This is a genomic window from Butyribacter sp. (genome assembly GCF_056818865.1).
Window position 1 is genome coordinate 115,344 of record NZ_DBLYGC010000001.1, and the last position, 97,840, is coordinate 213,183.

Annotated in this window: 79 protein-coding genes, 14 tRNA genes, 1 rRNA gene and 1 other annotated feature (1 of these 95 running past the window's edge); of the genes, 21 read left to right on the plus strand and 73 right to left on the minus strand. The window is 35.5% G+C overall.

The window, feature by feature from the left end:
• The 12 genes from ACZLXV_RS00445 to ACZLXV_RS00500 all read right to left on the minus strand — a co-directional run.
• A protein-coding gene (locus ACZLXV_RS00445) for a PEGA domain-containing protein (protein WP_482382160.1) crosses the window boundary here: on the minus strand, positions 1-327 show its 5' portion. It extends 999 nt beyond the left edge of the window; the window shows 327 of its 1,326 coding nt (coding positions 1-327); the start codon lies at positions 325-327; its stop codon lies beyond the left edge, outside the window.
• 98 nt (positions 328-425) lie between these two features.
• Positions 426-1,427 (minus strand): hypothetical protein, encoded by a 1,002-nt coding sequence (locus ACZLXV_RS00450; protein WP_482382161.1) that lies wholly within the window; start codon positions 1,425-1,427, stop codon positions 426-428.
• A 195-nt stretch (positions 1,428-1,622) separates the two neighbouring features.
• Positions 1,623-2,372 carry a hypothetical protein gene (locus ACZLXV_RS00455; RefSeq protein ID WP_482382162.1) on the minus strand — a complete coding sequence of 250 codons (750 nt, stop codon included), beginning with the start codon at positions 2,370-2,372 and terminating at the stop codon, positions 1,623-1,625.
• Positions 2,373-2,636: 264 nt separating this feature from the next.
• Positions 2,637-3,104, minus strand: coding sequence for an Hsp20/alpha crystallin family protein (locus tag ACZLXV_RS00460; protein WP_022225352.1), 468 nt, complete (start codon positions 3,102-3,104; stop codon positions 2,637-2,639).
• A 271-nt stretch (positions 3,105-3,375) separates the two neighbouring features.
• Entirely contained in the window at positions 3,376-3,690 is a 315-nt protein-coding gene (locus ACZLXV_RS00465) for an AzlD domain-containing protein (RefSeq protein WP_482382163.1), read from the minus strand.
• The gene (locus ACZLXV_RS00470) at positions 3,687-4,424 is read right to left on the minus strand and encodes an AzlC family ABC transporter permease (protein ID WP_482382164.1); all 738 of its coding nucleotides are present in this window, start codon (positions 4,422-4,424) and stop codon (positions 3,687-3,689) included. Before ACZLXV_RS00470 ends, ACZLXV_RS00465 begins: the two co-directional genes overlap by 4 nt.
• Positions 4,425-4,521: 97 nt before the next feature.
• Positions 4,522-5,274: a YdcF family protein gene (locus ACZLXV_RS00475; protein ID WP_022225349.1), complete on the minus strand. Its 753-nt coding sequence runs from the start codon at positions 5,272-5,274 to the stop codon at positions 4,522-4,524.
• Between the two features lie 54 nt (positions 5,275-5,328).
• Positions 5,329-6,036, minus strand: a complete 708-nt coding sequence (locus ACZLXV_RS00480) for an acyl-[acyl-carrier-protein] thioesterase (RefSeq protein ID WP_022225348.1) — start codon at positions 6,034-6,036, stop codon at positions 5,329-5,331.
• A gap of 271 nt (positions 6,037-6,307) precedes the next feature.
• Positions 6,308-7,024, minus strand: a complete 717-nt coding sequence (locus tag ACZLXV_RS00485) for a DUF2705 family protein (protein ID WP_022225346.1) — start codon at positions 7,022-7,024, stop codon at positions 6,308-6,310.
• A 105-nt stretch (positions 7,025-7,129) separates the two neighbouring features.
• A complete protein-coding gene (locus ACZLXV_RS00490; protein WP_022225345.1) occupies positions 7,130-7,990 on the minus strand; it encodes an ABC transporter permease in 861 nt (286 codons plus the stop codon).
• An 86-nt stretch (positions 7,991-8,076) separates the two neighbouring features.
• Positions 8,077-8,718, minus strand: coding sequence for an ATP-binding cassette domain-containing protein (locus ACZLXV_RS00495; RefSeq protein WP_482382165.1), 642 nt, complete (start codon positions 8,716-8,718; stop codon positions 8,077-8,079).
• 105 nt (positions 8,719-8,823) lie between these two features.
• A complete protein-coding gene (locus ACZLXV_RS00500) occupies positions 8,824-9,519 on the minus strand; it encodes a WxPxxD family membrane protein (protein WP_022225343.1) in 696 nt (231 codons plus the stop codon).
• 418 nt (positions 9,520-9,937) lie between these two features.
• Here ACZLXV_RS00500 and ACZLXV_RS00505 point away from each other — a divergent pair, with 418 nt between their 5' ends.
• Together ACZLXV_RS00505 and ACZLXV_RS00510 are read left to right on the plus strand one after the other, a co-directional pair.
• Positions 9,938-11,266 (plus strand): sensor histidine kinase, encoded by a 1,329-nt coding sequence (locus ACZLXV_RS00505; protein ID WP_482382166.1) that lies wholly within the window; start codon positions 9,938-9,940, stop codon positions 11,264-11,266.
• 209 nt (positions 11,267-11,475) lie between these two features.
• On the plus strand, positions 11,476-12,165 hold the full coding sequence (locus ACZLXV_RS00510; RefSeq protein WP_482382167.1) for a LytR/AlgR family response regulator transcription factor: 690 nt from the start codon (positions 11,476-11,478) through the stop codon (positions 12,163-12,165).
• 29 nt (positions 12,166-12,194) lie between these two features.
• Here ACZLXV_RS00510 and ACZLXV_RS00515 read toward each other — a convergent pair whose 3' ends face one another.
• The 3 genes from ACZLXV_RS00515 to ACZLXV_RS00525 all read right to left on the minus strand — a co-directional run bounded on the left by ACZLXV_RS00515 (position 12,195) and on the right by ACZLXV_RS00525 (position 17,720).
• Entirely contained in the window at positions 12,195-13,889 is a 1,695-nt protein-coding gene (locus ACZLXV_RS00515) for an AAA family ATPase (RefSeq protein WP_022225340.1), read from the minus strand.
• A gap of 303 nt (positions 13,890-14,192) precedes the next feature.
• Positions 14,193-15,971 carry an ABC transporter ATP-binding protein gene (locus tag ACZLXV_RS00520; RefSeq protein ID WP_482382168.1) on the minus strand — a complete coding sequence of 593 codons (1,779 nt, stop codon included), beginning with the start codon at positions 15,969-15,971 and terminating at the stop codon, positions 14,193-14,195.
• On the minus strand, positions 15,972-17,720 hold the full coding sequence (locus ACZLXV_RS00525; protein WP_482382169.1) for an ABC transporter ATP-binding protein: 1,749 nt from the start codon (positions 17,718-17,720) through the stop codon (positions 15,972-15,974).
• A 454-nt stretch (positions 17,721-18,174) separates the two neighbouring features.
• Between ACZLXV_RS00525 and ACZLXV_RS00530 the strand changes: the two genes are divergently transcribed.
• Positions 18,175-19,212: a helix-turn-helix domain-containing protein gene (locus ACZLXV_RS00530; RefSeq protein WP_482382170.1), complete on the plus strand. Its 1,038-nt coding sequence runs from the start codon at positions 18,175-18,177 to the stop codon at positions 19,210-19,212.
• A gap of 207 nt (positions 19,213-19,419) precedes the next feature.
• Here the strand turns inward: ACZLXV_RS00530 and ACZLXV_RS00535 are convergent, their stop codons facing one another.
• The gene (locus ACZLXV_RS00535; RefSeq protein ID WP_482382171.1) at positions 19,420-21,081 is read right to left on the minus strand and encodes an RNA-binding domain-containing protein; all 1,662 of its coding nucleotides are present in this window, start codon (positions 21,079-21,081) and stop codon (positions 19,420-19,422) included.
• A gap of 462 nt (positions 21,082-21,543) precedes the next feature.
• Here ACZLXV_RS00535 and ACZLXV_RS00540 point away from each other — a divergent pair, with 462 nt between their 5' ends.
• Positions 21,544-22,104, plus strand: a complete 561-nt coding sequence (locus ACZLXV_RS00540; RefSeq protein WP_482382172.1) for a DUF5662 family protein — start codon at positions 21,544-21,546, stop codon at positions 22,102-22,104.
• A 71-nt stretch (positions 22,105-22,175) separates the two neighbouring features.
• On the opposite strand, the gene ACZLXV_RS00545 is transcribed toward ACZLXV_RS00540, so the two are convergent.
• From ACZLXV_RS00545 to ACZLXV_RS00555, 3 genes are all read right to left on the minus strand, one after another.
• Positions 22,176-22,847, minus strand: a complete 672-nt coding sequence (locus ACZLXV_RS00545; RefSeq protein ID WP_482382173.1) for a hypothetical protein — start codon at positions 22,845-22,847, stop codon at positions 22,176-22,178.
• A gap of 145 nt (positions 22,848-22,992) precedes the next feature.
• Positions 22,993-24,414, minus strand: a complete 1,422-nt coding sequence (locus tag ACZLXV_RS00550) for a sensor histidine kinase (protein WP_412900790.1) — start codon at positions 24,412-24,414, stop codon at positions 22,993-22,995.
• Positions 24,415-24,417: 3 nt separating this feature from the next.
• Positions 24,418-25,092: a response regulator transcription factor gene (locus ACZLXV_RS00555; protein ID WP_482382174.1), complete on the minus strand. Its 675-nt coding sequence runs from the start codon at positions 25,090-25,092 to the stop codon at positions 24,418-24,420.
• A 271-nt stretch (positions 25,093-25,363) separates the two neighbouring features.
• On the opposite strand from ACZLXV_RS00555, the gene ACZLXV_RS00560 reads away from it, so the two are divergent.
• A complete protein-coding gene (locus ACZLXV_RS00560; RefSeq protein ID WP_367336287.1) occupies positions 25,364-26,068 on the plus strand; it encodes a phosphatase PAP2 family protein in 705 nt (234 codons plus the stop codon).
• Here the strand turns inward: ACZLXV_RS00560 and rsmA are convergent.
• The 4 genes from rsmA to ACZLXV_RS00580 all read right to left on the minus strand — a co-directional run bounded on the left by rsmA (position 26,046) and on the right by ACZLXV_RS00580 (position 31,015).
• A complete protein-coding gene (gene rsmA / locus ACZLXV_RS00565; protein ID WP_482382175.1) occupies positions 26,046-26,906 on the minus strand; it encodes a 16S rRNA (adenine(1518)-N(6)/adenine(1519)-N(6))-dimethyltransferase RsmA in 861 nt (286 codons plus the stop codon). The two genes, ACZLXV_RS00560 and rsmA, sit on opposite strands and share 23 nt — an antisense overlap.
• A 67-nt stretch (positions 26,907-26,973) precedes the next feature.
• A complete protein-coding gene (locus ACZLXV_RS00570) occupies positions 26,974-27,753 on the minus strand; it encodes a TatD family hydrolase (protein ID WP_482382176.1) in 780 nt (259 codons plus the stop codon).
• Between the two features lie 112 nt (positions 27,754-27,865).
• Positions 27,866-29,311: a sodium:proton antiporter gene (locus ACZLXV_RS00575; RefSeq protein ID WP_482382177.1), complete on the minus strand. Its 1,446-nt coding sequence runs from the start codon at positions 29,309-29,311 to the stop codon at positions 27,866-27,868.
• A gap of 231 nt (positions 29,312-29,542) precedes the next feature.
• Positions 29,543-31,015, minus strand: a complete 1,473-nt coding sequence (locus ACZLXV_RS00580; RefSeq protein ID WP_022225326.1) for a spore germination protein — start codon at positions 31,013-31,015, stop codon at positions 29,543-29,545.
• Between the two features lie 125 nt (positions 31,016-31,140).
• Between ACZLXV_RS00580 and ACZLXV_RS00585 the strand changes: the two genes are divergently transcribed.
• Positions 31,141-31,893 carry a DUF8091 domain-containing protein gene (locus tag ACZLXV_RS00585; protein WP_482382178.1) on the plus strand — a complete coding sequence of 251 codons (753 nt, stop codon included), beginning with the start codon at positions 31,141-31,143 and terminating at the stop codon, positions 31,891-31,893.
• 35 nt (positions 31,894-31,928) lie between these two features.
• Here ACZLXV_RS00585 and ACZLXV_RS00590 read toward each other — a convergent pair whose 3' ends face one another.
• On the minus strand, positions 31,929-33,257 hold the full coding sequence (locus tag ACZLXV_RS00590; protein WP_482382179.1) for an MATE family efflux transporter: 1,329 nt from the start codon (positions 33,255-33,257) through the stop codon (positions 31,929-31,931).
• Positions 33,258-33,485: 228 nt separating this feature from the next.
• On the opposite strand from ACZLXV_RS00590, the gene ACZLXV_RS00595 reads away from it, so the two are divergent.
• A complete protein-coding gene (locus tag ACZLXV_RS00595) occupies positions 33,486-35,768 on the plus strand; it encodes an EAL domain-containing protein (protein WP_482382180.1) in 2,283 nt (760 codons plus the stop codon).
• Between the two features lie 79 nt (positions 35,769-35,847).
• On the opposite strand, the gene ACZLXV_RS00600 is transcribed toward ACZLXV_RS00595, so the two are convergent.
• From ACZLXV_RS00600 to ACZLXV_RS00660, 13 genes are all read right to left on the minus strand, one after another.
• Positions 35,848-36,825 carry a sugar ABC transporter substrate-binding protein gene (locus tag ACZLXV_RS00600; protein ID WP_022225322.1) on the minus strand — a complete coding sequence of 326 codons (978 nt, stop codon included), beginning with the start codon at positions 36,823-36,825 and terminating at the stop codon, positions 35,848-35,850.
• Between the two features lie 16 nt (positions 36,826-36,841).
• Positions 36,842-38,824: a methyl-accepting chemotaxis protein gene (locus ACZLXV_RS00605; RefSeq protein WP_482382181.1), complete on the minus strand. Its 1,983-nt coding sequence runs from the start codon at positions 38,822-38,824 to the stop codon at positions 36,842-36,844.
• 171 nt (positions 38,825-38,995) lie between these two features.
• The gene (thrH, locus tag ACZLXV_RS00610; protein ID WP_022225320.1) at positions 38,996-39,595 is read right to left on the minus strand and encodes a bifunctional phosphoserine phosphatase/homoserine phosphotransferase ThrH; all 600 of its coding nucleotides are present in this window, start codon (positions 39,593-39,595) and stop codon (positions 38,996-38,998) included.
• Between the two features lie 136 nt (positions 39,596-39,731).
• Positions 39,732-39,804: transfer RNA gene (locus ACZLXV_RS00615), tRNA-Gln, on the minus strand.
• Between the two features lie 85 nt (positions 39,805-39,889).
• Positions 39,890-39,963 (minus strand) — tRNA-His (locus ACZLXV_RS00620).
• 15 nt (positions 39,964-39,978) lie between these two features.
• Positions 39,979-40,052: transfer RNA gene (locus ACZLXV_RS00625), tRNA-Arg, on the minus strand.
• A gap of 6 nt (positions 40,053-40,058) precedes the next feature.
• Positions 40,059-40,129, minus strand: a tRNA-Gly gene (locus ACZLXV_RS00630).
• Positions 40,130-40,180: 51 nt separating this feature from the next.
• Positions 40,181-40,255 (minus strand) — tRNA-Pro (locus tag ACZLXV_RS00635).
• A 192-nt stretch (positions 40,256-40,447) separates the two neighbouring features.
• Positions 40,448-44,197, minus strand: a complete 3,750-nt coding sequence (locus ACZLXV_RS00640) for an Ig-like domain-containing protein (RefSeq protein WP_482382182.1) — start codon at positions 44,195-44,197, stop codon at positions 40,448-40,450.
• A gap of 138 nt (positions 44,198-44,335) precedes the next feature.
• Complete coding sequence (locus tag ACZLXV_RS00645) at positions 44,336-48,031, minus strand: CDP-glycerol glycerophosphotransferase family protein (RefSeq protein ID WP_482382183.1); 3,696 nt, start codon at positions 48,029-48,031, stop codon at positions 44,336-44,338.
• 81 nt (positions 48,032-48,112) lie between these two features.
• Entirely contained in the window at positions 48,113-48,520 is a 408-nt protein-coding gene (gene tagD / locus ACZLXV_RS00650; RefSeq protein WP_367335947.1) for a glycerol-3-phosphate cytidylyltransferase, read from the minus strand.
• Between the two features lie 86 nt (positions 48,521-48,606).
• Positions 48,607-49,659, minus strand: a complete 1,053-nt coding sequence (hisC, locus tag ACZLXV_RS00655) for a histidinol-phosphate transaminase (protein ID WP_482382184.1) — start codon at positions 49,657-49,659, stop codon at positions 48,607-48,609.
• Between the two features lie 79 nt (positions 49,660-49,738).
• Positions 49,739-50,932 carry a pyridoxal phosphate-dependent aminotransferase gene (locus tag ACZLXV_RS00660; protein WP_367335945.1) on the minus strand — a complete coding sequence of 398 codons (1,194 nt, stop codon included), beginning with the start codon at positions 50,930-50,932 and terminating at the stop codon, positions 49,739-49,741.
• Between the two features lie 157 nt (positions 50,933-51,089).
• Between ACZLXV_RS00660 and ACZLXV_RS00665 the strand changes: the two genes are divergently transcribed.
• Positions 51,090-51,162 (plus strand) — tRNA-Lys (locus tag ACZLXV_RS00665).
• A gap of 63 nt (positions 51,163-51,225) precedes the next feature.
• Here the strand turns inward: ACZLXV_RS00665 and ACZLXV_RS00670 are convergent.
• The 6 genes from ACZLXV_RS00670 to ACZLXV_RS00695 all read right to left on the minus strand — a co-directional run bounded on the left by ACZLXV_RS00670 (position 51,226) and on the right by ACZLXV_RS00695 (position 55,985).
• Positions 51,226-53,415, minus strand: coding sequence for an ATP-binding protein (locus ACZLXV_RS00670; protein WP_482382185.1), 2,190 nt, complete (start codon positions 53,413-53,415; stop codon positions 51,226-51,228).
• A 23-nt stretch (positions 53,416-53,438) separates the two neighbouring features.
• Entirely contained in the window at positions 53,439-54,353 is a 915-nt protein-coding gene (locus ACZLXV_RS00675) for a cation efflux transmembrane domain-containing protein (protein WP_482382186.1), read from the minus strand.
• Positions 54,354-54,470: 117 nt separating this feature from the next.
• Complete coding sequence (locus ACZLXV_RS00680; protein ID WP_482382187.1) at positions 54,471-55,361, minus strand: YitT family protein; 891 nt, start codon at positions 55,359-55,361, stop codon at positions 54,471-54,473.
• A gap of 164 nt (positions 55,362-55,525) precedes the next feature.
• A tRNA-Lys gene (locus ACZLXV_RS00685) sits at positions 55,526-55,598 on the minus strand.
• A gap of 65 nt (positions 55,599-55,663) precedes the next feature.
• Complete coding sequence (locus ACZLXV_RS00690) at positions 55,664-55,807, minus strand: hypothetical protein (RefSeq protein ID WP_482382188.1); 144 nt, start codon at positions 55,805-55,807, stop codon at positions 55,664-55,666.
• Positions 55,791-55,985, minus strand: a complete 195-nt coding sequence (locus tag ACZLXV_RS00695; protein ID WP_482382189.1) for an ATP-binding cassette domain-containing protein — start codon at positions 55,983-55,985, stop codon at positions 55,791-55,793. The genes ACZLXV_RS00690 and ACZLXV_RS00695 overlap by 17 nt, the downstream gene beginning before the upstream one ends.
• Positions 55,986-56,156: 171 nt before the next feature.
• Between ACZLXV_RS00695 and ACZLXV_RS00700 the strand changes: the two genes are divergently transcribed.
• The 8 genes from ACZLXV_RS00700 to ACZLXV_RS00735 all read left to right on the plus strand — a co-directional run bounded on the left by ACZLXV_RS00700 (position 56,157) and on the right by ACZLXV_RS00735 (position 64,357).
• On the plus strand, positions 56,157-57,281 hold the full coding sequence (locus tag ACZLXV_RS00700) for an ROK family transcriptional regulator (RefSeq protein WP_482382190.1): 1,125 nt from the start codon (positions 56,157-56,159) through the stop codon (positions 57,279-57,281).
• A 236-nt stretch (positions 57,282-57,517) separates the two neighbouring features.
• A complete protein-coding gene (locus tag ACZLXV_RS00705; protein WP_482382191.1) occupies positions 57,518-58,546 on the plus strand; it encodes a zinc-dependent alcohol dehydrogenase in 1,029 nt (342 codons plus the stop codon).
• A gap of 9 nt (positions 58,547-58,555) precedes the next feature.
• On the plus strand, positions 58,556-58,951 hold the full coding sequence (locus tag ACZLXV_RS00710; protein ID WP_482382192.1) for a VOC family protein: 396 nt from the start codon (positions 58,556-58,558) through the stop codon (positions 58,949-58,951).
• A gap of 15 nt (positions 58,952-58,966) precedes the next feature.
• Positions 58,967-60,331 carry an MFS transporter gene (locus ACZLXV_RS00715; protein WP_482382193.1) on the plus strand — a complete coding sequence of 455 codons (1,365 nt, stop codon included), beginning with the start codon at positions 58,967-58,969 and terminating at the stop codon, positions 60,329-60,331.
• Positions 60,315-61,277 carry a carbohydrate kinase family protein gene (locus ACZLXV_RS00720; RefSeq protein ID WP_482382194.1) on the plus strand — a complete coding sequence of 321 codons (963 nt, stop codon included), beginning with the start codon at positions 60,315-60,317 and terminating at the stop codon, positions 61,275-61,277. Before ACZLXV_RS00715 ends, ACZLXV_RS00720 begins: the two co-directional genes overlap by 17 nt.
• A 208-nt stretch (positions 61,278-61,485) precedes the next feature.
• Positions 61,486-62,184: a VanR-ABDEGLN family response regulator transcription factor gene (vanR, locus tag ACZLXV_RS00725; protein WP_482382195.1), complete on the plus strand. Its 699-nt coding sequence runs from the start codon at positions 61,486-61,488 to the stop codon at positions 62,182-62,184.
• Between the two features lie 23 nt (positions 62,185-62,207).
• Complete coding sequence (gene vanS / locus ACZLXV_RS00730; protein WP_482382196.1) at positions 62,208-63,281, plus strand: vancomycin resistance histidine kinase VanS; 1,074 nt, start codon at positions 62,208-62,210, stop codon at positions 63,279-63,281.
• Between the two features lie 200 nt (positions 63,282-63,481).
• Positions 63,482-64,357, plus strand: a complete 876-nt coding sequence (locus tag ACZLXV_RS00735) for a C39 family peptidase (RefSeq protein ID WP_482382197.1) — start codon at positions 63,482-63,484, stop codon at positions 64,355-64,357.
• Positions 64,358-64,368: 11 nt separating this feature from the next.
• Here the strand turns inward: ACZLXV_RS00735 and ACZLXV_RS00740 are convergent, their stop codons facing one another.
• The 5 genes from ACZLXV_RS00740 to ACZLXV_RS00760 all read right to left on the minus strand — a co-directional run bounded on the left by ACZLXV_RS00740 (position 64,369) and on the right by ACZLXV_RS00760 (position 69,312).
• The gene (locus ACZLXV_RS00740; protein WP_482382198.1) at positions 64,369-65,130 is read right to left on the minus strand and encodes an SDR family NAD(P)-dependent oxidoreductase; all 762 of its coding nucleotides are present in this window, start codon (positions 65,128-65,130) and stop codon (positions 64,369-64,371) included.
• Positions 65,131-65,255: 125 nt separating this feature from the next.
• On the minus strand, positions 65,256-66,227 hold the full coding sequence (locus ACZLXV_RS00745; RefSeq protein WP_022223905.1) for a hypothetical protein: 972 nt from the start codon (positions 66,225-66,227) through the stop codon (positions 65,256-65,258).
• Positions 66,228-66,248: 21 nt separating this feature from the next.
• Positions 66,249-67,151 (minus strand): hypothetical protein, encoded by a 903-nt coding sequence (locus ACZLXV_RS00750; RefSeq protein WP_482382199.1) that lies wholly within the window; start codon positions 67,149-67,151, stop codon positions 66,249-66,251.
• A gap of 108 nt (positions 67,152-67,259) precedes the next feature.
• Positions 67,260-68,645, minus strand: coding sequence for a sensor histidine kinase (locus tag ACZLXV_RS00755; protein WP_022223907.1), 1,386 nt, complete (start codon positions 68,643-68,645; stop codon positions 67,260-67,262).
• A 16-nt stretch (positions 68,646-68,661) separates the two neighbouring features.
• Entirely contained in the window at positions 68,662-69,312 is a 651-nt protein-coding gene (locus ACZLXV_RS00760; RefSeq protein ID WP_022223908.1) for a response regulator transcription factor, read from the minus strand.
• A gap of 163 nt (positions 69,313-69,475) precedes the next feature.
• Here ACZLXV_RS00760 and ACZLXV_RS00765 point away from each other — a divergent pair, with 163 nt between their 5' ends.
• Positions 69,476-69,658 carry a hypothetical protein gene (locus ACZLXV_RS00765; protein ID WP_482382200.1) on the plus strand — a complete coding sequence of 61 codons (183 nt, stop codon included), beginning with the start codon at positions 69,476-69,478 and terminating at the stop codon, positions 69,656-69,658.
• A 72-nt stretch (positions 69,659-69,730) separates the two neighbouring features.
• A complete protein-coding gene (locus ACZLXV_RS00770; RefSeq protein ID WP_022223909.1) occupies positions 69,731-70,576 on the plus strand; it encodes an HAD family hydrolase in 846 nt (281 codons plus the stop codon).
• A gap of 146 nt (positions 70,577-70,722) precedes the next feature.
• Here ACZLXV_RS00770 and rplL read toward each other — a convergent pair whose 3' ends face one another.
• The 3 genes from rplL to ACZLXV_RS00785 all read right to left on the minus strand — a co-directional run bounded on the left by rplL (position 70,723) and on the right by ACZLXV_RS00785 (position 73,271).
• Complete coding sequence (rplL, locus tag ACZLXV_RS00775) at positions 70,723-71,088, minus strand: 50S ribosomal protein L7/L12 (RefSeq protein ID WP_022223910.1); 366 nt, start codon at positions 71,086-71,088, stop codon at positions 70,723-70,725.
• Positions 71,089-71,187: 99 nt separating this feature from the next.
• Entirely contained in the window at positions 71,188-71,688 is a 501-nt protein-coding gene (gene rplJ, locus ACZLXV_RS00780; protein ID WP_022223911.1) for a 50S ribosomal protein L10, read from the minus strand.
• A gap of 97 nt (positions 71,689-71,785) precedes the next feature.
• Positions 71,786-71,928 (minus strand) — a sequence feature (ribosomal protein L10 leader region).
• Positions 71,929-72,002: 74 nt separating this feature from the next.
• On the minus strand, positions 72,003-73,271 hold the full coding sequence (locus tag ACZLXV_RS00785) for a chloride channel protein (RefSeq protein ID WP_367335136.1): 1,269 nt from the start codon (positions 73,269-73,271) through the stop codon (positions 72,003-72,005).
• A gap of 657 nt (positions 73,272-73,928) precedes the next feature.
• Between ACZLXV_RS00785 and ACZLXV_RS00790 the strand changes: the two genes are divergently transcribed.
• Entirely contained in the window at positions 73,929-74,474 is a 546-nt protein-coding gene (locus tag ACZLXV_RS00790) for an NADH peroxidase (protein ID WP_482382201.1), read from the plus strand.
• Between the two features lie 150 nt (positions 74,475-74,624).
• On the opposite strand, the gene ACZLXV_RS00795 is transcribed toward ACZLXV_RS00790, so the two are convergent.
• Positions 74,625-75,689, minus strand: a complete 1,065-nt coding sequence (locus ACZLXV_RS00795) for an HD-GYP domain-containing protein (protein WP_022223441.1) — start codon at positions 75,687-75,689, stop codon at positions 74,625-74,627.
• A 233-nt stretch (positions 75,690-75,922) separates the two neighbouring features.
• On the opposite strand from ACZLXV_RS00795, the gene ACZLXV_RS00800 reads away from it, so the two are divergent.
• Positions 75,923-76,339 carry a Fur family transcriptional regulator gene (locus ACZLXV_RS00800; RefSeq protein WP_482382202.1) on the plus strand — a complete coding sequence of 139 codons (417 nt, stop codon included), beginning with the start codon at positions 75,923-75,925 and terminating at the stop codon, positions 76,337-76,339.
• Positions 76,340-76,410: 71 nt separating this feature from the next.
• Here the strand turns inward: ACZLXV_RS00800 and ACZLXV_RS00805 are convergent, their stop codons facing one another.
• Genes ACZLXV_RS00805 through ACZLXV_RS00815 form a run of 3 tightly spaced genes read right to left on the minus strand, consistent with a single transcriptional unit; the run spans position 76,411 to position 78,831 of the window.
• Positions 76,411-77,031 (minus strand): response regulator, encoded by a 621-nt coding sequence (locus tag ACZLXV_RS00805; RefSeq protein ID WP_482382216.1) that lies wholly within the window; start codon positions 77,029-77,031, stop codon positions 76,411-76,413.
• Complete coding sequence (locus tag ACZLXV_RS00810) at positions 77,022-78,368, minus strand: ATP-binding protein (protein ID WP_482382203.1); 1,347 nt, start codon at positions 78,366-78,368, stop codon at positions 77,022-77,024. The genes ACZLXV_RS00805 and ACZLXV_RS00810 overlap by 10 nt, the downstream gene beginning before the upstream one ends.
• Before the next feature lie 16 nt (positions 78,369-78,384).
• Positions 78,385-78,831, minus strand: coding sequence for an Lrp/AsnC family transcriptional regulator (locus ACZLXV_RS00815; protein ID WP_482382204.1), 447 nt, complete (start codon positions 78,829-78,831; stop codon positions 78,385-78,387).
• Between the two features lie 631 nt (positions 78,832-79,462).
• On the opposite strand from ACZLXV_RS00815, the gene ACZLXV_RS00820 reads away from it, so the two are divergent.
• Positions 79,463-81,406, plus strand: a complete 1,944-nt coding sequence (locus tag ACZLXV_RS00820; RefSeq protein ID WP_482382205.1) for an NAD(+) synthase — start codon at positions 79,463-79,465, stop codon at positions 81,404-81,406.
• Positions 81,407-81,459: 53 nt separating this feature from the next.
• Here the strand turns inward: ACZLXV_RS00820 and ACZLXV_RS00825 are convergent, their stop codons facing one another.
• The 18 genes from ACZLXV_RS00825 to ACZLXV_RS00910 all read right to left on the minus strand — a co-directional run.
• Entirely contained in the window at positions 81,460-82,968 is a 1,509-nt protein-coding gene (locus ACZLXV_RS00825; protein WP_482382206.1) for a tetratricopeptide repeat protein, read from the minus strand.
• Positions 82,969-82,997: 29 nt separating this feature from the next.
• The gene (locus tag ACZLXV_RS00830) at positions 82,998-83,480 is read right to left on the minus strand and encodes a hypothetical protein (protein WP_482382207.1); all 483 of its coding nucleotides are present in this window, start codon (positions 83,478-83,480) and stop codon (positions 82,998-83,000) included.
• Between the two features lie 9 nt (positions 83,481-83,489).
• Complete coding sequence (locus tag ACZLXV_RS00835; protein ID WP_482382208.1) at positions 83,490-83,747, minus strand: hypothetical protein; 258 nt, start codon at positions 83,745-83,747, stop codon at positions 83,490-83,492.
• 340 nt (positions 83,748-84,087) lie between these two features.
• Positions 84,088-85,047 (minus strand): DHHW family protein, encoded by a 960-nt coding sequence (locus ACZLXV_RS00840; protein WP_482382209.1) that lies wholly within the window; start codon positions 85,045-85,047, stop codon positions 84,088-84,090.
• A 104-nt stretch (positions 85,048-85,151) separates the two neighbouring features.
• On the minus strand, positions 85,152-89,015 hold the full coding sequence (gene addA / locus ACZLXV_RS00845) for a helicase-exonuclease AddAB subunit AddA (protein WP_482382210.1): 3,864 nt from the start codon (positions 89,013-89,015) through the stop codon (positions 85,152-85,154).
• Positions 89,016-89,117: 102 nt separating this feature from the next.
• Positions 89,118-92,573, minus strand: coding sequence for a PD-(D/E)XK nuclease family protein (locus tag ACZLXV_RS00850; RefSeq protein ID WP_482382211.1), 3,456 nt, complete (start codon positions 92,571-92,573; stop codon positions 89,118-89,120).
• Positions 92,574-92,845: 272 nt separating this feature from the next.
• Complete coding sequence (locus ACZLXV_RS00855; RefSeq protein ID WP_022223385.1) at positions 92,846-93,313, minus strand: hypothetical protein; 468 nt, start codon at positions 93,311-93,313, stop codon at positions 92,846-92,848.
• 93 nt (positions 93,314-93,406) lie between these two features.
• Positions 93,407-94,354 (minus strand): ROK family glucokinase, encoded by a 948-nt coding sequence (locus tag ACZLXV_RS00860; protein ID WP_482382212.1) that lies wholly within the window; start codon positions 94,352-94,354, stop codon positions 93,407-93,409.
• Between the two features lie 147 nt (positions 94,355-94,501).
• On the minus strand, positions 94,502-95,944 hold the full coding sequence (locus ACZLXV_RS00865) for a hypothetical protein (protein ID WP_482382213.1): 1,443 nt from the start codon (positions 95,942-95,944) through the stop codon (positions 94,502-94,504).
• A gap of 195 nt (positions 95,945-96,139) precedes the next feature.
• Positions 96,140-96,769, minus strand: coding sequence for a DUF6512 family protein (locus tag ACZLXV_RS00870; RefSeq protein ID WP_482382214.1), 630 nt, complete (start codon positions 96,767-96,769; stop codon positions 96,140-96,142).
• Positions 96,770-96,970: 201 nt separating this feature from the next.
• Positions 96,971-97,043 (minus strand) — tRNA-Lys (locus ACZLXV_RS00875).
• A gap of 27 nt (positions 97,044-97,070) precedes the next feature.
• Positions 97,071-97,143 (minus strand) — tRNA-Phe (locus ACZLXV_RS00880).
• 22 nt (positions 97,144-97,165) lie between these two features.
• Positions 97,166-97,239: transfer RNA gene (locus ACZLXV_RS00885), tRNA-Met, on the minus strand.
• Between the two features lie 47 nt (positions 97,240-97,286).
• Positions 97,287-97,368, minus strand: a tRNA-Tyr gene (locus ACZLXV_RS00890).
• 27 nt (positions 97,369-97,395) lie between these two features.
• Positions 97,396-97,468: transfer RNA gene (locus ACZLXV_RS00895), tRNA-Thr, on the minus strand.
• Positions 97,469-97,478: 10 nt separating this feature from the next.
• Positions 97,479-97,551, minus strand: a tRNA-Val gene (locus ACZLXV_RS00900).
• Between the two features lie 8 nt (positions 97,552-97,559).
• A tRNA-Asp gene (locus tag ACZLXV_RS00905) sits at positions 97,560-97,633 on the minus strand.
• 107 nt (positions 97,634-97,740) lie between these two features.
• A 23S ribosomal RNA gene (locus ACZLXV_RS00910) occupies positions 97,741-97,840 on the minus strand; the annotation flags it as partial.

Sequence of the window (97,840 nt, forward strand, 5' to 3'; positions counted from 1 at the left end):
ATCCGTTCTGTATGTGGTTTCCATTATCTGACCCAGCTCAAGCTCATCCCCATCAATCTCTTCTTTATACTTATCAGTAATCTCAGAAGATGCATCATAGTTCATGATAGTGTCAACATCCGTATCAATTTCTCTGACTGAAATCTGCCTGAGTTTTTTATCTATGCGTGTAATAATTCCTGTGAAGCTCTGTGTTTCTATAGGTTCAGCTGTCTGCTGCTGACCTTTTTGGTAATTTGAGGACTTTCCACATCCCATCAAGACCCCCGCAAAAGCCATAATTATAAGCATTAGGCATATCAGCCTGAACCTTATACTTTTGTACATCAATATATCCCCCCAAATCAAAAAGTCAGTGCACAGCCTGCTTTTTCTGACCTACACTGTACCTTTTGATTATACCTCAAAACTGCTTAAAAAAAAAGTCAAACTGTCAAATCTTTTATCTTAGCGATAAATTTTTGTCTGTCACTTTCCTGATTCCTTATTTTTTCAAGTTTTTCATAATTTTTTTCCGAAATCCACGTCTTTTTGCCATTATAATAAAAATTAACCAGTTTCCAATATTTCTCCGGATACATCAAAAGTGCATATAACATTTCCAGTTCACCCGTTTCCATTTCCCTGCTGTTAATATATGCCGTAACAATTGATATACCCATGTCACTGTTCCAGCTGTTTTTTTCCATGGTTTTTCTAATCCAGTCATAAAGGTCCGTAACCTGAAGCCCCACTGCCGCTTTTTCAAAATTAGATGTAATTATATTTTCTCCTGCAAATGAAATATTATGATAATTATAACTTCCATGAATTATTCTGTTTTCACTGATTGTCTTTTCACATAATTTATCCGCATTGCATTTTTTAATATACTCAAGTGCTTCTAATCCCTGATTGTAAAATTCCTTAAACGAGTTCAAAATACTTATTTCCATGCGGTTTTTCTTCTTTTTTGCTTTAATATAACTATTTACACGCTTCATTTCATTGTTGTGTTTTTCAAACATAGAAATAATATCAATTTTAGATGTGTTTAATTTGATAGCCAAATCCGTAGAAAGTCTCATATATTTATGTAAATACGCAAGATGTGATGCTGCCATGCAAACCTGTTTTTCATCTTTTATGTCACATTCCTGTGATTTAAACCATCTTCTAACTACCCATTTTCCGCCACATGGGTCATCACTTATATATTTTTCAGAATTATTTTTCAAAGCAATGTCTACATATTCATATCCATTTTCGACCAACCGTTCTTTTACGTTTTCCTCGAAAAATATTTTTGTCTCATCTCCAAGATATGGTTTCACAACATAAAACCTGTCTCCACTCTCGATAACCACCGAACCTCTGACACGCCTTCTTGTTCTTATATCAAGCTCATATTGTTTAAGCACTTCATCAACTTTCTCATCCATTCCCATAAAAAAACACCTCCATAACATACCTGACTAACAGACACATCCATGCGGTACAATATATGTACCTGTACATTTGTATCTTATTCAAGGTATGCTATAGAGGTAAACTTTAGAACCCTATCACTGAAACCAAAAATAAAACCAGCATTTATAAGAGAATGCTGAATTCACAAATTAGGAGCTTCACCGCTTTAGGTATTAGTTAGTACTTTTATACTTAATTTTATCGTATATGAATTGATTATTTTTTTTATCGTATTTCAATGTCTGAACAATCTCACCTATCTTATTTCCTACTGTTCCAATCGAAATATCATCACCTATTTGTATTTTCCCATTTTCTATTTTACATTTTCGTATTCCTACTATACCTTCTAATTTTTTTCCGGGCACATCTTGTTTACTACAAACTTGTTGTCGAAAATCTACTGCCGAAACTTCCACAACTAAATTTTTTTCTCTATCAGCAGATATTGAAACATCGTTATCTTCCCATAGCGAGTCAGGCGTAGATATTTCCGACCATTCTCCATTTGTCTTTCCAAATATTTGAATATCGCACGATACTCCAGACGCACCACCTTCTAAAAACATTACAATTTCTTTTCTGCCATCCCCCGTAACATCTGCTAATTTTATATCAGGATGCGCATACCCGGCTCCTATAGCAACTCTTTTTAACATAACCTTTTTTCCGTTTAAAGTAATATTGGTATCTGTTACATCATTTTCATTTTGGCTAATAATCAATTTTTGGCTGCTATTGCCAATATTTATTGCTTTCTCACATATGTTTTCATATTTTGCTGCTAAACCAGATGACATATTTGTTGTATCACTTACAGATGTCTCTTTTGCAAAATTCCGATTTACAAATTGCCTTGATAACGCTCCAATTACCGTTATAAACACTATCGTCGCTATCATAGAAACAAATAATCTTTTCATACTTTTAATCACCTCTCAATAACAATAAATAGACATGTTTTCTCTCTACCCTATATTTCTCTACCCTATTTGTAAGATAATATCTCCATTTATTTTTGTCAACAATGTTTCTGCTTGAATTATTCTCGCTGTGGCTTTTTAACGCAAAGATTGATAAAGAATATTTTTCTTGTTTTTTGTAATTATATAAAAAACAGCCACAGAAAACACGATAAAATCGTGATTTTCTGTGGCTATTATTTTTTTTAATAATGTTTGAAGTTGTTATCCTTCAATTGCAATATATTTATGTTCATCTACTTTCTTCTCAGGCTCTTTTTTCGGAACAAAAAGTTTCAAAATACCGTGTTTAAATTCAGCTTTAACATCTTCCTGTTTAACAGCCTCACCAACATAGAAACTTCTCTGGCATGCTCCTGCATAACGCTCTTTGCGAATATATCTTCCGCTTTCTTTCTCTTTTTCGTCCTTATCAAGACCCTTAGCTGCACTGATAGTTAAATAACCGTCCTCAATAGAAGCATTTATTTCATCTTTAGTAAAGCCAGGCAAATCAATTTCAAGCTCATAACCATCTTTTTTCTCTTTAATATCAGTTTTCATGATTCTTCCTGCTTTTTTACCATATAACTTCTTCTCGGTATTTTTCATGCTCTTGTCGAAATCATAAAATGGAAACTCATCAAACCAATCATCAAACAAATTTTCTCCAAAAATACTAGGCATTAACATAAGTCATCTCTCCTTTTCATATATGCTTTATTACCTTGTTTCATGGAACCGGGATGTTTCAGCAACTCAGAAGATTTCTTTTTTATTTCAATCTTCAAATTCAATTGTATGATTGAAATTCTTTTCTTCTTTTTGTTCCCTTCCTTTGTTCTGATTATGTTATATCACTTTTATTAGCACTCGTCAAGAGTGAGTGCTAATAAATTTTGTGAACTTTTTGTGTCCTGTTAATAATTTCGCCTGCAACGAATTTTGAAAAGGAGTACTTTCCCTACACCAATTCGACCATCGAAACCAAAAGCACTGCAACACAGGCTGCTACGGCAACAGTAAGCAGGCTCCTTCTTCTATACGCAAAGAACACACCGACTATAGTTCCTGCTATTCCCGAAATCAAATCCGCCGTCGAATAAATTATTGCCGGAAATGTCATTGCGCCGAGCACAGCATATGGAACATACGCCAAAAACGATTTGATAAATCTGTTTTCTATTTTCCCACTAAACGCCGTCAGAGGTATTGCTCTGATAAGATATGTAACTCCTGCCATTACTATAAGATATATAAAAAATGTCTTTGTATTCATTTATTCCCCTCCATTTCCTCTGCATCATCAATCGGATAAAGCAATGCTCCGGCTGCCGATGCTATAACGGCACATATTATTATCACAAAACCTGATGATACCTTGTTCAAAACAGGAAACCACTTAAACATACAGCTTAAAATGACTGCAATTATTATTACCTTGAGATAGCGGCTGTCATCCCTTGCCGCCGGGAGAATTATTGCTAAAAACATTCCGTATATCGCTATACCGAGTGCATCACTTATAACTGCCGGAAGAACGCCGCCAAGTACTGCTCCAAACGCTGTTCCGGCTATCCATCCGACATATGAAACAGATATTATTCCAAGCATGTAATACTTGCTTATCGTCTTGTTACGGCTGACTGAAACCGCAAATATTTCATCCGTGACGCAAAAACTCACTGCCATTCGTGTCGGTTTCTTAAATGTACTGTCCACTTTCTGAGCAAGAGACAATGACATAAGTGCATATCTTATGTTTATGACAAGCTGAGTCAATGCCATCTCGACAAGACCACCGCATGTTGCCATAATCTCAACACCCGCAAACTGTCCCGCTGATGTCACATTGGCAACCGAGATAAGTATCGCCTGCCATGCAGCCAGTCCCGCCGATACCGCCATTATTCCAAAAGCAAAACTAACCGACAGATACCCAAGTGCTATCGGTATTCCATCCTGTACTCCTCTTTTTATGTCCTTCTTTTTCTCTAAGCTATTGTATTTCATTTCTACAACCTCATTCATGTATATATTTCCCAAAATATTTTTTCTCACATATAGTTGTACTACTTTGCCTTTTTACTGCTTTATATATTTTTCCCACTCAGATCTGATTAAAAATCTTATATTTAACAACCGCAAATGCTTCTCTGACAAAACTGTTAGGTATCGTAATCGGCTTTGTTTTTGCACTTGCACCACTCACATCTGTATAACCCATTTTCTTTGCTATGCATTTTGCCCTGTAAATATGAAAATCATTACTGACAATAACAATCTTTTTTGTTTTGCTGCCAATAATCTCCGCCGAATATTCGAGATTCTCGCTCGTGTTTTCTGATTTGTCCTCAAAGATTATTCTATCACTTTTTATTCCGTTTTTTATAAGATAATCTGACATGGCTTTTGCCTCTGTTATATCCTCACCTTTTCCCTGACCACCAGATACAACAACCTTTGTTCGTGTATTTTCATTTAGATAATCAATCGCCACATCAAGACGATATTTTAAATTTAATGTAACTCGAGTTCCATTTACTCTCGCACCCAGAACCACGATATAATCCGCATTTTTCTCTGGTTTCTGAACAGCATTTTTTATGATAAGCACTTCCGCAAAGCTAAACACCACTAAAAACAGGATAACACATATTATAAATATCCCCGTTATAACCTTTGGCAAATGTAACTTACCAAAATAGCAAAGTCTTAAAATCACTCCAAACGCCACCAAAAACAAACCAAGAAGCAGCCAAAAATATGTAAATGTATTATTCAGTCCTATAATAACCGCATAAATTCCAAAATATAATATAGATGCTATGCCTAGTATCCATAAAATAAAAGAATAAAACATATTCCCCCCTATAAATTAAGCTGTAAGTCGATACCGATTTGATTATTTGCTCAACTACCTGCTGTGGTTAAACTGCACAACTGCATATGCTTTTCCGTCTACATCATCAAGCGAAACAAATGTCTTATTCTCCTGCCTGCAGATAAACGGAACAATCATATCTCCAAGAAGTGCCTGCTTTTTGTATTCAACACGCAGTTCCGACACTTTAGGAAGTTCAATCTGATTCATCGCCATTCTTACATACTGACCATTGTTTACATGATGATTTGTATCAAGCTGTGACTCCTGCACCACAAACTCTCTGCCTTTCACAACATTTTCAGGCATTTTGATTTTTCTCGGAGCATACTCCATTTCAAGCGGTTTATGTTTACCGTAAACATCCCCGATTTCAGGAGTAACTATCCTCGGTCTGTTTTTCTTTAAGTCCATAAGCACCCACAATGAATTAGCAATAGCAACTCTGCTACCATCTTCTTTAGTTATAAGAAAATTTCTGTGCCCGAACATCTTCTCATACCCAAACGATTGTGTTCCAATAGTGATATTTTCTCCCATTTTTGGATACTCATCAATCACAATCTGCCATGAATTAAGAATCCATGCTAAATTTTTTTCTTTATGAAATTCAAGCCCAACCCCCAAATCTTCTGACTGGAAATTTGTGCAATCCTGCATATAATTTATTATTCCATCGAGTGTCAGTCTTGCATTGCTGTCCACCTCACTATATCTTACCCTACTGTTAAAAGTATACATCTCTATCCCTCTCCTCTATCCAGATTCTTTGCATATTCGATTCCAAAAACATCAGCCTCATCCTATAAGCACTTCTTTGCCTCTAAACGCAAAGCCATAGTGTCTGATATTTTCTTTAAAATAAAGCTATCATATAGATATGTTTATCATAACATTCCCAAAAAGCAAAGTAAAGCAGGACTAACACCTTGCAATCCTGCTTTACTTTGCTTTTTAATTTTTGATCTCTACTTCCATTTGGTATCTCCCAGTAAAACAAATCTTTCATATGTCAGACATTTCCCTGTATAATATCTTTTTTATTATAAATCATAAATAACAAAAATATTTTTACTAGAATATATATTGTAAGTACACCAAGCACTACTATTTTGGACAGTGCTATCTTATTACTCCTGCCTGTCATCGCAAGGTTGCTGTAACACAAAAGATAAAGATATTTACTTTTACCACATGTGTAAATCAAATCACCCAAAAATATATGAAATACCAAAATCACCATTTCAATCATAATCGCAATTCTGGCATCAAATATAATCTCAAATATCGCCTCCCACAATGCAAGATTTAAACACACCATGTAAAATACCATTATATAATATATAAATTGTCTTATGTCACTTTCGGTTTCTTTCATATGTAAAACTTTAGCCTCAAGAAAATAAATAACAATCAATGAGAATATTATCTGTACAAGACCTTTTATGTGATTAAAAACAATCTTTCCAACTATCATGTATCTTTTTCTGTTTCTGGTTACATGCAATATCCCATAACCATTTACATATTTTTCCGTATCCATAAACATATAAAACAATACAAGACCAAACAGAAACAGTATTCCTGCATAAAAAATAGGATCACCAACAAACTTTACACCAGCAAAAATATTTTCATACTTAAATACCACATTTATTCTAAATACATATGATACATAAAGAAACATTCCCATAATACACCAGAATTTTTTATTACTCAAAATATTCATCACTTCACCCCCAAAAGACATGGCATCTATTATTGTCAGACCAAAACAGCAGTTGTCTGCTTTCTGAAAACACCATTATGCCACAGATAACTGCTTATAACACTTTTATAATTCATCCTGTCTCACCTTAAATATAAATGTAACTGTACTTATCAAAAGCCCTGTTCCCACATATAAAGCAACCGATTTTATAAAATCTTCAAAACCATACTCTATAAAAGGCTGTGTGGCATATGTCAAATTGTATGGCGTCGTCTGAAGCCACATCCATATAAAAAATCCGACAATATATGTAATAGTATATCTCTTACTTATAAATGCCAGTGACTGTGTTATAAGTCCACACATCCCAACTAGAAATGCCGTAACAAAAACATATAAAAGATACATTAGATTTGGATACCTTCCCTCTATCCTAAACCATTTTTCGTACTTATCATCAAATAAAACCTCCAAACCCATAAAATTATTCCCATCTCTAAAAATTATCTGGGCAAGTACAAAATTCAAAAGCAGACTCAATGCAAATACAACAAATGGTATCAAAAACGATGCAGCATATTTACTCAACATATATTTTTTCCTTGAACCCCTTGAAAGCATTATATTTGTATACCCCTTTTTCGATTCCCATATATATCTGTCACTTACCAGATTAAGTACAAAAAACGGCAAAAGCCATAAAATCATAATCTGTGTAGTATGCCCTTGTGTACTCCGTGACAAAAATGATGCATATGCCGGATGTGCCAGCCAACCACTTATAAATCTTCCGCCCTCTTTTTCACATTCTATTTCTGATTCACGATCAGCCTCCAGTATTTCCTCTTTATGTGCCCTTTTATAACTAACTTGCAATTGTTTAGCAGCCATATTTATATCCATAATCGGAATCAAAAAAATAATCAATGCAATTATTAACACTCTTTTACTCTTTAATACACTAAGTATTTCTTTCTTTAACATTTTTATCTCCATTCCGAAGCGTTTATGTAATTACTACTGGCATCTATTGTTATGCTTAAATGAAAAATACCAGCCTCAGCCTATAATCACTTCCTTACCTCCGATTTAATCTTTCCATCTGCCATATTTATCTTCACATCTGATAAAAGCTCAATGTCCTCTTTATTGTGACTTGCCACTATAATCAATACACCTTTTTCTTTTAATTCAAGCAGAAGTTTTCTTATATCATTTATGCTTTCTTCGTCTAGTGCATTAGTCGGCTCGTCTAAAAGCAACAATTTAGGATGCTCAAATATCGCCTGCGCTATTGCAAGTTTCTGCTTCATTCCAAGAGAATATGTTCTTACTTTCTTTCCTTTAACATCATGCAGACCAACTTTTTCCAATGTGCTATTTATGTCATCATCTGTCGCAGTCTTTCTGATTTTTCCAAGAATCTTTAAATTGTCATATGCATCATACTGCGGCATAAGTTCCATATTTTCTATTATAACGCCCATATCTTTCGGAAAACTTATTTCCTTATGAAGAACTTTCCCATCTATAATCACCTCTCCTGATGTTGGAAAAATCAGACCAGCAACAGCTCTCATTAACATTGTCTTTCCCGAACCATTTCTGCCATACAAACCATATATATTTCCACCTTCAAATTTGTACGATACATTATCAAGCACATTTCTGCCTTTAAGTTTTTTGCTATAATTTTTAACTTTCACTTCCATCTATTCTTCCTCCCTGTAAAACGAATATTCAATATATCAGCCATTTCTATGCATCAAATTATATTCGGTATTATTTAATGCAATAATGAAAATCTATATCAAGCCTCACACAATATCCTTTTTTTCATAAATAATTCCTGCAACTATATATATCCCTGTTGTTATGGCAAAATCCTTTACTCTTTTCAGAAGCCATATAGCTATCTGCATATATCCTCCAAAAGACATGTTATCTATTATCGTCAAACCAAAGTAGCAGTTGTCTGCCTTAAGAAAAAATACTACAAATATATTTACCGCTATTGTCAGTAATAATGATACTATTTTTAATTTTGTTATCACATACAATAGCAGATAACATACTCCGCCAAAGCTGAATATAATAAATACTGCAATATAATAAAACATCATTATACCCCAGAAATTATTTTTAATAAGTATATCTTTGTCAACAAATATAGACACTCCTACAACCTGCACCCCCACATATATAAACGAATAACCTGCACTCAGTTCAAGCATCTGTAAAAAACATTTTCTAAACGATATAGTCCTTCCTGCCCTTGATACCGCTTTTATCGAAAAAGGCTCTATCTCCTTAAAAACAAACATCAAAAATACCGCCATATATATAACTGCGATATTCATATAATGACCATATCCCCCATGTGTTCCAACTATCGCTCCCAATAAATCTTCTTTCTTCTCAGTATATATAAGATATTTTTCTTCCCAATACCAGAAAGCCGCATACATCCCCGACAGCCCCAGATAACTGCTTATAACACTTTTATAATTCATCCTGTCTCACCTTAAATATAAATGTAATCGTACTTATCAAAACCCCTGTTCATGCAATTTTTTTATCACTTCCATCCATACACGAAAATATGAATTCTAGCAAAAAAATCTTTTCCAAAATTCTAACCAATTGTCATCTGTAAAAAAACTCATAATTCATTACACTCCTTTACAATTAAATTTTCAAACATTGCAATATTCGATTATTTTAATCATAGCAGACATATATAATATTTTCTAGAACAATGCGACAAATGGTCGTTTTTTGCGATAAACGGTAATTTTTTTATTGTTCAATCGTATCCTAATGACATTAAGTATAAACATAGCTTGTTTATTAACACTAATATAATTTTGACTTATATAATGTTATATTTTATACTTATATAAATATAATTTAAAAAAGGAAACAATTTTTATGAATTTAATACTCATTAACATTGGACAAACTCTCAACTACATATTAGAACTTACAATTATTTTATATATTCTAAAAAATATATTATTCATTACTATGAGCACTTCAAAAATACGGCAATACTTAAGTCTTGCTTTTATGCTCGCATGGGGAATATATACATATTTTTCAAACACACCACTGCCTGAAACCTTTATTATATTTCCCATTGTATTGTTATTATTCAAAGAATCGCTGTTCATTATTATATTTATTGTTACTATATTGACACTTGCAATCAATATAATAAACTCTATCTGTTTTTATACCCTTTGTCTTGCAATACATATCACATATAATAATAAATTATTACATATACTTATTATTTTATTATCACTTGTAATAATGCTGACATCTATTGCTATGCTTAAATCCAAAATAAATATTGATATTAATACTTTCAAAAAAATTAAAACAAAAAATCTGACTCTAATCCTACCTGTAATATTTGTCGATTTTTTTCTGTCAGGTGTTTCTTGTTTACTATTTTACCAAAATATAAACTATATAGGACGCCGACTGTTAATGTTGGCAATTTACATAATGATAATACTAAGTATTATTATACTTGTTTTGTATTTTCGTATTTCACATATACATTCTGAGCTTGAACAAATTGACAATTTAAAATCAAAAATGCTTTCATTAGAAGAGCAGTACTATAAGGACCTGCAAAATAAAAATATGGATTTGCGTGCCTTTAAACATGACTACAATTATCATATAACTGCAATGCAGGCACTTGCTCAAAATAATAATTTTGAAGATTTAAAAATTTATGTAGAAAAACTCACACAAATAAAAGCAAATGTATATTTTATATCTACCAACAATGTAATTGCAGATGCCATCATAAACTATTTTTATGAAAACTTACCTAAAAATACTGAATTTAAAATCGACGGAAAATTTTTAGAAAATACTTTTGTAAGTAATGACGACCTCTGTGTTATAATTTCAAATTTGCTAAAAAATGCTTACGAATCTATATGCCGTATCACACCTACTGACCAAATTTCAGATAAAAATAATAAACAACAAACTGATAAACATATATATGTTTCGCTCTATAATGACGAAAATAATATCACAATGTATATTGAAAACACCTGCACATCACTTCCAAATCAATCTGGCACAAACTTTTTCACTTTAAAATCCGATAGCATAAATCATGGTTTTGGACTAAAAAATGTAAATAATACAATTAAAAAATATAACGGAAAACTTGAACTTAAATCAGAAAAAAATACTTTTTATACCTATGTATTCTTGCATAATATAATATAACTTATCAGAAATTATGAAGTAATTTCTGATAAAAGGCACTGTTCTTGTGCCGCCAATTGATTATAAGGTTCGCGAAGCGGTTCCTATAATATAAAAAATTACCACTTATCGCATAAATTGACCACTTATCGCATAAATGTTGTTTTTTATCCTTTAACTTGATAACATAACAAATATATACTTTATAACATCAGGGAGGAACTTTAACAATGAAAATCGGAATCTGTGATGATGACTTACAAATAAGAACACAACTATTAATTTTATGTAAAAAGCTTGGTTACAATGATATATCCCAGTTTGAGTCAGGCGAGAAACTCCTTAGTTCCAATATATATTTATCACTTACATTACTTTTTTTGGATATTGAAATGAAAGACATGACAGGTATAGAAGTAAAAAATATCTTAGAAAAGAGTTCTCCCTTTACCTTAATTATATTTATTACATCTCACAATGAACAGATAAAAGATGCTTTTGGACGAAATGTAATTTCATTTATTTCCAAACCATTTTCAGAAATATCAATAAGACATAACATTGAAAAAGCAGCTTACCTAAGCCATAATTTTTTACCAGTCAAAATAGACGACAACATCGCTGTTCCTTGCGAAGAAATACTATATCTGTGTTCAGAACAAAAATATAGTATTTTTCACACAAAAAACGGAAACTCTTTTTCAAGCCGCAAATCAATGAAAGAATGGGCAAAAGAACTTGAAGAATTTAATTTTTGTCCTATTTCACGCTCAATAATCATAAACTTAAAACACTATAAGAAAATTCAAGAAAAAAAAGTAATCTTACATAACGGAATTTCATTTCCGATAAGTCGCCGTTACACCAATTTACTCAAACAAAAATTTGATGAATATGTTTTAAATATGCTTAGAATATAAACAACAACATCCAATCAAAAACATCAGCCTCATCCTATAAGCACTTCTTTGCCTCTAAACGCAAAGCCATAGTGTCTGATATTTTCTTTTTTCACACCTCTTTTTATAAGCTCTGCATCATAATTTTTTTCTTCTATCTGCTTTAACGCCTCATTTACCGTATCTTCAAGAGAACTCTCTTTTCTAGGATTTATCACCTTAAATTCAATCACTATTCCAGGCAGTTTGATATTCTCCTTGTCCTTTGGCTCAAGCATTATATCATATCTTCCGAAACCACTTTCGCGATTTGAAGTAACTATATAATCTTTTTTCTGACTAACCATAAGTCCTAATACAAATCCATGGTAAAAATTCTCAGGTCTTATCCTTGATTCATCTTTTCCCGCAACATCAAAGCAGCTGAAAGTACTACATGTAATTTCATTCATATAATAATTCATAGCATCTAAATCTCCGCCAAACATAGCTTTTACAAATTCGTCCGATGAATCGTCTCTTGTCTTAAACCACGCTTTTATCATATTTTCAAACATTAATTTCACTTCAAAATTTGTAAGACTCAATTCATATATATTTTCACCTTCCACATTTTCAAAGTCTACATGTTCTAATTTAAGATACCCACTTGCCAAAAGCAGACTCCATATTGCCTCTGAACTTGAATCGAGCTGATTAAATACTATCTGTTCATCTAATTCAGTTTTTAAATGCTTTCCTTCCAAAAGTTCTTCCATTATCCTTTTTATATTCACTGAGCCCGCCTGTATAAGTTTTGATACAAGACTATTTGAACTTGTCGACGCCCAAAAGGTACGATATCTCTTTTCATCAAGGAAATTAGTAATCGACCACGGATTATAAATATCTGTTTTGTTTCCAAAAGTAAAACCATCATACCATAATTTCACCTTTTCTTTTTCATCTGAAAGTCCCTGCTCATCAAGTGCGTTAAAAACTTCTTTCTCCGTAAAACCAAAACAATCAGAATATTCATCACTTGTGACCGTCACTACTTTAAGATTATTCAAATCAGAGAATATACTTTCTTTTGAAACCCTTGTTATCCCTGTCATAATGGCTCTCTCAAGATACGGATTTGTCTTAAATGTTGAATTAAAAAGGCTTCTTGTAAACGCTGCAAGTTCTTCCCAATATCCGCTTACATATGCCTCCTGCATAGGTGTATCATATTCGTCAAGCAGAATTATTACATCCTTTCCATAATATCTGCTAAGATAATCACTTAAATCATTTAATGTATATGAAATATCCTGCTCATTTGGATGCTCCAAAAAAGAAATATATCTTGCTTTTTCTGTATCACTTATTATATCTGAATCAAGCAAAAATCTGTTTTCTTCATATATTTTTACTATTTTTGCACATATCTGCTGTTTTGCAGTTACATAATCCTTTCCTTTTACCCCCGCAAAACTAAGAAAAATAACTGGATATGTCCCCTGAATCTCTCGATACTTTTCATCTTTCCATATATCAAGTCCCTCAAACAAATCCCCTCTGTCTGCATACTTATTTGAGAAAAAACAATTGAGCATACTCATATTCAATGTCTTTCCAAAACGGCGTGGGCGGGTTATAAGTGTTACATCATCTTTATACTCCCACCACTCTTTTATAAAGGCTGTTTTATCCACATAAAAACAATTTTCCTGTATGATTTTTTCAAAATCCTGTTTTCCTATACCAACCACTCTCGCCATATGCCTACCTCCCATAATTCAAGGATCACTCTCTATATCACTAACATTTTACCCTTCTGAAAAACTTTATTCATCCTATAAGCACTTCTTTGCCTCTAAACGCAAAGCCATAGTGTCTGATATTTTCTTTAAAATAAAGCTATCATATAGATTATTTATCATATAGATATGTTTATCATAACATTCCCAAAAAACAAAGTAAAGGCAACAGTGCCATACATATTTTGCAACCATACTCTCAGAACGCAAGCGTTACTGAGCGTGCAAGATATATGTATGGCACTGTGTTAGTCTCATTTGAAACTATAAATACTGGGACATATAGAGGTCGTAATACGCCCCTTTATTTTCAAGAAGTTCATCATGACTTCCTGCTTCCAAAATACCACCTTTATCAATATACATGATTTTGTCAGCATTCTTAATAGTAGAGAGTCTGTGTGCAATAATAAACGATGTTCTTCCTTTAAGAAGATTGTTAAGACCTTCCTGAAGTACGATTTCCGTTTCAGTGTCAATACTTGATGTAGCCTCGTCAAGTATCAGGATTGCCGGATTTGCAAGAAGTGCCCTGGCAAATGAAATAAGCTGTCTCTGTCCGACCGAAAGTCTGCTTCCTCTCTCATTTACCTGAGTATTATATCCTTCTTCCATCTCCATGATAAAGTCATGTGCACATACTGTTTTTGCAGCCCTTATCACTTCTTCATCAGTTGCAGTCTTATTTCCGTATCTGATGTTATCCATAATAGTTCCCGAAAATATAAAGCTGTCCTGCATCATCACACCCATCTGTGTTCTAAGTGAATGTATTTTTACTTTTGATATGTCAATTCCATCTATAAGAACCTCTCCGCTGTCAACATTGTAAAAGCGGCTCAAAAGATTTACAATTGTCGTTTTGCCTGCTCCTGTAGGACCTACTATCGCTATTGTCTGTCCCTGCTTTACATCAAAACTTACATCTTTAAGAATAGGCACACCATCCTCATAGCTGAATCTTACATGTTTAAAAGACACATCTCCTTTTATCGGAGGCATATCAGTTGCATCCGGTGCATCCTTAACCTCTACAGGCTCATCTATGGTTTCAAATATTCTTTCAAGATAAGAAATTGCAGTAAGAAGGCTGTTATAAAAACTTGCAATAGTATTTATAGGTGCCCAAAATCTGCTTATATACGCCGTAAATAAAATAAGCACACCGACTGTCACACCTGACTGTTCGCCGTTTATAATACACGAAACACCAACTACATATATAAATGATGTTGTTATTGTTGATATAAGGTCAACCATCGGTCCCATCGCAAAGTTATAATATACCGCTTTAAGCCACGCATTTTTATATGACATACTTAAATCATTAAATATATCCATATTTTTTTCTTCTCTTACAAATGCCTGTGTAACTCTGATACCGTTAATACTCTCTGCTATGTAGGCATTTAAATTTGACTGTTTGTTACTCTGAACCTGCCATGCATGGCTCTGTCTCCTCTTTAAAAATACAACATATATTATAAGCACAGGCAGTCCGCAAAGACATATAAGTGTAAGTTTTGGACTCATTGCAAACATAAATATCAATATAAAAATAAGATTGCAAAGGTCTGTTATTGTATTTATGATACCATTTGAAAGAAGGTCACTAAGGTTATTTACATAATTTACCACCCTTACCTGAATCTTTCCATGCGGTCTTTCATCATAATAACTAAACGGAAGTTCCTGAAGATGTTTAAAAATATCTTCTCTTATCGTATGAATTATGTCCTGACCAACCTTAGTTGTTACATCTATCTTTACTCTCGTACTTATTACCGAATAGAGAACGATAACTCCGGCAAGTACAGTGAGCATCACAATGGATTTTATATCTTTGTCTGGTATATACTTATCCATTTCAATCTGCAGAAACTTCGGAAGAAACATTCCAAGTCCTGATGATGAAAGCATAAGCACGAGTACAAAAAACATTTTTCCCTTATAAGGTCTGATATAATCAACAAGTCTTTTAAGCTGCTTTATATCAAATTTCTGCTCTACTACTTCGTCAACATCATATTTATTTCTAGCCATCTATTTCACCCCCTGTTCTCTCAATTTAGCTGCCATAGGATACTGGTGGTAATAAACTGTTGCATAATATCCATTCTTTTTAACAAGTTCATCATGCGTTCCCTGCTCAATAATTCTTCCCTGGTCAAGCACAAGTATTTTATCCGCATCTTTAATAGAAGAAATCCTGTATGCAATTATAAATGTCGTGCATGCATGATTTATATTTTCAAGCTGTCTCTGAATATAACTCTCCGTTTCCATATCAACAGCTGACGTTGTATCATCAAGAATGAGGATTGCCGGGTCTTTAAGAAGTGCTCTTGCAAGCGAAATTCTCTGTTTCTGTCCACCTGAAAGTCCAACTCCACGCTCACCTACAATTGTGTCATATCCGTCAGGAAGATTTTTTATAAATAAATTGGCATCTGCCATTTTTGCAACTCTTTTTACATCCTCAAAACTGCAATCCGGTCTTCCATAAGCTATATTTCCCTCAATCGTATCCGAGAAAAGAAATACATCCTGCATTGCAATACCTATATTTTCTCTAAGTTCGTACATATCCATGTCTTTTACATTTACACCATCAACATAGACACTTCCCTCTGTCGCATCAAAGAAACGGCATAAAAGATTCATTACCGTAGACTTTCCTGCACCTGTAGTTCCTATTATTCCGACTGTCTCACCCTTCTTGACCTCAAAGTTAATATCATGAAGAATGTCCTCATCATCTGCCTGATATGAAACATGCTCAAATTTTACATTTCCATCAAGCTTCTTGCGGTGAACCGGATTAAAAGGTTTCTTAACATCCGGCTCGGCAATATATGTATTGTAAATTTTTTCAACAGAAGTCGTAAATCTCTGCATATCGTTGATAAGCCATCCCGCCATACGAAGCGGCATTGTAAGCATCCAAAGATAACCGTTTACGGCAACAAGGTCACCCATAGTCATCTGTCCATTAACAACCATAATACCGCCGACAAGCATAAGTACCAGTGTCAAAATATTTGAGAAAACTTCAAAAAGCGGTACATATTTCTTCCACACATTTGCCGCACCAAGCTCTGAATCCCTGTATCTGTCATTTTCAACGGCAAATTTCTCCATCTCATAATCTTCTTTTGCAAAAGCCTTTACAACCCTGTTTCCACTTACATTTTCCTGAACAAAAGTATTAAGACTTGAAAAAGCATTACGGCAGTTTCTAAAAGCCGGTTTTACGCTTTTTGCCTGAAAATATGTTGTAAGTGCCGTAAGTGGCAATACAAGTACCATACATAACGCCATTTTTAAATTTGTTGCAAAAATCATGATAAGTGCTATCACAAAATATAAAACATACTCGTATGTAACATATATTACATATGCCACAAAATGTCTGATAGCATCCATATCACCTGTCTGGCGGCTCATCAGGTCACCTGTTCTGTTCTTATTGTAAAATGCGAAATCCTCCTGAAGAAGTTTTCTGTAAACCGTATCACGCATACTGTAAAGAACATTCTGAGAACTTGTCTCAAAAAGTACCTGCGAGAAAAATCTGCATATTCCCCTTATTATAATAGTAACAATAAGTACAATAATGAGATTTCTAAGCATACCATACTGTTCATTCTGAATAACCCGGTCAACGATAAGCTTTGAAACATATGGACTGACTAAAGCACAAACTGCAACAATAGTAGTCAGCACTATTCCCCAAAACATACGCCAGCGGTATTTCTTCAAAAATGAATAAAACCATTTCATCGGTGTCATTTTTCTAATTCTCCTTTTCCTGTTCCTCTTTTTCATATGTTTTTTCAAACTTATAAGTTATCTGCAAAACTATTCACAATGTTATTTATTAAACATTAGACAATTCCTGTTCTGCATATCTTATGATGTTGGGATTAAAAAGTATTTTGCCCCTTGCATCATCTTATAACTTACGAAAGTTTTTACAGTATATCACAGCAGACATATATATAATATAATAAACCTATAAAAAAATTGTATAAATCTATCATATATTTAAAGTTTATAATACTATTTTGAGTCCAATAAACACTATTTTGCTTTATTTTCAGCTTACTATTCCCAAGAATAATATTATTGAAAAAATCGTTTATATATTATATAATATTTTCAAACAAAAACGGCATCACCTAACCTTTTCACACCTTTTTTTAAATGATATATTATTATCAATAAACAAGAACGGAGAACCAATATGGAAAAAAACATTAAAAATCTTTACGAATACTGCGACGGATTAAATTCACCTATAGAAGCCTTTGTGCATACCTCGACACCTGACAATTTTCCAATTCTCCCTCACTGGCACTACTTTTTTGAGATTATCCATATATTAAATGGCAATACAGAAGTTATCTGCAATGAAAACATCTATAATCTCTCCCCGGGTGACCTTATTATCTTCTGCCCAAAGCATATACATTCAATTTATGAAACTCCTGCCGAAGCTATTTCCATTGTTAAAAAAGGTCTTTCTCTTACGAAGAAATCCTGTTTAAGTCCGCTTTCATCCGATGAAATTCATCCCAAAATTGACAAAAAGCATGGTTCCATCCAACCAGTACCCGATAAAAACATGCTATCTGCAAACTGTGATATAAGCTATCAGGTACTAAAATTTGATTTAAATTTCCTGCACATATCAGGCAATTACAAATCACGCTTTTCAAATATGTTCAATATTGCTTACGAACAAAATCCCGAAAATATATTTTTTTCAAAAAAGGATTTAAAAAACTACCAGATTTACGAACTTTTTGAACAATGTATAGAAGAAATAAAAACAAGACAATATGGATACGATACACTTATCGGCTCAAATATAGCAAAACTTCTTACATATATGAGTCGTATATGGATTTCAAAAGGCGTTGCTGTTGATGAGAAGGTACTCTGTGCATCCGCCCCCGACAATCCCTTTGACAATATTACAGAATATATTGACAGGCATTATAACGAACAGCTTCAGGTAAAGGAACTCGCCAAAATGTGCAATATGAGTTACTCAAACTTTGCACGCTCATTCAGACAGCTTTACAACCAATCCTGCAAAGAATATATAGAATTTATACGTCTGAACCGTGTAGCAGACCTGCTTATATTTACTGACCTTGATTTAAATTATATAAGTCAGGAAACAGGTTTTTCAGACTGTAGCCATTTAATACGCTCATTTAAACAGTGGAAAGGGATGACACCGAAGGTTTGGAGGAGGGAATATGGAAAATCGTGAAAGAATTTCACAGTATTAAATTAATCTCTTTAAATTATATTTTCATATAACATTCTCTATCATACTTATTTATTTTTTAACTTGTCATCTAATTTGTTATGACAAATTGTTATTTGTCAATTATTCATGTATATTTTCTTATATGCTTTTATTTTTAACTCGTTATCTAATTTGTCATTTAACTTGTCATAACAAATTAAATCAACATTATGGCTCCACCATAATATATTTAGCATATTTTCCTCCACTGCTCATAACAATAATATTTTCTTTTCTCATTTTTTCAATAGTTCTTCTAGCCTGCTGATTACTAAATCCACATAATTCTTGGACTGTCATTCTGTTTATAAATCCATGTTTTTTTATATATTCAACAATCATGTCCTTTGCTTTAATATACTGCACCGTTTTATCTCTAGTATATTCAACATCTGATTTTACAGCCTCATATACTCTCGCAGTCAACATATACTCTTTTGCAATATTTTCAATCAAACCAAGCCGCATCAAATCAGAACAACATTTTCTTGCTTCATCATCTGATATCTGCGCCACTTTCTTTACCTCAGACAATGTAATCTTTCTATTTTCAGCAATATACCTTAAAATCATCAATTGAGCCAAAGAAAAAGTTATTTGCTTTGTATCCTGTTCTTTTATAATAAACTCAACAAAATTTGGTTCTTCCATCGCACTTCCTATTGTCAGCTGTACCGCATCATTAAACATTCTATAAATCGGATATGGCTTTCCCATAGTTACCATTTCCTTATAAATTATATCTACCCCTTGCCCAGTTCGCTGCACATATCTTAAATTTTGCAATGTCTCTGCAATTAATTTATTTCTCGGTGATGATGGATGAGTAATAATATTATCCGCTGTTATCCCATCTAAAAATCCCCCAGGATTCTCGATTATAACTTTATCTGAATAATGTTTAACATACACTGCCCCCTGTTGCTGATAATCTCTGTGAGAAAGTGCATTTAACAAAGCCTCCTGAAATACCTTAGTCGAAAAATCAGCCACTTCAAGTCTAAACAGTCCAATCTGAACCAACCTTATCTTATTTTCATTTTCTATTTTTTCCGTAAGCCTGTCTAATATAGTAATTATCGGTTGTTTCATATCTATTCGTGCATTATACTCTTCAAGATTATCTTTACCATAATGTAAATATATGACTTCCGCCTGTGGCAATAGTTTTTGAATTGATATATCCTTTCCAACAAACAACAATCCTGCTATTGTAAGTTTTATTTGACCATCTTTATTCGCTATTAACTTAAGATCTTTCAGAAAAGCCATATCATCCAAATCTGGTAAAGTTGATACCGGATCATGCAATTTTAATTTTTCTTTCAAAGCATATACCACTAAAAGATTTATATCATCAATGGAACTCTCTGCTATTATTTGTGAAGAGAAATCATTAGTATGTTCTATTGAATATATATGTGCCATTTCATCCGAATAAAAAGGCTTAGAATTTTTTCCCAGTCGCTTAAGACATCTTCCATCCGTTGTTGCATAAGTCTTTCCATCCGCTTCCACTGTAATCGCAATTACTGTTTTACCATCATATTCAATCTCTTCAATATCAGTAAACATTGGTGGTCTTGTCTTATCATATATTGATTCACAGATAGACTGTAAATCGTACTTTCCTGTACAGCCTGTTACTTCTCCATCATCTTCAACTCCAAAATATACTGTCCCACCCTTACAATTAGCAAATGCAATCAACTCATCAACAGCCAACGAAATTCTTTCTTTCATACTTGATGTTTTTATCCAAGATTTGAATTCTATATCTACTGCTTCTCCTACTTTTAAAGCATCCTGTAATGTTTTCAAAAAAATCACCTCTTTATATATTTTTATTTGCTATTATTATCCCCCGATAATCACCTACAAACATCAAGCAAATAACTCTTTTTATTATAATATTATAACCGCTTTTTACTTTAACAACAAGCTATATTCCGGTCAAGGATATTCGCAATCTGCTTCACTACTTGCTCATATAAAATTATGCCGTCGCAAAATCTATTTATATACCAGAAATGACGCACATCATAAACTATTTAAATTTTTTTATGGGTAATTTAAACTGAAAAAAGAATGACACCGAAGGTCTGGATGAGGGAATATGGAAAATCGTGAAACATTATGATATACTTGTCTAGTTAGTTGTCCCACCTATACTTGGCAACATGAAAAGGTGTTTAAATGAATAAATCATATCTTTTTGCCTATATAACATCATACATACGCAAAAAGGTTACGCAATATACAGAATACTAGAAATGAGGAACAAAAAATATCATGAACTACCTAAAAAATTTTTACGGTCACCTTTGCACAATTCTTCACCACAAAAATCTTGTAAGGCACTACTGCTTTAAAGCCGGTCTTTACAAACAGGGAATTATGCACGACTGGTCTAAATATAATCCTATAGAATTTTTTGCAGGTGTAAAATATTATCAAGGCGGCAAAAGAAGTCCGAACTTTGCCGAAAAAGAAGATAAAAAATACTCTTCCGCATGGCTTCACCACAAAGGACGTAACAAACATCATTTTGAATACTGGATAGATTTTGCGATAAATCCGAGAGATGGTCTTGTTGGTATGCCTATGCCTACAAGATATGTACTTGAGATGTTCTGCGATAGGATTTCAGCAAGTAAAAACTATAACCGTGACACCTATAATGATTCTTTTCCACTGGCATACTACAACAAAAACAAAGATTATTATGTACTGCATCCTGACACACGGGCATTACTTGAAAAACTTTTAACTATGCTTGCTGATAAGGGCGAAGAAACAACCTTTAAATATATCAGGGATAATATTGACTGGAAGAAATCGAATAAATATTGAAATTAACATAGAAAAAACTTCACCCCCAAAGCTAACAGCTTCCCATCAGCTTTGGGGGCAAATCCACGCTATCAATCATCATAATCATAAACTACTTTTACCGTATACACAACAGACTTTTTATCCCCTTTACTGTTTGTATAGCTGCATGTCACCTTTGTTGTTCCACACTTTTTTGCATAGAACTCCACTTCATGACCGGTTTTTTTCCTTTCAGCAAAATCCACAATACCTGAATTGCTGATTTTCCATTTTAATTCACTCTCTTTGATTGAATGCCCTTTTCTGACTTCTAAATCAAAATCATCATTTACCTCTTCATATTTAACGGATTTTCCGACTTTCTGCAGTGAATAATTTTTTTTTGCAGCAGTTACTGTCACTTTAATTGTGTCTCCATAACGCTTTTTGTTTTTCCCATATACATAACAACGTATGATTGCTGTACCTGGTTTTACTGCTATAAAGTCCATATCATCGCCTGTACGGTCGTAATCTTCAAATCTTACATAAGATTTTCCAGAAACAATCTCCCAATAGATATAATCATCCTCTGCACTGTACGGTGATGTCTGAACTTTCACTTCAAACTTTTTGCCCTGCACAACACTTCGTTTTGACTCGTTAATCGTAACCTTATCAGGTACACCATTATAATCAGCATGTACAAAAACATTTCCGGTTCCGCTAATAGCTGCTGCAACAAAACACACAACTGCAAACTGTTTTATTCTTCTTTTCATTTTATAAATCCTCCATTTATCTGTTAAAATTGTTTGTTTATAAATGCATCTAAATTTTGATTGCATGCTTATTGTATCATTCAATTATTAGAAAAACATTAGTAAAAAATATAATCTTTTGCTTACCGAACAAAATGCAGCCTTTTTATATTTCCAAAGAAGATGTTGCACCCGGCAATCGCACCGTAAAAGTACTTCCATGCCCAAACACACTTTCCACATCAACTGTTCCATTGTAGTAATGCGCAATCTCACAGACCATAGCAAGTCCCAACCCGGTTCCATCCCCTCCACGAGAACTATCCGTTTGATAAAATCGTTGAAAAATCTTATCCTGTTCTTTCTCTTCGATTCCAATTCCATCATCCTCAACTGACAGTACAAGAGTTGTCTGCTCCCGCCTAAGATGCACAAATATATGTCCATTTTCCCTACCGTAACGATAAGCATTACTAACCAGATTCGTAAGAAGCCTTGAAAAAAGTTCTGGGTTTACAGACAAAACAACTGTTTCTGTTGCATATTCTAACGTAATACCATGTTCATGTATAAGTTTCATATCTGAACAAATAGCATCTACAAGTTCCGACACATCAAGGCATATATCTGTATATTTTCCTGTGCGCATCTCCAGTCGTGCAAAATCCAGCATATGATTGATTAACTTTGTCATTTTCCTCGCTTGTCTGCGGATCACTAAAATAGCATTCTCATATTCTTCAACTGTTCTCTCCTCCTCAAGCGTATACTCGCACTGTGCGTTAATAACTGTCATTGGAGTCCGCAGCTCATGAGAAACATCTGAAGTAAACTGCCGTTCCTGTTCAAATGCCCGTTCCAAACGGTCAAACATCTCATCAAAAGTTGCAGCAAGATGATGAAGCTCATCATCACCATCGCCTATGTCAATACGGCGTTTTAAATCATTTCCTTCACTAATCTGTTTTGCCGTCCACGAAATCTTCTGCACCGGCTTTAATGCATGCTTTGCAATGAGATACCCTCCTGCCGATGCTAATATTGTCAAAAGAGGCAGCAAAATTACAGCTGCACGTATCAGCCCTGACATCTGACGCTCACCTTGTTCCTCAGACACCGCACCTCGAAGCCATAAATCATCCAAACCGTTTCCTTTAAGTTTACGATCAAAAACATAGTACCAGTTCCCGTTTGAACGTACCTTCTGAATCTTAGAATCCTTAAAATCCAACCCCTCTGTTATAGAAGATGTTGGATTGCTTCCATAAATAAGAACAAATTTTTTACTATACAAACTGGTATACACCTCGTTTACTTTGCTTAGAAAGTCATCATCAATATCCAAATATCCATTTCCATACTTTATGAGATAGTCATATCTGTGCGTCTTTAGAAGCTGGCTGATGTCCGAATGATATTCAATCTCATCCACATTGTTCTCAACATTCTGCACGAGGGAGTCCTGTATTGTTTTAATCAAAATCTGACGACTTACAGCAAAGACAGCCAAATATGCAAATATTACAACTATAATCATAGTTACAGTAAACCAAAGTGTAATCTTCAAACGGATAGATAAATTCTTCATATCCTACACTCCCTCTTTTAACACGAAACCTCTGCCACGCACTGTATGAATGAGTTTTTCGTCGTGACCATCATCTACCTTTTTCCGAAGATAGCTGATATAAACATCAACTACATTAGTTCCACCCTCATAATCAAAGTTCCATATATGATCCTCAATCATTTCACGCGATAACACACGCCCCTGATTGTACATCAGATATTCCAGTAATGCATATTCCTTTGCAGATAAATGAATCTCTACACCCCCTCGCGAAACAGTGTGTGCATTACAATCCATAGATAAATCCGAAACACAAATAACATTGCTCATAACTCCGTAAGAAGTTCTTGTCATAACTCTGAGACGTGCTGATAACTCTTCAAAAGAAAATGGTTTTACGAGATAATCATTCGCACCACGATCAAGACCTTTCACTCGATCCGAGACAGAATCTCTTGCTGTCAGAAAAATCACCGGAGTCATTTTATTCATACTCCGCAAAGCGTCCAGCACTGCAAAGCCATCAGCTTTCGGCATCATAATATCCAAAATAATCGCATCAAAATCCGTGTAAGAAATAATGTCGATTGCTTCTTCACCATCAAAACAGCAGTCCACGCTATAACCATCAGCTGTCAGTTTTTGAACGATAATGTAATTTAAGTCTTTTTCGTCTTCTGCAAGAAGAATCCGCATAGTTTATTCCTCCCTTCACAAATCCAACCTCTCATTATAACAGAAAAAAAAGAAAATAACTACTACAAAGTTTATACGAATACAATTGTTTAATCCAATTTTTTGTGCTAAACTATTCATTACATTTGTTGACTGAAAGTATCTCAACATATGCAAAACATTTTCACATACCAATCCATGCCACAGCATACAGTGCAACGGCATTTTTATTATCAACCGTATTTATTAAATATGAATACGGTTACACTATAATGGCAGAACGAGGATTTTTATGACTAGATTAAAAGATTTTCTTTTTAAGTACAAACATGCAATTATTATTTTATATATGCCAATTTATCTTTTTTGGTTTATGACCCTTGAAAAAAGAACCAATGTACATTTTACAGAAATACATTGCAAAATAGATGACTATATTCCGTTTTGTGAAATCTTCATAATTCCATATCTTTTATGGTTTTTATATGTCGCAGTCAGTCTGCTTTATCTCTTCTTTCAGACAAAGCATCTTGATGACTTTTACAGATGTTGTGCCGTGTTGCTGCTTGGAATGACAACTTCGCTTATTATTTACACTGTTTTTCCAAATGCGCAAACAATGCGTCCAAAAACATTTGACCACAGCAATATATTTACGACAATCATTGATATACTTTACCGTACCGATACAGATACTAATGTTTTTCCGAGCATTCACGTTTTTAACTCTGTTGCCATCCATTTTGGCATAAGCAGAAGCTACTATTTTAGAAATGTTGATAATACAAATATTGTTAAAAGCGACAAAATAAGAAAAGCGATAAAAATCATAAGACTTTCATCGCTCATACTCTGTATTCTTATATGCATATCAACACTGACACTTAAACAGCACTCGTTTTTAGACCTTGTCGGAGGCTGCGTATTGTTTGCCTTTTACTACACTATTATTTATATCAGACCTTTCAGGCAGTCTAAGCTTTCAACAGATTGCTAAGTGCGGCAAATTGTTCAAGACTTAACGCCTCACCTCTAACGGTTGCAGGAAGTCCAATTTTTTCTAATGCTGCGACAACCTGTTCTTTATTTACATTTAAATTTGAAGCATTATTTAATCCGTTCTGAAGAGTTTTTCTTCTCTGATTAAATGATGCTCTTATTATTTTAAACATAAAATTCTCGTCTTTCACGTCAACCGGTCTTTCCTCATGACATGTTAGCCTTATTACAGCAGAGCCAACATTTGGGCGTGGCATAAAACAATTTGCGGGAACATTTGCAACTATCTCCGCTTTTGAATAAAACTGTACGGCAAGCGACAATGCTCCGTAATCTTTTGTTCCCGGTCCCGACTGCATCCTGTCTGCGACCTCTTTCTGCACCATGACTGTTATACTCTCAAGCGGCACATGACTTTCAAACAATCCCATAATGATAGGTGTTGTTATATAATATGGAAGATTTGCGACAACCTTTATCGGTCTGCCGCCGTTATGCTCCTTTGCTACTTTTGCAATATCAAGTTTAAGTATGTCCTCATTTACAACGGTGACATTGTCATAAGCAGACAAAGTATCTGCAAGTATAGGTATGAGATTGTCATCTATCTCAACCGCCATAACTTCTCTTGCATTCTCACAAAGATACTGTGTCATCGTTCCTATTCCGGGACCAATCTCCAAGACAAAATCGTCTTTCGTAATTCCCGCTTCACTTATTATCCGCTCCAAAACATGTGTATCTATAAGAAAATTCTGACCGAATTTCTTCTGAAATCTAAAATTATATTTTTGTAAAATTTCTATCGTATTCTGTGGTATTCCAAGTGTTGCCATTTTCCCTCATTTCTGTGCCATTGCACCTTTTATGCTGCTTATTATTGTATAATCAAAATCTGTCGGATTACTTTGTCAAACTCCCAATACGATACATCTTCATCGCATTTTCGTAAGTTGCAGTGATTATCTCCTGTGCCGAAATTCCTTTAAGTTCGGAAATACAATCAACCACATGTGTAAGGTAAGATGAATCGTTCCTCTTTCCACGATGAGGTTCAGGAGTAAGATAAGGACAGTCCGTCTCTAGAACAATACGCTCAAGCGGGGTCATCTTAACAACCTCCTTGAGTTTTTTACTGTTTTTAAATGTAACCACTCCGCCAATTCCAAGATAATATCCCATATCAAGATAAATCTGCGCCATTTCAGGACTGTACGAAAAACAATGAATAACTCCGTTAAGCTCGTCCCCGTGGTGTGCTTTCATTATATCGAGTGTATCTGCTGCCGCATCCCTGCTGTGAATAATAATCGGCATATCAAGCTCATAGGCAAGGTCAAGCTGTCTTGCAAACCATTTCTTCTGTACATCTCTTTCCGGCTCATCATAATAGTAATCAAGACCTATCTCACCTATCGCAACAATCTTTTCATCGGCGGCAAGACTTTTAAGCCATTCCATGTGGCTTTCGTCAAGCCTCTCGACATCTTCCGGATGTATACCGACCGCACCGTACATAAAATCATGTTCTTTAACAATTTCAAATGTCTTTTTGGTAGACGCCACACTTGCGCCTACATTTACAACAGTTCCAATACCTTTATCTTTCAACGAAAGAAGTAATTCTTCCCTGTCCTCGTCAAACCTCTCATCATCATAATGTGCATGTGTATCAAAAATCATAATATTCTATATCTCCTAAAAAATATCCGCTATACCAATAGTATAGCGGATTTACTGTCAAAATACAATTTATGATGATTTGGCTAAAATATATTTTAAACCTTGCATCATTTTATAAATAAAATACTATCATATCAATCAAAAATACCGGTATAAGGCAGCTTAATGACCATAGCATATATCCGAAGAATGATGGCATCTTGATACCGTTTTCCTCGGCAATTGAGCGAACCATAAAGTTCGGTGCATTTCCTATATATGTGTTTGCTCCCATAAATACGGCACCTGACGAAATCGCCATAAGAAGAATTTTCGGAACAAATCCTCCCGTAACCTGTATTCCGTCCTTAAAGCCAAGCGAAAGTGCTGTCTTAAAGAATACAAGGTATGTCGGTGTATTATCAAGGAAACTTGACAAAAATCCTGTTATCCAGAAGAACTGCCAAGGCTTTGTAACTCCGAGTTCTCCACCCTTTACTTCAAGAATAAGAAGTGTAGGTATCATTGTTATAAATATACCGATAAAAAGTACTGCAACCTCCTCTATCGCATCCCATGTGAAATGGTTGTCTTCTCTTATGCCCTTATCAGTAGTCTTGTACGAAAGCAATGCTGCGACAAGTATTATGATAACTTCAAGAAGTGATGCATAACCAAACTCTACCTCACCGTATATATGAATATTATTCGCAAAGAAAGGACTTATCTGCGGAAGTACACCACTGAGTATAACGGCTCCGACTATCATCGCAAGGAAAATAATATTTTTTGCTCCCACAAGACGGATAGGTGTCTTATTTTCAAGAACTTCCGGTTTAAGACCGTCTGCAATATCTTTCTTATACGCATGTGTATCAACTATAAAGAAAAGTGCAAGAAGAAGTACTATATTTAATACCAATATCGGAATAAGATGTAAACTCCAGAAGAAATCAACACCATTCATAAATCCCATCAAAAGCGGTGGGTCACCAACAGGTGTCAGGCATCCCCCGATATTTGAAACAAGGAATATAAAAAATACTATTATCTGTACTTTTCTCTTACGCCATTTATTTGCTCTTATTATCGGTCTTATCATGAGCATACTTGCTCCTGTTGTTCCAATCCAACTTGACAAAATCGTACCGATAAGAAGCATTAAAATATTTACCCTAGGTGTTCCGACAAGGTCTCCCTCAAGTGCTATATTTCCTGCAACACAGAACAGACCAAACAGCAACACTATAAATGTAATATAATCTCCGAAAATAACTTCGAGAAATTCTTCAAAAGTTTTACTTCCGCCATAACCTATGGCAAATGGTATCAAAAACGCAAGTGACCAAAAGATTACTGCTACTGCTTTATATTTTTCCCATAACTCTCCGATGACCAACGGACATATCGCTATACATAGAAGCATTCCAACAAACGGAATACAGTACGCAAGCGACAGACTTTTTCCAAGCTCCTGCTCAGCTCCCTTTTCAGCTGCAAATGATACTGCCGGGTTTACGGCAACTGCAACAAGAAGCATCGACACAATCGCAAAAAAGCTATTCTTTACTGTTTTCATACTCTTACGCCTCCTGTGTAAAATAACACTGTTTCTACTTACTAAAATTTAAAATATAACACTATTCGCACACCGAGTTATTATAGTACAGAGGGCATAAAAAAGCAATAAAACTTTTAGACATTTTTTATTATTTTGTTACAGTTCAGCCATGAAAAAATATCCAATAATACAAGAAACTGTTCTTGGTATTATCGAGTGTTTTTTTATGGTGGAACAGCCTGTCATCTCCTACCTGTGAGTTTTCTCATAGGCAGGCAGGCTCATTCGGAAAAACCTCCTCATCAGACATCTTCCGTCAAACGGTATAATCGGATAAAGATAGCCCTCTCCCAGCAATGTATGCGTCATAAGAAGCGATATGGCAAAAATAACCGTTCCCGCTATAAATCCGCATATTCCAAAAATACTTGTTAATATAAGCAGAATTATACGATGAAATTTGACCGCATATGTCAATTCCATATTACTCTGTGTATAATTTGCGACTGCCACAAATGCCATATAAAGCATTATCTCCGGATTAAACCACCCCGAATCAACCGTATAATCACCAAATACAATACCCGCAACTATACTGAGCGGCGTTGTAAGCATGTTCGGCGTATTGACTGCCGCCATCTTTAATCCGTCAATGGCAAATTCAAGTATAAGTAATTGAAATATCGGTGCTACATTTATGTCGTCACGAATAAGTATAAATTCAAGACAAGAAGGCACCCAGTCCGGATTTTCAATCAGAAGCAGAAATAAAGGTGTTATAAAAACCGCAAGTATATTTGTAAGCATTCTTGTCAGTCGTAAATATGTCCCTGTAACCGGCGGAAAATAATAATCATTTGCATCTTCAACAATTCCAAATAATGATGTGGGTAAAATCATAACGGCAGGAGAATTATCGACAAGTATAACTATACTTCCCTCCAAAAGACTTGCCGCCGCCGTGTCCGGTCTCTCCGTATACTTATATTTTGGAAATGGATTTATCCACTTTCCCGGAAAAAGCATTTCAGCAAGGCTTTCCTGATTCATAGTAAGCGAATCGACATCCATCGAATTTATATTATCCATAACTTTTTTTATGTCTTTTTCGTTCACTCTGCCACACATATAGGCAACAGCTATGTCTGTTCTTGAACTTCTGCCTACCCTTGCAAATTTAAATACAAGATTTTTGTCTCTTATTCTTCTTCTGATAAGTGCCATATTTGGAATAAGTGCCTCAATAAATCCATCTCTCGAGCCCCTTAAAACCTTATCTTTTTCAGGTTCCTCCACTGATCTTCCGGGATATTCCCTAAGGTCAAGAGCAAGAATACCGTCATATCCCTCAATCATCATGCATGTAAGTCCGGCAAGAAAATTATCCGTAAAATCCCGTTCCGTTTTTATCTCCATAATATCGACAAACGGCGTACTTCTGCTTATGAAATCTGCGAGATTTTCCGGCATGTCCTCATCTTTTATTGAATAAAAAAACTGCATAAGTTTTTCTACGGTATCTCCGGGCAGAAAACCGTCTATTGAATAAATCGAAACTTTTCTGCCGCCAATCTCAGCTTCACGATGAAGCAAATCAAAATTCTCATCAAATTTAAATATTCTGCTTATTTCCTGCTGACGCATCTTGAAATCGCTTCCAAAAATGCCGGTTTTTTTTTGTCCTGTATTATCTGTACTGTTTTGCTGCATATGACTGCTCATCTTTCAGACTGCCTCCATTTTTTCCAAAATTTAATAATGCACAATGGTTATTGTTTGCAGAAAACAGTAAAATATACTATGATGTAGAATAATCCTTAACTCTACCTTTCAGACAGGAGACTCAAATGCCAATCACAACATACGACCAACAGCTTTTTGCCGATGCTTGCCAAAAAATCATCGCCAAAGAACGTGAAACTAACGGAATCGGCACTTTAAAAGAAAAAACAATGCATGCGGTTCTAAAAAACTTTTATGAACCTGACGTTTCACATCAGGAGATAAAAGTTGACCGTTTTGTCGCCGATATTCTGCGTGACAACGAGATTATAGAAATACAGACAAGAAGTTTCAACGCCATGCGAAAAAAACTGAGTGTCTTTTTGGAAAAATACCCCGTTACCATTGTCTATCCTATTCCACACAACAAGTGGCTTTACTGGATAGACGAAAATACAGGCGAGATTTCCAAAAAAAGAAAATCTCCTAAAACAGGAACTTTCTTCGACGCTTTTATTGAACTGTATAAGATAAGTATGTTTTTATCAAATCCAAACCTGCATATCTGTCTTGTTCTCGTTGACATGGAAGAATACAGACTTTTAAACGGATGGAATGAAACTCGAAAAAAAGGTTCATCACGATACGACCGCATTCCTGTCGCACTCCATGATGAACTCTATATTTCCGGCGGAAGTGATTACAGTCTGATACTGCCTGATAATCTGGCAGAAACTTTCACCTCGAAAGACCTCTCAAAATGTGCAAAAATTCCGCTCCGCCTTGCCCAGACCACCCTGACTGTCTTGAAACGAACCAGGGCAGTCGAGGAAGCAGGCAAAAACGGGCGGTGTATTTTATATAAAAAATGCAGATAATGGATATATAAACACACAACCATATCCGTATATTTTTAAACAGTCTTAAAAACCGGATTTTTCTTTATTCCGATAAGCAAAGGTATAACCATTATAACCCATGCTATAGGCTCCGCCCATATAATAGCCCAGTATCCTAATACCGGTGTTAAAAATGTTGCTACAAGCACTTTACATATAAGTTCAAACGAGCTTGATACAACTGGTGTAACGCTGTCACCAATTCCCTGCATTGCATTTCTAAGTATACATATAACAGCCGGGATAAAATAAAGCAGTGTATCAACTCTTAGATAAAGTGATGCCGTGTCTATAACCTGCTGCTGTTTTGTTGCCGTTATCATCTCCACCATATATGGAACAACCGTATACGATAACAGCACCATGAAAGCACACCATATCCAGGTAACTATCGTAACCTGCCATATTCCTTTCTTTATTCTGTCAGGTCTTTTCGCACCCATATTCTGACCACAGAAAGTTGCCATCGTTGTTCCAAATACAGTAAACGGAAGCATAAAGAACTCTGAAATCTTTCTTGCCGCTGTATGCGCAACAATATAATTTGCATTATTGAGCGAATTTATGGCTCCCTGAAGTGCCACAGAACCGATATTTATAAGCGAACTCATAAATCCCATTGAACATCCTATCGCAAACATTGACTTTACAAGACTCTTTTCAAGCTTTATATCCTTTATTCCAAAATGAAGCACCGGATATTTCTTAAGCATATACACAAAACAGCATGCAAATGACAAAATCTGAGATAATATCGTGGCAAACGCCGCACCTTCAACTCCCCACTTAAATCCACAGACAAACAAAATATCAAGACCTATATTAACAAATGTGGAAATTATCAGAAAAATAAGTGGCGTAATTGAGTCTCCTATCGCTCTGAAAAGTCCTGCACAGACATTGTATAACATTGCCCCGGTCATTCCCAAAAGGATTATTCTGAAATATCTGTATGCGCCATTTATAAGATTTTCAGGGGTATTTAAAAATTCAAGTATATTTCTTAAAAATGCCACGCTAAGCACAGTAAATACAAGCGACACTGCTATTCCAAGCACAAAAGTTGCCGATACTGCTTTTTTTATTCCATTCTCATCCTTTGCACCGTAACTCCTTGCAACGATTATCGCAAATCCGTTTGTCATTCCCAGCAAAAATCCGATTATCATATTATTTAACGAACTTGTGGCTCCAACAGAGGCAAGTGCATTTTCTCCCAGAAACTGCCCTACTATTCTCGTATCAGCAAGACTGTAAAATAACTGAAATATATTTCCTATAGCAATAGGTATGGCAAATCCCATTATAAGCGGCAGTGTTTTTCCTTCTGTTAAATCTTTCATTGTTAAACCTCATTTCCATAAACTTCAAAAGTGGCAAACCGGAAATCATTTTAACACACTTTTTACAAAAGTAACACAAAAACTCTTTAAAAATTAAGCTAAATTTATTCAAACACAAGCCAATTTATGGTACAATTGAATACAATGATATATTTTTAAAAGTATTAAACAAAATACCGATAAATTAATTAATACATTATCTATGTATTTGAATGGAGGTTAATTTGTATGGATAAAATATACCTGGCATTTTTATTTCTAATGATAATACCCATACTGATATGTATAAAATATGCCAACAAAATCAAAAATAAAGTTGCATCTTCAATTCAGAATTGTCTTGTTTTTGCAATTATAACCATACTCGGAAATGGCTTGTTTGCACTTTCCACGAACGAAACATTTGCATATCTGATGGAAGCTCTTTATCTGTTTTCATTTGACATGGTACTTATATACATACTTCAATACTCTCAGCAGTATACACTTGTATTCAACGAAGTCATGCCATTTAGAACAGGCTGTTTTATACTCGCATATCTGGATGGTATTTCATTATTTTTAAATACATTTCTCCACAATGCATTTACCTTAAAAACAGTCAGATATATGGATTTTACATTGTATCATGTAGCTGACAAAAAACTTTTTTACTACCTTCACTATGCTTTTGCATACTGTATTGTATTTTGTATTATTGCATCATTTACAATAAAAATTCTACAAATACCATATTTTTACCGTAAAAAGTATCTTCCGGTACTTACAATAATGTGCATAATAATACTTTTAAACTCTGTATGCAATATATCAGAGTTTCCTATAGATGTATCACTTCCGTTTTTTGTATTTGCTGCAATAATAATATGCTATTTTACACTTTATCGTTCCCCAAATGAACTTATAGACAAAACGCTGTCTATTGTTGTAGCAGAAATGAACAATGCTATTATATGTTTTGATATAAACAATGAGTGCGTCTACGCAAATGACCGTGCACGGAAGATGTTTGACAGTCAGTCAATCCCTCTTTCATCCATTTCTGACTATGCACTGAAGTGGATAGAAAAGAATAACATCAACAATCTTAATTCCATTGAATGTAGTGACAAATACATCATTGATAATAAAACACACTACTTTGACATAGAATACAGAAAATTATTTGATAAGAAAGAAGAATATATCGGTTTTTTCTTAAATCTTATTGACAATACCGAAAAACATCTTGCATTTGAAAAAGAAAGGTATCTCGCAACGCATGATACACTTACCGGTCTGTACAATAAAAACTATTTTTCAGTAAAAGCCTCTGAAATCCTCAAGGCAAATCCGGATACAGAATGGCTGCTCCTCAGTTCAAATATTAAAGATTTTAAACTGATAAATGATTTATTCGGTCTTGAAAAAGGAAATGAAGTTTTAAAAATGGAAGCTGACCTACTCAAAGAGCAGTGCGGCGAGGGTATCATTTACGGCAGAACAGGCGGAGATAAATTCGCCGCATGTATCCCAAAATCCAAATTTAATGAACAGTCTTTTATTAACGCTATACACACAATGGGACGCACATTCAACAACGACCTTTATCATCTTCATATCTATATCGGTGTTTATGAAATCACTGATATAAACGAGGATATCTCGATAATGTGTGATAAGGCAAATCTGGCAATCAAAACACTTTATGACAATTACGCTAAATCTATTGCATATTACAATGATACAATTTTCAATGATACTATCATTGAAAAACAGCTTGTCGGTGATTTTGAAAAGGCTTTGGATGAAAAACAGTTTTGTATGTACCTTCAGCCTCAGATGACATCAGACGGACAAATACTTGGTGCTGAGGCACTTGTAAGATGGCAGCATCCAAAACGTGGTCTTATCTTTCCGGGCGATTTCATAGAAGTATTTGAACGCACAGGTCTTATCTACCGTCTTGACAAATATGTTTGGGAACTCGCTGTAAAAAAGCTTGCACAATGGCAGAAAGATGGACGCAACAGCCTGTATATATCCATAAATATCTCCACTAAAGATTTTTATTACATGGATGTATATGAAACCATCACATCTCTCGTTGAAAAATATCATATCATACCTTCAACACTTAAACTTGAAATCACTGAAACTGCACTTATGACAGGTGCTTCCGGTGAGCTTGATATTATTCAGCAGTTCAGACAATATGGTTTTCAGGTTGAAATTGATGATTTTGGAAGCGGATATTCCTCACTTAACACGCTTAAAGATATGGATGTTGACGTCATTAAAATCGACATGGGATTTTTAAGAACAACAAAACCTGACCGTTTAAAAAAGAGTATGTCTATTTTAAATACAATAATTGCACTCACAAAAACTCTTGGTCTTACTGTTATAACAGAAGGTGTTGAAACAAAAGAACAGGTTGCAGAACTTACACAGATGGGATGCAAAGTATATCAGGGATATTATTTTTCAAAGCCTATACCAATCAAACAGTTTGAAGATACATATTTATAGAAAATAAACAGCCGAGATTAATATAAACTTTTTTATATTAATCTCGGCGTTACACATTATAATAAAAATAAATCAAAAATTATTCATAATCTTTTACATTTGAACTGTCAACTTTCTCAAATGGTACCCACACGTATTTCTTATCATCTGTAGCACCTTTAAGTGTTGATATTCCATCACCTTTTACCATAGCCGCCGCAGCCTTAACAGCCATCTCACCCTGTCCTGTTGCTGACTGGTAAACAGTAAATGCCATAGTACCTGCTTCTATGGCAGCACATCCTTCTGCTGTTGCATCTATACCATATATTTTTATATCACTTAAATCCTCTTCTTTGCATGCCTCTATAATCCCTGTTGCCATAGTATCATTATTGCACACAACTGCATCGCATTTCTGATTTGTCTTTAAAAACTGCTTAAACATATCCTTTGCTTTTTCCTTATCCCAGTCCGCATTATCCTCAAATACAAAGTTCACGGTCTTTCCTGAAGCATTTAATTCATCTTTTAAAGCCTGTGTTCTTGGCTCTGTAGCGGCATGTGATGCTGCTCCTTTAAATATCGCAACATTTATTTCATCGGATGACTGAAAATCCTTCAATACCGCTTCTGCCTGATATTTACCGGCATCTTCCTCGTTTGAACCTACATATATGTATTTATCTGCCTCAAGTCTGTCACTGTCAGGGCATGTATTAAAGAATACTATCGGAATATCTCCCGCTATCGCTTCTATTTCAAAAGCAGTATCTATATCAACCAGACCACATATTATTACATCGTACTTTTCTGATACAGCCTTCTTGATATCACTTACCTGATTTTCAATAGAATTTTCTTCATCTACAATATCAACTGTAGCCCCCGCCTTTTCAGCCGTTTCTTTTGCTTTATTTGCAACCGCACTTCTGAAATCATCCGCTTGTGATAATGAAAATAATATTTTCATCCCGCTTGCACTTATATCTGACGAACTGTTGGTTTTGCCTCCACACCCACTCATACAACCTATAGCTAATGCTAAACATATAAACAAACTTACTAACCTCTTCATAAGTATTCCTCCCCTCCTAAACCTGAAACTGATTAACCTGATTTTCAAGCTGTTGTGCAGACAATGCAAGATTGTCTGCCTCCTCCTCAACAGCATCACTGTTATTTGAAATCTTCTCTGCCTGTTTCAGCATCGACTCTGATGTCGCAAGAATCTCATCAGAACTTGCTGCCTGTTCTTCTGAAATAGCTGCTACATTTGTAGCAACAGCATCAACCTCATTTATCTTCTCAAGCATCTCTCCTATCAATGAACCTGTATCCTGTATATTGTTAAATATTGTATCAAATGTATCAACAGCTGTATGTATAAGTTCGGCACTTCCTGATATATCCTCCGCACTGCTTCCTGCCTGTTTCACGGCATCTGCAACAAGATTATTTATCTCTGTTATAAGCACTGTAATATTCGACACAGATTCTGTACTGCTGTTTGCAAGTTTTCCAATCTCAGATGCAACAACTGCAAATCCCTTTCCACTTTCACCTGCACGTGCAGCCTCAATAGATGCATTTAACGCCAAAAGATTTGTCTGGTCTGCTATTTCTCCAATCAGATTTATAATCTGAACAATCTCTCCGGATGCACTTCCAACTTTATTCACAGCTTCCTTTAGATTATGTATTGACTGCTCTATACTTTCAAGTGCCTGACCTGCATTTTTCATGTCCTCCCTGCCTTTTTCAGACACCCGCACAGTCTCGTCCATCTTTTCGCCTACCTGACTTCCATCATTCTTCGTATCAGATGCAACACCTGCAAGCTTTGTAGCACTCTCGGCTATTTCATTGACAGAAAGCGAAAGCTGGTCTACAGTTGAATTTAATTCACCCATAGACTGAGACTGTATAGATGCAGCTGAATTCATTTCACCCGAAACATCTTTGCTTTTATCTGCCTGTTTTTTAAGTTTTCCCGAAACATCTCCCATTTCCTGTATCATTTGTTTCATTGTGGAAATAAATTTCTTAACACTCTCTCCCATAACTGCGATTTCATCATGACCCTTAACTTCCATATTAACCGTGAAATCACCCGATGTCATCTTCGTTATTACACTTGTCATAGTCTTTACAGGCTTAATAACAACATATGTAACACGTTCAATAAGAACACACAACAAAAGAATGCACACAATACTTATAACAATCATTGTTGTACGAAGATTTACAAGGTCAGACATTATAACACTCTTTGGCACATATGATACCAACAGCCAGTCTGTTCCATCTACCTCTTTGAAAACAGTCATCTCTCCATCAATTGTGGTTGAATCATATTTTTTCGCAGTTATATTTTTTGCAAGCTTCTTGTAATATTCACTCTGATTTCCGTCACCAATTTTTTGTGAGATAAGATTATTGTCCCTGTTGGCAATTATAACACCTGTATTTTTGTCAATAAGTACCGACTCCGCCTTATTCATTTCAATAAAGGCATTTACTATGATTGTTATACGGTCAAGTGTCATGTCTGCTGAAATAACACGCACATTATCACTGCCATCATTCAACATCGCCGAGGCACTTATGACATTTATCCCCTCTGAGTTTTTATAAGCAGAGCCTACTTTCATGTTGATTCTTGTAAGCCCCTCCTTATACCATACACTCTGCGTAACATCAGACTCTGTTTTTTTTGATTCCGATGCTTTCATAAACTTTCCTGAAGAATCTGCAATGTATATTCCATCAGGATAATTATCATTAAATCCATAATATCCATCTAACATATTTTGTAATTCACTGTCATTTGGATTGATTTTTTCGATAGTCCTCTTGGCAGATTGAAATGAGGCTATATTTTGTTCAAGCCACGCTTCAATCTCATTCGCCTGATTGACTACGGAAGACTCCAAAAGACTTTCTGAATAATTTTCAATAATACCTGATGACATTTCATAAGCTACGAGTACAAGAACCACAACTATAGCTATAACTACAGGAATTATGATCCCCAAAAGCTTTGTTTTAATCGATATATTTCTTCGTCTCTTCATACAAAAAACCTCCTCCTTTAACTTAAATTTCATTATACCATCTTTTCATTATTTATTAAACCAAAAATCGCCACAGCAGCCACGACAAAATCGTGGTATACCATGACAATAATTTTAATGTTTCCAGTGTAGTATATCATTGATAATTGCACCGGTAATATTTAACTTTAATTATAAAGCTTTCCTGATAGCTGCCATAAGCTCATCATATGTATCAAATGCTTCAAGGTCAGGATTTTCTGCCTTGATGCTGTCAGGACTTTTGAAAAGAAATCCTGCCTTGCTGGCACGAATCATCCCAAGGTCATTGTGGCTGTCACCACTTGCAATCGTATCATAACCGATAGACTGAAGTGCTTTAACTGTTGTCAGCTTAGACTGTTCACAACGCATCTTAAATCCTGTGATTTCTCCATCATCTGCAACTTCAAGTGAATTACAGAAAATTGTAGGCCATCCAAGCTTCTTCATAAGCGGACTTGCAAACTGTGTAAATGTATCACTGATAATAATAACCTGTGTAATCGAACGAAGTTCATCTAAAAACTCCTTTGCTCCCGGCATAGGGTCTATCTTTGCAATAGTGCTCTGAATTTCTTTAAGTCCAAGACCATGTTCTTTTAAAATACCTATTCTATAATTCATAAGCTTGTCATAATCCGGCTCGTCTCTCGTTGTTCTTTTGAGTTCTGGAATTCCTGTCTCCTCTGCAAATGCAATCCAAATTTCCGGAACAAGTACACCCTCTAAGTCCAAACATACAATATTCATTTTCAACCATCCTCTTTTCCTAATATATAGACTTTTTTTCGTATTGTCATACATTTGAAGAATATCATATAATAAAGTTTATGTAAATACAAAAAACAAAAACCCCTCTTGATATACAATCAAAAGGGGATAAAAACTGGACCGGCGGGATTCGAACCCGCGGGATGCAGGAGTCAAAGTCCTGTGCCTTACCGCTTGGCGACGGCCCATCATCATATACAGATAAAACTCTGAATATCTTTCCTATATTTTTTCATTTAATAAAAAATCCTTGTCACAAACAAGGATACAAAAGGTGGATAGAGGGATTCGAACCCTCGGCCTCCAGAGCCACAATCTGGCGCGCTAACCAACTGCGCTATACCCACCATATAAAATTAAAACGTGCCAGGAGGGATTCGAACCCCCGACCCACGGCTTAGAAGGCCGTTGCTCTATCCAACTGAGCTACTGACACATATAAAGCGGGTGATGGGAATCGAACCCACGTATCCAGCTTGGAAGGCTGGTGTTCTACCATTGAACTACACCCGCACATTCGGAAACAAATGTGTTCCGCTTTATTTTTATTTAATGCGTCACCAGTCGGGGTGACAGGATTCGAACCTGCGACCCCCTGATCCCAAATCAGGTACTCTAGCCAAACTGAGCCACACCCCGAGTTTCTTTTCGCTTCGCTTACTCGCTAACCGCTTTCCCGTGACGCAAGATATATATTACATTATGTTGCACTGTTTGTCAACAACTTTTTTTATTTTTTTTAATTTTTTTTTTTGCATAATCCGAAAAACCCCTTATTTATAGGGATTTTTCGGATTACTTCCAGTCACAATATTTATGTAACCGTCATTACTATCTTATAATTCTCAATTTACTCTGACTTGTTCCTGCACTGTTTGTTGCAAACGCCCTAAGGTGCGTTCTGTATGGATATCTTCTTATCTTGAAGATATAACGATACCTGTGCATTCTCTTTGAATATCCGCTTGTTTTTGTTCTTGTGTATCTGTTTTTGCCGATTCTGAGCACAACTCTAGGTACTTTCTCCTTCGTAAGAACTATTATTTTTCTCGTTCTTGTCGTAAGTCTGCCATAGATATTCGGTACACTCGGCTTTCCAAGTGATACAGCACGCTTTCTCATTGCTTTTATAGATGCTCCGTGGGCAGTTCTTATTATCGCATAAATGCCTGTCCCAACTGCAACATGTTTCTTAAGCCTAAACTTAAAATCACCATCTTTATTTGTTTTTCTCACATAGACAATTCCATCTACAAAAACATAAACTGTTGCCCTGCCGTTTGCCCATCTTCCTGTAACATAAGAACTCTTATTTGTTACATTTCCTATATGAAGTTTTGTATTTCTGTGTTTTGTATAAACCTCTGAAGCGGTTTTTACTACTTTCGTCTTTGATACACCAACTCTTGTTTTTCCCTTAACCTTATCTTTTCCATATACCTTAAATGTCGTTTTGGCATGAAGTCTCGGCGTTGTTATTCTAAAATATCCGGCTGCATCAGCACGTGCTGTATACTGCTTTTTGCCGAGTTTCAAAACAACTGTACATTTCCCGCTGTTTGGTACATATCCGAAAACATATCTGTCGGCACTGGAAACAGTGTATACTGTCGGCTTATTCGGTGCACTCTTTGTCACTTTCTTGTTTCTCACATGGCTGACTCTGCCAAGCCTGTCTATGGCATATACGGAAACAGTAGTTCCAGAATACTGATTAGGTATGGAAATGGTATAATCTCCATTACTCTTTATTACTACGTTTACTTTTTTAATTTTAAGTTTTTTATCGTAACCGTTACTCTTCTTATAATAAGAAGTTCCTAAACTTTTTGAAATATACACATTTTTTCCGATAACCGCATATACCTTTGTATGTGTATCATTTATATTTCCTTTAATCTCAAAAGCATTATTTTTTGCAGATGTAATCTTAGGACAGTTTGGTCCCTTTCTCTTAACAGTCACACTTACACTCTTACTTTTTTTGCCGCTCTTGTCCGCAACATAAACAGTTATTTTTTTACCCGCTTTCTGAACCGGAATTTTAACGGTAAAACTTCCTTTAACATTGACAGTCGACTTATAAACTTTTGAACCTATTTTTACATTTGCAATAAGACTTGGATAAGCTTTTCCCTTAACCTCCCCGTCAAGATTTGATACTGTATTTACAGTCGGTGCAATAATTGATTTCGGATAAATATTAGTAATAGCAACCTTTTCTACTACTGCCTTGCCATTTCCACTCTGAACTAAAACCGAATATATACCATTCTGCGTTGCATCAAAAGTATCGGTATCCATTGTAACCGCTCCACCGCTTGCTGGCTGTATATTCCATACATCCGAATCCATGTCATAGTCACCCTGTATATACTTTTTCAAGGTAATGCCTGACTTGGCATTTGCTATTACTTTAACAGGCACACTGCTTTTCGTGTCCGCCTTGCTTGTTTCAGATACAACAACTGACGGCAGTGATTCATCCTCATGTGTACTCTGGTTTCCGCTGCTACAATTATAATAATTATATACTCCCATCGAGTCATAAATTCCGGTACACCACTCTTTTGCAAGCAGAAGCTCTTCTCCGGATTTTCCGCTTTCCAAAACAAAATTGTAATTGTCAGGAAGTTTCAATGTCCAGTTCTGGGAAACATTTAATTTCAAATCACTAATCTGTGCCTTGTCACGAAGATAATCTTCAATAACATCTTGAAGATTGTCATGTGAACTTTGAAGCACGTTATCACTCACGCCCTGATTTGCCTCACACTGCATATGCGGTGTAATCTTGTCCGTTACAAGCACAAGTGTCTGAGTATCACTTATATCTTTTCCGTTGTAGGTCATTGAAGTAATTCTATGCGTGTCATTCAAAAGATTTCCATTGGTATCATATCTCGGTGCTACACTTGGGTCTATAGTATATTCTATACCACTGCACTGGAAAAACTGGCTCAAATCTCCAAAATATGACTCCTGAATAAGAGAATTTCCTCCTTCTTCATTGACAAAATTAGATATAATAATATTATTCCATTCCGTATCTTTTGAAGTTCCTGTAGTCTGATATATCGAAGCAGACCACTCAAGCCATTCTTTCAGCTGTTTTCCGGTTATGGAGTATATGTATACATATCTGTGGTAATTTGCAAGAGAATCCAAATCACCCTCCATCAATTTTTCCGAAATATCAGAATAATCTCCACCGCCTTCTCCGCCGTACTTAGTATACCTCGCCAGCGAAACAATAGGGTAATTTCCATACTTTGAACTGTTGGCGGCTACAAATCTCGACGCATAATCTATCTGTGCATTATGGACTATCTGCATAATATCATTGCTCTCAAGCAATGCAGAATAATTGTTCCATCTCTCACCGTCAGCAATCTTTCCGATTTCTGTACTGCAATATGTTTTTAAAACACTATCCCATTTGGACATAGTTGAAGTGATTGTACTGTCAACTGCAGTATCTTTCTTTACTTTTCTTATTTCATAACTTGAATTATCAAGCTCAATTTCACCTTTTTTGTTGACTTTTAAGTTCAAATCAACTACTCCGATACCACGACAGCTGTCCTGAACCATGATAAGTCTCTTTCCGTTTACAAGTCCTGTCTCTTTGTCAACATTTGGAAGCGAGTAATGCGCATCGTTTGTATCTGCCACCGGAAAATCAATATGCTCATGTCCGGCAAGCACCATGTCTATATCATCCACCGTAGTAAGCATATATGCCATATCTCCTGCCTTTTTCTTTGGATTATTTGTACCAAAGCCTGAGTGAGCCAATGCTATAACTATATCTGCTCCCTGCTTTTTAAGGGCTGCCGCCTGTTTTTTTGCATTTTCAAGTATATCTTCCGTAACAAGTTTTCCCTTCAGTTTTTCTTCTTTACTCGAAAGTGACGGAACCGTTTCCCCTAAAATACCCACCTTGACAGACATTATCTGCCCTTTTTCATTTGTCAGCTTTTTTTCTATAATTTTGTTTTCTACACCGAAAACACTCTTACCGTTTACCGCGCTATATACATTCGACAATACACACTTGTTCATCAGTCCTGATGCGTCAAGCTGCTGGACAATATAGTCATAACCATAATCAAAGTCATGATTTCCAAGTGTGATTGCATCATAACCGATTTTACTCATCGCATTATAAACAGGCTGCAAGCTTTCCGGAGAATTATTGTATATGTAATCCGTCGTAAAATCATACACACTGTCTCCCAGGTCAAATGTAAGAGTATTGCCCTCTCCTGCTTCACTTCTTGCTTTTTTTACAAGAGTATATGCCTTATTGAGACCTCTGATAACCTCCTGCTCTGACTGATAATCATAATTAACTACTTGTCCGTGAATATCTGTTGTAAATACAACTCTCATATCCGCTTCTGCCGCAGCCGCTGTCGCAACGGTCGCTTTCTCATTCGATCTTGTCACAGCAACTTCTGCTGCCTCTGCATTTTTTGTAATTTCTGATACATTATTATTTGAAGGAGTAACCTGACATATTGATGTTATAGAAATTGCAAAACTCATAAATAAGCCTATTGATTTTCTTAAACTCATAAATTACCTCTCTCTTATTATTATTTACAATAACAATGTTTACCACATATTTATGTTAATAATATGTTGACTCAACATCTAAAATTCGCAGCGCCCAATAAACCTCTGCAAGACGCTGCGAATATATAATACAATATTTTAATAACCTTTGCTCTTTAAATAAATATAAGTACGTTCACTATTTTTATCATCTATATATTCAAAATAATGGTGATGATCTTCTGCATCCTTTGGCAACAATGCGAAATCACTGTTTATACATTCTTCTATATTGTCAATAAGTTCTTCTTTCTCATATGCATGTCGTCCAAATAACTCATTCTCCATATCAATATAGCTGCCGTGAGCAGTATTGTAATGCTCAAGGTCAAACTGATAGAAAATTACAGGTTTCTTTTGATAGTAAACGTCCCAGCATACACTTGAATAATCCGTTATAAGCAAATGGCATTTTTTCATAATCTCATTTAATGGTTCCTCACCAAACGGAACTAATGTTATTCTCTCGCCCGTCTTTTTAAAGTTTTTAAGATAGCCCGCAAATTTAGGATGAATATAGAATATCATTCTCGCATCATGCTCTTCCAAAATCTTATCAAGACGCTCACTCTGAAGCAGACTTGAATAATTTTTGTAGTATTCGCTTTTCAGGAAATCTTCATCACTTACCTCTTCAAGCCACGAACGCCATGTCGGCATAAGCAGGATAAGCTTATCATCCTTTGTGGAAGTGTCCTCAAGAACATCCCATCTTGTAAATCCTGTAATCGGAGCCTTGCCTTCTGAATAATCAAGATACTTGACTACTATATCCTGCTCAAACTGTGAAGTTGTGGCAAAATATGTCATAGGACTGCTTCCTTTTCTGCCGAACAACGGTCCAACCTGTTTAAGCGCAGTAACACCATGCTGGAGGAAGAAAATAGGTCGTTTGTCAATCTTTGACCTTATCAGACTTGTCTTACATCTCCATGCATACAAATGTGTTCTGGAATCAGATGCAACATACAAAACTGCACTAAGTACATATAAAACATGTTTTAAACTCATAAACTGTATTATATGGTCATCATACTCCTTGATTTTTTCATAGTCAGGAGCCTTTTTATCTATTACATAGTAAATATTTTTCTTCTCTTCTTCAGAAAGATTTTCCATACAGTACTTGAAGAAATAATATCCGTTATCCTGTGCCATTGAGCAGAATTTCTCATACACAAGCCATATTTTCTTTCTTTTCAGGATAGGTTTAAACAATACATAGATAGCACTCGCTGCCATCTCCTTAATTTTTGTTGAGTATGCATCATATTCTGAATCCTGACGGTATAAGAATGCAAGACATCCTCCCTTAGTATAATAAGGGAATGTCATATGGCCCTCACCGGCAGAATACTGTCTGTTTGTAAGGTAGAAATTATTCTTCCAATAGTTGCTTGTAAATCTTGCTCTTATCTCATTTTCAATTCCATACTTGTTTGCAATAATCCTAAGATCCCAATAAAGCTCTCTCAGATTCATCTCATCAAAGTTAAGATATGCTGTTATAAGATAATGTTTTTCAGTCTTTTTAATATCATATTTAACCGGAATATCATAAGTCAATGCACTTCTGTATCTTAAAACAACATCCTTTATTTCAAGACCTTCCTGTCTCCTCATTTTCATAAACACAGTACAGGTATTTTTGCTTGACTTAATCTTCTTAATCTTAGCCTGTGTATATTCATCAACAATCCTTTCAGGCTTGCGCAATACAATCGAGATAGTTCTGTCTCCGTTTCTTGAATACGGTACAACTGCAACTTCACCTTCCTCATAAAAACGGATACTGTCAGGGTCACCAACTTTTTCAATCATACATGGTGCAAGATATGCATTTGGCTTGTCATACTTTTCTACACCTGTGTCAGCCTTCTTTGCAAGTTCCGGACAGTAGAATGTTCCGATGAATTTTTCTTCTGATTCCATGTTGACAAACTCTGCGGCAAGCTGGTATCTTCCTGACGGAGACATTCTTTCATGCCAGCGTTTAAAGTCCTCATGAATCACTCCGCTTTGTCTCTCTTCGTCTGAAAGTTCTCTCATACATAATATGGAATAATCTTTCTCAAGAATCATAAAACTGAGCGGTACAAATTTTTCTTTATCTCTTATCTTAAGAGTAATGCCATCCGTTCCGCTTTCTATGTCGGACTCAACAGGTATTCTCTGTGTATTATTTGTTCCACATCCCTCCGCAGCAACATAGAATTCACGGAGATACGGTGTCTGGACTTTCAAATTTGGGAAAGTTCTTTTAAGTTCTCTCTCCTGAAGTCTTGTCACAACTGATTTGACACCAAGCTTATATAAAAACTCTTCCAGATATGTTCTCGGTGTTGTATTTGTTATGATTACATAATCAAAATCATAATTGTAGCCGTCATAAAGTCTGCAGCTTACAGATTTTTTAAACCACTTCTTCTCAAACTGGACAATATCATTGTCTTTCGTGTACTGTTTGATAACTTCAAAATCGCTCTCTGTTTTTACTTTCTTAGGGTGAATTATTCTTCTCGGTTTCTGTCTGTTCTCAGAGTAGTCCTGTACAATCATTCCGTCTTCCTTGCCGTACAAAACAAGGTCGAGCATCTTTGCAGGAGAATCTAACGAATCATATTTAATGAACTTCTCACAATAATCTCCGTCATCATAGCTTGCACCAAGAATTTTTTCACTGACAAGCCATTCTTTTAACTCTTCTATTTTATATAACTTTACAAAAGGAAGCTCTTTTATATCAAAATATGTTCCTCTGTCTGACATATACTGGTCATAGTCATACATATAAAGTATTATAGGCTTTCTCGTAACTGAAAAATCAAAGAATACGCTCGAATAATCAGTTATAAGAGCATCTACACTATTTAAAAATTCATACTTGTCAACTTCTGCCGGGAAACTCTTGATATGCTCATAGTCTCCGAGCTGAACGCTGTTTTTAAGTATCGGATGAAAATTAACATACAAAATCTGGTTATCTTTAAGATTTTTATCGAGATAACTCATCATTTTGGTAACTTCTTTGCTGTAAGCATCCTGATTTACCGAATGATTACTTGTACCTCTCCATGTCGGCATGTATGCATACACAACCTTGTCCTCAAGTCCAAGCTGTTTTCGCACTGTCTCTGCCTTTTCCCTATCCATGAAAATACTATTTCTCGGATAACCGCTGAGTGCAACTTTTCCGGTATATAAAGGCTCAAGGTTATAGTCTCCCATAATTGCATCCTTTGTAAATTCATTCGGATGCATGAGATAATTTGCCTGCAAGAAATTATGTTGTACATTGTACATGGATTCTATACCCTTACGCATCTGTTTTCCAAGAGTTTTGAGCGGTGTTCCATGCCATGTCTGAAGATAAACCTGCTCATCTTTTCTGATAAAATAAACAGGAAAAGAACTGTTATTTATAAGATATTTTGCTGTTGCAAGCACCTTTAAATATTTATATGAAGTAATACTTACAAGCTTTACCGGAATATCATTGGCTTCAATAAACTTTTTATGTGTCTCGTAGTCCTCCGGATTTGTACTGTAATAAATCTCATACTTATCCGCATCATCTCTTGATAAAAGTTCCTTCAATATATAAAATGGTGAATCTGAAATCGTTGTTCCATGAAATGACTCAAATAAAATTCTGTTTTCCACCACCGGACAGTGTTTATAATAACTGCCGTAAAAGAACTTCATCTTAGGAGCTCTTTTCAATATTCGTCTGGCATTATTCTTCAACACATGGTATCCGCTTACCATTTTTGCCCTCACCTTATTTATAAACATCTTAATAAATCCTTTCTAAACACTTGTAAGGGACTGTTGCCAACAACAGTCCCAAATATATCATCAAAATCTCCGGTTTAATCAGTCTTTTTTCTGCTGACCTTTAAGTCCCAGATCATTTTTTATCTTAGATGTTGAAATTCCTTCTGTTCTTGGCAAATAAACAACTTCACAATATTCCTTGAGGAAATCAAATTTTCCCTCCCAGTCATGTCCCATAACAAACACATCAATATCATTGTCAACAACATCAGAAATTTTCTGTTCCCATGTATTTTCAGGAATAACCTCATCAACATATCTTATCGCTTCAAGAATCTGCTTCCTATCCTCATATGAATAGTATGCTTTTTTATTCTTGATGGCGTTAAATTCATCTGTCGATAAAACAACAAGCAGATAATCACCAAGCTCTTTAGCTCGTCTGAGTATATTTATATGACCTACATGAAGTAAATCAAAAGTTCCATATGTTATTACTTTTTTCATCTTTACCCTCCAGTATGATAAACACAAATTTACACATTGAGATATTACTTTATTTAATGCAACTTGTCAAATTTGCTGCCATAATTCTACAATATATATTTGAGCTCATCAATAAGTTTTTCCATTTCTTCTCTCGTGCCAATTGAAATGCGAAGATAATTTTTTATGCGTTCGCTGTTAAAGTGTCTGACAAATATATGTTTTTCACGAAGCTTTGCAAATATCTCCTCTGCATCCACTGTCGCATGTTTTGCAAAAATAAAGTTAGTTTTTGAATCGCCAAAAGAAAATCCAAGTTCTGTAAGTCTTTCCTTTGTCCACTCTCTTGTCTCTACAATCTGCCCGGTTGTTTTCCTGAAATAATCTTCATCTTCAATTGCCGCAATCCCGAGTGCAACAGAAAGCCTCGTCATCGGATAACTGTTATATGAAAATCTGACATAATTCATAGCTTTGATAAGTTCCGGATTTCCCATCGCATAACCAATTCTCATCCCCGCCATTGAACGTGACTTTGAAAAAGTCTGCACAATCAGCACATTATCGTATTCTTTTGTCAAAGATAAGGCAGATTTCCCGCTGAAATCAACATACGCTTCATCTATGATAACGACAACATCTCGGTTATGTTCTATAACATCACGCAGAAATTCCTCATTCTGCATAATTCCCGTTGGTGCATTTGGATTTGCAATGACAACACCACCGTTTTCCTTATAATAATCTGCTGCCACAAGATTAAAATCATCATCCAACGCCGGTCTTTCAAAAGGAATATTAAAAAGTGCAGCCCAGACATCATAAAACGAATATGTTATATCAGGGAAAAGTATCGGCTTTTTGCTGTTAAAAAACGTCATAAACGCTATTGCAAGTACATCATCAGAGCCAACCCCGACAAACACCTGATTATTTTCGACATTGTATCTTTTAGCAATTGCTTCAACAAGAAGTGTCGAATCCGGGTCAGGATAAAGCCTGAGTGTATCAAGGTCAAATCTTTGAAGCACTTCCTTGACTTTCGGTGACGGCGGATACGGATTTTCATTTGTATTTAACTTTATCATATCCTTAAGCTGTGGCTGTTCTCCCGGCACATACGGGTCTATTGTTCTTAAATTGTCTTTCCAGCTGCTCATAATCTTATTATCCTCCATTCAGATTTTCATTCTATTCTATATATTCCGTTTAATTTGCAAATCCACTTAATTTGCAAATCTAGTTATTTAAATTATAACTTTCTGCAAGTTTTTCAAACGCTGCAAATGATTTTTCAATCATTTTTTTATCAACACAATAAGCTATTCTTACATATCCTGCACACATAAATGAACTTCCCGGAACAAGAAGCAGATTAAATTCTTTTGCCTTTGCCGCAAACTTAGTATCATCAGGCTCGGCAGCTTTCATCCAAAGATAGAACGCTCCCTGCGGTTTGACACATTCAAACCCAAGTGATGTAAGTTTATCATACAAAAGTGTACGATTTGTGTCGTAAACCGAAACATCTGTACTCTCATCAAGGCATTTCTTTATCACAAGCTGCTGGAGTGACGGTGCATTTACAAAACCAAGTATTCTGTTTGCCACATTCGCTGCCGCAACAAGATTTTCAAAATCGTCCACAACATCAGGAATTACAAGATAACCTATTCTTTCACCTGGAAGTGATAATGACTTACTGTATGAATATCCGACTATTGTGTTTGCATAATATTTTGTAAGATACGGTACATCTACACCGTCATATGCAAGCTCCCTGTATGGCTCATCTGATATAAGATAAATCGCTGTGCCAAACTCCTCCTGTTTGTCGCAAAGAACCTTTGCAAGTTCTTTTATTGTGTCTTCCGAGTAAACAACACCCGTCGGATTGTTTGGATTATTGATTATGACAGCCTTTGTTTTTGCTGTAATTTTCTCTGAAAATTCTTTTATATCCGGCTGAAATGTAGGCGGATTAGGAGAAACCGCAACAACTTTTCCGTCAAAATTTGCAACGTAATTGTTGTACTCACCAAAATACGGTGCAAAAGTGATAACCTCATCCCCAGGGTCAATTATTGATTTGAGTATAACATTCAATCCCCCGGCAGCACCGACTGTCATAAGAATATTTTTTTCTGAAAAATCTGTCTCAAATCTCTCATTCAAAGACTTTGCAATTGCATCCCTCACATCTTCAAATCCTGAATTGTTCATATATCCATGAACCCTGTTTGGTTCTTCATTGTTCACAACATCTATAATCGCCTGGTTTACTGCCTTAGGTGGAAGTGTACTGGGGTTTCCCAGACTAAAATCATATACATTCTCTGCTCCATATTTTTGTGCCATCTTTTTTCCTTCCTCAAACATGGCACGGATAACAGAACTTCCTTCAACATATTTAACCATCTTTTTTGCTATCATTTTCAAACCTCATTTCTGTGCTTATTCGTATAAGTTATTCTAAGTATATCACTCTTATATTGTACATGCTAGATTTTTTTATATTTTTTCAAAAAACACTTGCATTCTCCAAAATACTCTGATATAATTTAACTGTTGTCGCTAAAAGACATGCTATGCGCTTCTAGCTCAGTTGGCAGAGCACCTGACTCTTAATCAGGGTGTCCAGGGTTCGAACCCCTGGAGGCGCACTTATATTTATACAAAAAGAAGATATTACTTTTGCAATATCTTCTTTTTTTGTTTTCCGCTTTTTATATAATATCAATATATTTCTTAATTATATTCTCCAACTCCACATATCCCAAAGGCTTTGAAATATAATCATCAAATCCCTCCGCAAGATACATCCGCTTTGCTCCTGTCACGGCATTTGCAGTCATGACTATAATCGGCGTATCCTTATTTAATGACGCATCCATCTTTTTAAGCCGTTGCAAAGTTTCTATTCCGTCCATCCCCGGCATCATATGGTCAAGAAATACCATATCATACTTTTTCTGTTTCATAAGTTCAAGACACTTTTCGCCACTTTCTGCAAGCTCTACATTGATATGTGTAACACGAAGCAATTCTCTTACCACAATTCTGTTTGTCTCAACATCATCAACAACAAGAATATGGGCATTCGGTGCTTTAATATGATATGTTTCACTTTCCGTTTTTGATAAATCATCTTCCTCCCTGTTTTTACTGCAGACAATGCTTTGTGGAATTTGCACTTCAAAAACCGAACCTTCTCCAAACACACTGCTGACATTTATCTTACCATTCATAAGATTGACAAGCTTTCTTGTAATAGAAAGACCAAGTCCGTTTCCCTCTATCGTATGGTTTTCCTGCTCATCAACTCTTTCAAATGGTGAAAATATCTTACCGATGTCCTCTTTTTTGATTCCACGTCCCGTATCCGTAACCCTAAAAATAAGCATAATATTTTCCAAATCAATTTTGTCCCATTCCACCTCAAGAGTAATAGAACCTTTCTGTGTATATTTAACAGCATTGTTCATAATATTTATAATTATCTGTTTTATACGCAGTGCATCACCGTGCAAAAACATTGGCATATCCCTTGACAAATCAAGTTTAAACCTAAGTCCCTTTTCTTTAATTTTTAGCGAAACCAAATTTATAATGTCATTTACAACAAATTTAAGATTATAATCCTCGTTAATTATGCTGGTCTTGCCGGCATCAAGTTTTGACAAATCGAGGATATCATTTATAATTCCAAGAAGTGTTTTTCCGGCATCTTTAATATAAGACGAATAACTCTGTATCTGCTCCGATACTGTCTCCCTCGAAATCATTTCATTCATACCGAGTACGGTATTAAGAGGTGTTCTTATCTCATGGCTCATCTGTGCAAGAAATGCAGATTTTGCCTTATTAGCATTATCTGCACTTCTCTTTGCTGCTTCAAGTTCTTCAATAGTTCTGATTTTATCAGTAAGATCATCAATAATTATGATATATCCCATCGTCTCGCCATATTCATCGCCTATTCTATTTATATCAAGTCGGCAATGTGCATCATTTGCCCTGCATTTTACATCAAGTTTGTTTGAATATCCACCATATCTCAATTTTTCTTCATCTATCTCAAACAATTCCCTCAGTGTCACTTTCTCATAATCATACGGCGAAAGCCTCAAAAAATCTATAGCACTTTTATTCGCTATTTTTAAATGTCTGCTGTCATCATATATAATCATCGGAAGTTTCACTGAGTAATATATAAATTCAGATACATTCTCAAGCTTCACCTGATTCTTATTTACAAAAAGGTAAACCCTGTATACCAAAAGTGCTCCAAAGAACTGAGATAACGTACTTCCCGGAAATGCACTCACTCCAAACATTGGCACAATTGTATCAAGAAGCATGCCCGCAACGATTACACATTCACAAAAAACAAGTCTTATTCCCGTAATTCTTTCCCATTTTCTTTCGCCTTTTTTCATCATATATCCACTTAGCACAAACAAACCGACAGCACATCCGATACAATATACATCATACAAGGTGTTCCATATGCTCGGTGTAAACAAATATGTCATTCCTATTGCCGACTTGTGATATATCGTATTCTCCTTTTGCATTAAAAAAGGATATAATATTATTGCAGAAAACGGAAATATTTCTATCATCTTTACCCACCACAGATTCCGACCACACCATCCGGCAATAACAAGAATCGCACATATCATATACATAAATGTGCCAACCATACCTGTACATCTCCAGTAATACGCTATAAGAGGACTTTCCTGAACCCACACAAACCCAAAACAAAAACTCCATATAGAGCTTCCTATACAGACAAGAGCAAACAGAATATCATTCATCTTTAATTTTTCTTTACTACGTAAAACACTTACGGATATTATTGTCGTACATACAAAAAAGCCAAACATTATGTAAGATAATATTCTTCCCATATTCCTCACTCCTCTATGTCAATTTAATCAGGCAGGCTTGGAATAAGTTCAACATATACCTGATCAAACTCTTTCCTGAGTTCCTCCCTGATTTCATTACGAAGCTGCAGCAAAATTTTTGTATTTATAATATCATTGTGACTTTTAAAATATATCTCTACCCACGTTTTTCGACCCGTCTGGATAACATCCAAAAATTCAATATCACAATACACCTTATCCATATGTTTTTCTGCTGCAATTCTTATATTGTCCATTATATCCTGTTCAGGAGCAAAAAGCACCAGATTTTTTAGATTTGAAAAAATCATTTTCACCGGCTCTATAAGTAAAAAACACGCCATTACAATAGCAACAACCGGATCAATATAACGTGCGATCCATGCAAATTTCGTTTTATTTACAATAATCTGAATAAAAAAGGCAACTGCAACACCAAAACTTGATATAACATCAAGTTTCCATATATATATTTCTGCCTGAATAGTTAGAGATGCATATTTTTTGCTAAAATAATGCATTAAGAGATAAATAATAAGACATCCCAGACAAACTGCAAGCTCAAAAAATGCAATACTTCCACCATCCACATGGCGGCCGCCATGAAAGATGGTATACATATTATCCCACACAAGCTGAACAGTAATAACCAGCAAAACACTATATTTAATGACAACGAAAAGTGATTCCACCTGTGAAAATCCATAAGGTCTTTTCTCTGTCACAGGCTTATACAAAAGGGGAACCAGCACCATAAACGGTCCTATCATGATTAAATCCGTAACATCAAAAATACAATCCATCAACAAAGAATGTGATTTTGTGTAATATGCCATAAATCCCTCTGACAGCATAAACAAAATACTTCCTATTAAAGAGATATTCATAATTATCTTTTCATATCTCATTTTATTTTTATTCTTTTCCTTTTCTCCCACGCCGGAGCCTCCCTCTTTTTCTTCATTTTTCAGTAACTTTATAAAGAGATGCAATAAAAGCTGTTTTCATTTTCAGCACAATCTTTGTCTGCAGATACTTTTAAATCTTATTACAAATTACAGATGCTTTTCAAATCGTCCCATAATATTAAGACCATCTTTCTCAACAACAAAAGCATGTTCATCAATCTGCTTTATCTCTCTTCTAAGCTGTGCACATTCATATTTCGACAAAACCACTATCGTCATATATGTCTTTTCTTCCGTATAACCGCCCTTAGCTTCCCACCATGTCGCATCACGTTTAAACTGATTTACAATATAGTCCATTATCTCCACAGGCTCTTTTTTGGTAAATATAATAACTTCTGCATTTATATTCTGGGTATGTGTGCGGTCAGTGACAAGCATACTTACAGCGGAATAAATTATACAGTAAATAGCAGTCTGAACTCCAAACAAAACTGCACATATTCCATAAACTACTGCATTGAGCATAAGCGAAATCTTTCCAACTGAAAATCCTTTAAATTTCTTTGTAAAGAACATCCCGACAATATCCATTCCTCCGCTTGAACCGCCTGCTCTCAAAGCAATTCCAATTCCTGCGCCGCCAAATATTCCGCCTATAATACTTGCTGAAAGTGCGTCTGCAACAATCGGCTGTGGCGGTATAGGAACAATACTCAGGAAAAATGTCTGGCTCAAAACGCATACAAGAGTTCTTGCAAAAAAGTTTTTGCTTATCGAAAAATATGCCAGAATAAAAAGCGGTATATTAAGTATCATATTGATAATACCTGCAATATCCGTACTTCCTGAAAAAAGATGAAGATATTTCACAAAAATCGTTCTTATAATCTGACTCACACCAAGCACTCCGCCATTATACAAATCAGCAGGCACAACGAACAAATTTATACCAATCGAAAAAACTAACATCCCAAAAACCGCAGTAATATTTCTCTTCCAAAACTCCATCTGTCTGTGAGTTATAACAATTCCCATAATGCACCTCATTTCTGAGCAATTTAATCTGTACGCCCGAAAATAATCTTCTCATATAGTATCAACACTTTTTTTATGTTAATTCATACCTTAAATTTACCATAAAAAAGGGACAAAAAAAAGTCCCTACCCAACAGACTTAACTGCCAAACGAGGACTTTCAGTGCGCCTCCAGGGGTTCGAACCCTGGACACCCTGATTAAGAGTCAGGTGCTCTGCCAACTGAGCTAGAAGCGCATACAATATAATAATCTTGCTGTCTTGCGACAACGATATTACTATATCACACTGTTTTTTATGTGTCAACTGTTTTTTACAATTTTTCCGTTTTCTATCTCTATTATCTCATCATCTGAAACAATATTATTTATCTTTGCAAGAGCTTTCAGATTATCAAATCCGGTCATATCCTCAACCATACTCATATGTTCAATTATTATACCCACACTTTTGGGAAAACTCTATGTCTTTCCCAATCACCTCCCCATCAACAGCTATACATCCCTCTGTCGGAAGTATAAGTCCACATATCCCCCTTAAAAGCATCGTCTTTCCACTTCCGTTTCTTCCATGTAGTCCGTATACTTTGTTTCCTTCAAAAGTATAATTTATATTCTCAAGCACTATATTTCCCTTTATTTTTTTGTAAAATTTTTTACTTCTACTTTCATGTTCAACGCCCTTTCTACAATATCACTGACTTTTTAATCTTCACCCTTTTTAAGCAAATCGACTTTTTTATATACACCACTTTACAAGAAGAATAAAAAAGCATATAATTCTTTTATAAAATATTTGATAAAAGAGGATAAGAAAACGAAAAATAAAGATAAAAGAAATATAGCAAGAAAAAAAATAATTAATTATGTGCTAAACAATCCTGTTACATCCAAGGCGGAACTCGCAAAAGAGTTAAACTTGAGTATGCCGACCGTGTTGGCAAATGTGAATGACTTGTTAGAAAAAATGGTGTTGGAAGAAACCGGAGAATATGCTTCAACTGGTGGACGGAAGGCAAAAAGTATAGGCATTAATAAGTCATACTGTCATGCAATTGGGATTTTGATTACAGCGAATCACATAGAAGTGGTATTAGTAAATCTTGGAGATGAGATTATAAAAAAGGATCGCATCCGTTTAAAATTTACGTCAGAATTATCCTATTGTACAAAGGTGTCACAAAAGGTCAAAGCTTTTCTTGAAGGCGAATCAGCGAAGGATACGCTGCTTGGAATTGGAGTGGCGGTTCCCGGAATTATCGACCAGAAAGAACGGATTGTTCTAAAATCCCATGCTTTAGGCATAGAGAATTATAGTCTGCGCTTTTTAGAGCAGGCTTTGGAAATGCCTGTATATTTTGAAAATGATGCTAACGCTGCAATGCTTGCAGAAAAAAAGCAAAAATATCCTAATGCGATATATCTTTCTTTAAATCACACCTTAGGAGGTGCATTCTGCATAGATGGAAAACTGTTTCGAGGGCAGAACCAGAAGGCTGGAGAGTTTGGGCACATGATACTTGTCCCCGGTGGAAGAAATTGTTATTGTGGTAAATCAGGATGTGCAGATGCATATTGTGCTGCAAGTGTACTGACAGAAGATAACAAACAGTCACTGGACGCATTTATGGAAAAAATTGAAAGTGGTGATGAAAAATCTTTGCAGATATGGAATGAATATCTGGATCATCTTGCTGTTTTGATATCAAATCTACGGATGGCATATGATATGGATATAATACTGGGAGGTGATGTGGGAGGTATACTGTCAGATTATATGATACCACTGGGAGAAAAAGTGATGGGATATAATGGCTTTGAACATGATGTTTCATATTTAAAAAATTGTTCATACAAGAAAGAAGCATCGGCCGTTGGAGCTGCGAAATACTTTTTTACAGAACATATGGTAGAACTGTAAATAAAATATATTATAGTAAAAAATGGAAAGGAAACCGTAACTACAGTTTCCTTTCCATTTTTTGTGTTAATTGTGAAAAATGCACAAAAAATTCATCCGAAAATTGTGAAATATGTAAGAATATCAAAAAAATATATTGACAAAACAGGTTTACAGGAAGATGATATAATCACTTTAATAAAACGTTTTATAAAAGACGAAACAAAACAATATAAATAAAAAAGGAGGAAACTATTATGTTACAGCAGGTAATGACAAATCCAGGAGAAATTATTTTCAGAGAGGTTCCGGTTCCGGAGGTAAAAGAAAACCAGGTATTGGTAAAAATTATGAATATTGGTATTTGTGGATCAGATATTCATGTTTATCATGGGAAACATCCTTTTACAAAATATCCGGTAACACAGGGACATGAGGTTTCCGGTGAAATCACAGAACTTGGAAAAGGTGTCACAGAGTTTCATGTTGGACAGAAGGTGACGATAGAGCCACAGGTATATTGTGGACACTGCTATCCATGCCGTCATGGAAAGTATAATCTCTGTGAGGAATTAAAAGTAATGGGATTTCAAACGACAGGAACAGCATCTGAGTATTTTGCAGTGGATGCATCTAAAGTAACACCTATTCCAGAAGATATGTCCTATGAAGAAGGAGCTATGATCGAACCGCTTGCTGTGGCAGTTCATGGTGTAAAACAGATGGGCGATGTATCTGGCATGAATATTGCAGTCCTTGGAGCAGGACCAATCGGAAATCTTGTAGCACAGGCAGCAAAAGGAATGGGTGCAGCAAAAGTGATGATTACAGATATCAGTGATCTTCGATTGGCAAAGGCAGAAGAATGTGGAATTGATGTGTGCGTGAATACCAAAAATAAAGATTTCGGTGAAGCGATGATAGAGGCATTTGGACCAGATAAAGCCGATGTAATTTACGACTGTGCTGGAAATAATATCACAATGGGACAGGCAATCAAATATGCAAGAAAAGGAAGTACAATCGTATTGGTGGCTGTTTTTGCTGGAATGGCAGAAGTAGATCTTGCGGTGGCAAATGACCACGAACTTGACATTAAGAGCACGATGATGTACCGCCATGATGATTATATAGACGGAATCAGACTGGTGAATGAAGGAAAGGTTAATTTGAGACCACTAATATCAAAAACATTTGATTTTAAAGATTATTTAAAGGCATATCAATATATTGATGACAATCGCGAGACAACTATGAAAGTAATTATCAATGTCAGTGAAAAGTAAGGAGCGTATATGGAAAATAAATATGGAATTGTCGGAGTTGCCCATGTCGGGCTTCCGACAAACGATTTACAGAAAACTGTTGAATTTTATAAAAGCCTTGGATTTGAAGTAATTATGCAGACTTATAATGAAAAAGCAGAGGAGAAAGTAGCATTTTTACAGATAAAAAATTATTGCATAGAGACATTTGAAAATGGGCAGGCGGCGATGTCAGATGGTGCATACCAGCATGTTGCACTTGATGTGGAAGACATTGAAAGTATGTATCAGAAAATCTGTAATGAAAAATACACTGTTATTACAGACGGAATCGAAGAGCTGCCATTTTGGGAAAATGGTGTGAAATTTTTTATGATTAAGGGACCAAATGAAGAAAGAATAGAGTTTTGTCAGAAGCTCTGGTAAGAACAGGAGGGACATATGGAAAGCAAAAACATAAATGGAAAAGTGCCGCTGATTAGTAAAATAGCATATGGTTTTGGTGATGTTGGATGTAATTTCAGCTGGATGTTCGTCAGTAACTTTCTGATGATATTTTATACAGATGTGTTTGGAATCAGTATGGCAGCAGTGTCAGCACTTATGCTTTTTTCAAGATTCTGGGATGCAATCAATGATCCAATCGTCGGGGGACTTACGGATAAAACAAAATCGAGATGGGGAAGGTACCGTCCATGGCTGTTAGTAGCGGCACCAATCACAGCTGTTCTTCTTGTCATGACATTTTGGGCAAGACCTGACTGGCCTCAGAACGGAAAGATCATGTATATGGTAATTACCTACTGTCTGCTGGTTCTTGGGTATACCTGTGTGAATATTCCATATGGAACCTTGTGTGGTGCTATGACACAAGATATTGATGAACGTGCAAAAATAAATACATCCCGTTCAGTTGCAGCGATGATAGCGATTGGTGTGTTAAATATTATCACTGTTCCGATGATTAGTAAATTCGGCAGCCACAGTGCAAAGACAGGATATTTGACTGTTGCAATCATATATGGATGTATATTTACAGTCTGTCATCTTTTCTGTTTTGCGAAGACAAAAGAAGCAGTTATCACTCCGGAAAAGAAAAAAATTTCTGTGAAAGTTCAGATAAAAGCAGTCATGCAGAACAGACCATATCTTTTAGCATTAGTAGGACAGATATTATTTGGACTCACATTGTATGGAAGAAATGCAGATATTCTGTATTATTTTACATATGTAGAAGGAAATGCCTCTTATTATACTACTTATTCCATGTGTATCATTATTCCTTCTATCATCGGAGCAGCATGTTTTCAACCAGTATTCCGAAAGTTAAATAACAAAGGAAGAACGGCATCTCTCTTTGCTCTATTTACAGGAATTTCCATGCTGACTATGTTTTTCTTTAATGTCAAAGAATCACCAGTAATTTTTTATGCATTATCAGGTCTCACACAGTTTTTATTCTCCGGATTTAATACCGCAATCTATGCAATTATTCCAGACTGTGTGGAATATGGTGAGTGGAAAACCGGACTTAGAAATGACGGTTTTCAGTATGCATTTATTTCACTTGGAAATAAAATCGGAATGGCAGTTGGAACATCACTTTTGGCAGGATTACTTGGAAAATATGGTTATGTTGCAAATCAGACACAAAATACAACTGTACTTTCTATTATGAAACATGCATTTACGACAATTCCAGGTATACTCTGGATTGTGACGGCAGTTGTATTATTTTTCTATCGGTTAAATAAAAAACGTTATAACGAGATTGTGGAGGAACTAAAACATGGAAGAAAAGGTTGATATTGTAGCATTGGGAGAATTGCTAATTGATTTTACTGAAGCAGGACACAGCCAGGATGGCAGGAAACTGTTTGAACAGAATCCCGGCGGTGCTCCGGCAAATCTCCTGACAGTTGCAAGCCACTTTGGGTATCGCACATCTTTTATTGGAAAAGTTGGAAACGATATGCATGGTAAATTTTTAAAGAAGACATTACAAAATGAAGGAATCAATACAGATGCTATTGTCGAAGATCCAGATTATTTTACAACGCTTGCATTTGTGGAAATCGGTGAAAATGGAGAACGGAATTTTTCTTTTGCAAGAAAGCCGGGTGCAGATACACAGTTAAAAAAAGAAGAACTTGATCAGACATTAATTTCCAGATGTAGAGTTTTTCATTTTGGCTCGTTATCGCTGACAGATGAACCGGCAGAAAGCACAACAATCGAAGCGGTAAAAATAGCAAAAGCAGCGGGTGTACTTGTTTCCTATGATCCAAATTACCGCCCATCTCTTTGGAAGAGCAAAGAGTATGCCGTGAAAAAAATGAAATCTGTCATAGAACTGGTAGATGTAATGAAGATATCGGATGAAGAGAGTATTCTGTTGACAGGGGTCAAAAGTTATGAGCAGGCTGCAGACCAACTCCTTGCCATGGGACCGAAGCTGGTTGCCGTTACATTGGGAGAACATGGTGTTCTTATGGCAACAAAAAACAGAAAAGAAATCATCAAAGCATTTCAGACACATGCGGTCGACACGACTGGAGCAGGTGATTCATTCTGGGGAGGCGTATTATGCGGTATCCTTTCTATGAATAAGACTGTTGAAAACATAAAATGGGAAGAAATCAGAAAGTGTGCTATTTTAGGAAATGCAGTTGCCGGATTGTGTGTGCAAAAGAGAGGTGGAATTCCTGCGATTCCGACGAAAGAAGCAGTGTTTGAATTTATGCAGAAATAATGAATATATGAAAGCAAAGCATATGGATAAAATCTATATGCTCTATTTTTTGTCCATTTTCAGGAAAATGTGCTTAAAAAATTATTGACATTTTGTTACTTCTAATGCCAATCTAAATAACGCTAACCCAAAATTATCCCTGCCTTTGACACGGATATATCCAAATGCTAATATGTACTTAAATTAAGCACTTTCGGAGGAACAATAAATGAGTACAAATATAATGATTGTCGATGATGAAAAAGATATTGCAGACCTCGTTCAGATATATCTCGAAAATGACGGTTTCAATGTTTTTAAATTTTACAACGCAAAAGACGCACTCGAATGCGCAATGCACGAAAAACTCGACTTAGCAATACTCGATGTTATGCTGCCTGATATTGACGGCTTCTCACTATGTAAACAGATACGAAAAGAACATTTCTTTCCAATCATCATGCTGACTGCAAAAACAGAAGATGCCGACAAAATAACAGGGCTGACGCTCGGTGCTGATGATTATATATGCAAACCATTCAACCCACTTGAACTCGCCGTCAGAGTTAAAACACAGCTTCGCCGTTATACACGTTATAACAAAGCTGATGCCGAAAACTTTGCTGCCGATGAATACAACATACGAGGTTTAAACATCTCAAAAAGCAGCCACCGGGTATTTTTGAATGACAAAGAGCTTTCACTTACACCTCTTGAATTTGATATTCTCTGGTATCTATGTGAACATAACGGAAATGTCGTATCCTCCGAAGAACTTTTTGAAGCTGTCTGGAAAGAAAAATATATGGACAGCAACAATACTGTTATGACGCATATTGCGAGACTGCGTGAAAAAATGCATGAACCCGCAAGGAAACCCAAATATGTAAAAACTGTATGGGGTGTCGGGTATAAGATTGAGAACTAAACTATTACAAACAGAGGTGTCACATGAAAAACAACAGTCTTACCAAAAAACTTATCAGGCGTTATATGCTTACCGTAATCGGATTTATCTTCCTTGTATTTGTTATATTTATTTCGGCTGCTGCCATATGTTCAAGAAGAATATGGTATCCCGATGACCCCGAATATATCCTGCTTAAATTTATAGACACGCACAAATGGTTTATCGGCGGTTTTCTTTGTTTCGCAACATGGTTTATTGTCACTTTATCTTTTCTTGTAAAATGGACACGCTACATCAATGAAATTTTATATGCTTCAAAAAAACTTACTATGCAAACCGAACAGCCAATAGTTCTGTCAGAAGATTTAAAATCCATTCAGGATGAACTTAATTCCGTAAGAGAAAATGCAATTCATAATTCAATGCTTGCAAAAGAAGCAGAGCAGCGAAAAAACGACCTGATAGTCTATCTTGCACACGACCTTAAAACACCGCTCACAAGCGTTATCGGATATCTTACGCTATTAAATGATGAACCTGATATTCCTGACAACACACGAGAAAAGTATACTTCTATAGCACTTAGCAAAGCAGAACGTCTTGAAGATTTAATAAATGAATTTTTTGATATTACACGTTTCAATCTCACAAGCATTGAACTTGATATTGAAAAAGTCAATCTGAGCCGTATGCTTGAGCAGATATGCAATGAATTTATTCCTGTTTTGTCAGAACACAACCTCAGCTGGACTCTCGAAATCACACCCGATATATACTTTATGTGTGACCCCGATAAACTGTCACGGGTATTTGACAATCTTATCCGCAACGCAATAAATTACAGCTATGAACACACAAAAATCACCTGTACACTCACAATTGAGAATAACAATATACATATTCTCTTTAAAAATCACGGCAAGACAATTTCACCTGAAAAACTTGACCGCATATTTGAACAATTTTTCAGGCTTGACTCTTCAAGAACCTCATCAACCGGCGGTGCCGGACTTGGACTAGCTATTGCAAAAGAGATTGTTGAACTTCACGGCGGACAAATAAATGCAAAAAGTGAAGAGGAAAGTATAACTTTTGAGATTGTTTTTAATAATTAGAAATCACTTTTATCTATATTTTTATACTAAATGCAAGAATATTGTAAGTTTTGCTTATGTTTTTCTTAAAACAATATATTTTCATTTGTTCTAAAATAATACCAGTACAACGTAACACGTTACAACAGTGTATTTAGTACAACGAATAATTGATACATTGACCAAAGATTTAATTTTCATTGTACTGGGAGGTAGCATTTATGAACACAAAAAAATACAAAAAAAGAAAAAGAAGATTTCAAAAATTTACACTCGCAATACTTTTATTTTTAACCGTATTTTGGCTGGCACCAAAAATCATAAGCACCGCATCCGATATTGTATATACCGTATTTAATTCAAGCAGTGATTTGACTACAAAATACAAAGCCGCAACACCTGAAAAACTAAACGACCATGAGGTAAAAAATAAACTTTATTCACTATCACAAAAATATCCTGAATTTAAAACCATTTATAAAAATATCTCTGATTACCCTAAAAGTCTGCTTGTTTCTCTTTGCAACACGCCTGAAATGATAGACTTTGTAAAGGGGTATCCTAATGCAGACAACAAATCACATGGAGACATCACCGAAAAAGAACTTTCAGAAAGTATCCCTCTCCTTATTCAGTGGGATAAACGCTGGGGCTATGCATCCTACGGAAATTCCGACATTGGAATATCCGGCTGTGCTCCAACCTGCCTTTCAATGGTAATATCAGGACTTACAGACAACAGAAACATTACACCCTACAAAGTCGCAAAATTTGCCGAGAAAAACGGTTATTATATAGAAGGAACGGGAACTTCATGGAATATAATGACCGAGGGTGTATCTTCATTTGGTATAACAGGCATTGAAATCCCACTGAGCAAAAACAGCATATTTTCACATCTTGAAAACAACGAACCTATAATATGCAGCATGAGACCCGGAGACTTTACAACAGCAGGACATTTTATTGTACTTACCAAAACAGAAAACGGACAGATAAAAGTAAATGACCCAAACAGCCGCTCACGCAGTAAAATTTGGAGTTATGAGACACTCGAAAAACAGATAAAAAATTTATGGGCATTCAGCAAAAGCTGATGCCCATTTTTTTATTTCTTTAACATCTCCACAAAATACATCTTTACGCCGGAAGGCACAATTCTTAAAATATTATTTATAACTCCGGGCACTATTATGCCCCTGTTCCGCATCAGTCCATCAACCGCAATTTTTGCCGTTTTCTCTGCCGACATTGCCCATATCGGTGTCTTTTGACCTGCCTTTTCAAAAAACTTTGTTCTGGTCGTTCCCGGACACAATGTACTTACAATCACACCTCTTGCCGCCGCTTCCTGCCTTATTGCTCTGCTGTAGCTGTACAGAAATGATTTGCTTGCAAAATATGTGGACGTATAAGGTCCCGGCTGAAAAGCACCTGTCGAAGCCACATTGAGAATTTTCCCCCTGCCATTTTCATACATATCACGAAGAAACAATTTGCAAAGACAAACCGGTGTAGTTACATTTAACTGTATCATTTTTTTATCATCATTTATATTTATACTTTCTGTCCCACCTAACAGACCAAAGCCTGCATTATTGACAACAATTTCAACATCTGTCCCCAAAGCTTTCACCTTATGATACAGTTTTTCTGCTCCACCTGATATACTCAAATCCTGTTCGACAATGATTATCTGCTTTGTGCTTTTCACAATTTTCGACTTCTTAACTTCAAGTTTTCTTTTTGCTATGGCAAGATTTTTTCTGCTTGAAGAAGCAAGAATCACTCCATAACCTCTATCAAGAAATTCCCCTGCCATAGCAAACCCTATACCGCTTGTACCACCTGTAATAAGTGCATATTTCATATTATATGTCTCCATTTTAATCCAAATCGTTAATTAGTTCCCTTATTTCTAATAATTAATATAAGCACCGATTACACTATAGTCAACTGCTATCTTTCAGCCATCAATATGTATAATTGTTCTTATTACCAATATTTATGATGCCATGATACCACATAATCTCCTATCAAATCATATTGGACATCCACGGTATGACCATCATCTGTCTTGCCAAAAAGAGTAACACATCCCTGCAACATATCCTGCTTCCACATATTATATTTTTCATAAGTATCATCATCTTTTGTTTCCTTAACAATATTTATACCATATACATCTTTCATTTCCTTTTTTATCTTATCTTTAGCCATCTCCAAATACTTATCGGCTTCTTTTTTATTCTTATAAGCAGCCTCATATTTTTTCAATTTCCCCTTAACATTCTTTATATTATGTTCATTATATGCATCTCCCCACTGTCCACAATACTCAGTAAGGTCTGTACTCTGCGATTTACATCCCCACAGATAATCTCCGCTTTCTGCTACAGTGTCAAAAGATGCCATAATCCCCATCTGTATAATGCTGTCATCATCAAATATAATCGGTGCTTTAAAAACTATACGGCTTTCTCTGATAAGGTCCCCATAAAATTTTCCGTTTACAATTTTATCTTCATCTCTCTTCCAGTCAATTTCCGCTGTTATCTTGTTTTTCTTTCCCTTGAGTTCCTTTAACATATAATTCCAGCCGCTGTTTTCTGATTCATCAATAATTTCTCTGAAAGTTCTTTTATAACCATAATCACTTGACTTTTCAGCATCAGAAAGATACTTTCCAGTTTTTGCGTCTTTATACCTTATGAACGAAATTTCATATCCCTTATAAGAATATTCTTCCACGACCTCCTTCGTCATTTTTTTCTCGCCCTCTGAAGGAGTTTCCCCCTCCATACTTTCACTTGACGCATCAACTCCTACTTTTGCCACATCGTTTGCTTTAATATCTGATGCCTCGGTCTTTATATTTTGGTACTTCATCGCTCCTATCAGACCAATGCATCCCACCGTAAATAATGCAGTTGTCGCAACCATTAAAATTTTTTTATTGTATCTCATAACTTTCCCTCCCGTTTTGCTTTACATATAGTAGAAATCTACAATATGGTCTCCTAACATATCATATTCTGTCATTGTATCTTCACCGGATTTTGTTTTTCCTCTAAGCATTACCATGCCTATATCATAACCTGTCCTCTTCTCTGTAAAATCTCCATAAATTTCTATTCCCCACACATTTTCCAATTCTTTCTTTGCTTTCTGGGCATATTCAGCAAACAGCTTTTTCTTTTCATCTCTGTTTTTCAATTTTTCTGCAATTTCCGGATATGCCTTTGCAACCGCTCCATCTTCATATCTGTCATCACTTCCCGGTTTTGTACCGCTTGCCTTTCTGTATATGCTCAGATATTTACCTGTTTCCGGTTCAAAATTAAAACTGGCAGCCATATTTCTCTCATTCCCATCCGGTGAAATGAAATCCATGCTGACTCTTCTCTTTAAATATCCGTAAAATTTACCGTCTACTATTTTGTCCTCATCTCTGCGCCACTCTACATACGCCCGTATTACACCTTTTTTGCCTTTTAATTCCTTAATCTGGCTCCAATTATTCTCCTCAGCACAATCAATCACTTTTTTAAATAATGCCTTGTATCCGACATCTCCGGTTTGTTCATCATCCGAAACATAAACACCTGTATTTTTATTCTTGATTTGTATAAATGATATTGTATAACCCTTATACTCATATTCATCCTTAGTTACCAGCTGCAGATTGTTGTTGTCATCCTCAATATAAGGTGTTTCTCCTTCCAGACAATCACTCGATGCATCAACTCCTGCTTTTGCCACATCAGTTTCTTTGATGTCTGATGCCTCGGTCTTTATATTTTGATATTTCATCGCTCCTATAAGACCAATACATCCCACCGTAAATAATGCGGTTGTTGCAATCATTAAAATTTTTTTGTTATGTTTCATAACTCTCATCCTCCCTTTTTATACTTTTTATGTTAAGACAAGTATATCTTCCCTACCTTATCAAAAAACAACCATAAAGTTATCAAACGGTAAACATTTCAAAAATTATTACTGCAACGGTATTCTCACTGTAACGGTAGTTCCTACCCCTTTTTGCGAACTGTATTCCAATGTTCCGTCATGTTTTTCAACTATTTTCTGGCAAAGCGATACTCCAAGCCCTGTCCCTCCCTGTTTTCTGCTTCTTGACTTATCAACACGATAGAACGGCTCTTTTATCTTTTCAATTTCCTCCTGATTCATTCCGCAGCCGTTGTCCTCAACCTTAAAAACAGTTTCATTCTCAGTTTCATATACATATGTATTGATTTTTCCATATTCATCCGTTGCCCTGAATGCATTTTCAAATATATTCCTAAGCAGCATTTCCAATAGCTGCTCATCACCAAACAGCCTGTCTGTTTTAACATCCCACTTTGCATCAATGCGTTTATCCGCAAATCTCTTTTTCTGCCAGTCTGCAAGCACATCTGTAAATTTCTTCATATTGATATTTTCTTTTTTTATGTCGGAATGTCTTATCACAGCAAGATCGAGCAGTTCATATGACATATTCTGCATACGTCTGGCTTCATTCCCGATAAACTCCAGGCATTCCATTCTTTCATCCTCAGAAATTTTTGCTCTCTCCATGTACTCAACAAAACCGCAAATACCCGTTACCGGCGTTTTCATTTCATGCGCAAGATTATCAATAAACCACTGTTTTCTCTCGGTCTCATCCATAATCTGTTTCATGTTTTTTTCTATTGTCTCCGCCATGATATTTATGTTCTTCCCAAGGACAGCCAATTCATCATTTCCCTTTATGTCAGTTCTCGTTTTCAAATCGCCGCCCGCCATCTTTTTAACTGTCTCATTCAGATTTACAACAGGTTTTATGCATTTCTTTAAAACAAACACCATAAATATCGCCATAATAATTGATATTGCGACACTTCCAACCGCATAATAAATTCTGATATTTTTCCACATACTGTCTAAGTTATATAAAGTTTTTTCATATCCGAAATAATAAATTGTTTTTCCGTATTTTTGTACCTTAAAAACCATCAGTCTTGTATGACCGTCTATATAACATTTAACAACTTTATTATCTGTAATATTTTTTTGCTGATATTTAAAATGTGATTTATCCGAATAATAGATTTTCTTTTTATTCTTTCCTTCCCACAATCCCAGTTCAATTTTTTGCTGCTTATAATAATTTGTGTACTTCTGAATTGTTTTTTTTATGTCTGTATCCTGCATCTGGGAACTCTGAATTTCACCGTAAATCTGGTCTATTATCATTCCAAAATCCCCTATTGCCTGATTTTTCTCTGCTTGAATGTTCTGTCTGTATGTAATACCAAACAATAAATATATTGCAATGTTAAGAATTATCAATATAGGTACTATAAGCACAATATACAATTTCTGCCACAGTTTCATAGCCGACTCCCCTCTTTCATTCTGTTTCCAATCTGTAGCCAAGTTTATTTATCGTACAGATTTTCTTTTCAAGTCCAAGCTTTTTTCTGAGCTTTCTTATATGTACGTCAACCGTCTTTGTATCTCCCATATAATCCCATCCCCATGCAAGTTCAAGAAGTTTCTCCCTTGACATCGCCATGTTTCTGTTTAAAATAAGCACTTCCAAAAGTTCATATTCCTGTGGTGCAAGCTGCACCCTCTCTCCATTTTTAAAAACGTCGTGTCTGTCAAGATGTACCTCAACATCACTTATCCTAAAAACATCATCATTCTTTTTCGTTCTGCGCAGAACCACGTTTATCCTTGCAATCAATTCAAGAATTTCAAAAGGCTTTACAATATAGTCCTCCGCCCCTATTGACAACCCATGCAGCTTGTCATCAAGTTCTCCTTTTGCAGTCACAAAAATAACAGGTACATCTTTAGTCTTTTCCATGACTTCAAATCCCGACATTCCGGGTAGCATTACATCCAGCAGTACCAAATCGAAATCACCCTTTTCAATCATTTCAAGACCTTCCCTGCCATCATATATTTGTGTGCATTTATGACCGACCATCTTTAAATTTCTTGCAACCATCTCATTTATAGTAGTATCATCTTCCACAATTAAAATATTTGCCATTTATTTTCTCCCTCAAAAACTTTGTTTTTCGCTCTTACAATTTCCCTTTTAAATCACTTTTACTTAATATTAACATAATATAGTAACCAAATGATTAACACATTTCATCTTAATTTCATATAATGATGCAAGGGACAAAAATCTCAGGAGGTTGTTTTGTATTATGTATCTCAAAAACTGTATCAAAAAAGCAACACAATACAACTGCTGTCTCGACAGAAAAGCCATATGCATGAAACGCTCATGGGACGATGTTTCAAAAATGCTCGACACTTTCTGTGACTGTAAAAAATGCAGCAGCTGCAAAGCCTGCAAAAAGCGTTCCAAATGTAAATGCAGGCATTAACTTATTTTCACAGACATGTTAAAATAAAAATATATAAAATAAATTTAAAAAATATTTATACAGGAGAAAAAAATGTTTACGCCAAAACTTATAGTCACCGATTTAGACGGAACTGCTTTAAAAAACAACAAAGATATAGCAGACGAAACCATAGCCGCATTTGAAAACTGCCGAAAAAAAAGCATTCATGTTGCCATTGCAACTGCGAGATATATCGGAGGTGCTGCATATTACGCAAATAAACTTCATGCTGATTTCCAGATACTTACAGACGGAACACTTGTATATCAGAACGGTAAACTTATATATTCCCGGACAATGTCTGTAGACATGACAAATAATATTATTGATGAACTTAAAAATTACGGTTACACCTCACACATAGCAATCCCTACAACAACAGCACTTTACAGATACCCTTACAACCCTGATGACTCCTCCACTAATGACAATACTCCTGCCAAAGCTGCAAAAAAGTCCAGTGATACACTCAACCTTAACGATATAAAACAAGACCATTCTCCCGGAATTTCATTTGATATAGACAAACCTTTTCCGGAAGAAGCCTGCAAAATTGTCGCACACATCTCCTCTGACAATGACGCAAAAGCTATCGCCGATAAATGCGGCTGCGCATATTTTCATTATCGTGGAGAGGATACATACACTTTTTTCCACAAAAAGGCAAGCAAACTTGATGCAATTCAACAAATTGCCGACTTTATTAACATTTCACTTGATGATATTTGTGCATTTGGTGATGATATAAACGATATAGAAATGATAGAACATTGCGGATATGGTGTCGCAATGGAAAACTCACTTGATATTGTAAAAGAAAAAGCAGACTTTGTTACTTTGTCAAATGAAGAAAATGGAGTTGCTAAAGCATTATCGCAAATAATTGACATACGATAGTGTACATAAAAAACTTGGTTCACTCAAATTTATCCCATATTGCCCTGAGAACAAAGTTAAAAAAATACCCCACCGGATTTCTCCGATGAGGTATTTTTATTTTGCCATTCCGACAATAAATACTTTGCTTATAAAAGCTCAGTAAATTATTTAAGTGTAACCTTAGCACCTTCAGCTTCGATCTTTGTCTTAATGTCTTCAGCTTCATCTTTAGAAGCACCTTCTTTAAGAACCTTAGGAGCGCCGTCAACAACTTCCTTAGCTTCCTTAAGTCCTAAACCTGTTACTTCACGAACAACCTTGATAACCTTAACTTTGTTTGGTCCAACTTCTGTAAGCTCTACGTCGAACTCGTCTTTCTCAGCTGCTCCGTCAGCACCTGCTGCACCTGCTGCAACTACAACACCTGCTGCTGCAGAAACACCAAATTCTTCCTCACAAGCTTTTACTAAATCATTTAATTCTAAAACTGTCATGCCTTTGATAGCATCGATAAATTCCTGAGTTGTCATCTCATTACCTCCATAATAAATATATTTTATAAATTCGTTGCATCAGTTTAACTGATGTAGTTTCTTTGGAAACCTACTGTTTCCTTTTCGTTCAAATAATTAAGCCTCTGCAGCTCCATCACCCTTTTCAGCGATCTGATTAAGAACACGAGCAAGATTTGTGATAGGTGACTGTAAAGAACCAAGTAACTTGGAAATAAGTTCCTCTCTTGAAGGGATGCTTGCAAGAGCCTTAACACCATCAACATCATAAAATGTACCTTCAACTACTGCACCCTTGAACTCAAGTGCTTCAGCTTCTTTTGCAATGTTGTTAAGGATTCTGATAGGAGCAGTTGCATCCTCTTTTGAAATAGCGATAGCAGATGGTCCGTCAAGTAAATCATCTAACTGAGCAAAATCAGTTCCTTCAAAAGCACGCTTCATAAGTGTGTTCTTGTAAACTTTGTACTCACATCCTGCCTCTCTAAGTCCTTTACGAAGCTTTGTATCCTGCTCTACTGTAAGTCCACGATAATCTACAAGTACAACAGTTGCAGCGCCTTCAACCTTTGCCTTAATCTCATCAACTATAGGCTGTTTGATTTCAACTTTTGCCATGAGTAAGTCTCCTTTCCTGGGTTTTCCCCATAATATCCACTGCAGACAGACATATAATTTGCTCTGTAAAGTAAACTATTATAAAACAGCTTCTTTCAGACAAAATAAAAAACCTCGCCGCATAATTCAAGCCGAACGAGGTGAAAATAATTCATATAGAAATTCATCTTCCTCGGTAGGCGTTTGTACTTACACCGGTTCACCGGCACCTACTGTCTACGGCAGTGCGTCCTGCAATTCACAGAACAAAAACAATGTTACCACAGTTTAAATATGTATGTCAAGTACTTTTTCATATTTAATAATCTCCGCACTTACTCCCTCGCCTTTCTATTTATATATTCAGCCTTATATTTAGAATAAACTATAGTCTGGTCATGATACAGCCCATAATATCCGGACAAAAGATAACTAACGCTTATGGCAATAAGAAAGAATGGAACCGCTTCATATCCAAAAAGCTCAAATGCTATGAGCATTGAAGTTATAGGACAGTTTGTTACACCACAGAATACAGCCATCATGCCAACTGCTGCACAAAGTGATGGAGAAATTCCAACTATACCTCCAAACAGGCAGCCAAAAGTTGCTCCTATAAAAAACGACGGTACTATTTCGCCACCCTTAAAACCGGCCTCAAGAGTCAATGCTGTAAAAATCATCTTCCATATAAACGCCATTGGATTCACTTTTCCGCCAATTGCCCTGACTATAACAGGTACACCTGCGCCCATATAATCATCAGTATGTAATATTACAGTTAAAATAATAATTATAATACTTGAAAAAACAATTCTTACATACGGATTTTTTATTTTCTCTCTATATAAATCACCCAGCCCGTGAAGTACCATACAAAAAACAACACTTATAGCCGCACAGCACATTGCCAGTACAATTATTTTTAAACTCGGAACCAATTGAAACTGTGGCATATGTAAAATATTAAATGTATTCGGTCCAATTCCCATATGCGTTGCAAATTTTGAAGCAATCAACGCCGCAAATACACACGGAACAAGCGCAGCATAATACATAACACCGACACTCACTACCTCCATTGAAAATATTGATGCCGCTATAGGCGTTCCAAATATCGCTGAAAATGCAGCACTCATGCCACACATGACAACAATTCTTCTGTCTTTTTCGTCAAATCGAAATAATCTACCAAGCTGATTGCCTATACTTCCCCCAAGCTGCAATGCAGCTCCCTCTCTGCCGGCAGAACCACCTAAGAAATGCGTTATTATAGTAGAAATAAAAATAAGCGGAGCCATTTTGAACGGAATTTCACTCTCAGCATGAATTGTAGATAAAACAAGATTTGTTCCCTTATCATTTTTGTATTTAAAAATTCCATATAAAGCAACAATCACAATGCCACCTAAAGGCAGTGCAAATATTATCTCCGGATGCTGCGTTCTGATTTCAGTAACAACTCTCAAGCAATAAGCAAACAATGTACTGAATGAACCTACAACAATCCCGACTATAGCCGAAAAAACTCCCCATCTTATAAATCTGTATATATTTTTATAAATTCTTGATATATAAAACTTTATCATCTGATATTTTTTCATTTTTTCAATTATTCCTTTTTATTATTTTCTTATATGATGATGCAAGGGTCAAAAGCAGATAGCAATGTATGTTTACATACAAATTGCTATCTGGTGGCTTGACCCGCCAAACACCGACAAGTAGCAGATTTGCTTGCAAATATGCGGGATTGGAGGTGTTTGCAGGATTGCGAAAATTGCGTAGCAATGAAGCAATCCGTGGCATTAGTCGGGGGCAAAATACCTTTTGACCCCAACATCATAATTCTTAATTATATAAGAAGAAACACTTTTTTGCAAAATTATCCTATTATTATTCATTTGTGCCATATCTTTATTAGTTTCGTTCTCCTTTATTAGTATTCATTACTATTTGTTAGACATTTATAACCCAGATGCATATATACATCGCACCTCTTTCCCTTAATCTGGAAAATATCTGCAAAACAAATATATATTTTTCCAAAAATGTTATTTTTGCTTTTCCGAGCAACACATTCACCCTTAAGCGGCATTTTTCCGTCGTTTTAAAAAAAATGTATTTTTTTTGTTGACAAAGTAAATAATAAATGATAGTATATAGCACATAAACAGTAACAATTACTATTTAACTTTTTAAAATATTTTTTAAACAATTTTACAAACAATACAATTTTTTAAGAAAAGGAGATTATTATTATGGCAAAATGGGTATGTTCAGTATGCGGTTATGTTTACGAAGGAGAGACAGCTCCTGAAAAATGTCCACAGTGTGGAGTTCCTGCTGAAAAGTTCAACAAACAGGAAGAAGGCGAGCTTACATGGGCTGCAGAGCATGTTGTAGGTGTAGCACAGGGTGTAGATGAGGAAATTCTTCAGGGTCTCAGAGACAATTTCAACGGAGAATGTTCAGAAGTGGGTATGTACCTCGCTATGTCAAGAGTTGCTCATCGTGAAGGATATCCTGAAATCGGTCTTTACTGGGAAAAAGCAGCATATGAAGAAGCAGAGCATGCAGCTAAATTTGCTGAACTTCTCGGCGAAGTTATCACAGACAGCACAAAGAAAAATCTTGAGATGCGTGTAGATGCAGAGTGTGGCGCTACAGCAGGAAAGATGGCTCTTGCTAAGAAAGCTAAAGAACTCGGACTTGATGCTATTCACGATACAGTACATGAGATGGCTAGAGATGAGGCGAGACACGGAAAAGCATTCAAAGGCTTACTTGAAAGATACTTTGGATAATTTCACAAACCCAAATTAAAAATATAAATATAAAAAGCAGCTGTACTTTAATTATATTTGATACCTGAAAAATTTAAACTTTCCAAGGTAGTACAAAATATTTAAATACAGCTGCTTTTTTATTACAGTTATTTTCTTATTCAGTTATTTTTAATCCAGCAACTCAACTATATGCAAATCATTTCTCAATGCAAGATCCACAAAACCTGTTCCTATCTGTACAAGCGGTCTCAATATATTATATTTATTAAATAAAATTATTCTTCCCTCCTGACCATTGTTCAGCCTTACCTTACACTGTATGAATGTCTGTGCAAGTCTCGATGTAAATGTCAAAAGAGTGACCGGGTCAAAATTTTTACTCTGAGTTTCGCTTAACTGTATCAAAACCTCGAAAGGAGACAGCTTTCTAAATCCTATTTCTTTCATAAGCATAGTATCATATACGTCGGCTATCGCAATAACTCGTGCTATCGGATTTATACTTTTATTGTTAACACTAAGCGGAAAACCGGTTCCATCGGCATGCTCATGATGTGTTAAAACCGCCTGCTTAATACTCTGGTCTAAATCTTTATTTTTAACTAATTCATACCCATACATTGTATGTTTTGTAAAAGGTCCCTGCCCGTCAAGTTCCTTATGGAAAGAAAATCCTTTTAATTCATTTTGTGCAAATTTAAGAATACCAATATCATGCAGAATTCCCGCAATTGCAACTCTGTCAATCATTTCATCGCTATATCCCATCCAGCCTGCAAGTATCTGTCCCCACAATGCAACATTAACAGAATGGTTATAAAGTCCCATTGCATTCTCTTTCATCTTTGACAGTAACACGCACAGATTTACTGTAGTATCAGCCTTAGTCACGACCTCGTTCAACGAATCAAGCAATTCATTAACATCTACATCCTTATCATTTAATGCAATTTCTTTAAGATTTCTTGATACAGTGTCCTCTGCAATTTGAAATCCCTCTTTAAAAGCCTTTTCCTGTTCAGGTGTTATTTTACTTACTTCCTGATTGCTTTCTTCAGCCACACTATATTCAACATTTACAAAATCTATAAAATGCTTTGTCAAAAGTTCAATAATTTCCTGTGTAACAACCGTTCCTGAACCAATCAAGAACGTACCTGTCTTTGAATAGATATTGTCCTTTATTATCATTCCGCTTTTCAGCCTATTTAGCCGAATACGCATTTGTGCCATTTTTACTCTCCTTTTATCGCTAATGTACTTTTACAAAATTATTTTTTTAAATTATATTCTTTAATTTTTTTACATATATATTATACAATATATTTTTTTTATTTCCACTATTAAGTAAATCAGTTTTTTTTGACATTCTATTATTTTATTGCTATAATATATTTAATTAGTAATTATTATTGTTTAGAACTTGAAAACCCTTTCTTTTATATTATTATATAGGAGTGATTTTTATGTCTGCTATTAGATACAGCAAACAGCGTGAGGCTATCAAAAACTATCTGAAATCTGTCACATGCCATCCGACGGCTGACACAGTTTACGCAAATATTCAAAAACTATTTCCTAATATAAGCCTTGGCACCGTCTACAGAAATCTAAATTTTCTCGTTGAGCATGGAGAAGCTATTCAAATAGATTGCGGTGACGGTTTCGTTCACTTTGATGGAAATTCTGTTCCTCATAATCACTTTTTTTGCAGATCATGTAAAAAATTATTAGATATCGAAATGGATTCTATAAGCCATATAGACATCATTGCTAATGCCAATTTTCCCGGAAAAATTGAGGGACACACGGTACTTTTTCATGGTCTTTGTGGTGACTGCTGTTCAGATTTAAACAAAAATGAAAATTTAAAGAATAATTAAATACCACCCCCCAATAGTTAGATTTTTAGGTCTAACCTTTTGGGGGCGGTATATACTTCACATTCGGTATCTTATTTTTGTATATTTATTTTATCAAATGCAGCTCTTAATACAGATACATCCGCATCTTTGTCTATCTGCAATGTTATTCCCATCTTCTTTGAGTATATATTTTCCTCCGAAAATTCAGATTTTGACATTGCTATTATAGGAAGATACCCTCCACTGCTCTTCTCGTATTTTCTTATCTGCAAAGCCAAATCATAACCGCTTTTTTCAGGAAGCTGAGCATCTGTTATTATTGCCGAATAATATCCTGCTCCTCTTTCCTTATACATACACAGTGCTTCGCTTCCAGTAGACGCACTTTCAACCAGAAATCCAAGATATTTAAGTTTTTGCCTTAATAAGTTTTTTGATGTTATAAGATTTTGGACTATCAAAATTCGTTTTATGGCACTTATTTTTTTACCGCCTGATTCTGCCATGATTGCTTTAACAACCGTATCTTCATCATTCTGAAAATAATTTTTATCCGTCGAAACAGGTAAACTTATAGTACATCTCGTTCCAACACCTAAACTGCTTTTTATTTCCAGATCACCATTTAAAACTCTTACAATATTATTAGAAAGCCACAATCCCAATCCGATTCCGCTTCTTTTTTCCTTTTGTGAATAATTTAAAGGAATACTTTTACAGCTTTTTCAATAATACCTTTATCAATTCCCGGACCATTATCTTCTATAATAAATCTATATATATATATTTCTCCAAATTTTTGTCTGCTCTCAACAACTTTAATTCTTATATTTCCATTATTATCCGTATACTGAACCGCATTTAACAAAATATTCTTTATTACCTGCTTTAATCTCATTTTATCAATAAAAACATAGTGATGTACAACTTCATCATAATTTACACTCAGCTCATGTTTTTTTTCTTTAATAAAAACAGCAAGTTCATTTATAATTTCTTCTATAAGCTCTTTTATGGATATTCTTTCAAACAAAAATTTTATGTCACCTGCTTCTATTCTGCTTACATCTACAATTTTATTTATATTTTCAAGAAGCAATTCAGAAGCCTCTCTTATCTTTTTTATATAAACCTCATTAGCCTCGCAATAGTTTTTTGACATACTTAACATATCAGTAACTCCCATAATATAATTTACCGGAGCTTTCATATGTTGACCGATATGTCTTAGAAAAGCATTTTTTGCCTCGTTTGCTACATTTGAAACATCATAAGCAGATTTAAGAGACTTATTTTTCATAATTTCTCTCAGTTTTTCCTTATGAACATCTTTGACAGTCATAACACACTCTCTTACCATGCCATTTTCATCTGAGTTAAGCCAAATAAAACTCATTCGACTCAACAAAAACTTCTGCTCTGAATTTATATATCTCATATATTCAAAAGATACCATTCTTTTTTCTTCTGAAAGAACTTTTCTTATATGTTCCCGCTTCATAAAATTTCTTACATCTTCAAGATACTCTTTTGATATTATTTTTTGTGTAATATTTGAAACATATTGCGTATAATTCATCATGTGACCTGTCTCATGCTCATCTCCACGCATCTGTTCAAAGATGTAAATACTGTCCTCTTTCATATTACATATTGATACTACATAAAAAACTTGCTTTATCGCAGCAAAAATATTTCTGCTGCTAACAATCTCCATTTCTTCCCTAAATACACATATACAATAATTTTTATCTCCAGCCAGATAAAACTCTGCCGAAAAATATCCGCCAAGTTCTAAGTTATATGAAGAAATAACCTCTGTTTTCTTCACCCCATCAAAGATATCTTCAATTGCACATATCAACTGGTTATATTTATCTTTAAAAAGAAAATAAAGAATATTATTGTCCGTCTGGGCTATCAGACTTTTCTTCTTTTTAAGTGCATCATTTAAATAAACTTCTTCAAAACCAATATTTTTTTCTAAATTTCGTTTGATTACAATAACACTGACAGGCATATTATCAAACGCTTTTGTAAATTCCAATTTTACCCCTCCATTATCACATTTGAAGCCCCCTGTACTCCACGCAGGTCGAAAAAACGATAAGTGTCTTTGTTCTGCCATATTTCTGTAATTCTCCAATAAATTGATCTAATTCATCTGTACTTGGAAACAACACTTCAAGAAGCATAGAATAATCACCTGTTACACAATTACATTCTACAACATTTTTACATCTGTTTATATAAGGATAAAAATCCTTTTTGTCGATTGGTGACACCTCAAGATTTATAAATGCCTTTATGTGATATCCCAGTTTTATCGGATTTATTCTTGCATGAAACCCCTCTATATATCCATTCTGTACAAGATTTTCAATTCTTGCTGACACAGCAGGTGATGACAGATAAACCTTTTGTGCAATCTCTTTCAACGACATTCTTGCATTTTCCTGAAGCATCGTTATTATCATTTTATCAATATTATCTAATTCATCATTTTTCATTTTTCCCTCCATACTGCCGGCATATTTTTACTATATTAATATTCAAAATTTATTTCAGACTTTTAAGTTTATTTCGGATAAAACATCTGATTATCAGCCTAATAAAATTAAGTTTTATGTTTTTATACTTATTATAATAGCATAAAACTCATTAATTCTGTAAATTATTTTTTATTGCCACAATACTCTTGACCAAAACCGATTTCAGGCGTAATATCACAAATGTTGATGTGTCAGACACAATACAGATATAGATGACATCTATACATTTACGAATGTTACTTTTATCTGATGATGACAATACAGTGACACTCATAAATTTAATTTAATATTTTTTAACGCCCAAAAGAAATCAGGAATAGTTATTTTTTTCCTGATTTTTTTATTTTAAAAATTGTTCACATTTAATTAACAAAAACAACATTGCAGGTTCACATTCGATTGTTATTATAACATCATCAAATGAAACGAAATCATTTGATAGTGCTTAAATTTTTTTCATACCTTCTCCTTAAGAATCGTCACTCCAGGCGATTCTTATTTTTTTCTTTAAAACATTTCAAACAACACAGCCAATATATGCTATAATTGCAATGAACAGAGAAAAACAACGGAGGTTAATAAATTAAAAATGAAAGATAAATTTTTAAAAGCAACCGCCATCACCCCTGACATAAAAGTCGGTGATACGGATTTTAATACAGAAAACATAATAAAATCAATGAATATAGCACATAAACAGGGCGTAAAACTTGCCGTTTTCCCTGAACTTGTAATATCCGGATACACATGCAGCGACCTTTTTTTACAGGATATTCTTCTTAAAGGTTCACTCAACGGTTTAAAAAAGATAATAAATGCATCAGAAAATCTTGATATGATAACCATAGTCGGTTTACCTTTTCTATTCAATTTCAAACTTTATAATGTCGCCGCCGTAATATTTGATGGTGAACTTCTTGGAATAGTTCCAAAACAGCATATTCCAAATTATTCAGAATTTTATGAAGCAAGACACTTCTCTACAGGAAATAAAGAAGTATCATATATAGAAATCCCTGAACTTGGTGACACAGGTTCATTTGTTCCTTTTGGTGCAAACCAGCTTTTCAAAGCAGAAAATCTTCCTGAACTTGTCATTGGCATCGACATTTGTGAAGACTTATGGATGCCTATTCCACCATCATGTTATCACGCTATGGCTTCTGCCACTGTTATTGCCAATCTTTCAGCAAGCGACGAAACTACAGGTAAAGACCTTTACAGACGTGAACTTGTAAAAAATCAATCAGCAAGACTCGTAAGTGGCTACATCTATGCCGATGCCGGCGAGGGCGAATCCTCAACCGATCTTGTATTTGCAGGACATAATTTAATAGCTGAAAACGGAAGTATACTTGCTGAGACAAAAAGATTTGAAAACGGTATCGCAATAAGTGAAATCGACCTTGGCAAACTTGTAAGTGAACGCAGACGAATGTCAACATTTACCATAAACGCTCCTGAAGAAAACGGCTATGAAGTAACTGCATTTGAGTTTAAAAATATTGGCGATACAATTCTCACCCGTTATTTTGAAAAAACACCATTTGTTCCTAACGACAAAAATGACCGCAACCGCAGATGTGATGAGATATTAAACATTCAGGCAAAGGGATTAAAAAAACGTCTTGAACACACGCATTGCAAATCGGCTGTTATCGGAATTTCGGGCGGACTCGACTCAACACTTGCCCTTCTTGTAACTGCAAAAGCTTTTGATATGCTCGGACTTGACAGAAGCGGTATCTGTGCAGTCACAATGCCTTGTTTCGGAACAACTGACCGAACATATCAGAATGCGTGTATTCTGACTGAAAAAATCGGTGCTACACTTAAAGAAGTCCCTATCCATGAAGCCGTAAACCTTCATTTCAGAGACATAGGACATGACAGTTCAATCCATGATGTAACTTACGAAAATTCCCAGGCAAGACAACGAACACTTATCCTTATGAATCTTGCCAATGAATTAAACGGAATGGTCATAGGAACAGGTGACATGTCGGAACTTGCACTCGGATGGGCAACCTACAATGGTGACCATATGTCTATGTACGGTGTAAACTGCTCAGTACCAAAAACCCTTGTAAGATACCTTGTCTTATATTATGCCGAGACAACACCTGACAAACAGCTTCATGATGTACTTATGGATGTACTTGATACACCTGTAAGTCCGGAACTCCTTCCACCTGACAAAGACGGGAAGATTGCCCAAAAAACAGAAGACCTCGTTGGTCCATATGAATTACACGATTTCTTTTTGTACTATATTATGAGATTTGGGTATGCCCCTTCCAAAATATACCGTCTGGCAAAATACACATTCAACGGCGAATATGACAAAGAAACAATCTACAAATGGCTTAGAACATTTTACTGGCGTTTCTTTGCACAGCAGTTCAAACGCTCATGTCTCCCTGACGGTCCAAAAGTCGGAAGTGTCGCGCTGTCTCCAAGAGGTGACTGGCGCATGCCTAGCGATGCATCGGTGAATATTTGGATAAAAGATATTGAACAGTTAGAAATGTAAACACAAAAAGGGTAGGTACCATTTGGCATCTACCCCTTTTATCAGACTTATTTTTATAACTCTGTATAAGATATCCGGTATTCAAACAATCTCATCCGTTTATCATTATGAACTTTTGAAATAAGTTCCTGTGTTGGATTATTTAAACAAATAATACCATACACCTTTTTAGATTTGAATTTTTCACTTTTCTCGAACCAGTCAAGATACTGAGCCGTCTGCTCATAGGCATCATCATATCCACTATCCTTCTTCAATTCAACAATATACAAATTTCCTGCAGCATCTTCACACAATAAATCAAGTCTTCCAATCGGAATAATATATTGACGGCCATACTCGCCTTTTCGTTTATATACTTTAAGTTTGATACCAAATACAGGAATACCATTTTCTATTCTTGCAGTAAGCTCATCCTCTAACAGCTTCTCATTAGAAAACTGCTGTCGTTTTACCCCAATATCTATTGTGACCTTTTCAGTACTTTCGTTGTCATCAATATCCGGTTCGACTGCTATATCATATTTTTTCAATCGTGCATTATGATTATCCAACTTTTTCACTCTGTCACGAATAGCTTTAGCAACTTTAAACTCTCCGGAATTAACAAATTTCTTTGCATCTACATTCCTGCCAAGTGCAATTAAAACACGAACATAATTATTGGCTGCACATGGCAAGTCTTTCTTAGCCTCCAAACATTGTTTGAAAATCTCTTTAGCTTCTAAGTATTTCTTCTGTTTATATAATGAATAACCCAGATTATTCAAAGTAAATTGTATTTCAGGAGCAAGTTCATAACTCAGACGATAATACTTTTCTTCGTCGACATAATTTTTAATCTTTCCACTAGACCATGCCAACATCCAATAAATATCTGACATAAAGAAATAATATTCCTGCTCAACCTTTTCAAAGCAGGCGATAGCATTATTCCACATAGACATATTGTAATATGTATATCCAAGTATTTCATTCGGAGATTTATAGTTAGGATACTTCTGAATAAATGAAAGCAGAGCATCAACTACAACATCATTATTATTACTCCGATAATACAAAGACATCAAATCACACAACTCCGGTATTCCGTCCTCAGACTTTACACTTTTCACCTCGTCTGTAATAAAATCCAAAATTTCATCAGGTGCATTTTTGAAAGGAACCAGGAAAAAATCCAGTAACCCATCCTCATTCAAAACACCTTGTTTAAGCTGTTCACTACACACTTTATGTATATTGTCTTTGCACTTTTTATACTGCTTTTTCAAATAATAATAGAATGCCCAAAAGAAGTAACTGTCTTTATCCAGTTTTTCTATATTTTCATATAGCAGTTTAATCAAAGAACCATCATCTGCTGCCAACAGTGCGTCATCATACTTAACAAATCCCTCCGTTAATGCAAAAACCAGCTCATCACAAAACTTTCTCCTTAACATTTGGATATTCGGATGACTGCTAAACATATCCAGCTTGGCAGATATTTCTTCGGCTGTCATACTGCTTGGAAATTCTTTATTATAAAAATCCTCTATAGATTTTAATTCTTCATCAATCATGCACAAACACCTCTCTGTAACAGGCATATTCACTTTTTTTCAGCTTCAATCTGCTTTATCAATTCTAAAACAGTATCTTCACTTTCCTCTATTTCATCTGCTATTTGTGCAATGTCTTTGCCTTTTGCAAGTTTCTTTTTTATCTGGTCTTTTAAACCTTCGCTCCTACCTTCATTTCTTCCTTCAATTCTTCCGTTTTCCTCTCCAATCTTTATTCCACGAATATACATCTTCTTTGCTTCCGTCTCTATTACTTTTCCTCCCATTATTACATCAACTCCTCTCCTGATTTTCTCATATTTCTTTGCTATATTATCTACTACTTTTTTTGACAATTCTACTATTATTCTGCTTTCTAGTTCCGTCATCTTGCCTTCCTGTACCAGCTGTTCCATTTTGGCACAAATTTCTTCAAACTCTTTCACAAGTTCTTTTAATGCTGTCTCATCCTCATTATATTTCGGAAAGTTCGCTTCATGTGTGAATATGTAAAACGGTATTAACAAATACATTTCTTTGTTCTATATATCCTGCAATGTATACTTCTGCATTTTTATAATAGGTATATCGTAGTATAACTCGCCGCCGGGTGTGACAAATTTCATTTTCATTACATCACCTGTGTTTTCATTTGAACGCAGAAATAATACTGCTGAATGAGGGAATGTTACTGTTAAAACTCCACCACTCTTTTTGCCATCTTCCGTTTCTCCCTCTTTCTCTATGGTTGCATCATCAAGTGCTATCTGTGAGTCATACTCGAAGAAACGTATTATCATACTGTTATCTATCGTAGCCTGACATTCCAGATGATATTTCTTTTCTCTCCATTATACTTAGTTTTTGTGGTGTTTTCAATTGTTAATATGCTTGAAAGTTACTTTGATTTTATCTTTGTGAATGTTTCTGAAATAAGATTTATAAGACTTTTTAATTTTAAGAACTAATAATCCCGTTAAAATCTTGTTAACATAATATCAGGTTACCCAGCCAATTTCTATCGTAATTTTTCACAGATTTAATTTTTATTTTCGTATGATTTATACAATACTTCAAGACAAAACCCCTGAAAGTTTAATACACTTTCAGGGGTTTTTATTTAATTTCCCATATCAACAGCTAAAATCTCTTTTCCTCGGTTGCAAAACCACTACAGCCATATAATATAAGAACATCATCAAATTTATTGCCTGTTACATATGAAGCAAGATTTCCTCTAAAGAAACGCATATCTATCATTTGTACTTCCTTATAATCATCAATAACAAACTGTGCAAATGTATTTGCATACGAATCTTTTATCAGTAGAAGTTTTCCCTTTTTACCGCCACCCTGTATTGTAGTCAATACCTGATTTGAATTAAAAAATACTCCATATTTATCTTTTCCTTTAAGATATGAATTTTCATATATTGAATTTGCAACATAATAATCATTATTATATGAAACACGTCTTTTCTTATTATGATAATATCCAATAATTTCATCCTGATATTTTGTTCCTGGCAGGCTCACTTTATTCCATGTTGTTCCCTTAAAATCATCACACAATATTTCTTTTTTCCACGAATTAAGTGGTGCCGCTTTCTTACCAAGTAATTTTTTCCACTGAACATACGCATAATACGCTCCTACACTTGTCCAGTGATGATCCGATTTATAATATATCTGCTCATCATTATGTGCTTTAAGCACACTTGTTATATCTATAACTCCGGGAACTTTCTTTGCCACCTCACTGATAAGCTTTTCCTGGCTGACATGACAAGCGAACTGTGGCAGTTTATTACTCATAATCTCAACTGATGCAGGTACAAGCAACTCACGACATGATATTTTATTTTCCGCTAATTTTTTTCTAAATTCAGCCATATTTTTAATATTTTTATTAAATATCTTTTTGTCATATTCAGAGAATGTATCAATAAGATAATTGTCTTTTCCTATAAACACTCCACCTGCCTCACGCTTACCCATAAGAATATCTGCTGCCGTCTTTATTGCATAACCTTTCTTTACCTTAACAACAACCGCAATATCCATATTTATACTTGAATTTTTGTTTTCCTCGTATGCCATCCTTATAAACAGAAAAGATAGATTTTTGTTGCAATATTTCCTTAATTTTTTACAGCTTTTTTTATGGTATTACTTTTTCAGCTTCAAAAATTACTGCTATTATATTAGCCCACCTCAATAATCTTCCCAAGCGAAAACGAATAAATAATCTTCTCCTTAACCTTTTTTCCTGTCACGCTCTCAAGCGCTCTCGCATAATAATCAAGCTGTGTTTTATACCTTTCTGCCAGTTTTTCTTCCTGACATTTCATAACAAAATCCGTCTTGTAATCAACAAGAACTATGTCATCACCTTCGTAGAAAAATGCATCAATTATTCCCTGTATCATTATGAGTTCTTCACTGTCACTCTTTTCAGAATATACTTCATTTGCCGGTATTCCTATCATAAACGGCTGCTCTCTTTTAAGTTCACCCGAAACTGCTGCCGCCCTCATCCTGCCGCATAAACTGCTTTTTGCAAACCACTCAAATTTCTTTACATCCAAGGCAGACGCATCTTCATCCGTCATATATCCGTCCTGCACAAGTTCTTTGATAAATACTGCAAAATCAAAGTTTTTATCAAGTCTTTCATACGGTATATGTTCCATAACAAGATGGTAAAGAGTTCCCCTTGCAGCCCCCGTCTTTACTTCCTCTTTTTTCATAAAATCAGGTCGTGGAATGTCTGAGTATTTGCTTTCTTTCTCACCATTTTTCCTGTCTGAAATTTCTTCAAAAGACCTCTCCACATCTAAGTCTCCCAAAAGCAAAACCTCATTCTCCATGACAGGATTATTTTCTACATCCCCGGCATTAAACTCGTCAAGTTTTTCCATTGCAAGTCTTTTAAGTTCAGATACAGATGCCTTAACAGGAATGCCAAGTTCATCCTTATATTTATACGAAAATTCCTCGTTCTGTGATATATAATCCCTCATTTCCTCATCATAAGTCTTATCCGCATCCCAATTGACCAGCTCAATTTCCTTCTGCTTTGCAAGTTCACGGTTTTCTTTTGATACACTCACAATGTTGTTGACTGAAACTACTTCAAGGTCAAAAAGTTCATCATTTACTCCATAAATTTTTTCTGGTTCGAGTTCTTCAATACACTCTTTAAATACCGGCCTGTCTGCTATCGCCGCCATTACCATGTCAATGTGTTTTGTAAGTGAGAGAAGTCCTGAAAATTCGAGATTTTGACCTTTTTCTTTCCATGTTGTTATCTTCTTTTTTCCCTCACCTCTGGCTCCCATATTTCCCTGTAAAATCTTTGCAGACACTCCTGTAAGAAAAAGTTTTTCCTCGGCTCTTGTCATAGCAACATACAACATTCTTACTTCCTCGGCAAGTGCATTTACTTTTATCCTGCTCCTTAAAAAATTATTAAAAATGCTTTTCTCTGTATACATAAGTTCAAGATTTACATAATCAGTTCCAACACCATAATCAGAATTTATAATAACCCGGTCATTTGCCTCCATCAGATTTATACTTTTTCCAAGTCCCGACACAAACACTACCGGAAACTGAAGTCCCTTACTTTTATGCATTGTCATAATTCTTACGGCATTCATACTGTCGTTGTTTACCGATGCCTCTCCTATATCAAGAGATGCTTTCTTTATATTCTCAACAAAATGAGTAAATTTAAATATTCCGTGATGTCCGTTTGCCGCATAATCTCTCGCCTGACCAAGCAGAATATCAAGATTTGCCGCCCTTTTCTCGCCCGCAGGCATCGCAGACATAATGTCATAAAAATCCGTTTCATCATAAATATTCTGTATTATCTTATCAACAGGAAGTTCCTTTGCCAGCTCACGATAATTATTTAATTTATCAATAAATTTTTCCAGCTTTTCCGCAAGTTTTTCTGCCTCTTTCTCATCAAGAACTATATCTGCCGTATATTTTTCCGTCCCCTCTTCTCCGTTTACAGTCTTTATATAAAGTTTCATTGCATCCCAAAAATCAAGGGTTCTAGGCATCACGGCAATTGCCGCAAGTTCATCATCACTAAGTCCCACAAAAACCGAACGAAGCACTGACACAAGAGGTATATCCTGTCTCGGATTATCAATTATTCTAAGCAGATTTGTCATTGTTAAAATCTCAATTGACTCATAAAATCCTGCTTTTGTACCCGCTGATACCGGTATACCCATGTCAGATAATGTTTCAAGAAAAGGTTCCGTCCACCCCTGAACACTTCTTAAAAGTATCACAATATCACTGTATGTAACTCTGTGATACCCCTGTTTTCCCCATACATAAAGCGGATTTTCTCCCTGTACCATATCAATAATTTTATTTCCAATAGCGGCAGCTTCAAGTTCTTTATCCATCATTCCGTCATCATTGTCCGCTTTCTTGTCAATAAGAATAATTGACGTTTTCTCTGCTGTCCGTTTGTCCGTTTTCTCGTAAACTCTTCCGGGCACAAGCCTTGCCGCTTCATCATACTCAACACCACCAAGACAAGGCTTCATTATCTTTTCAAAAACGGCATTTGAACTTTCGAGCACGCAATCTCTGCTTCTGAAATTCTGTTTGAGGTCAATTCTGTGCTCCTTTGTGCCCTCCTCAAGACTGTAACTGTTGTATTTATTCATGAACAGTTCAGGTCTTGCCAATCGAAATCCGTATATGCTCTGTTTTACGTCACCTACCATAAACATATACGGTGCCTGTACCGGCTCCCCGACTATACTTGTCAGAATAAGCTCCTGAACATAGTTACTATCCTGATACTCATCCGTCATTATCTCCTGATAATACTCCCTAAGTTCTTCTGCAACCTTACTTGGAACAACCTCGCCGTCCTCATTTTCGTCTGTCAGTATTGCCAGTGCAAAATGCTCCATGTCGTTAAAATCTATTACTCCATCTTCCCTTTTTCTCTCTGCAAATGCATCAATAAAATCTATTGTCAGATTTACAAGTTCCTTTACGGCAGGAGCCATTTCATTTAATTCTTTTATCTGCTGTTCTACAGTTTTATTAAAAAACTTCTCCTGAAGCTTTATAATTCCTCCCTGACTTGAAAAGTAAGAATCCCTGAATGCACTTGCCAAATCCTTTTTTTCTGCATCAACATTATCTTTTTTAGTTATTCTTCCTTTATCTGCTCTTGAAATTTTTCTAAATGCATCCGATAATTCACTAAAATTCTCTGTCTGGCAGATATTATCAAATTGTCTTATATCGTCCTCAAAGGCTGTTCTGTATTTTGCCGGGCCATCCGGTTCATCACATATTTTTATTGCTTTTTCGGCAAGCATTTTATATGAATTTACAAGTTCTTTGACATAACTTACAAGCTCTCCTACCCACTTTGTTTTCTGAAATTCTTCCACGCCCGCACATTCATAAATTTCAACAATTGATTTAAGCCATTTCTTTGGCCATGGATAACTCATTGCCTTTCCATATAATTCAAGCACAATTGACTCAATCTTACTGTCATCACGTCCATGTGCAAACATCTCTGAAAACAGATAAAAAGAAGAATTATCGTTTTCTTTCTCGATTTCATATCGCTTCTCAATAAGCTCAGAAAGGATTTCACTCTGAGCAATTTTCATATCATTCTCATTTGCAACTTTAAATGCAGGGTCTATGTCTATTACATGAAAATAATTTCTTATAATATACTGACAAAAACTATGCATTGTCGTAATCTGTGCATTGTGAAGCAGCGATGCCTGTCTTTGAAGATGCTCATTGTCAGGTTCATCAATAAGTCTGCTCTCTATCGCCTCACCAACTCTCGTTTTCATCTCTGCTGCCGCCGCATTTGTGAAAGTAACTACAAGCAGCCTGTCAATGTCAACATCGTTTTTTTCATCAGTTATCAATTTTATAATTCTTTCAACCAACACTGCAGTCTTTCCTGAACCTGCTGCCGCCGAAACTAACAGATTGCACTTTCTGGCATCTATAACTCTTTGCTGGTCATCCGTCCACCTTGTATTGCCCATATTTTTCCCCTTATTAATATTCTTACATGTTTATCTTTCAATCCTTTAGTGTTTTTGTTTTTCACTTTTAATTTTCAAATAATATGATGATTTATAATTACTTTATTTATCACTTTCTGAAAGCTCACTGTGAATTAACCTCATAACATCATCATCCGACAATTTTTCAAATACCCGGTAATCATTGCCGTAAAGTCTGCTGTCAAATCTGCACACACTTTTAAACGCACAATACATACAGGCCGACTTAGGCTGTGAGTCCATTGTTTTATACGGATTTACACTTGTATTTCCGTCAAGTATCTCCTCCGACATATCCACAACCTTTTTTTCCGTAAAATCAATAAGTTCATTAAGACAATCCGTATTTGTGATTCCTGAACTTTTCTTAATCTGACCCTTTTTACCCGTTTCAATATTGCTTACTGACGAAATATAATCTGGCTGATATACTCCGTCATTTGATTCAAGATTTTTGTCACTTCCCTCAAGCATAGGCGAATCACCGTTCACAAGTCCATTCATTGCAAGTGATTCCAAAGTTTTTTGCTCAACATTTTCAGTTGTTACCCTCTCATTCAAAATCGGGTCTTTTATTCTGTAATAAAGCATTCCCGCCGGCACAACAATCTTTTTTGTTTTAGCCGCCTTATCGACGCTTGCTTTAAGATAAATTACAAGCTGCATCTGAAGCCCATAATAAAGTTCACTAAGTGACAATTCTTTATTTCCTGTCTTATAATCAATAACTCTCACATAATCTTTTGAACCGTCAGTAAAACCATCAAGCCTGTCAATTTTTCCGACAAGTTTTATAAGTTCCTCATCCGTTTTATCAGACTTTCCGACAGTCTCAAAAATAAGCTCACTGTCAATAGTATCAAAACTTCCCTGACTCATTTGCTTTGAAATAGCCCATATCGTCTTATTAACAACATTGTGAATACGCTTTATCATATATTGATTTCTGCTTGTATCCCTCATAATGCCATCCTTGCAAAGACTTACCGCCTTCTCAACACATTCACCGGCAATTCGCTCCTGCTCTTTTTTATCAACATCCTGCCATTTCATGTTGTTTGCAAGGAGTATCTTTGTATACATATCAAGTGTATCATGCACGATGTTTCCTATATCATATGCTTCAATATTGTGTTCCTGTCTCTCCTGAAGTTTAAGCCCATACTGCATAAAATATGAAAACGCACAAGCCGCATACCTCTCAAGCTGTGATGTGCTCCCCCTCAGATTTTCAGGATAAAGACTCTTTGCAACTTTCTTTGATATACTACTCTTATTCTCCTTAAAAAAAGCCGCTTTTAAAATTTTATTTAATGTGATTTTATCGTCCTCTGATTTAAAATAACGATTATATATCTCCTGCCATTTTTTATCTGAAAAATCTCCGTTTCTAAGTCCTGCAATAAGATATTTTTTTCCGTCATCATCAGACCATGCATTTTCCTCATTTTTCTTTCTTTCCTCAAACTTGACATTTATTGTCGGAAAAATTTTATTTATTCTCGATATAATGTATGACGGCTCATTTACACTTCCATCCCTCTCACTGTCACAATATGTTATATACAAATGTTTTGAAGGCTTAGTAAGGTTCAAATAAAGATAAAACTGTTCCGTATATACCTGCTGCCTTGCCGTAGGCGCAAGTTCAAACTCGTTCTCCGCCAAAAAATTTCTCTCAGACTCAGAAATAATTCCTCCACTGCCACTTCCTTTCGGAATATTTGACGAATTTGCCCCTACAAGAAACATATATTTTATATTTGAAATTCGTGTTCTTGACAAATCACCTGCCATAACCTGGTCTATCCCCGGTGGAATAACTCCTATCCTCGCCTCAGAAAATCCAACATCCAGAATATCCTTAAATTCTTTGAGTAACATTTCCTCATCACCCATAATAGAAACAAGTTTCTCTAAAACCTCTATAACCATATCATAAAGCTGCCTGTACTCACTTGCCACATCAAAATTTTCATTTTCCTCATAATCATCGGCAAATTCCATAAGCTTTTCATAAAAATGCTGTCTCTCAAAAAATTCAACCAAAGCTGTCGCATAATCCCTGACTGTGTGTTTTCCCTTTGCCACCTTCTCATAAAACTCCGACAGATTTTCAATAACACTAAGCCTTACATTCTCAACAATCCCGTTTGCAAATTCTTTTGACTCATCAGTCATTCTCCTGTAAGCATATGATGTATTCCACTCTCTGTTCCACGCCTTAAATCCTCTTATTCCCGTGGCAAGAAGATAATTGTCTAAAATATCATTTTTACTGTCACTTGTCCATGAAAGACAGCCTTTTAAATAATCCATAATATCTTCATATGAAAAATCTTTTATAATAATTTGCAGAAGTGCATCTATTGCACGTACCAGAACACTTGACTGAACGCCTCTTTTTTGGTCAATAAAGCAGGCTATTCCCGCCTTTTTCATCGCATGCTCAATAATATTTCCATATGTCTCGAGACTTCCCGCTACTATTGCAATGTCTCTATAACGACACCCTTCATTTACAAGAAGCCTCTTTATTTTCTGTACCACAAAATCAATCTCATCCTCAGCATATTTGAGTACATGACAACTAATATCTGATACTTCACATTCTTTTCCATTGTTGTATCTTTTATATGGATATCTGAACAAATTTCGTTCAAGCCATTCAAGTTCCTTTGACGAGCCAAATCTTGTCTGACTTATTTCTTTTCCAGTCCAAATATCATCTAAAACTTCAACACCCGTTTCACTCGCAATCATTCTTATATTATTGATAGTTTTTCTGCTCATAAAAAACAGCTGATAATTTTTCCCCTTATTTATAACTGACTCTCTCTCATCAGCAGTCACTGTAATATAAACTTTCTCGGCAATCTTTATAAGCTCACGCAAAAGCCTGTACTGTAATGGAGTAAATCCAGTAAAACCATCGAGACATATAACTGCCCCCTTGAGAAGTCCGGACTGTGAAATAACATCCGCAAATACACTTAAAAGTTCCTCAGAAGTAATATAATTTTTATCGATATATTCCTTAAATGCCGAAAACGCAACAGACATATCCTGTAACTTATATTTAAGGACAGTCTTATTTTCTGAAGCCTGAATCATTTTCTCTATCTCGTTTTCATCGGCACCATATTGTATAAGCTCAGACATAAATGACTTAATCTCAGAAATATAACCATCCTTATTTATATTTCTTCCGAAATATTTAAGATCATCCTTTTTATTAGAAAGCACCTTTTTTAAAATCATAATCTTGCCAAGGTCATCAAGAACCTGAACATTTCCCGCACCTGTCTCAGAAAACACTCTGAATGCAAGCCTGACAAAACTTTGTACATCGACATTCATAATTCCATGCCCCGGACTTATTCTAATCATGTCTTTCTGCGTCTGCATGGTAAACTGTTCCGGAACTATCATTATATAATCTTTTTTAGGATTTTTTACAGCTTCCTCCATAATTTTATGCTGCAAAAAATAAGTTTTTCCTCTGCCGGAACCACCAAAAATAAACTGGACTGCCATTCCCCTATCCTCTCTCCTGTATAATTATTATTGTATTTTAAGCTGTTACTATCTATTATTGTTCAAAAAAATCTTATATGTAGTATAACATAAAACAGAGGGCTATTGGTTAACATTCACTTTATCACAGTGAAAACTAACACTCATAGCACCTCTGTTTTATATTAATCGTTTTTACAAAAAACATTTTATTATTTTTAATCTGCTTAACCATTTGGTATGACGAAAATTATACCACTTATTCGTTATACCGATAATTTACAAAACACAGCTTATAATTTTTGCTCGTCAAGCACCGTCTTAACCGCATCAAGAACGAGTTTTTCAGTGTACATTGAATTTTTTGACAATACAACTTCATCAATTGAAACTCCCGAAGAAAGCTGTTTTGAAACATCCTTAACTGCCGATTTCATAAGCGGATACATTGTTTCCACTGACTCATCAAGATTTTTCACTTTAACAGACTTTACCTGTTCTTCATCAAGAGCAACCTCCAGATTTATTGTATTTTCACCTATTACAAACTGACTTTCATAAATTCCCGCCCTATATACCGCATCATTTTTATATGTACTGCTTTCATTACTTATGTTACTCTGTGTACTCTCACTTTTAGGCGAATTCTGCCTGCCAAACATAAAAAATAAAACAATCAGTAGCAAAATCCCAAGCCCGACAAATACTGCCGTATATACTACTTCCTTCATACGCAAAACCACAATCTTTGTTTTCGACATGACAACCCCCGTGAATTTTTTGGTTAAATTTAATCAATCAACCTATACTAATATATAATATGCGATATGAAGAAAGAATATTACTTTTTCCTACTACTGAATTACCATACGGACTGCACCATACATTCCTGCATCGTTGCCAAGTTCAGCAAGTCTGAATTCCGTATTTTTAAGTGCAAACATTACATTTTTCTCATACTGTTTCTTTATAAGTTCTATTACTATCGGACCATTTTTAGAAAGTCCCCCACCGATTACAAATGCCTGTGTATCAACTACAGAAGCTACATTACCAAGTCCCATTCCAAGATAAGCTGCGAACTCATCTACAGCCTCAGCTGCAAGCTCATCTCCTGCCTTATAAGCGTCGAAAACTTCTTTTCCGCCTATTTGATCATCTGCAAACTTTCTAAGCTCAGAAGGCTTGTCAGAAGCTTCAAGACGCTCTTTTGCTAATCTTATAACACCTGTAGCAGAACTATACTGCTCAAGGCATCCCTTACATCCGCATCCACATGTAAGTGTCTCTTTAGGATTTACTGTAATATGTCCAATCTCACCTGCTGCACCATTCTCCCCGGTAAGAATTTTTCCATTCATGATAATTCCACCGCCTACACCTGTTCCAAGTGTAACCATCACAATATTGTCAAAGCCACGGCCGCCGCCACGCCACTGCTCACCAAGAGCTGCAACATTTGCATCATTACCAACCTTAACTTTTTTAACACCTGTAAGTTTACTCATCTCATCAGCAACCGAGAAAATTCCCCATCCGAGATTTGCACATTTGAGAACTCTGCCATCCTCTGTTATAGGTCCCGGAACTCCCATTCCTATACCAAGAATATCATCTGTCTCAATAGATTTCTCTGAATTTTTTTCTTTGATAGACTTCACAATGTCAGGAAGAATGTTTTCACCGTTGTTTTCTTTTCTTGTAACAATCTCCCACTTTTCAAGCATATCACCTTTTTCATCGAAAAGTCCCATCTTTACTGTAGTTCCACCTATATCAATTCCATAAATATATTTTGCCATATTTTTCTGCCTTTCTTCTCGTTTTTATTTATATTATTTTTTGTGCTATAACTAATGCCACGTATTGCAGCATATAATCTTAGTTATATCTTTAATATACATTTCTGCCTTAAAATAAATTTTCCAACTTCCACCTATTTTTGATATTTAATCAAGGTCTTCTACTGCCTCATATCTGATACGAAGTTCAGGCATTTTTTTCATCTCCGTATAATAATTGACTGCCCAATCATCGCCCTGGCTTTCATCATTTTCGCCTGTTGCAGGTGGAGCAAACATCTTTAATGTAAGAACCTGTCCCTCTTTTATCTCTGACTCAAAAAACGCCGGCATAAGGTCAACTGTTTTAGTCTCCGGTGCCTTATAAAACCATTTGCCATTTATTTCCATCATAATATTAAGTTCTTCTTCAAAATTAATCTCAAAGAATTCAGGATTTCCATCCATCTTAATATCGACAGCAACACCATCGGCATCCTCTGAGCCGCCCCAGCGCATTTTTGCCGGAAGCATAACCTGTTCTTTTTCCTCAATAACAGGCTGGAAATAAGGGTCTTTCAATATTTCCTGATACTGTTTAAGTAACGGCTGTGCAATTCCCACTGATTTATTATTCGGGTCTTCTATTTCAAGACCAAGACGTCCTCTGTCCCTAAACTGGTACATCGAAAATCCATCAAACCAATCGGCATCATCAGACTTTATCCTGTCAACAAATTTTTTAATTGACTCGCCCTGTCGTCTTGGCCCTGTTACATCACCATCTGTATTAAACTCAGATATTACTAGCGGTTTACATACATTATCCGCAACCTTAGTCAATCGCTTTGAAGTCTTTTCAAGTCTTTCCACAAATGTATCGAGAGGTGTCACAGCGTAGCTGCTGCCGCCCTTTTCACAAACATCAAACGGCCATCCGTAATGAAGTGCAAGATAACAGTCATTTGACCAATAATCAGCCACCTTATACGCCTCAGTAAATTCTTTTTCATACTGAATAGGTGCATCATCCTCAAGGCTTGTAACACATCCCCCACAATATACAATAGACACATTAGGAGCTTCTTCCTTGACAATCTTTGCAAATCTCACAAAGAAATCACCTATTTCCTGATATGAAAACCTCTGATTATGAGTAAACCAATCACCTGTACATTCATGATTTATGCGAAGTCTCATTCTTCCAAAAGTTCTAAGTTCCTTTGCAATCTGCCTTAGATATTCATCTTCCAGAGAACAATCTATTGTAAGTGTAAGCGCAACATCTTGTCCATGTTTTCTAATATCTCTCATCGAAGTAAACGGCTCACCATCCATACTTCCGCCGATACCGCCAAGATAAGGGAAATAATCATCATATGGGTAGTCCCACTGAAAATGTATTTCCATATCTTTACATGCCTCGCTTATTCTCTGAGGCCACTCCTTATCCTTAGGATAATATGTATACATAATCCCAATGTTTCTGTGAGGTCTGCCAAGCACATTTAAAATATAATCCTGATTTACATACTCAGCTCTCTCACTTCCATCCCCAAGGTCAAGTCCACACCTCGCAGGATTTAAAGTAATTCTTTTTAAGTTGTCCATAAATTTCCTCATTTCTCATAAACTTTAATTTATCGTACCGTTTAACAAAGTTACACAAACCCCTATGTGTTAATATCTTATAATACTACACATCTTTTTTCACAGTACACAGTATTATAAATGCTTATAAATTTATTATATCATTCTCAAAGATATTCCGCCACTAAATTGTCTTATTTTATTACTATTTACTTATCACACAGGACTTACAAAAATTCCAAACCCAAGCGGATGATATGTTAACAATACAAATGCTATAAACTGTATTAAATTAACAATCAACAGTATTTTTCCACAATTCATTGTCTGCTTTTTATGTGAATTTATCAATATATGATATTGCAAACCAAACGCAATAAAAACAGCAATAAAAAATGTGCTTATATCAATCCATGCTACCTCAAATCCAAGAATACCCTTATATCCATAAAACAAAAACGGTATACTCCATGTACCGACTATATTTCCGAGCAAGCCCGTATATATAATCTTGCATATCTCATTATTTTTTTCATTTTTAACATTCACACTTATTTTACTGTCTTTGGAAAATATTTTCATACTGTTTTTATCTGAAACATATTTACAGCCAACCTTTTTCTTAACATACTGAAAACAAATTGCAATATAAATAAGCATAGGAATAAAAAGCAATTTCATATGTTCCCATGTTGACTCATTGACCGGCACAAATAAACCTATTAACCTTGCCAGCCTACACCAGTCATACACAAAATGAAAAAGAGTTCCCAATATCCCAACAAATAAAAATCCTGTTACAATATAGCGTTTATAAAATTTTTTATTATCACATTCAATAAACATACAATCTATCTCCTACTCACTGCAAATTTACTATAAATACTTATTGTTAATACAACTGCTGATTTTAATTTACTGTATTATTATCTGTTATTAATTTTATTGTATGTAATGATTTATATTATATGTGGTGTAAATACTTGATTTGATATAAAGGCAAAAAAAGAAGCCTTTATACAAAGACTTCTTTCACGATTATTTTAATGAGACACGGGGGATTCGAACCCCCGACAACTTGATTAAAAGTCAAGTGCTCTACCACCTGAGCTAGTATCCCATTTAAAACATGAGGTTTTTACCTCAATGCCCAGAGCCGGAATCGAACCAGCGACACGAGGATTTTCAGTCCTCTGCTCTACCAACTGAGCTATCTGGGCATATAGATAATAAATATCTAAGTAGCGGGAACAGGATTTGAACCTGTGACCTTCGGGTTATGAGCCCGACGAGCTTCCTAGCTGCTCCATCCCGCGTCATTAAAACCTTTTGGTAAACTCTGCGGTTTATCAACTTAGGTAAATGGGCGGAGATGGATTCGAACCATCGAAGCATAAAGCAGCAGATTTACAGTCTGTCCCCTTTGGCCACTCGGGAATCCGCCCATAACACAATAAATATTCAATTGTGTAAGCCGATGATCGGACTCGAACCGATAACCTGCTGATTACAAATCAGCTGCTCTGCCAATTGAGCCACATCGGCAAAAAATAAATGGGACCTACAGGGCTCGAACCTGTGACCCTCTGCTTGTAAGGCAGATGCTCTCCCAGCTGAGCTAAGATCCCAACTTAAACGACCCGGAAGGGATTCGAACCCTCGACCTCCGCCGTGACAGGGCGGCGCTCTAACCAACTGAGCCACCAGGCCATTCTAGTATAGGTAAAACCTGATACCTTCAAAACTGTATATTGAATATTTGACTTCCTCTGATTGCAAGAGAATTTTTCGTTCTGAACTCAAGCACTTGAGTTCTTTTGGTCAAGCCCTCGACCTATTAGTGACAGTCAGCTGCATGTGTTACCACACTTCCACCTCTGCCCTATCTACCTCGTCGTCTTCAAGGGGTCTTACTGG

Bases quoted from the DNA above. Each gene is read 5' to 3' on its own strand.
- ACZLXV_RS00450 (WP_482382161.1), bottom strand. From the start codon at position 1,427: ATGGGAATGGATGAGAAAGTTGATGAAGTGCTTAAACAATATGAGCTT.
- ACZLXV_RS00455 (WP_482382162.1), bottom strand. From the start codon at position 2,372: ATGAAAAGATTATTTGTTTCTATGATAGCGACGATAGTGTTTATAACG.
- ACZLXV_RS00460 (WP_022225352.1), bottom strand. From the start codon at position 3,104: ATGTTAATGCCTAGTATTTTTGGAGAAAATTTGTTTGATGATTGGTTT.
- ACZLXV_RS00465 (WP_482382163.1), bottom strand. From the start codon at position 3,690: ATGAATACAAAGACATTTTTTATATATCTTATAGTAATGGCAGGAGTT.
- ACZLXV_RS00470 (WP_482382164.1), bottom strand. From the start codon at position 4,424: ATGAAATACAATAGCTTAGAGAAAAAGAAGGACATAAAAAGAGGAGTA.
- ACZLXV_RS00475 (WP_022225349.1), bottom strand. From the start codon at position 5,274: ATGTTTTATTCTTTTATTTTATGGATACTAGGCATAGCATCTATATTA.
- ACZLXV_RS00480 (WP_022225348.1), bottom strand. From the start codon at position 6,036: ATGTATACTTTTAACAGTAGGGTAAGATATAGTGAGGTGGACAGCAAT.
- ACZLXV_RS00485 (WP_022225346.1), bottom strand. From the start codon at position 7,024: ATGAATATTTTGAGTAATAAAAAATTCTGGTGTATTATGGGAATGTTT.
- ACZLXV_RS00490 (WP_022225345.1), bottom strand. From the start codon at position 7,990: ATGTTAAAGAAAGAAATACTTAGTGTATTAAAGAGTAAAAGAGTGTTA.
- ACZLXV_RS00495 (WP_482382165.1), bottom strand. From the start codon at position 8,718: ATGGAAGTGAAAGTTAAAAATTATAGCAAAAAACTTAAAGGCAGAAAT.
- ACZLXV_RS00500 (WP_022225343.1), bottom strand. From the start codon at position 9,519: ATGAATTATAAAAGTGTTATAAGCAGTTATCTGGGGCTGTCGGGGATG.
- ACZLXV_RS00505 (WP_482382166.1), top strand. From the start codon at position 9,938: ATGAATTTAATACTCATTAACATTGGACAAACTCTCAACTACATATTA.
- ACZLXV_RS00510 (WP_482382167.1), top strand. From the start codon at position 11,476: ATGAAAATCGGAATCTGTGATGATGACTTACAAATAAGAACACAACTA.
- ACZLXV_RS00515 (WP_022225340.1), bottom strand. From the start codon at position 13,889: ATGGCGAGAGTGGTTGGTATAGGAAAACAGGATTTTGAAAAAATCATA.
- ACZLXV_RS00520 (WP_482382168.1), bottom strand. From the start codon at position 15,971: ATGGCTAGAAATAAATATGATGTTGACGAAGTAGTAGAGCAGAAATTT.
- ACZLXV_RS00525 (WP_482382169.1), bottom strand. From the start codon at position 17,720: ATGACACCGATGAAATGGTTTTATTCATTTTTGAAGAAATACCGCTGG.
- ACZLXV_RS00530 (WP_482382170.1), top strand. From the start codon at position 18,175: ATGGAAAAAAACATTAAAAATCTTTACGAATACTGCGACGGATTAAAT.
- ACZLXV_RS00540 (WP_482382172.1), top strand. From the start codon at position 21,544: ATGAACTACCTAAAAAATTTTTACGGTCACCTTTGCACAATTCTTCAC.
- ACZLXV_RS00545 (WP_482382173.1), bottom strand. From the start codon at position 22,847: ATGAAAAGAAGAATAAAACAGTTTGCAGTTGTGTGTTTTGTTGCAGCA.
- ACZLXV_RS00550 (WP_412900790.1), bottom strand. From the start codon at position 24,414: ATGAAGAATTTATCTATCCGTTTGAAGATTACACTTTGGTTTACTGTA.
- ACZLXV_RS00555 (WP_482382174.1), bottom strand. From the start codon at position 25,092: ATGCGGATTCTTCTTGCAGAAGACGAAAAAGACTTAAATTACATTATC.
- ACZLXV_RS00560 (WP_367336287.1), top strand. From the start codon at position 25,364: ATGACTAGATTAAAAGATTTTCTTTTTAAGTACAAACATGCAATTATT.
- rsmA (WP_482382175.1), bottom strand. From the start codon at position 26,906: ATGGCAACACTTGGAATACCACAGAATACGATAGAAATTTTACAAAAA.
- ACZLXV_RS00570 (WP_482382176.1), bottom strand. From the start codon at position 27,753: ATGATTTTTGATACACATGCACATTATGATGATGAGAGGTTTGACGAG.
- ACZLXV_RS00575 (WP_482382177.1), bottom strand. From the start codon at position 29,311: ATGAAAACAGTAAAGAATAGCTTTTTTGCGATTGTGTCGATGCTTCTT.
- ACZLXV_RS00580 (WP_022225326.1), bottom strand. From the start codon at position 31,015: ATGAGCAGTCATATGCAGCAAAACAGTACAGATAATACAGGACAAAAA.
- ACZLXV_RS00585 (WP_482382178.1), top strand. From the start codon at position 31,141: ATGCCAATCACAACATACGACCAACAGCTTTTTGCCGATGCTTGCCAA.
- ACZLXV_RS00590 (WP_482382179.1), bottom strand. From the start codon at position 33,257: ATGAAAGATTTAACAGAAGGAAAAACACTGCCGCTTATAATGGGATTT.
- ACZLXV_RS00595 (WP_482382180.1), top strand. From the start codon at position 33,486: ATGGATAAAATATACCTGGCATTTTTATTTCTAATGATAATACCCATA.
- ACZLXV_RS00600 (WP_022225322.1), bottom strand. From the start codon at position 36,825: ATGAAGAGGTTAGTAAGTTTGTTTATATGTTTAGCATTAGCTATAGGT.
- ACZLXV_RS00605 (WP_482382181.1), bottom strand. From the start codon at position 38,824: ATGAAGAGACGAAGAAATATATCGATTAAAACAAAGCTTTTGGGGATC.
- thrH (WP_022225320.1), bottom strand. From the start codon at position 39,595: ATGAATATTGTATGTTTGGACTTAGAGGGTGTACTTGTTCCGGAAATT.
- ACZLXV_RS00640 (WP_482382182.1), bottom strand. From the start codon at position 44,197: ATGAGTTTAAGAAAATCAATAGGCTTATTTATGAGTTTTGCAATTTCT.
- ACZLXV_RS00645 (WP_482382183.1), bottom strand. From the start codon at position 48,031: ATGTTTATAAATAAGGTGAGGGCAAAAATGGTAAGCGGATACCATGTG.
- tagD (WP_367335947.1), bottom strand. From the start codon at position 48,520: ATGAAAAAAGTAATAACATATGGAACTTTTGATTTACTTCATGTAGGT.
- hisC (WP_482382184.1), bottom strand. From the start codon at position 49,659: ATGAGCAGCTGGAAAGACAATTTAAGAACAATAGACCCGTATGTGCCG.
- ACZLXV_RS00660 (WP_367335945.1), bottom strand. From the start codon at position 50,932: ATGATAGCAAAAAAGATGGTTAAATATGTTGAAGGAAGTTCTGTTATC.
- ACZLXV_RS00670 (WP_482382185.1), bottom strand. From the start codon at position 53,415: ATGGGAAGAATATTATCTTACATAATGTTTGGCTTTTTTGTATGTACG.
- ACZLXV_RS00680 (WP_482382187.1), bottom strand. From the start codon at position 55,361: ATGGGAATTGTTATAACTCACAGACAGATGGAGTTTTGGAAGAGAAAT.
- ACZLXV_RS00705 (WP_482382191.1), top strand. From the start codon at position 57,518: ATGTTACAGCAGGTAATGACAAATCCAGGAGAAATTATTTTCAGAGAG.
- ACZLXV_RS00710 (WP_482382192.1), top strand. From the start codon at position 58,556: ATGGAAAATAAATATGGAATTGTCGGAGTTGCCCATGTCGGGCTTCCG.
- ACZLXV_RS00715 (WP_482382193.1), top strand. From the start codon at position 58,967: ATGGAAAGCAAAAACATAAATGGAAAAGTGCCGCTGATTAGTAAAATA.
- ACZLXV_RS00720 (WP_482382194.1), top strand. From the start codon at position 60,315: ATGGAAGAAAAGGTTGATATTGTAGCATTGGGAGAATTGCTAATTGAT.
- vanR (WP_482382195.1), top strand. From the start codon at position 61,486: ATGAGTACAAATATAATGATTGTCGATGATGAAAAAGATATTGCAGAC.
- vanS (WP_482382196.1), top strand. From the start codon at position 62,208: ATGAAAAACAACAGTCTTACCAAAAAACTTATCAGGCGTTATATGCTT.
- ACZLXV_RS00735 (WP_482382197.1), top strand. From the start codon at position 63,482: ATGAACACAAAAAAATACAAAAAAAGAAAAAGAAGATTTCAAAAATTT.
- ACZLXV_RS00740 (WP_482382198.1), bottom strand. From the start codon at position 65,130: ATGAAATATGCACTTATTACAGGTGGTACAAGCGGTATAGGGTTTGCT.
- ACZLXV_RS00745 (WP_022223905.1), bottom strand. From the start codon at position 66,227: ATGAGATACAATAAAAAAATTTTAATGGTTGCGACAACTGCATTATTT.
- ACZLXV_RS00750 (WP_482382199.1), bottom strand. From the start codon at position 67,151: ATGAAACATAACAAAAAAATTTTAATGATTGCAACAACCGCATTATTT.
- ACZLXV_RS00755 (WP_022223907.1), bottom strand. From the start codon at position 68,645: ATGAAACTGTGGCAGAAATTGTATATTGTGCTTATAGTACCTATATTG.
- ACZLXV_RS00760 (WP_022223908.1), bottom strand. From the start codon at position 69,312: ATGGCAAATATTTTAATTGTGGAAGATGATACTACTATAAATGAGATG.
- ACZLXV_RS00765 (WP_482382200.1), top strand. From the start codon at position 69,476: ATGTATCTCAAAAACTGTATCAAAAAAGCAACACAATACAACTGCTGT.
- ACZLXV_RS00770 (WP_022223909.1), top strand. From the start codon at position 69,731: ATGTTTACGCCAAAACTTATAGTCACCGATTTAGACGGAACTGCTTTA.
- rplL (WP_022223910.1), bottom strand. From the start codon at position 71,088: ATGACAACTCAGGAATTTATCGATGCTATCAAAGGCATGACAGTTTTA.
- rplJ (WP_022223911.1), bottom strand. From the start codon at position 71,688: ATGGCAAAAGTTGAAATCAAACAGCCTATAGTTGATGAGATTAAGGCA.
- ACZLXV_RS00785 (WP_367335136.1), bottom strand. From the start codon at position 73,271: ATGAAAAAATATCAGATGATAAAGTTTTATATATCAAGAATTTATAAA.
- ACZLXV_RS00790 (WP_482382201.1), top strand. From the start codon at position 73,929: ATGGCAAAATGGGTATGTTCAGTATGCGGTTATGTTTACGAAGGAGAG.
- ACZLXV_RS00795 (WP_022223441.1), bottom strand. From the start codon at position 75,689: ATGGCACAAATGCGTATTCGGCTAAATAGGCTGAAAAGCGGAATGATA.
- ACZLXV_RS00800 (WP_482382202.1), top strand. From the start codon at position 75,923: ATGTCTGCTATTAGATACAGCAAACAGCGTGAGGCTATCAAAAACTAT.
- ACZLXV_RS00815 (WP_482382204.1), bottom strand. From the start codon at position 78,831: ATGAAAAATGATGAATTAGATAATATTGATAAAATGATAATAACGATG.
- ACZLXV_RS00820 (WP_482382205.1), top strand. From the start codon at position 79,463: ATGAAAGATAAATTTTTAAAAGCAACCGCCATCACCCCTGACATAAAA.
- ACZLXV_RS00825 (WP_482382206.1), bottom strand. From the start codon at position 82,968: ATGATTGATGAAGAATTAAAATCTATAGAGGATTTTTATAATAAAGAA.
- ACZLXV_RS00830 (WP_482382207.1), bottom strand. From the start codon at position 83,480: ATGTATTTGTTAATACCGTTTTACATATTCACACATGAAGCGAACTTT.
- ACZLXV_RS00835 (WP_482382208.1), bottom strand. From the start codon at position 83,747: ATGATAATACGTTTCTTCGAGTATGACTCACAGATAGCACTTGATGAT.
- ACZLXV_RS00840 (WP_482382209.1), bottom strand. From the start codon at position 85,047: ATGGCATACGAGGAAAACAAAAATTCAAGTATAAATATGGATATTGCG.
- addA (WP_482382210.1), bottom strand. From the start codon at position 89,015: ATGGGCAATACAAGGTGGACGGATGACCAGCAAAGAGTTATAGATGCC.
- ACZLXV_RS00850 (WP_482382211.1), bottom strand. From the start codon at position 92,573: ATGGCAGTCCAGTTTATTTTTGGTGGTTCCGGCAGAGGAAAAACTTAT.
- ACZLXV_RS00855 (WP_022223385.1), bottom strand. From the start codon at position 93,313: ATGTCGAAAACAAAGATTGTGGTTTTGCGTATGAAGGAAGTAGTATAT.
- ACZLXV_RS00860 (WP_482382212.1), bottom strand. From the start codon at position 94,354: ATGGCAAAATATATTTATGGAATTGATATAGGTGGAACTACAGTAAAG.
- ACZLXV_RS00865 (WP_482382213.1), bottom strand. From the start codon at position 95,944: ATGGACAACTTAAAAAGAATTACTTTAAATCCTGCGAGGTGTGGACTT.
- ACZLXV_RS00870 (WP_482382214.1), bottom strand. From the start codon at position 96,769: ATGTTTATTGAATGTGATAATAAAAAATTTTATAAACGCTATATTGTA.